The organism is Microbacterium sp. NPDC006705, from assembly GCF_044903545.1.
GTDB classification, from domain to species: domain Bacteria; phylum Actinomycetota; class Actinomycetes; order Actinomycetales; family Microbacteriaceae; genus Microbacterium; species Microbacterium plantarum.
On sequence record NZ_JBJDQQ010000003.1, the window covers coordinates 1 to 115,343 of the forward strand.

Consider the following 115,343-nt stretch of genomic DNA (forward strand, 5'->3'; position numbering starts at 1 on the left):
TACGCGCGCAGCGGATAGGGACCGAACTGTCTCACGACGTTCTAAACCCAGCTCGCGTACCGCTTTAATGGGCGAACAGCCCAACCCTTGGGACCTACTCCAGCCCCAGGATGCGACGAGCCGACATCGAGGTGCCAAACCATGCCGTCGATATGGACTCTTGGGCAAGATCAGCCTGTTATCCCCGAGGTACCTTTTATCCGTTGAGCGACAGCGCTTCCACAAGCCACTGCCGGATCACTAGTCCCGACTTTCGTCCCTGCTCGACCTGTCAGTCTCACAGTCAAGCTCCCTTGTGCACTTACACTCGCCACCTGATTGCCAACCAGGTTGAGGGAACCTTTGGGCGCCTCCGTTACTTTTTGGGAGGCAACCGCCCCAGTTAAACTACCCACCAGGCACTGTCCCTGAACCGGATTACGGTTCGAAGTTAGATATCCAGAGTGACCAGAGTGGTATTTCAACAATGACTCCACGGTAACTGGCGTCACCGCTTCAAAGTCTCCCACCTATCCTACACAAGCCACACCGAACACCAATACCAAGCTGTAGTAAAGGTCACGGGGTCTTTCCGTCCTGCTGCGCGTAACGAGCATCTTTACTCGTAGTGCAATTTCGCCGAGTTCGCGGTTGAGACAGTTGGGAAGTCGTTACGCCATTCGTGCAGGTCGGAACTTACCCGACAAGGAATTTCGCTACCTTAGGATGGTTATAGTTACCACCGCCGTTTACTGGGGCTTAAATTCTCAGCTTCGCCTTGCGGCTAACCGGTCCTCTTAACCTTCCAGCACCGGGCAGGCGTCAGTCCGTATACATCGTCTTGCGACTTGGCACGGACCTGTGTTTTTAGTAAACAGTCGCTACCCACTAGTCTCTGCGGCCTCCACACCCTTTCGGAGTAAATCCTAATAAGTGGAAGGCCCCCCTTCTCCCGAAGTTACGGGGGCATTTTGCCGAGTTCCTTAACCACGATTCTCTCGATCTCCTTGGTATTCTCTACCTGACCACCTGAGTCGGTTTGGGGTACGGGCAGCTAGAACCTCGCGTCGATGCTTTTCTCGGCAGCATAGGATCACCCACTTTTTATCCGCATCGTGTCTCAGCCTTGATGAGTCACGGATTTGCCTATGACTCGGCCTACGCACTTGCCCCGGGACAACCATCGCCCGGGTTGGGCTACCTTCCTGCGTCACACCTGTTAATACGCTAGCCGCACCAGCATGGGGTCGAGCGTTAGACCGGACCGTCTCACCCCGAAGGGATCAACTAAGCCCGGGTTAGGACTCTTAGCACCACTGGATTAGCTTGGGCGGTTCTTCGCCGGTACGGGAATATCAACCCGTTGTCCATCGACTACGCCTGTCGGCCTCGCCTTAGGTCCCGACTTACCCAGGGAAGATTAGCTTGACCCTGGAACCCTTGGTCTTTCGGAGGACGTGTTTCTCACACGTCTTTCGCTACTCATGCCTGCATTCTCACTCGTGTGCCGTCCACGGCTGGGTCACCCCGCCGCTTCACCCGGCACACGACGCTCTCCTACCCATCAACACGGCTGGACCACGAAGGCCTACCAATAATGTCAATGCCACAACTTCGGTGGCGTGCTTGAGCCCCGTTACATTGTCGGCGCGGAATCACTTGACCAGTGAGCTATTACGCACTCTTTCAAGGGTGGCTGCTTCTAAGCCAACCTCCTGGTTGTCAGAGCAACTCCACATCCTTTCCCACTTAGCACGCGCTTTGGGACCTTAGTTGGTGGTCTGGGTTGTTTCCCTCTCGACTATGAAGCTTATCCCCCACAGTCTCACTGCTGCGCTCTCACTTACCGGCATTCGGAGTTTGGCTGACGTCAGTAACCTTGTAGGGCCCATCGGCCATCCAGTAGCTCTACCTCCGGCAAGAAACACGCAACGCTGCACCTAAATGCATTTCGGAGAGAACCAGCTATCACGAAGTTTGATTGGCCTTTCACCCCTATCCACAGCTCATCCCCTCAGTTTTCAACCTAAGTGGGTTCGGTCCTCCACGACGTCTTACCGTCGCTTCAACCTGGCCATGGATAGATCACTTCGCTTCGGGTCTAGGACACGCGACTGAATCGCCCTATTCAGACTCGCTTTCGCTACGGCTACCCCACACGGGTTAACCTCGCCACGTATCGCTAACTCGCAGGCTCATTCTTCAAAAGGCACGCTGTCACCCCTACTAAGGAGGCTCCAACGGTTTGTAAGCAAACGGTTTCAGGTACTATTTCACTCCCCTCCCGGGGTACTTTTCACCTTTCCCTCACGGTACTTGTCCGCTATCGGTCATCTGGGAGTATTTAGGCTTATCAGGTGGTCCTGACAGATTCACACGGGATTTCTCGGGCCCCGTGCTACTTGGGATACTCTTCACGCCAAGAGAAGCATTTCGACTACGGGGTTCGCACCCTCTATGACCAGGCATTCAAACCTGTTCGTCTATACCTTCTTGTAACGTCGACCACTCGGCAGAATGATCAGAAAAGTCCCACAACCCCCAACGTGCAACGCCTGCCGGCTATCACACACGCAAGGTTTAGCCTGATCCGGTTTCGCTCGCCACTACTAACGGAATCGCTGTTGCTTTCTCTTCCTGTGGGTACTGAGATGTTTCACTTCCCCACGTTCCCTCTACCCGCCCTATATATTCAGGCGGGAGTCACTAGGTCGGCACGCCGCCCAGCGGGGTTTCCCCATTCGGACACCCTCGGATCACAGTGTGCTTATCCACTCCCCGAGGCTTATCGCAGATTGCTACGTCCTTCTTCGGCTCCAGATGCCAAGGCATCCACCGTTTGCTCTTAAAGACTTGAAATCACATGAGTTGAATCGTCAAAAAATTGACTAATGATCTTTAAGATCATCTTCACGACACAACACCCGAAGGTGTCGCATCGAAGATGCTCGCGTCCACTGTGTAGTTCTCAAAGTACGGGCGGTACCCTCCCCACATGCCACCCAAGCAGCATGAAGAAAAGGCCCAGAGGTTGCGGACTCTCATCCGGTCCCTCAGGACCCAACAGCGTGCAGGTGCGACACCCGAAACCCTCCCCGTTCCCACCGCAAGCGGCGTACTAGAGAAGAACCTCATCCTTCGCACCATGTCAAATGTTCCACCCATGAGCTCCCAGCGAAGAACATGTGCCTTCGAACTGGGTTCTGGACTCCGAAGAGTCAGATGCTCCTTAGAAAGGAGGTGATCCAGCCGCACCTTCCGGTACGGCTACCTTGTTACGACTTAGTCCTAATTACCGATCCCACCTTCGACGGCTCCCTCCACAAGGGTTGGGCCACCGGCTTCAGGTGTTACCGACTTTCATGACTTGACGGGCGGTGTGTACAAGACCCGGGAACGTATTCACCGCAGCGTTGCTGATCTGCGATTACTAGCGACTCCGACTTCATGAGGTCGAGTTGCAGACCTCAATCCGAACTGGGACCGGCTTTTTGGGATTCGCTCCACCTCACGGTATTGCAGCCCTTTGTACCGGCCATTGTAGCATGCGTGAAGCCCAAGACATAAGGGGCATGATGATTTGACGTCATCCCCACCTTCCTCCGAGTTGACCCCGGCAGTATCCCATGAGTTCCCACCATTACGTGCTGGCAACATAGAACGAGGGTTGCGCTCGTTGCGGGACTTAACCCAACATCTCACGACACGAGCTGACGACAACCATGCACCACCTGTATAGAGACCTTGCGGGGCGACTGTTTCCAGACGTTTCCTCTATATGTCAAGCCTTGGTAAGGTTCTTCGCGTTGCATCGAATTAATCCGCATGCTCCGCCGCTTGTGCGGGTCCCCGTCAATTCCTTTGAGTTTTAGCCTTGCGGCCGTACTCCCCAGGCGGGGAACTTAATGCGTTAGCTGCGTCACGGAATCCGTGGAATGGACCCCACAACTAGTTCCCAACGTTTACGGGGTGGACTACCAGGGTATCTAAGCCTGTTTGCTCCCCACCCTTTCGCTCCTCAGCGTCAGTTACGGCCCAGAGATCTGCCTTCGCCATCGGTGTTCCTCCTGATATCTGCGCATTCCACCGCTACACCAGGAATTCCAATCTCCCCTACCGCACTCTAGTCTGCCCGTACCCACTGCAGGCCCGAGGTTGAGCCTCGGGTTTTCACAGCAGACGCGACAGACCGCCTACGAGCTCTTTACGCCCAATAATTCCGGATAACGCTTGCGCCCTACGTATTACCGCGGCTGCTGGCACGTAGTTAGCCGGCGCTTTTTCTGCAGGTACCGTCACTTTCGCTTCTTCCCTGCTAAAAGAGGTTTACAACCCGAAGGCCGTCATCCCTCACGCGGCGTTGCTGCATCAGGCTTTCGCCCATTGTGCAATATTCCCCACTGCTGCCTCCCGTAGGAGTCTGGGCCGTGTCTCAGTCCCAGTGTGGCCGGTCACCCTCTCAGGCCGGCTACCCGTCGACGCCTTGGTGAGCCATTACCTCACCAACAAGCTGATAGGCCGCGAGCTCATCCCTGACCGAAATTCTTTCCAGCTACTGACCATGCGGTCGCAGCTCGTATCCGGTATTAGACGCCGTTTCCAGCGCTTATCCCAGAGTCAGGGGCAGATTGCTCACGTGTTACTCACCCGTTCGCCACTGATCCACAGAGCAAGCTCTGCTTCACCGTTCGACTTGCATGTGTTAAGCACGCCGCCAGCGTTCATCCTGAGCCAGGATCAAACTCTCCGTAAAGAAAATTTGCTGCGACCAGCCGGAAAAAGACTGGAGCAGCGAGTTTGATGCTGACCAAAGAGATAAATCATTGCTGACTATCCGTTGCCTCCCCCGAAGGGAAGGTCTTTGATCCAAAGGAATCTCACCCCACCGAAGTGGAGTCGAGGTTATTTGGCATTTGACAAGTGCACGCTGTTGAGTTCTCAAGGATCGGACGCTCCCCCAACTGACCTCACAGCCAGCCCAGAGGGCAACTTCACAACCATACCCCACCGACGACGCGCTTCGATCTGCCGTCGGAACGAGGTTCCGCGCCAGTCGAGGACTGCTGTTCGGGGTGGAAGTTCCATCCTAGACGCAAGCGCCTTGTTCTCGCAAGAGGTTTGGGATGGGATTCGTTCTCCGCTTGAGGGAGCGTAGGCCTTCCGGCCTTCTCGCTCTTCCCTGTGGGGCGAACAAGTAATAAGTTACGCGGCTCCCGGCATCGTGGCAAAGCGGCGTGACATCCCGGGCGTGTCGCGCGGCCTCGGCAGGCCCTGGATCCGCGCCATGACGCGGAAAACGGCGGATGCCGCGGCTTGTTCGGCCGCGGCATCCGCCGTCTCGCTGTGGAGCGTCGCTCGCGCGCTCACTCCCACTCGATCGTCCCCGGGGGCTTCGACGTGACGTCGAGCACCACGCGGTTGACCTCGCGGACCTCGTTCGTGATGCGGTTCGAGATCTTCGACAGCACGTCGTAGGGCAGCCGCGTCCAGTCGGCGGTCATGGCGTCCTCGCTCGAGACGGGACGGAGGACGATCGGGTGACCGTAGGTGCGGCCATCCCCCTGGACGCCCACCGATCGGACATCGGCGAGCAGCACGACGGGGCACTGCCAGATCTCGGCATCGAGCCCCGCCTTCGTCAGCTCGGCGCGCGCGATGGCGTCGGCGTCACGCAGGATCTCGAGACGATCAGCGGTGACCTCGCCCACGATGCGGATTCCGAGGCCGGGCCCCGGAAACGGCTGGCGCCCGACGATGGCCTCCGGCAGACCCAGCTCGCGCCCGATGGCACGGACCTCGTCCTTGAACAGGGTTCGCAGCGGCTCGATCAGCTCGAACTGCAGGTCTTCGGGCAATCCGCCGACGTTGTGGTGACTCTTGATGTTCGCCGTGCCGGCACCGCCGCCAGACTCCACGACATCCGGGTACAGCGTCCCCTGCACGAGGAAGCGGATCGGCTCCCCGTCGGCGGCCGCCTCGGCCATCAGGTCGCGTTCGGCCTGTTCGAACGCGCGGATGAACTCGCGGCCGATGATCTTGCGCTTCTGCTCCGGATCGCTGACGCCGGCGAGGGCCTCGAGGAAACGCTCGCGCGCATCGACCGTGATGAGCCGGACTCCCGTCGACGCGACGTAGTCGTTCTCGACCTGTTCCCGCTCACCCTTCCGGAGCAGCCCGTGGTCGACGAAGATCGCGGTCAGCTTGTCGCCGACCGCCTTGTGCACGAGCGCGGTCGACACCGCTGAGTCGACACCGCCCGACAGCGCCGAGATCACCCGGCCCGAGCCCACCTGCTGGCGGATGCGCTCGACCTGCTCGGCGATGACGTTGCCGCTGTTCCAGTCCGCCGGGAGTCCCGCGGCCTTGTGCAGGAAGTTCTCGAGCACGTTCTGGCCGTGGTCGGAGTGCTTCACCTCGGGGTGCCACTGCACGCCGTAGAACTTGCGCACGTCGTTGGCGAACGCTGCCACCGGGGTCGCCGCAGTCCGGGCGAGCACCTCGAAGCCCTCCGGCGCACGCGAGACCTGGTCGCCGTGGCTCATCCACACGTTCTGCTCGGGGGGCTGCCCCTCGAGCAGCGTGCCCTCCGTCACGATGGTCGCGTCGGTCGCGCCGTACTCGCGGAGTCCGGTGTTGGCGACCTCGCCGCCGAGCGTCTGGGCCATCACCTGGAAGCCGTAGCAGATGCCGAGCGTCGGGACGCCGAGATCGAACACGCCCGGATCGAGAGCCGGGGCACCGGGCTCGTACACCGATGAGGGGCCACCGGAGAGGATGATGCCCACCGGCTCCTTCGCTGCGATCTCCTCGGCCGTCGCGGTGTGCGGGACGAGCTCGCTGTACACCCCCGCCTCACGCACGCGGCGGGCGATGAGCTGGGCGTACTGCGCGCCGAAGTCGACGACGAGGACAGGACGCTGCGACGTTTCGGTCTGTGTGGTCATCGGGTGCCTTCCGTGGCGGGGATGGATGCGGCTGCCTCAGCGGCTTCGCGCTCGGCGAGGTACGTCCTCACCTCGCGTGCGACGCGGGCCTCCATGAAGAACGACAGGGCGGGCACGACGCCGCCGAGCGCGAGCAGGATGAAGCGGGGGAACGACCAGCGCATGAGACTCCACACGCGGAAGCACGAGAACAGGTACACGACGTAGAACCAACCGTGCACCACGAGGATCGCGAGCGAGATGTTGAACCCGTCGCCCGTCGAGAGCATCTCGCACGAGTTCGTCTGCGGCAGGAACAGCGACCACCACTCGCAGTCGGCGCCCGCGATCACCGGCGCGAACCAGAGCAACCCACCCGAGCCGCCGGCGAAGAGCTCGGTGTGGATCGGGGTGTACTTCAGGATCATCTCCGCGAGCAGGAGCAGCAGGCCGACACCCGTGATCACCGAACAGATCTGGTAGAAGCGCAGAGCGTTCCGGATCGCCGGGAACGTGGCGAGTTTCGGGGCGCGAGGCATGGCGTCCAGTCTAGTCGCGGCCCGACGGCGCGCTTCCCGCTGCGGGGACGTCGGCGCCCTCGTGCTCGTCCTCGAGGTCCTCGAGCTCCTTCTCCCACGCGTCCTTGGCGAGGCGGTACCACATGTAGAACGCGAAGCCCGCGAAGACCGCCCACTCCACGGCGTAGAAGATGTTGAGCCAGTTGACGTTCGACCGCTCTTCGGGTGCCGGCGAGTGGATCGCGGTGAGTCCCCCGAAGGATTCCGCGGAGGTGAGGTAGCCGCGGTAGACGTCGAGCCCGGCGGTGTCGTGCCAGCGGCTGAGGAGAGCCGCCGGCGACATCCGCGTCATCTCCTGCGGACCGGCTCCGCGTCCGGGCAGAGCAGGCCCCTCGTCGGAGATGATTCGCCCCGTGAGCACGACATCCTGCGGCGGATCGGCGTCGAGGGCTGCCGCAACGGCATCCGCCTCGGTCCGATCCGAGGTCCATCCCACCGCGACGGCGAGCGAGGTCGGCTCCGACGATCGCGCGGACTCGGGATCGACCCGCAACTGCCCCGTGACCCAGTACCCCTCTTCGCCTCGGTCGAATCGCGACGACACGACGTCGAAGTCGTCGGCGACGAACGAGCCGCTCACCTCTACCCGCTGACCGACGAGGGGCTCGGGGAGATACTCCCCGGGTTCGGCGACGTCGGCGAGCGGGCGCACCTGCTCGGTCTGACCCGGCGGCGGGGGCGACGTGTCGACGGCGCGCGAGAGCTGCCATTGGCCGAGCCACGCGAAGACCGCCGCCACGAGCAGGGCGAACGCGAGCATGCCCAGCCACCACGGGCGCAGCATGACCTCGCGCAACGTCGGCGCGAAGGCCGCCGTCGACGCCTGTGGCGGAACCGAGTCGGTCGAGCTCATGTCACCGCACGCTGTACGGCGCCACCACGACCTCCACGCGCTGGAACTCCTTCAGATCGGAGTAGCCGGTCGTCGCCATCGACTTCTTCAGCGCGCCGATGAGGTTCGCGGTGCCGTCGGCCACCGGTGCCGGGCCGTAGAGCACCTCTTCGAGCGAGCCGACCTGCTCGACGGCGACGCGGCGGCCGCGCGGGAGCTGAGCGTGGTGGGCCTCGGGTCCCCAGTGGAACCCCTGGCCGGGGGCATCCGTCGCGCGCGCCAGGGCGACGCCGAGCATGACCGCGTCGGCGCCCATGGCGAGCGCCTTCACGATGTCGCCGGACGTGCCGACGCCGCCGTCGGCGATGACGTGGACGTACCGTCCGCCCGACTCGTCGAGGTAGTCACGGCGGGCCCCGGCGACATCGGCGACCGCCGTGGCCATGGGAGCGTGGAGGCCCAGCGTCGCGCGCGTGGTCGAGGCGGCACCGCCGCCGAAGCCCACGAGCACGCCCGCGGCACCGGTGCGCATGAGGTGCAGGGCCGCGGTGTAGGTCGCGGCGCCGCCGACGATCACCGGGACGTCGAGGTCGTAGATGAACTTCTTGAGGTTCAGCGGCTCGTCGACGCTCGAGACGTGCTCGGCCGACACCGTGGTGCCGCGGATGACGAACAGGTCGACGCCGGCGGCGACGACGGTCTCGTACAGCTCTTGCGTGCGCTGCGGGGTCAGCGAGCCGGCGACGGTGACGCCGGCCGCGCGGATCTCGGCCAGACGGTCGCGCACGAGCTCGGGCTTGATCGGCTCGGCGTAGAGCTCTTGCATGCGTCGGGTCGCCGACGCGTCGGGCAGCCCCGCGATCTCGGCGAGCAGCGGCTCGGGGTCGTCGTACCGCGTCCAGAGCCCTTCGAGATCGAGCACGCCGAGTCCGCCGAGCTGACCGAGCATGATGGCCGTCCGAGGGCTCATGACCGAGTCCATCGGGGCGCCGAGCACCGGGATCGAGAACTGGAAGGCGTCGATCGACCACGCGGTCGACACGTCCTCGGTGTTGCGGGTGCGCCGCGAGGGCACCACAGCGATGTCGTCGAACGCGTAGGCCCGACGGGCGCGCTTGGCGCGGCCGAGCTCGATCTCCATGGTCACTCCTCCAGCCTACCGGCCGGTCCGGACACGACCGCCGGACCGGCCGTCCGCTCAACGGGCGCGCGCGACCCGCTGCTCGTCCCAGACGGGCTCATTCGACTCGTAGACGCGTCCGTCGCCGCCGAAGACGACGAAGCGGTCGAACGAACGAGCGAACCAACGGTCGTGGGTCACCGCGAGCACCGTGCCCTCGAAAGCGGTGAGCGCGAGCTCGAGCGCCTCGGCCGACGTGAGGTCGAGGTTGTCGGTGGGCTCGTCGAGCAGCAGCAGCGTCGCACCCGACAGCTCGAGCAGCAGCACCTGGAACCGCGCCTGCTGACCACCCGACAGGCTGTCGAAGCTCTGCTCCGCCTGGCGGACGAGCCCATAGCGGTCGAGCGCCGAGCTCGCGGCATCCCGCGGCATCCCGGCTCGGCGATCGTCGCCCCGATGCAGGATCTCGAGCAGCGTGCGGCCGGTGAACTCCGGATGCCGGTGGGTCTGGGCGAACCAGCCCGGGACGACCCGCGCGCCGAGCGTCACGGTCCCCGCGTGCTCGACCGGCTCGAGGGCGGAGCCGACGGCGGTGACGTGTCCGAGCAGGGCGTCGGGCTCCGTGCCGCCCGCGGCGAGGAGACGCAGGAAGTGCGACTTGCCCGAGCCGTTGGAGCCCAGCACCGCGACACGGTCGCCGAACCAGACCTCCAGGTCGAACGGCCGCATGAGGCCGACGAGTTCCAGCCCGTCGGCGACGACCGCGCGCTTGCCGGTGCGCGAGCCGCGCAGGCGCAGCTCGAGGTTCTGCTCGGCCGGCCGCTCCTCGGGCGGCCCGGCCTCCTCGAACCGGCGCAGCCGCGTCTGCGCCGCGCGGTATCGCGACGCGAACTCGTCGCTGGCCGCGGCCTTCGCCTTCATATCGGCGACGAATCTCTTCAGCTTCGCGTGCTCCTCGTCCCACCGGCGGCGCAGCTCGTCGAGCCGGGCCATCCGGTCGTCGCGGGCGCGGTGATAGGTCTCGAAGCTCCCGCCGTGGACCCAGGCGGTGCTGCCCGCTCCCCCGGCCTCGAGAGTGACGATGCGGTCGGCGGCACGGGCGAGCAGCTCGCGGTCGTGCGAAACGAGCAGAACCGTCTTCGCCGTCTCGCGCAGGCGGTCCTCGAGCCAGCGCTTGCCCGGGACGTCGAGATAGTTGTCGGGCTCGTCGAGGAGCAGCACCTCGTCGGGCCCGCGGAGCAGTGCCTCGAGAGCGAGCCGCTTCTGCTCGCCGCCCGAGAGCGTCGTCAGCTCGCGGTAGCGCGCCCGCTCGAACGGCACACCGAGGGCCGCCGTCGTGCAGGTGTCCCACACCGTCTCGTACTCGTAGCCGCCCGCGTCGGCGTAGTCGGCGATCGCGGCGGCGTAGCGCATCTGGGTGTCGAGCTCGTCGGACGCGATGACGGCGTTCTCGGCGTCGTCCAGCTCACGGGCCGCACGACGGACACGATCGGGCGCGACCGAGATCAGCAGGTCGTGGACGGTCTCACCGGCGCCGCCGTGCCCCACGAACTGGTCCATGACCCCGAGGCCGCCGTCGATCTGGACGACACCGCCGTGGGCCGCGGCATCCCCTCGGATGATGCGCAGCAGCGTCGTCTTTCCCGCGCCGTTCTGCCCGATCAGCGCGGTCGTCGAACCCGCGCCGACGCGGAACGTGACCTCGTCGAGCAGCGGCCTGCCGTCGGGGAGGGTGTACGAGACACCCTGTATGTCGAGCGATCCCATCGTGGACCGGGCCTTTCCGCTCCACTGCGGAGCCGACCAGGCTATCGCACGCCGGGGCGCGCTCGTGCGCGCGCCCGGACCGCGGCGAGTGGGATGCTGGCGGCATGACACGCATCGTGATCGTCGGCGCGGGCATCATGGGCCTCGCCACCGCGTGGGCCCTCGTCCGCCGGGGTGAGCGCCCCCTCGTCCTCGAGCGCTTCGGGCGGGGGCACACCCACGGCGCGTCGCACGGCGCGACCCGCAACTTCAACAACGCCTACGCCGACGCGCACTACCTCGATCTGCTGCAGCGGGCCCGCGACGGGTGGGACGCTCTCGGCGAGGTCGACGGGGAGCCGCTGCTGCGACGGCACGGGCTGGTGACGCACGGCGTCGGCAGCGACCTCGGCGGCGGCGCCGACGACGGCGACGGGCTTGAGACGATCGCGCGGAGCCTCGGCGCGCGCGGCATCCCCGCGGAGATGCTGTCTGCTGTGGAGGCGGGCGCGCGGTGGCCGGGGATGCGATTCGAGACCGACGTCCTGTACTCGTCGGACGCCGGCGTGGCGCGGGCGTCGGCGGCGATGCTCGAGCTGGAGCGCCGCGTGCAGGGCGGCGGCGGCGAAGTGCGCTGGGGCGCGCCTGTCGCCGGCATCGAGGATCTCGGCGAGCGCGGCGCGCGGGTGCGGCTGGCGAGCGGCGGCGAGGTCGACGCGGATGTCGTCGTCGCGACGGTCGGCGCTTGGACCGAGGGCCTGCTGCCCGGCATCCGCTTGCCCCGCCTCACGGTCACGGAGGAGACCCCGGCGCATTTCGCTTCGACGACCGGTCCCTGGCCCTCGTTCAACCATCGGCTCGACCCCGCGCGCTACCCGGCGCCGGTGTACGGGATGCCGACGCCGGACGAAGGGGTCAAGGTCGGGTTCCACCGCGTCGGGGACGTCGTCGATCCCGATGCGCGCCCGCACCGGGTGACGCACCACGAGACGCTCGTCGAGTACGTGCGGGAATGGATGCCGGGGCTCGACCCCGAATCCGCCGTGCACCTGTCGTGCACCTACACCTCGACCGACGACAGCGCCTTCGTGCTGGATCGCGTCGGCTCGGTGGTGGTGGGCGCGGGATTCTCGGGCCACGGCTTCAAGTTCGCGCCCGGTGTCGGCGCCACTCTGGCCGACCTCGCGCTGGATGCGACGGCGCGCGCAGCCGCGCCCTTCCGGCTGCCGGCGGGGTGAGTCCGGGTCCGGCGGGCTGCGCGAAGTTCGGAGAATGACGCGAAACTCGGACCGATCGGCTCGATCGCTCCGATACCGACGAAACTGTCCGAAGTTCACGGGCGGTCCCTGCGCAAGCCCACTTACTGCCGCAGGTGGAGCCGTTGGGCGAGGGCACGCTGGAGGGTGCGCTGGACGGCGGCCCGCTCATGCACGGCCTGCCGGTAGGTGAAGCGCAGCACCGTGTAGCCGCGCAGCCGCAGCTCGGTGTCGTGGGCGACGTCTGCGGTGCGCTGCGCACTCGAGGCGTGGAACGCGAATCCGTCGACCTGAACGACCAGCGCCTCGCCAATGAGGCCGTCGACGAATCGACCGGCGACCTTCGCCTGCTGCACGACAGAGATCCCGCGTGCACGCAGCGGCGCGAAGACCAAGGTTTCGAGGCCGGAGTCAGACAGCCCCGTGACCGCGCCGGCGAGATCGCGCGCCGCGACCGCCGGCCACGGCACAGCCCGGAGGGTCTCGGGCGCGAGGGCCTCGGTGCGGGCGGCCGATTCCCACACCACGAGCGCGTCCTCCCGCGGCAGGCACTGGGCGATGTGGCCAAGCGCATCCTCGATGCCGGCTTGCAGATCAGTCCGCGCCACCGGGCAGAGCGGGCGGGTCCAATGCACCATGATGTCGGCGTCGATCCCCGTGGACGACGCGTGCGGCAAGAGGTGCACGTGATGCTTCGACGAGATATCGTCGGGCAGCCACCACCCGCGCCGCCGCGCGAGCGAGACGCAGGTCAGTCTTCCGCCGGCGGATGCCGCCGCACGGAGGTCTCCCGGTACCCCTGCAGAAACGCACCAGGCGCGGCGAACCATCCGCAAGCCGCCCGAAGCGACCGCGTCGCGGATCAACCGCACGGAGAACCCCGCGGCGAGCACCTCACTGCGGTGCGCGATGCCACCGGCGCCCTCGACCCACCGGGTGACATCGGATGCTGTGGAACGGCGAGGCATCCCGTCATCCTTGTGCGGCGCCGCGGCCCCGCGGCATCCCTCCCCGGTTCTGGGGAAACCCCTCAGCCCTCTCGCCCTGGGGAGGAGGACCCATACCGGTCGCGCTTCGGAGAATGCGACGAAGGTCGGACGATCTGGAGCGATCGATCCGACCTTCGTCAGAATCTCCGAGCTTCGCGCGCGGGCGCGCGCGGATCAGCGCTTGTAGTTCGGGGCCTCCACCACGATCTGGACGTCGTGGGGGTGCGACTCCTTGAGCCCGGCCGAGGTGATGCGCACGAACTTGCCGCGAGCCTTCAGCTCTTCGACGGTGCGCGCGCCCACGTAGAACATCGACTGACGCAGGCCGCCGATGAGCTGGTAGGCCACGGCCGACACGGGGCCGCGGTAGGCGACCTGACCCTCGATGCCCTCGGGGATGAGCTTGTCGTCGCTCGGGACGTCGGCCTGGAAGTACCGGTCCTTCGAGTACGAGGTCTTCTTGCCGCGGGTCTGCAGCGCGCCGAGCGACCCCATGCCGCGGTACTGCTTGAACTGCTTGCCGCCCTGGAAGACGATCTCGCCCGGCGACTCGTCGGTTCCGGCGAGCAGCGACCCGAGCATGACCGAGTCGGCGCCGGCGACGAGGGCCTTGGCGATGTCACCCGAGTACTGCAGACCGCCGTCGGCGATGATCGGGATGCCGGCTTCGCGCGCGGCCAGCGACGCTTCGTAGATCGCGGTGACCTGGGGCACGCCGACACCCGCGACGACGCGCGTGGTGCAGATCGAGCCCGGACCGACGCCGACCTTGACGGCATCCACACCCGCGTCGATGAGCGCCTGCGCACCCTCGCGGGTCGCGACGTTGCCGCCGATGACGTCGATGTGCTCGAAGGATGCATCCGCCTTCAGGCGCTTGACCATGTCGATGACGCCCGCGGACTGCCCGTTCGCGGTGTCGACGACGATCACGTCGACGCCGGCGTCGCGGAGAGCCTCGGCCCGCTGCCACGCGTCGCCGAAGAAGCCGATGGCCGCGCCGACGCGCAGGCGCCCCTGGTCGTCCTTCGTCGCGAGGGGGTACTTCTCGCTCTTGTCGAAGTCCTTGATCGTGATGAGACCGGCGAGCTTGCCCTCCTCGTCGAGGAGGGGGAGCTTCTCGACGCGGTGGTGGGCGAAGAGTGCGATGACCTCGTTGGCCCCGATGCCGACGCGACCGGTGACGAGGTTCTCGCTCGTCATGACGTCGCGCACCTTGGTGGTCTGCCGCTCGAAGCCCGAGACGAAGCGCATGTCGCGGTTCGTGACGATGCCGAGCAGGTGCCCCTCGTCGTCGACGACCGGCAGGCCCGAGATGCGGTACTGCCCGCAGAGCGCGTCGACCTCTTCGATCGTCGCGTCGGGGGTCGTCGTGATCGGGTCGGTGATCATGCCCGACTCGCTGCGCTTGACCCGGTCGACCATCGCCGCCTGCTCCTCGATGGAGAGGTTGCGGTGGATGATGCCGATGCCGCCCTCACGCGCGATCGCGATCGCGAGGCGCGCCTCGGTGACGGTGTCCATCGCGGCCGACAGCAGCGGGGTGGCCACGGTGATGCGCCGCGTCACGCGCGACGACGTATCGGCCTCGGACGGGATGACGTCGGTGTGCCCCGGCAGGAGCAGGACATCGTCGTAGGTGAGGCCGACGAATCCGAACGGGTCGTTGTAGTCGCTCATGCGCACTCCTTGGAAGTCTCAACGATTCTAAGCGCCCGGCGCCGCGCGGCATTCCCTCGCCCGAGATCCGCGAAACGACACACCGCATTCGTTGTTGCGCACCGGAAACACGCAAGCAACAATCAGCGCATACGTTCAGGTGTCGCCGAAGCCACCAGCAGAACCGGTACCTCTCGGCGTTCGTCCACTTATCTCAGGAGGTGCCAGTGGCGATCACTTCGATGACGCGCGCTGCTCGTCGCCCGAGGCGCATGTTCTCGACGTTGATCGCCGGCCTCCTGGCCGTCGTGGCGTTCCTGGGCATCGCCTCCCCCGCCATGGCCGCAGGAGACGACGTCGAGTCGTTGCCCTTCACGATCGCGGGCAACGTCCGCACCGGTGGTGAACCCGTCGAGGGTGCCACCATCGTCGTGACCGGCGGCGACTTCGAAGCCGAAGGCGAGACGAACAAGAGAGGCAGCTTCTCGATCGGCGTTCCGACGAAGGATGTCGCGTACACCGTCGAACTCGTCGAGGACAGCCTCCCCTCGGGGGTGACCGTCCCGGAGGGCTTCGAGTCGACGCTCGAGGTGGAGTTCGGCGCGACCAGCACGATCACGCGCAACTTCACGCTCGAGGCGGCCGAGCGGCAGACGACGAGCTTCGTCGACCAGCTGCTCTCCCGCGCCGTCAACGGCCTGAACTTCGGCCTCATGCTGGCCCTCGCCGCGATCGGCCTCTCGCTCGTGTTCGGCACGACGGGCCTGTCGAACTTCGCGCACGGCGAGATGGTCACCTTCGGAGCGCTCGCCGCGCTGCTCTTCTCGGCCGGGTTCAGCCTGCCGATCTGGATCGCGATCCCGTTGGCGGTCGCCGTCTCGGCGCTGTTCGGCCTGACGATGGATGCCGGCCTCTGGCGGCCGCTGCGACGCCGCGGCCTCGGCACCGTGCAGCTCATGATCGTCTCGATCGGTCTCTCGCTCGCGCTGCGCTACATCTTCCAGATGTTCGTCGGCGGCGGGACGGCCCAGCTCCCCGGCGGCTCGACCTCGGTCATCCCCGGGCTCGGCCCCATCCGCCTCACCCTCACCGACGTGATCAGCATGGGCGTCTCGCTCGTGGTCATCGCCGGCTTCGCGTGGTGGCTCATGCGCACGCGCATCGGCCGCGCCACGCGGGCCGTGTCGGACAACCCCTCGCTCGCCGCCGCCAGCGGCATCGACGTCGATGCGGTGGTCCGGGTCGTGTGGGTCGTCGCCGCGGCGCTCGCCGGCCTGTCGGGTGTGCTGTGGGCCTACTTCCGTCCGGGCATCAAGTGGGACATGGGCACCAGCATCCTGCTGCTCATCTTCGCCGCCGTCACGCTCGGCGGCCTCGGAACCGCGTTCGGTGCGCTCGTGGGCGCCATCATCGTGGGGCTCCTCGTCGAGGTCTCGACGCTGTGGATCCCCTCCGACCTCAAGTACGTCGGCGCGCTGGTCGTGCTGATCGTCATCCTGCTGTTCCGCCCGCAGGGTCTCCTCGGGCGCCGAGAGCGAATCGGATAGGCATCGTGAACTTCCTTCAGATCCTCAGCAACACCGCGGCGCAGATCCTCGCCCCGGCGACCCTCGGGTACATCCTCGCCGCCATCGGCCTGTCGGTTCACTTCGGCTTCGCGGGCCTGCTCAACATGGGCGTCGCGGGCTTCATGGCGATCGGCGCCTACGGGTTCGCGATCTCGATCCTCACCTTCGGGCTCGCCTGGCCGGTGGCGGCGCTCATCGGTCTCATCGCCGCCGTGGTCTTCGCGCTCGTGATGGGCATCCCGACCCTGCGGCTGCGCGGCGATTACCTCGCCATCGTGACGATCGCGGCCGCCGAGGTGCTGCGCCTGCTCTTCCTCACGTCGGCGTTCCGCAACCAGACGGGATCGGCCGACGGCCTCTCGGGCTTCCAGGCCGGGTTCCGCGCCAGCAACCCGCTTCCGCCCGGACGGTGGGGCTTCGGGCCGTGGACGTACCAGTCCGACCAGTGGTGGGTCATCATCGTCGGATTGATCACGATCGCGATCGTCGTCGCCCTCGTCTGGCTGCTCATGAGCAGCCCCTGGGGGCGCGTCATCCGCGGCATCCGCGAGGACGAGGACGCCGTGCGCTCGCTCGGCAAGAACGTCTTCGCCTTCAAGATGCAGGCGCTCATCGTCGGCGGTGTCATCATCGCGGCCGGCGGCATCGTCACCGCCATGGGCACCAACGTCAACCCGAACGTCTACGTCACCTCGCAGACGTTCTACGTCTGGACGGCGCTGCTGCTCGGCGGCGCGGCCACCATCTTCGGCCCCGTGCTCGGCGCCGTGCTGTTCTGGGTGGTGCGCGCGTTCCTGTCGAACCTGCTGCCGGCCCTCGTCAACATCGGCTGGCTGCCGTTCCTGACCACCGAGCAGAGCCAGATGCTCGTGTTCGTGCTGGTCGGCGTCGCGCTCATGCTGCTGGTGATCTTCCGCCCGCAGGGCATCCTCGGAAGCAAGAAGGAGCTGACCTTTGTCCGCTGATGTCGTACCCCCGACGCCGCGCCCCAAGGCGACCGGCCTGCACAAAGACGATGGCAGCGGCGAGGTCCGCCCCGGCGTCGCGAAGAACGACCCGATCATCGTCGCCGACGGCGTCAAGCGCGTCTTCGGCGGCCTGACCGCCGTCGACGTCGAGCACCTCGAGATCCCGCGCGGCGCGATCACGGCCCTCATCGGCCCGAACGGCGCCGGCAAGACGACCCTGTTCAACCTGCTGACCGGCTTCGACAAGCCCAACGCGGGGTCGTGGTCGTTCGATGGGACCAACCTCGCCGGCATCCCCGCCTTCAAGGCCGCTCGCATGGGTCAGGTGCGCACGTTCCAGCTGACGAAGTCGCTCGGCCTGCTCACGGTGCTCGAGAACATGAAGCTCGGCGCTCCGAAGCAGAAGGGCGAGGGGATCCTCGCCGGCATCCTGCCCTTCCTCTGGCGCAAGCAGGAGGCCGAGATCGAGGAGAAGGCGCGCGGCCTGCTCGCCCGCTTCAAGCTCGACGCCAAGGAGAAGGACTTCGCCGCGTCGCTCTCGGGCGGACAGCGCAAGCTCCTCGAGATGGCCCGCGCTCTCATGAGCGACCCCGTGCTCGTCATGCTGGATGAGCCGATGGCCGGCGTGAACCCCGCGTTGACGCAGTCGCTGCTCGACCACATCCTCGACCTGAAGGACCTCGGCATGACCGTCGTGTTCGTCGAGCACGACATGCACATGGTGCGTCACATCGCCGACTGGGTCGTCGTGATGGCCGAAGGACGCGTGGTCGCCGAGGGCCCGCCCGACACCGTGATGCAGAACCCCGCGGTGATCGACGCCTACCTCGGCGCACACCAGGACGTCGACCTCGGCGTCGTGACGGGCCGGCACGCCGGCGAACTGCCGCCCGAGGCGGAAGAGCTCGTCGAGACGGTTCACGAGCTCGACCAGGCGATCGACGAGGCGCCGACGACGGATGCCGCGGGCACGACGGATGCGGCAGGCGCCGTGGATGCCGAGAAGGATGGGGACCGCAAGTGACCGAGAACGTCGTCGAGCTGTCGGATGTGCACGCTGGCTATCTGCCCGGGGTGAACATCCTCAACGGCGCGAACCTCACCGCGGCTCCCGGCGAGCTCGTCGGGATCATCGGCCCCAACGGCGCCGGCAAGTCCACGATGCTCAAGGCCATCTTCGGGCAGGTGAAGGTGCGCTCCGGCTCGGTGAAGCTGAACGGCGAGGAGATCACCGGGCTGCGTGCCAACAAGCTCGTGTCGAAGGGCGTCGGCTTCGTGCCGCAGACGAACAACGTCTTCCCGAGCCTGACGATCGCGGAGAACCTGCAGATGGGGGCGTATCAGCGACCGAAGGTCGTCGCGGAGCGCACCGACTTCGTGACATCCATCTTCCCCGACCTCGCCAAGCGCCTGCAGCAGCGGGCCGGATCGCTGTCGGGCGGCGAGCGCCAGATGGTCGCGATGGGGCGCGCGCTGATGATGGATCCCTACGTGCTGCTGCTCGACGAGCCCTCCGCGGGCCTGTCGCCGTCGCGCCAGGACGAGGCTTTCCTGCGGGTGTCGGAGATCAACAAGGCGGGCGTGACGACGATCATGGTCGAGCAGAACGCCCGACGCTGCCTGCAGATCTGCGACCGAGGCTACGTCCTCGACCAGGGCCGCGACGCCTACACGGGCACCGGCCGTGAGCTGCTCAACGACCCCAAGGTCATCGGCTTGTACCTCGGCACGCTGGGGACCTGAGCCCGCTTCGCCTGGTTGGGGGCGATTCCTCCCCCGCGAGAGATGCGCGCGGGCGACGCACAAGGCGTGGGCGTTGAGCCCCGCGGGGCGGACTACACCGGGAGAATCGGGGGGATGCCGCGACTCCCGGAACCTCTGCCTGACGCCCTCGGCGAAGCGTTCTCGTGCGCCGATGCGTCGGCCGCGGGCGTATCGCTCAAGCGTCTGCGTGCCCTGGATCACGACATCCCGTTCCGCGGGGTGCGCCGGAGAGCGGGAGCCGGGGAGGCCGCGGCGACCGGCCCGCTCGCCGAGGATCACGCTGCGCGGCAGCGGGTGCTCGACCGCGCGCGGGCGTATGCCCAGATCATGAGCGGACACGCCTTCTACTGCGGGCGCACAGCCGCGGTGCTGTGGGGAACGGGTGCTCTGCCCTCCGGTGAGCTCGAGGTCGGGGTCGTCGCGCCGGAACGCGCGCCGCGGCGGCGCGGCATCCGCGGACGTCAGCTCGCGCCGACGCACGTCGAGGTGAGGACTCTCGGGGGCCTGCGGCTGTCGTCACCGGCGTCGACGTGGGCAATGCTCGGGCGGGACGCCGGCGTCCGCGAGCTGGTGCGGATCGGCGACGCGCTCGTGCGGGTGCCGCGCGGCGATCGTGGCCGGCGCCGCCCCGAGGCGCGGCTGTGCACGGTGGATGAGCTCGCCGAGGCGGTCGCCTTCGGGAGGCGCGTCGGTTCCGCGAAGCTCGTCGAAGCGTTGAGCCTGGTCCGCGAGGGGGCGATGTCTCCGCTGGAGACCGACTTCCGGCTCGCCGTCGTCGGGGCGGGGCTGCCCGAGCCGCTGCTCGACCAGGAGATCCGCGATGGCTCGGGGCGGCTGGCGGGGATCGCGGATGCCGTCTGGCCCGAGTACCGCGTCATCGCCGAGGTCGAGGGCGACCACCATCGCACATCGCGGAGCCAGTGGGCGCGCGACATCGAGAAGCACACCGCCTACGTCGCTCTCGGCTTCGAGGTGGTGAGGCTCACGTCCGCGCACATCCGCCCCACCGGCTCCGCGGCGGTGGCGCTCGTGCGCGGTGCCCTTCGGCGCCGCGGGTGGTCTCCCCCGAACTGACCCCGCGCTTCACCTGGCAGCTCGCGCCCACACACGCGCCAGGAGCGGGCACCAACTGCGAACCCACGCGCGAGCGCGAGCCCACACAGCGCTCACCTGGCAGCTCGCGCCCACACACGCGCCAGGAGCGGGCACCAACTGCCAACCCACACCCCGAGCCCGCCCCACGGCGCGCACGACGAAGGGCCCCGGCCAGGAGACCGGGGCCCTCGTGCGCGGGGATCAGCCGACGCGGACGAACTCGTAGTTGTTGTCGTCGCCGTACTCGAAGACGCCGATGGATGCCTCCGTCGGGTCGCCCACCTCGTTGAAGGTGATCGGGCCCGAGACACCGTCGTAGTCCGCGGCCTCACCGGCGATGATCAGGTCGGCGCACTCCGCGAAGGTCGTGCACTTCGTGCCTTCGCCCGAGCCGCCGGAGACCGCCTGCAGGTTCGCGGCGACGTCGGGGCCGGCCGTCGATCCGGCCTGCAGCGCCGCGAGGGCCAGCAGCACGACGGCGTCATACGACTCCGGCCCGTAGGTGAAGTCCTGCAGCTCGGCGTTGCCGGCACCGGTCCAGAACGCCTGCAGGTTGTCGCGGAAGGTTGCGATCGACGCGGGGTCGACGGCGGGGTAGGTGCCCTTCGCGCCGGCCATGGTGCCGGCTTCGAAGTCGTCGCCGAAGTTCGCCAGGTTCCCGTCGACGAGGTACAGCTGCTCGGGGGCCACCTCGGCACCGATCAGCTCGGGGATGATCGTCTTGACCTCTTCGAACGTGATCAGGGCGATCGCGTCCGGGCCGGCTGCGAGCACGTCCTCGACCTGGGCCGAGAAGTTCGTGTCACCGGTGTTATAGAGCGAGGTCGCGACGACCTCGCCGCCGGCAGCCTCGAAGGCGGCCTTGGTGAAGCACGCGAGGCCGGTGCCGTAGGCGTCGTTGAGGACGATCATGCCGAGCGTCTCGTTGCCGTCGGCGCCGATCAGGTTGCCGAGCACCTCGCCCTGCAGGACGTCCGAGGGAGCGGTGCGCCAGTAGAGCCCCTTGTCCTCGTAGCCGGTGAAGGCGGCCGAGGTGTTCGCCGGCGAGAACTGGATGGCGTTGGCGGCGATGACCTGGTCGATGAACTGCAGCGACGTGCCCGAGGACGCCGCGCCGATGATCGCCGTGGCGCCTTCGCCCAGCAGTCGCGGGATCTCCGTCTCGTACGCCTTGTTGTCGGTGTCACCCGAGTCGCCCTGCTTGAGGTCGATCGTGATGCCCTTGCCCGCGGCGTTGATCTCCGATGCGGCGAACTCGGTCGCCGAGATCTCGGGCGGGCCGAGGAAGGCGAGGTTGCCGGTCACGGGCAGAGCCGTGCCGATCGTGTAGGTGAGGTCGGTGCCGGGACCGGTGGAGGTCGAGGTGTACTCGGGGGTGTACGACGCGGGCTCGGCCGCTTCGCAGTCGATGGGGAAATCGGCCGAGGAGTTCCCTTCGGCGTCACCCGATGCAGCCGGTTCGCTGCCTCCGGCACAGCCTGCGAGGACGAGGGCACTCGCGCCGATCACGGCGATACCGCCGAGGACCTTCGCGGTGCGGGAACGGGTGAGAACGCCCATTGTGCTCCTTGATGAGTGGGAACGCGGCACCGAAGCCCCGCGAGGTTGGGTCAAACCTAGTGGTGCCGCTGCATCAGGGATGTTGCGATGTGTTAACGGTCTGTTACGCGACCTGATCGTTACTTCCGGCCCGCGGCGTCCCGCGCGATGACGCGGGTGGGACCGGTGCCACGTCAGACGACGGGGGCGACGTCGGATGCCTCGTCGACGCGTTTCGGACGACGAGCGGCGCGCAGCGAGTCGACGCTGAGCACGACGAGGGCGAGCCAGACGAGCCCGAAGCCGATCCAGCGCTCGAGAGGCATCGGCTCGCCGAGGATCCAGGCCCCCGTGATGAACTGAAGGATCGGCGCGACGAACTGCAGCAGGCCGATCACCGTGAGGCTGCTGCGACGGGCGCCGGCGGCGAAGAACAGCAGGGGCACGGCGGTGACGATCCCGGCGAGGGTCACCAGCGCGGTGTGGCCGGGGCTGACCGAGCCGAAAACGAGCCCGCCGGTGACCGCAACGATGATCGCCTGCACGATCGCGACGGGCGCCAGCCAGAGCGACTCGAGGGTCAGGCCGCTCACGGCGTCGACCGAGGGCCCGATCTGCTTCTTGACCAGTCCGTAGGTGCCGAAGCTCGCGGCGAGGGTCAGGGCGATCCACGGGAAGGCCCCGTAGCCGATGACGATGACGCCGACCGCGACGGCGGCGATGCCGATCGCGACCCACTGGGCCACTCGCAGCCGCTCCTTCAGGACGAGGACGCCGAGGAGCACCGTGACGATCGGGTTAATGAAGTACCCGAGGCTCCCCTCGATCACGTGCCCCGTGAGGGTGCTGATGAGGAAGACCTGCCAGTTCACGTAGATGAGCAGCCCCGCCACGATGGTCCACAGCACCAGGCGCGGCGTGCGCAGGATCGCGATCAGCTTGCCCCAGGCCCGGAGCACCGTGAGGAGGATCGCGCAGAACACCAGCGAGAACAGGATGCGCCACGACACGACCTCGAACGGCCCCATCGGGGCGAGCGTGAGGAAGTAGAGGGGCATGAAGCCCCAGAGCACGTAGGCCGAGAAAGCGTAGATCCCGCCGAGCGAGCGTTCACGGGCGGGATCGAGGGGTGTCACGAGCCAAGCATAGGACGGTCATGACACGGCGAGGTCACGACGGACTGCCATCCGCCGCCGCACGCCTGCCATGACGAAGGCCCGGATGCGATGCACCCGGGCCTTCGTGGAAGAGCTCTGCGTCAGCGGACGACGACGGCGAGGACGTCGCGGGCCGAGAGCACGAGGAACTCGTCAGCGCCGAACTTGACCTCGGTTCCGCCGTACTTGCTGTAGATCACGCGGTCGCCGACGGCGACGTCGAGCGGAACACGGTTGCCGTTGTCATCGATGCGGCCGGGGCCGACCGCCACGACCTCGCCCTCCTGGGGCTTCTCCTTGGCGGTGTCGGGGATGACCAGACCACTCGCAGTGGTCTGCTCGGCCTCGACCTGCTTGATGACGATGCGGTCCTCGAGCGGCTTGATGGAAACCGACACGGTCTACCTCTTTCTTCGACAAGACTTGTTGGCAATCTCACCCTGAGAGTGCCAACTCCGAGTCTAGGGGGACGTTGGCACTCACGCAACGCGAGTGCCAACACCCCTGAACCGGCCGCACCGCCCCGCGTAGGCTGTCGTGGTGGATCACGCCGAGCTCTCCGCGTTGCTGACCCCCGAGGGACTCCGTCTGGTCGACGCCCTCCGGATCTCGTCTACGGCGGATGCCGCGTCGGCCGTGTCGCGGCTGCGACGCGAGGGCCTTTCCCCCGACCTCGTGTCGGCCGTCGTCGGGCAAGCCCGGCTGCGCGAGCGCGCGCGGGCGAAGTTCGGTCCGTTCGCCGATCGGATGCTGTTCACCCGGGCCGGCCTCGAGCAGGCTACGCGTCTCGTTGTCGCCGCCCGCCACGCCGGCAGGTTCCGCGATGCCGGCATCGCCCGCGTCGCCGACCTCGGCTGCGGCATCGGCGGCGACGCCCTGGGGTTCGCCGGCATCGGACTCGAGGTCCTGGCCGTCGACGCAGACGAGATCACGGCCGCCCTGGCCGCCTACAACCTCGCCCCGTTCGGTGCAGCCGCTCGCGTGCGCCACGGGCGGGCGGAGGAGACCGATCTCGACGGCGTCGATGCCGTCTGGCTCGACCCCGCTCGCCGCACCTCGGGCCACAGCGAGACGCGGCGCATCGCGGCATCCGACTACACGCCGTCGCTCGAGTGGGCCTTCGACCTCGCAGGTCGGATGCCGACGGGCATCAAGCTCGGCCCTGCGTTCGACCGCGACGACCTTCCCACCGACGGCGAGGCGCAGTGGATCAGCGCGGACGGCTCGACGATCGAGCTCGTCCTCTGGTCGGGCGCTCTCGCTCGCCCGGGCGTCCGGCGGTCCGCCCTCGTGATCCGCGGCGATCGTGCCGCCGAGCTCACCGCCGCCGATGATGCTCCGGACGTCGATCCGCGCGATCTGGGCGCCTACCTGCACGAGCCAGACGGCGCCGTCATCCGCGCTCGGCTGATCGGCGACGTGGCCCGCTCCCTCGACGCGGGGATGCTCGCCGGCGGCACGGCGTACATGACCTCCGACACGGGGCGTACCAGCGCGTTCGCGACGACGTTCCGGGTGCGCGAGGTCCTGCCGCTGAAGACCCGCGAGATCGACGCCGCGCTCAAGCGCGCAGGGATCGGCATCCTGGAGATCAAGAAACGCGGGGTCGACATCGATCCCGCGCAGTTCCGCAAGAAGCTGAGCCTGTCGGGGAGCGCGTCGGCGACCCTCTTCCTCACGCGCGTCGGAGACCGCCGGGTGGCCGTCCTCGCCGACCGCGTCGAGGACGGTGAGGGCCGCCCCGGCGACGGGGCTCAGTCCAGCAGCCCGGCCTGAGCCGCCGCCCAGACGAGCCAGCCCGCGCTGTAGAGGATCGACAACGCGGCGAGGCCGAGCGCCCACACCGCGACCCCGCGACGCTCCCACGGTCGGCGCAGCGCCAGCACCGCCATCACGACCGCTGCGATACCCAGCGGGAACGCCCACCCGACAAACAGCGACAGCACGAGGGCCACGATCGCCAGCGCGAGCGCCCACGCCCCCGACCGCGGCAGGATCTCGGGCGCCGGGGCCCACTCGACGCGCGGCTGCGACGCAGCGGGCTCGGCGCGCGGGCCGACCTCGGGGCTGCTCAGCAGCGGTGTCGGCTGCGTGAACTCGCGCTGGAACCCGCCGCGGTGCTCGCCCGGAAGCCTCGCGGCCTCGGGAGCCGACGCGACGTCATCCGTCGGCGCTGCCACGGCGGGGCGCCGACTGCGCCGACGGTCGTCGCTCACCCGCGTACCTGGATCTCGGTGACCGGAAGCGTCGAGTCGGCGCCGAACGAGAGGGTCGACGGCTCGGCGCCCGAGGAGATGAGCTCGGCGGCGAGCGCAGCGATCATCGCCCCGTTGTCGGTGCACAGGCTCAGCGGCGGGATGCGCACCGCGACGCCCGCGGCGGCGGCTCGTTCGAGCGCGACCTCGCGCAGCCGGCGATTGGCGATCACGCCGCCGCCGAGGAGCAGCCGGGGCACGCCGTGCTGCGCGCACGCGTCGAGCGCCTTGGTCACGAGGACGTCGACGACCGCTTCGCGGAAGGATGCCGCGACGTCGGCGACGGGCACGGTCTCGCCCGCCGCCTCGCGCTGCTCGATCCAGCGCGCCACGGCGGTCTTCAGCCCGGAGAAGGAGAAGTCGTACCGGTGCGCGGCCAGGTCGGACGCTCGGGAGAGTCCGCGCGGGAATCGGATGGCGTCGGGGTCGCCGCCGGCTGCGGCGCGGTCGATCTCGGGGCCTCCGGGGTAGGGCAGACCGAGGATGCGGGCGATCTTGTCGAAGGCCTCGCCGGCGGCGTCATCCATCGTCTCGCCGAGCATCTCGACGTCGGAGACCAGATCGCGGACGAGGAGGAGCGAGGTGTGTCCGCCGCTGACCAGGAGGGCGACGGTCGGGTACTCGACGTCGTCACCGGTCAGGATGTCGGCCGCGATGTGACCGACCAGATGGTTGACCGCGTAGAGCGGCTTCCCGAGCGACACGGCGAGGGCCTTCGCAGCCCCGACGCCGACCATGAGCGCGCCGGCCAGCCCTGGGCCGCTCGTGACGGCGACCGCGTCGAGCTCCTGCAGCGAGACGCCCGCTTCGGCCACGGCGGCCTCGATCGCCGGCTGGAGCGCCTCGAGGTGGGCGCGCGCGGCGACCTCGGGCACGACGCCGCCGTAACGGGCATGCTCGGCCATCGAGCTCGCGATCGTGTTCGACAGCAGCGTGCGCCCGCGGACGATGCCGATGCCGGTCTCGTCGCAGCTGGTCTCGATCCCCAGCACGAGAGGTTCGGAGCGGGTCAGGTCGATGGTCATCGGTCGGTCCCTCCCTCACCGCGGAGGTTCAGCTGCATGATGATCGCGTCGACGTCGTCGGGCTGGTAGTACCGCGGACGGCGGGCGATCTCGACGAACCCCTCCGAGACGTAGAGGGCCTGGGCGACGGGGTTGTCGGCGCGCACCTCGAGGAAGAGCTCGCGAGCGCCGCGGTCGCGGGCTTCGGCGATGAGCGCCCGCAGCAGGGTTCGGCCGCGACCGGTGCCGCGCCGGGACGGTTCGAGGGCGATGGTCTGGATGTCGGCGTCATCCGCGCCCCGCACCGACCGGACACCGCCGTAACCGACGACGCGATCGTCCTCGACGTCGACGAGGTAGCGCCCGTGCGGCGAGGCGAGCTCTGCGGACATGGCGGTGCGGCTCCACGCATCGGTGGGGAACGACGCCTGCTCGAGCGCCATGATCGCGTCGAGGTCGTCACCGGTCGCGGTCCGCAGGCTCACGTGCCCACCTTCTTCGGTCCGGCCGGCACCGTCACGTCCGGGGCGCGGAGGTACAGGGGCTCGGCGGCCGACGCGTCGGCGGCGCCCGCCGACAGTCGTTCGGCCGCGATCCGGGCGAGGGCTGCGGCACTGATGGATGTCGTCTCCGGCAGCTCCGAGGCGGGAGCTCCGAACAGGGCGAGGGGCTCGGTCGACGCGCGCGGCACGAGATGCGCGTCGGTGAGGCGCACCGGCATCCCCCGTTCGACGCGATAGATCGAGACGGCGACCTCGCGACGGCGGGCATCGGTCACGATCGCGACCGGCTCGCCCTCGACGGGAGCCGCGCCGGCGGTGGCGTACGCGGGATCGACGTGTGCGCGCGCCGCAGCATCGTGGCTCGCGACCGCGATCAGGGGGACGCCGCGCCCGAGGGCGAACGCCCGTGCGGCCGCGATCCCGACCCGCAGTCCCGTGAACGGACCCGGCCCCATGCCCGCGGCGACGGCCGTGATCTCGACGGGGTCGACCCCCGCTTCGTGGAAGACGCGCACGAGCAGATCGCCGATGACCTCGGCGTGACCGCGGGGGTCGCGGCTGACGACCTCGGCGCGGACACGGCCCGCGGGGTCGACGATCGCGACGGCCGTGCCGATCGAGGTGTCGATGCCCAGAATCACGTCACCCAGGGTAGCCCGGGCCGTGCGGCCTCGCGCTCAGGGGCGCCGCGTGACCGTCACGAGGCGCGGGGCCGCGTCGGCCATCTCCGCTGCCGCCGGGCCGCTCGTGCCGCAGGCGTTGTCGAGCCCGGTGCCGCTCCAGCCCCGCTCGAGCTCGATCTCCCACCAGCTGTCGCGAAGACCGTCGACCATGCCGTGTCCCCACTCGACGATCGTGACACTGGCGTCCAGGTCGAGATCGAGGTCCGACAGCTCCGCCGGGGACCCCAGGCGGTAGGCGTCGACATGGATCAGCGGCGGACCGTCGACGAGCGAGGGGTGGGTGCGTGCGATGACGAAGGTCGGACTCTGGATCGGTCCGCGGACGCCGAGGCCGGCGCCGATCCCCCGGGTCAGCGTCGTCTTGCCAGCCCCGAGAGGCCCGGTGAGGACGACGAGCTCGCCGGCGCGGAGCCGCGATCCGATCTCCCTCCCCCAGGCCTCCATCTCGTCGGCCGAGGTCACCTCGCGTTCGCCGAGGTAGTCGTCCATTCCGCTCATCGCAGGCCTCCCGTCATCTCGGACGATACCGCCGTGCGGTGCACCCGCGGGCCGATACGGGTGACGATCTCGTAATCGATCGTGTCCGCGGCATCGCCCCAGTCGGCGGCGGCGGGAAAACCCAGCGTGGGGTCGCCGAAGAGCACGACCTCGTCGCCGATCGAGACGTCGGCGTCACCGACGTCGACGACGAACTGGTCCATCGCGATCCGGCCCGAGACCGTGAACCGCCGGCCGCCGATGACCACCGGCCCGCGGCCGGAGGCCTGCCGGGGCACGCCGTCGGCATAGCCGAGCGGGACCAGGGCGAGCGTCGTCTCGGACGCGGTGCGGTGCGTGTAGCCGTACGACACGCCTTGGCCGGCCGGCACGCGTCGCACCGCGGCGACCGAGGTGCGCAGGGTCATCGCCGGCAGCAGCCCGAGGTCTGCCGAGGAGCGTCCCGGAAGCGGAGAGAGTCCGTAGATCGCGAGCCCCAGGCGGACGCAGTTCAGCCGCGTCTCGGGCAGCGCGATCGCCGCGTTCGACGCGGCGATGTGGCGCAGCGGCGGATGCACCCCCGCCGCGCTCGCCTCAGCGAGAGCGTCGTGGAATCGGGCGAGCGCGGCGCGGTCGTCCTCGATGCTCGTGTTGGAGAGGTGACTGAAGACGCCGATGACGCGCAGCTGGCCGATGCGCTCGAGTCTCGCCGCCTCCGCGCAGACGCGCTGCCACTCGCGCGGCTCGACGCCGTTGCGCCCGAGCCCGGTCTCCACCTTGAGGTGCACACCGACGGAGCGCCCGACGGATGCTGCCGCCGCGGCGGCCTGCAGCTGCGCGAAGCTCGAGATCCCGAGCTCGACGCCGTGCTCGGCCGCCTCGCGGAAATCCGCGCCGGGCGCGTGCAGCCACGCGACGATGGGGGCGGTGATTCCCGCTCGGCGCAGGGCGACGGCCTCGGCGATGTCCGCCACGCCGAGTCGCGTCGCGCCACCCGACAGGGCCGCGGTCGCAGCACGCACGGCGCCGTGCCCGTAACCGTCGGCTTTCACGACGGCGATGATCTCGGTCTGGACGAGACGCCGCAGATGACGGACGTTGTGCTCGATCGCCTCGACGTCGATGAGGGCTTCGCGCAGCGGGCGTACGGTCACGATGCGGCCTCGGCGATCACGTAGGCGGTGGCGAGGTTCGCATCGTGCGAGAGCGACAGGTGCACCGCCGTCACGCCCCGTGCGGCCACCGTGGCGGCCGTCTCACCGGTGAGGGCGAAGACCGGACGCCCCGAAGACTCCGACGCCACCTCGATGTCGACCCAGTGCACGCCCTCCGAGCCGCCGAGGGCCTTGATGAGCGCCTCCTTCGCGGCGTACCGGGCAGCGAGAGACCGGGGCTTGAGGGCGCGCTCGGCGGGCGAGAAGAGCCTGTCGAGCAGGCGAGGGGTGCGTTCGAGCGAACGCTCGAAGCGCGGGACGTCGACCAGGTCGACGCCGATGCCGACGATCACGGCATCCCCTTCCAGCCCGACGGACTCACTCGACGGTGACCGACTTGGCGAGGTTGCGCGGCTGGTCGACGTCGAGGCCCTTGGCGGTGGCCAGGCCCATGGCGAAGATGTGCAGCGGAACCACCGCGAGAAGCGGCTCGAACAGCGGCTCGGCGAGCGGGATGCGCAGCACCTCGTCGGCGAACGGGAGGACGGCGGCATCCCCCTCTTCGGCGACCGCGATGATGCGCGCGCCGCGGGCACGGATCTCCTGGATGTTGGACACGACCTTCGCGTGCAGCAGGGGCGAGCTCGTCGGCGAGGGCACCATGACGAACACCGGCTGACCGGGCTCGATGAGGGCGATCGGGCCGTGCTTGAGCTCTCCGGCGGCGAAGCCCTCGGCGTGGATGTAGGAGATCTCCTTGAGCTTGAGCGCGCCCTCGAGCGCGATCGGGTAGCCGACGTGACGGCCGAGGAAGATCACCGAGCGGGTGTCGGCCATCCAGTGGGCGAACTGCTCGATGTGCTCCTGCTCACCTGCCAGGACCCGGGCGATCTTCTCCGGCACGGCCTCGAGCTGGGCGACCTGCCGGGCGATCGCCTCGTCGGACAGGGCACCGCGCACGCGGCCGACGTGCAGGGCCAGCAGGTAGAGCGCGGTGATCTGCGCGACGAACGCCTTCGTGGACGCGACGGCGACCTCGGGGCCGGCGTGGGTGTAGACGATGGCATCGGACTCGCGCGGGATCGTCGCGCCCTGGGTGTTGCAGATCGACAGCGTCTTCGCGCCGGCTTCACGGGCGTACTTGACGGCCATGAGCGTGTCCATCGTCTCGCCGGACTGGCTGATGGAGACGACGAGTGTCCGCGGGCCGATGACGGGATCGCGGTAGCGGAACTCGTGGGCGAGCTCGACGTCGACGGGAACGCGCGCCCACTGCTCGAGGGCGTACTTGCCGACCATGCCGGCGTACGCGGCGGTGCCGCACGCGATGACGATGACGCGATCGATGTCCGTGAACAGCTCGTCGAGGCCGTCGAGTTCGGGGATCTGCACGAGACCGTCGTGCACGCGCCCGCGGATGGTGTTGGCCACGGCCTCGGGCTCCTCCGAGACCTCCTTGGCCATGAACGACGACCAGCCGCCCTTGTCCGCAGCAGCGGCATCCCATACGACCTCGAACGGCTCGACGTCGACGGCGGCACCGGAGAAGTCGGTGACCGTGACCTCCTGCGGGGTGATCGCGACGATCTCGTCCTGGCCGATCGCGAGCGCGTGGCGCGTGTGCTCGACGAAGGCGGCGACGTCGGAGCCGAGGAAGTTCTCGCCGTCGCCGAGGCCGATCACCAGCGGCGAGTTGCGGCGGGCGCCCACGACGAGACCGGGCTGGTCGCGGTGCAGGGCCAGGAGCGTGAATGCCCCCTCCAGGCGCGACACCGTCGCGCGGAACGCCTCGACCAGATCGCCGGATGCCCGGTACTCGCGGCCCAGCAGCACAGCGGCGACCTCGGTGTCGGTCTCGCTGCGGAAGGTGTATCCCTCGGCGACGAGCTCGGACTTCAGCTCGGAGAAGTTCTCGATGATGCCGTTGTGGATGACCGCGAGCTTGTCGTCGTCGGCCAGGTGCGGGTGCGCGTTCGCGTCGGTCGGGCCGCCGTGCGTGGCCCACCGGGTGTGACCGATTCCCGTCGTGCCGTCTGCCAGCGGGTGCGCGGCCAGGTCGTCGCGCAGCACCTGCAGCTTGCCCGCGCGCTTGCGTGTTCCCAGGCCGCCCTCGCCGTCGATGACGGCGATGCCGGCGGAGTCGTAGCCGCGGTACTCGAGGCGGGCCAGACCCGAGATGAGGATGTCCTGCGAGGGACGAGGACCCACGTAGCCGATGATGCCGCACATGGGCTCCATCCTAGATCGGGAGCCCCGGCGCTCGATCTCAGCCGGACGCGGGCCCGCGCAACGCTGCCAGCACGGCGTCGACCACCTCGAGATTGGAGAAGACCGCGTCGTGCCCGCACGCGCCGCCGAACGGCGGTGCGGCGACCTGGCCCGACAGGATCATCCCGACTCCGCCAACGCCGGGCGGGAGGTCTCTGCGGCATGTGACCACCGTCGTGTCCGCCGCTCCGGCGAGGGCGGACGTCTCGGCGACCAGACCGTCGCCGAGGCGGGCCTCCCCGGTCTTCCCCGATGGGAGCGGCATCGCGACGACGGCGGACGCCGCGATCGCGTGCACGTGCAGACCCGCCGGCCAGTCGGGCAGATCGGCGAGCTCCGCCGACCCGGCGCGCAGGGACGTACCTGCCGGGCCGAGGGCGGCGATACCCGTCCGGATGACGGGTGGCAGATCGCAGCCGCCGCGCGCGTCTTCCGCGAGCTGCTTGTTGCAGACCGCGCCGATCCAGGGCAGCACGAGGTTCTGCAGCACCGGCACCGTCGACATCGTGGCGCGGATCGCCCCGGCGATGTCGACCGCGACATTGGCGATGTCCGAGCCTTGCGTGGGAGCGGCGACCGTGACGACCTCGCCGATGAGCGCGGCGATGTCCGGGGCGTCGCGCAGGGCGTACCGCAGGGCCAGCCCGCCCATCGAATGGGTCACGACGTCGACCGGGCCGTGGACGGCGTCGGCTATCGAACGGATCGCGGCGGCGAGATTGTCGGCCGAACCGGTCGAGCCGACCCACCCGGCGGAGTTCGCGGAGTAGTCGAACGCGTACACGGCGACCCCCGGCCGCGCTTCGAGCCGCTGCTGCAGCGACGCCGTCATCCCCCGCGCCACCGGCGCACCGGAGCCGTCGCGCCACTGCACCGGGCGAGCGAACGGCGACCGGGCGTAGGAGCGCTGGCCGTCGGCGTCGGGGAGGACGGTGCTCAGCCACCCGTGGACGAGCAGCACCGCCCGCGAGTCCGGTTCCGCCTGCTCGCTCAGCCGCACGACACGGTCGCCGAGCGCCACGGCCGGGCCGGCCACTGCCGCAGGCGCGAACGCGGACGACGCCGCCGCGGGAGCGAGGGTCGCAGTCGCCGCGAGCACGACGACCGTGCTCAGCGCGACGAGGGACCGCCACCGGGACCGCCGGCGGCGCAGCCGCGAGCGCGCGCGTAACGCACCGCGCACGAGCGCGCGCGAACGCCGCCCCAGTTCCATGGATCCATACCTAGCAGGTTGCGGTGACGGGTGCGTAACAGAAGACACCGGAGCTTAGCGAGCACTCGCTGACAGAACGCCGGGTCGAGGCAGTCAGACCTTCCGCAGGAGCACGCGCTCGACGGCGTGCGAAGCGCCCTTGTGCAGGATCAGTGTCGCCCGGTGCTTCGTCGGCAGGACGTTCTCGACGAGGTTCGGGAGGTTGATGTCGTTCCAGAAGCCGCGCGCCATCGCCACCGCTTCGTCGTCGTCCAGGTCGGCGAAGGTGTTGAAGTACGACGAGGGGTTGTTGAATGCGCCCGCCTTGAGCGCCATGAAGCGCTCGACGTACCACTGACTGATGTGCTCGGCATCCGCATCGACGTAGATCGAGAAGTCGAACATGTCGCTGACGGCGACCTCGTGCGGCGCGGGCGGCGGTGCCAGGACGTTCAGCCCCTCGACGATCACGACGTCGGGGCGGCGGACGGTGATCTGCGCGTCCGGGACGATGTCGTACCGCATATGCGAGTAGAACGGGGCGTGCACCTCGGGGGCGCCGGACTTCACCTCCGTGAGGAACTCGATCAGCGCGCGGCGATCGTAGCTCTCGGGGAAGCCCTTCCGAGCCATCAGCCCGCGACGCTCGAGCTCGGCGTTGGGATACAGGAAGCCGTCGGTCGTGACGAGCTCCACCCGGGGCGTCCCGGGCCAGCGACTCATCAGCTCGCGAAGCAGACGCGCGACGGTCGACTTCCCGACGGCGACCGATCCGGCCACGCCGACGACGAAGGGCGTCGTGCTGTCCTGCTCGCCGAGGAACGCGTCGGTGTCGGCCCCGAGGCGCCGGGTCGCGCTGGCGTACAGCGAGAGCAGCCGACTGAGCGGGAGGTAGACCTGCGACACTTCACCGAGGTCCATCCGGTCCCCGAGTCCGCGGAGCTGGACGATCTCGGTCTCGGTCAGCGGCTGGGTCACACCCGCCGCGAGCCGGGACCAGTCGGAGCGGTCGATCTCGCGGTACAGGGCGGGAGCGAGCGGCGCCAGCGCCTGCACATCTTCAGGGGACATCGCGCTCATCGTAACCCCCGGCCGGAGGCCCGGCGGCGCTGGCGGCCTGCCACTACTGTGAACCTGTGCGTCTGGGAGTCCTCGACATCGGTTCGAACACCGTCCACCTGCTCGTCGCCGATGTCCGCCCCGGAGGGCGCCCCCTCGCCCGGACGAGCAAGCGGACGGTGCTGCGACTGATGCGCTATCTCGAGCCCGACGGCTCGATCAGCGACGACGGCGTCCGCGCCCTCGTAGCCGCCGTGACCGAGGCGGTCGCGGTGTCGCGCACGGAGAACGTCGCTGAGCTCCTCGCCACCGCCACGAGCGCCGTGCGCGACGCCGCGAACGGACCGCAGGTCATCGCCGCGATCGAGGAAGCCCTGGGGCAGGACCTGCAGGTGCTCGGCGGCGAGTCGGAGGCGCGCTTCACCTTCCTGGCGGTGCGCCGCTGGTTCGGCTGGTCCGCGGGCGAGATCCTGCTGTTCGACATCGGCGGCGGTTCTCTCGAGATCGCGGCCGGCAGTGACGAGCTGCCCGACACGGCCGCCTCGGTGCCGCTCGGCGCAGGCCGGATGACGGTGCAGTTCCTGCCCGCCGACCCGCCGGGCGAGGATGCCGTCGACGTCCTGCGGGAGCACGCGCGCGCGACCCTGAAGCCGATCGTCGCGTCGATGGCGGACAGCCCTCGACCCGACCACGTCGTCGGCTCCTCCAAGACCATCCGTTCGCTGGCGAAGCTCGCGGGCGACCCGGTGCCGGGCTGGTCGGGGATCGAGCGGATGACCCTGCCCCGCTCGGCGCTGAACTCGTGGATCCCGCGGCTCGCCCGCATCCCGGCATCCGCCCGGCAGGAGCTCCCGGGGATCACCGCCGACCGCACCTTCCAGATCGTCGCGGGCGCCGTCGTCCTCCACGAGGCGATGCGCGCGTTCGACGTCGACGAGCTCGAGGTCTCGCCCTGGGCGCTGCGCGAGGGAGTGCTTCTCCGCTACATCGAGTCGCTGTCATGGAGCGCTCCGCGTCCCTGACCGTCGATCACCCGACGTCCGCGCCGACCGGCACGGAGGCTTCGAGAACGACGTCGCGGCCGTTCTGGAACACCCGCGCCGACGGTCCGAGCCCGGCGAGGCCCAGGCCCGTCGCCGCACCGGCGTCGCTGCGCAACCGCCCGGGGGTGCGGACGCGGACCGACAGGGATGCCCCGTCGGCGGCGCCTCGCACCTCGATGTCGGCCGAGCGGGCCGCGGCATGCTTGACCGCGTTCACGAGCCCTTCGGCCACGACCGCGACGACGCGCGTCGTCACGAGGGCGTCCGACATGGCGACCGTCGCAGCAGGATCCACCGCGGAAGACACCGTCAGCACGGGTCGCCAGATCGCCACGGTCTCGGCGAGGTCCGCCGCTCGCGCCGCCCCGGGCCGACGGGCCCCGAGGGCGTCGGTCAGCCCCGCGCTGATCGCGAGCTCGAAGTCGCGGATGTCGCCGGGCGTCGCGATCTCGTCGTCCACGCGGGCCGCGAGGATCACGCACGTGCTCTGGACCCGGCTGTGAAGGACGTCGGAGGCATGCGCCAGGTCCTGCCTCGTGCTCGAGGTCTGGTCCGCGGCGGAGCGGACGAGCGCCTGCAGCGCACGGCCCAGCCGACGGGTCTCGACCCGGCCCCGGTGGATCGCCTCGGCACACAGCGCCGCCACGATCGCGATGCCGGGCAGTGCGATCGCCGGGATGACGGGGATGAAGCTGGGCAGCCCCACGACGACCGCCGCCGCCGCGGCCACCACGATCCCCGCGCCGAGCCACAGCCCGACGAGGCGTCTCCCCCGTCGCAGCGCGGACGAGCGGCAGGCGATGCCGCGGGTGAGCCGGTCGACCGCGAGGCACAGGGCGACCACCCCGACGATGAGGACCGCCGCGAAGACGGGGCCCTCGGTGCGCAGCGCGAACGGCGCGCTCCCCGCGGCGAAGATGACGCCGACGAGGCCCGGCGCCGGCGGACGCAATCGCTCGAACACGGTGCGTGCCATCTCGATCGCCGACGGCCCCGCGTCGTCGGGAGAGATGTCGGCGAGCTCGAGCCCCGCGCGATCTCGGGCGCGGTGGCTCACCGAGCGGACGCCGTCGGAGAAACCTCGCACGCGCTCGAAGTCGAGCGGGGAAGCGACGAGAGCGGCCAGGGCGGTGCGCAGGGCGCTGATCTCGGACGTGAGGAACTCGCGCGTGTCCCGTTCGTAGCGACCGGCGCGGCGCTGCTCGTCGGTCACCGTCCGCAGCGCGTCGGCGAGGCGCGTCCTCGCGGTCCGCGAGCTGACGTAGAGCTGTTCGGTCACGGCCACGAGTGACAGCACGCTCACCCACGCGACGACGTTGGTCACGATGCGCTCGCTCCACGCGGGGTCGGTTCCGAGTCCGAACGCACCGACCGCCAGAGCGTCGTTGAGGAAGGGCCGCGCGACGGCCGCGGCGACGAGAGCCGCCAGCACGAGCACCCCGCGTGCCGTCGATGACGGTATCCGTCGTTCCGCGAGGACGACCGGCAGCAGGGCCACAGCCAGGATCCCCGCGACGAGCAAACCGGAGAACTGCGCCGACAGCAGCTCCAGGGGCGTGTCGACGGTCGCGTACGGGGCGAGGACGATGGCGGAGACGGGAACGGCGACGAGGGCGCTCCAGGGTGTGAAGAACCGCCCGCTCGACACGGCATCCCACCAGATCGCGACGCCCGGACGAACCCGCGCTCGATGTCGCGATGTTCGCCCCCGGCTCACATCCGCCCCCTCGACTTCGGCCGGCCGCTGCCGCACCGGCCGAAATCCTAGCGAATCCGAGCGACGTCGCCGTTAACGCGCGCATCATAAGCTCGGCTGGAGTCGGCGGCACGCGCTGGGATCGGGTGGCGCCCACCCGGATTTCACCTGGGATCAGGTGCCGCTCGGCACGGCCGACGACACGGGCGCCGAGATCCGACTGCGGACCACCGTGACCGCGATCGACCGCGACGGGCGCACGGTCGAGGACGAATCCGGCGAGCGCTTCGGCTACCGTCGGCTGCTCCTCGCGACCGGTTCACGCCCGCACGAGGTCGATGCGCCCGACAGCGACCGGGTGCTCTTCTTCCGCTCCGCCGACGACTACCGGCGGCTGCGCGAGCTCGCCGCCGAGGGCGAGCGGATCGTCGTGGTCGGCGGGGGCTACATCGGCGCGGAGCTCGCCGCCGCCCTCGTGCAGAACGGCGTGGGGGTCGATCTGGTCTTCCCGAGCACCACACTCGGCGACGGCACGTTCCCGCCTCCGCTCGCCGAGCGGTACCAGCGGCTGTTCCGAGACGCTGGTGTGCGCCTGGTGCCCGACCGCCGGGTCGAGGAGGTGGTCACGGACGCGTCGGCCGACGGCCTCGAGGTCGTGCTCGACGACGGATCGCGGCTGCGCGGCGACGCGGTCGTGCTCGGCCTCGGCGTCTCGCCGGTGACCGACCTCGCCGAGCAGTCCGGGCTCGCCGTCGATGACGGGGTCGTGGTCGACGCGTGCCTCGCCACGACCGACGACGCGATCTGGGCGGCCGGCGACATCGCCTCGTACCCTGACCGGCTGCTCGGTCGCACCCGCGTCGAGCACGTGGACAACGCCCAGGAGATGGGCCGGGCGGCCGGGCGATCGATGGCGGGCGGCGGCGAGGCCTACCGCCACACCCCGTACTTCTACTCGCAGGTGTTCGACGTCCGGTGGGAGGCGGTCGGCACCCTCGACCCCGATCTCGACACCCTCGTCGTGGAGACCGGCGACGACGAATCCGGACCGCGGACAGTGGTGTACTACCGCGACGAGACGGGCGCGCCGGTCGGCGTGCTGCTCTGGAACGTCGCCGACGCCACGGATGCTGCGCGCCTCGTCCTCGCCGACGCGCCCACCGATGAGGCGGAGCTGCGAGGACGGATCACCTGAGCGCTCCTCAGTGAATACTGAGCGGATTCTGATGGTTCACTCAGGCGGTGTCAAGCCGTTTCCTCGCCTCCGTCGACACTCCCTAGCTTCTCGGGCAGACGCGCGCCCCGCGGGGCGGCGGTCGCCCGCGTGACGATGGTCACGCGGCTCCGTTCGATGATGAGGGGGACCCGGTGGTCGATGCGAGCACGGGAACGAGGAAGCGGCCCACGACCCGGAGGGGAGGACGCGCACCCGACCGGCCGCCACGACGCTGGCTCCCGTTCCTGGCGGCGGGAACAGCGCTCGGCCTGACGGCGGGCTCGCTGGGCGCCGGCGCGGCGATCGCGGCGCCCACGGACCGCGCGGAATCGGAGGCGGTCTTCCTGTCGAGCAGTGGAGCGCTCGACCTGGACAGCGTGGCGGCCCTCGCGGGCGCCTACGGCGCCTTCCCGCCGGCATCCGAGTCCTCCAGCTCGCTGGACCTCTCGCTGCTGAGCGCGATCGACATCGGCCTCGGGCTGCAGCTGTTCGGACCGAACAGCATCGTCGCGCTGGGCGCGACCGAGCAGTATCAGCGGAGCACCGCTGCCGAGGCGTACGCCGCGACCGGCCTGCTGGCAGCCGACGGCGCCATCGCCGTCGGGGACGGCAGCCCCGGCCAGAACACGACGCTCAACCTCACGCCCGTCCTCGGCGCCGTGGGGGCCGACGGGCTCATCAGCGAGCTGTCGGTGGAGCTGGGCGCGGTTTCGGCATCCGCTCTCGCGACCCGCGCGGCGGGCGGCGTGACGACCACCGGCGACTATCAGATCGCCAGCGGTCTCGTCTCCGCGAACGCGCCCGCCCTGACAGACCTCACCGCCGCGCTGGATGCCGACCTCGCGGCGATCGGCGAGTCCGTCACGGCGCTCGGTGCGACCGGCGGCCCCATCGACACGACGGTGGGCGGGCTGCTCGGCGGCATCGACACCGTGCTCGAGACCGCCCTCGGCGGCCTCGTCGACCTCGAGGACCCCACCGTGACCACGGGACTCGCTCTCGACCTCAGCGGGGTCCTGGACACGGCGACGGCGACTCCCTTCGTCTCCGGCCCGCTGACCGTGACTCTCAGCACGGGCGAGATCGTCATCGATCTCGACGAGGTGTACGACCTGAACGCGCTGGCGCCCGGGACCGAGCTCATCGACGCGGCGACCCTGAACGGCGAGGTGACGGCTGCGCTCAGCGACATCCTCACCGCTCAGCTGCCCGCACGCGTCGGAACGGCGCTGACCGCGACGCTCAACGGGACGGCGGCCACCATCGTGATCGACACCGGTGTCGCGGTCGCGCTGCCGCTGCTGCCCCCAAGCGTCGGCGACCTCACCATCAGGGTCGACGGCACCGTCGGCGGGCTGCTCGGCACGCCCGGCTCGGCCGCACCGGTCGTGACCGCTGACGGGACCCTGCTCGGACTGCCGCTCGGGCCGCTCGCCGACCCGATCGTCGATGTCGTGGTCGACTCGATCCTCCCGGCCGTCGGCGACCTCATCGAGACCGTGCTCAGCACCGACGCGGTCGAGGACCTGGTCACGACGGCGGCGACCGGCACCGTGACGACACTCGCGCCGCTGGTGGACGTGCTCCAGGATGTCGTGTCGCTCACCGCGAACGTCCAGGAGACCCCGGGCGACTTCCGCGACCCGCGCGGCTTCGACGACGGCTCCTTCACGCAGCGCGCGCTCGTCGTCGCCGTCGCACCCGCGCTCCTGGGCGTGGAGCTGAACCTCGCGTCCGCGACCGTGCGGGCCGTGCCGCTCGCTGTTCCGGCGGACCTGACGATCGACCCGGCTCGCGGCCCGGTGACCGGCGGAACCACCACCACCATCTCGGGAACGGGACTCGACTCCGTGACCGCCGTCGACTTCGGGGGCGTTCCGGCCGATTCGTTCACGATCAACCCGGACGGGACGATCACCGCCGTCACCCCGCCGCAGGCCGTGGCGGGAGTCGTTGCGGTGACCGTCACGAACGTCGACGGCGCCGATGACTCGCTCGCGTTCGAGTACTTCGACGTCACCGCCGTGGATGCGATCGCGCCGCCGTCGGGCTCGACGCTCGGCGGCGACACCGTCACGATCACCGGAACGTGTCTGACCGGGACGACCGCCGTCCTGTTCGACGGCGTCGCCGGAACCGGCCTCACCGTCGTCAGCGACACGCAGCTGACCGTGACGACACCGGCCGGAACCGCGGGCGTGGTCGACGTCGAGATCGTCAACCCCACCGACTGCGGCGGCACCGTCGTCGACGACGGGTTCGTCTACGTCGAGCCCGGCGCACCGACTCTCGCCACGATCACTCCGGAGCGCGGCACCGAGCTGGGCGGCACGGTCGTGACGATCACGGGTGAGGGCTTCACCGGGACCACCGCGGTCACCTTCGACGGCATCGACGCCACCGACTTCGAGGTCGTCAGCGACACCGTCATCGAGGCCACGACGCCGGCCCACGCGCCCGGTGTCGTGGACGTCGTGGTCACGAACGAGGCGGGCGCGTCGGCACCGCTGGACTTCGAGTACGTCGACGTCGCCGAGATCGATGACGTCACCCCCGGCAGCGGGCCCGAGGCCGGCGGCAACACCGTCGTGATCACGGGAGACTGCTTCACCGGTGCCACCGGAGTCACCTTCGGCGGAATCCCCGCGACGAGCTTCACCGTCGACGGGCCGACCCAGATCACGGCGGTCGTCCCCGCGGGGACGGCCGGCGCCGTCGATGTCGTCGTGGTGGGTGCGGGCGACTGCGGCACCGCGGAGATCCCCGACGGCTATGAGTACGTGGCACCGCCGGTCGTGACCGACCTCGAGCCGGCATCCGGCCCCGAGACGGGCGGGACCGTCGTGACGATCGACGGCGAGGGCTTCACGGGCACCACCGGCGTCAGCTTCGGCGAGACGGCCGGCACGGACCTCGAGGTGGTCAGCGACACCGAGATCCGGGTGACGACGCCTCCGGGCGCACCCGGGACGGTTCCCGTGGTGATCAGCCACCCCGGCGGCGACGTCGTCGCGGGCGACTTCGAGTACCTGGACGTGCCCGCCGTGACGTCGATCGACCCGGCGACCGGGCCCGAGGACGGTGGCACGGTCGTGACGATCATCGGCGAAGGCTTGCTCGGAGCCACCGCGGTCACGTTCGACGGGATCGCGGGCACCGACCTCGAGGTCGTCAGCGACACCGAGATCCGAGTGACGACACCCGCGCACGCGCCGGCACTCGTCGACGTCGTGGTGGTCCACCCGAACGGCGACAGCGCACCGTTCGACTTCACCTACGTCGCGGGAACGGAGATCGACGGTGTCACTCCTCCGGGCGGACCGGAGGAGGGCGGGAACACCGTCGTGATCACGGGCTCGTGCTTCACGGGCGCGACGGCGGTCCTCTTCGGCGGCGTGCCGGCGACGAGCTTCACCGTCGACAGCGACACGCGCATCACCGCGGTCGTCCCGGCCGGCACGGGCGTCGTCGACGTCGAGGTCGTGGGGGCTGCCGCGTGCGGCAGCGAGACGCTGCCGGACGGCTACGAGTACACCGATGAGCCGGTCATCGGCACGATCGCCCCGGATCGCGGACCCGAGACCGGCGGAACCGTCGTGACCATCACGGGCACGAACTTCACGGGGACGACATCGGTCACCTTCGACGGCGTCGCGGGGTCGGCTCTGACCGTCGTGTCGGACACCGAGCTGCGCGTGACCACTCCGGCCCACGCAGCCGGTGACGCCGCGGTGGTCGTGACCACCCCGGCGGGGTCGAGCGACGCGGGTGCGTTCACCTTCTACCCGGTCGCCGACATCGGCGGGGTCGCGCCGGGCACCGGCCCGATCTCGGGCGGAACGGTGGTCACCATCACCGGGCAGTGCTTCACCGGGGCGACCGCGGTGCTGTTCGGCGAGGTGCCCGCACAGTTCGAGGTGATCAACGACGGCGTGATCCGCGCGATCTCACCGTCGGCTGCGACGACAGGAACGGTGCCGGTCACGGTCGTGGGCGCGGGCGAGTGCGGCACGGCCGTCGAACCGGGCGCGTTCACCTACGCGGCAGGTTCGGCCGGGTCCGCGTCCGGATCGAGCGGCAACGGCAGCAGCTCTCTCGCTGCCACCGGTGGAGACGGCGACGGGGCAGGCGCGCTCGCGATGACGGCGCTGCTGCTCATGCTCGGCGGGGCGCTGATGATCGCGCGACGCCGGCTCGCCTGAGCCCTGAGCCCGACGGCACGAGCGGCCCTCTCCCCCGTGAGGAGGAGGGGGCCGCTCGGCTGTCAGGGCGACTCAGAGCGCGAGGCGGTCGGCCACGACGGCCGCGAGCTCGTCGGCGATCGCCTGGGCCTCGGCCTCGGTGGTCGCCTCGACCATCACCCGCACGAGCGGCTCGGTACCCGAGGCGCGCAGCAGCACGCGGCCGGAGTCGCCGAGGCGCGCGGACGCCGAGGCGACGGCATCCTGCACGCCGGCGTCGCTCTCGACCCGGTCGCGATCGACGCCGCGGACGTTGACGAGCACCTGCGGATACACCGTCATGACAGACGCGAGCTCGGCCGCGGTCTTGCCCTGGCGTGCCATCTCGGCAGCGAGGTGGAGCCCGGTCAGCAGACCGTCGCCGGTCGTCGCATAGCGGCTCATGATGACGTGCCCGCTCTGCTCACCGCCCAGACCGAAACGGCCCTGGGTCATGCGCTCGAGCACGTAGCGATCGCCGACCGCGGTCTGCTCGACGGTGATGCCGTGCTCGGCCATCGCGCGGTGCAGCCCGAGGTTGCTCATGACCGTCGCGACGAGAGTGCTGAAGGGCAGGCGTCCGCGCTGCTTCATCGCCACCGCGAGGATGGCCATGATCTGGTCGCCGTCGATGACGCGACCCTCAGCGTCGACGGCGAGGCAGCGATCGGCGTCGCCGTCGTGCGCGATGCCGATGTCGGCCCCCGTGCGGATGACCTCGGCGGCCACCCGGTCGAGATGGGTCGACCCGACGCCGTCGTTGATGTTGAGGCCGTCGGGGTCGGCACCGATGACGGTGACCTTCGCGCCGGCGTCGCGGAACGTCTGCGGGGACACCCCGGACGCCGCGCCGTGCGCGCAGTCGATGACGACGTGGATGCCGTCGAGCGTGTGCGGCAGCGAGCCGAGCAGGTGGACGACGTAGCGGTCCTCGGCGTCGGCGAACACCCGGATGCGGCCGACGTCGGCGCCCGTGGGCTGGAGCTTGGGGCCCGTGAGGGCCTCTTCGATTCGGCGTTCGACCTCGTCGGGAAGCTTGACGCCGCCGCGCGCGAAGATCTTGATGCCGTTGTCGGGAGCGGGGTTGTGGGATGCCGACACCATGACCCCGAAGTCCGCGTCGATGTCACCGACGAGGAACGCCGCGGCCGGAGTGGGCAGGACGCCCGCGTCGAGCACGTCGACGCCCGACGAGGCGAGGCCGGCCGCGACAGCGGCCGACAGGAACTCTCCCGAGACGCGGGGGTCGCGCGCCACGACCGCGGTCAGCCGCTTTCCGGCGGCCTTGCGCGCCTCCGCGATACGGCCCTGGCCCAGGACGACGGCAGTCGCCTGGGCCAGGGTGAGTGCGAGTTCGGCGGTGAGGGGGCCGTTGGCCAGCCCCCGAACACCGTCCGTACCGAACAGCGCCACGGAGCTTAACGCTTCGAGTACTGAGGAGCCTTGCGCGCCTTCTTGAGACCGGCCTTCTTGCGCTCCTTGACGCGCGCGTCGCGCGAGAGGAAGCCGGCCTTCTTCAGGGTCGGGCGGTTGTTCTCGGCGTCGATCTCGTTCAGCGCACGGGCGATGCCCAGGCGCAGCGCACCGGCCTGACCCGAGGGGCCGCCGCCGGAGATGCGCGCGATGACGTCATACGAGCCGGCGAGCTCGAGCACCGTGAACGGGTCGTTGATGAGCTGCTGGTGCAGCTTGTTCGGGAAGTAGTCCTCGAGGGTGCGCCCGTTGACCGTGATGGTGCCCGAACCGGGGATGAGGCGCACGCGGGCGATGGCCTGCTTGCGGCGGCCCACGGCGGCACCGGGAACCGAGAGGACCGGACGGGGCGCGGCGGCTGCAGCAGCCTCCGAGGCGGGCGTCTCGGTCGAGTAGTTCTGGGGGGTCTCCTCGAGGGAGTCAGCGATCTTCGCCATCAGTGTTTCCTTGAGTGTTTTCGCGGCGCTTACTGGGCGACCTGGTCGAAGGTGTAGGTGGTGGGCTGCTGCGCAGCGTGCGGGTGCTCGGCACCGGCGTAGACCTTGAGCTTCGAGAGCTGCTGGCGGCCCAGGCTGTTCTTCGGGAGCATGCCGCGGATGGCCTTCTCGACCGCGCGGACGGGGTTCTTCTCGAGGAGCTCCTCGTAGGAGACCGACTTGAGGCCGCCCGGGTAGCCCGAGTGGCGGTAGGCCATCTTCTTCTGGAGCTTCTGACCCGTCAGGGCCACCTTGTCGGCGTTGACGACGATGACGAAGTCACCGGTGTCGACGTGAGGAGCGAACGAAGCCTTGTGCTTGCCGCGGAGGAGGACGGCGGCGTGCGAGGCGAGGCGGCCGAGGACGACGTCGGTTGCGTCGATGACCAGCCACTCGCGCTGGATCTCGCCAGCCTTGGGGGTGAAAGTGCGCGTCACAGTAGTGCTGCTTTCTTGAATCGAACGGAGGAGTTCGTGAATCCCGCTCCGGGGTGGTTGGTCCGAAATCGGACGAACACGCCAGTGGAGGGCTCACGTTCGTAGCGGCACGCCTGCGTGGCACGCGCACCAAAGAGACAGCGTACGCTATCTGTCGACGTTATCAAAGCCGCGCCTGTCCCCCCGGGCCGTCCTCGATCTCTCATGCACCCCGATCGGAGACCCCGGATGCCCCTGTTCGAACTGCGGCGCTCTCGCCTCGGTCGCATCCGCGTCTTCACCCGGGCGCAGCTGCCGTTCGTGGTCGGCACGTTCGTCGTGATCGTCGCGCTCGCCTTCGGAGCACCAGAGTCACTCTCGTCGCCGTTCATGTGCGCCGCGGTCGTGATCGTCATCCTCGCGTCGATGGCCGGCGCCCTCCTCCCGTGGGAGCGGTTCTCGCCCTCCTGGCTGGTCACCCTCGCCGTGACGGACATCGTCGCCGTCGCGCTCGTGCGCACCGAGGTGGTGTGGCTCCTGCCCGGTGTCAGCATGCTGGCGATCTTCCCCATCCTCTGGATCGCCTACGGCTTCCCGCCCATCGCCTTCACCGCCGCCGTGGGCGGGGCGGCGCTCATGACCTCGCTCCCCTTCTTCGTCCGCGGCAGCTGGCCGGTCACGCCGCTCGAGTGGGCGAACGTCTTCACCCTCCCGGGCCTCATCCTCGCCGTCGCCGTCGTCGTCAACATCGCCGCCCAGCATCTGCGGCGCAGCGGCCGCCGCCTGCGCGCATCCCACGAGGAACGGGAGCGCGCGCTCGCCCGGGCCCGCGACAACGAACTCGTCCTGCGCACGGTGCTCGACACCGTCCGCAGCGGTGTCGCCCTCTACGACGACGCGGGGCGGCTCATGCTCGCGAACCGCACCGCCGAGGACCTCTCCCGAGCGATGGGGTTCTCGCTGAGCGAGGCTCCCTACGCGGGTGACGCCGTGCTGGCGGCGGACCGCACGACGCCGGTACCCCATCACCAGCAGCTCATCCCCCGCGCCCTGCGCGGCGACAAGGTCAGCGACGCCGTCGAGTGGGTCGGTCCGCCGGCGGCGCAGCGGGCCATCCTCGCCGACGCCGACCGCGTGCGCCGCGCCGACGGGACTCTCCTGGGCACGTTGGTGGTCGCGCACGACGTGACCGAGATGGCCGATGCCGCGCAGCTGCGGCACGACTTCCTCCGCACGGTGTCGCACGAGCTGCGGACGCCGCTGACGAGCGTGACCGGCTACCTCGATCTTCTGACCGACCACGTCCGGCCCGACGACCCCGCAGCGACGCGCTACCTCTCGCTGGTCGAGCGCAACGTGCTGGTGCTCACCGACCGCATCAACGAACTGCTCGCCGCCGCGTCGACCGACACCGAGGTCTCGCCGCGTCCGGTGACACTCAGCGACCTGATCGCCTCGGCCGTGCGCGCCGTCTCGCCGCGCGCCGAGCGTCGCGGCAGCTCGATCCAGCAGATCGGTGCGACGCACGACCGGGTCGTGCTCGACCCGGTGCGCATCCGCCAGTCGCTCGAGGAGCTGCTGATCAACGCCGTGAAGTTCAGCCCGCCCTCGTCCGCGGTCGTCATCGGCCAGCGCGTCGACGAGTCGGGTGTGCACATCGTCGTCAGCGACAACGGCCCCGGGCTCACCTCGATCGAGCGGACGCGCGTGTTCGATCCGTTCTACCGGACCCCCTATGCCCGGGAGAACGCGATCCAGGGCTTCGGCATCGGCCTCTCGGTCGTCCGCAACGCCGTCGTCGCGCACGGCGGCCGTGTTCGCGTGGGCGCTTCGGCATCGGGCGGCACGGCGATGGCGATCGTGCTGCCCGGTGCGGCGCACGACGATCGTGCACTCGACCACCCCGTGTCAAGCGCGGGCGGCACATTCGTCACGACGGAAGAATGACCTCGACGCTGAGATTCTCGACAACTCGGCCCGTTCGAGGTGACGACGACGATGAGCGCTTCCCCCTATGACCACGCCCGCGCGACGGGTGCCGTCCTCGCGGGCACGGCCACCGACTGGGCCGCGCAGGTGACGTCGGTCGCGATCGTCGAGCTCGACGACGCCGGCGTGGTGCGGTCATGGAACCCCGGGGCCGAGCGTCTGAAGCGCTACCCCGCGGATGAGGTCATCGGCACGTCGTTCTCGCGCTTCTACCGCCGCGAGGACCGCGAGCGCGGTCGGCCGGCGCGACTGCTCGCCGCCGCACGCACCGACGGGTCGGTCGAGGACACCGGCTGGCGGGTGCGCGGCGACGGCACGCTGTTCTGGGCGCACGTGCTGATCACCGCGGTCCGCGACGACGACGGCGAACCCGCGGGCTTCGTCAAGATCGTGCGCGACCTGAGCGAGGCCAAGCGCCTTGACGACGAGAAGGACGGCTTCCTGCGGGCCTTCGCCCACGACCTCCTCTCGCCGATCACCGCTCTGCGCGGCTACGTCGACCTGCTCGAGGACGAGATCCCGGAGGCGCAGTCGGGTCTGCTGCAGCACGTCTCACGCGTGACCGACCACATCATCGCCATGGCCGCAGAGCTCTCGGCGCATGTGCGGGGAACCGACGGCGATGAGAGCGAGGAGACCGACCTGCTGACTCTCGCCCGTGAGGCGGCGGAACTCGTGCTGCCGGGCGACGTCAACGAGCGCGTGGATGTCCGCGGCGCCGGCCGCGCCCACGTCTCGACCGATCGCGCGCTCTTGCGACGCGCTCTCGCGAACGTCATCGACAACGCTGCCAAGTACAGCGAGGACACCATCGTCGTGTCGGTGTCGGAGGAGCCGGATGCCGCCGTGGTGACGGTCGCCGACAGCGGCCGGGGCATCGACTCCGACGACCTCGCCTCGATCTTCGAGCCCTATCACCGCGGCCGCCTCTCCGATCCGGGCGACGGCGGCACGGGCGTCGGCCTCGCGAGCGTCCGCGACATCGCGCGACGACTCGGCGGAGAGGCATCCATCGAGAGCATCAGGGGAACCGGGACGACCGTCACCCTGCGCCTGCCGCCCTCACAGTGACGGCAGCGTGATGACCGTCTCCAGGACGACGTCGTCGCCGTCCTGGTACACGCGTCGCCCGACGGTCCCGAGACCGCGTCCGGAAACGGGCCCGAGCCGCCCGGGCGACGACACCCGCAGCAGCAGCGAACCCGATCCGGTGACCCGCGCCACGACCCGGGCACGCCGCGCCCCGGAGTGCTTGACGGCGTTGACGAGCGCCTCGGTGACGACGGAGACGACGCGCTCGGCCGCGTCGGGGTCGCTCAACCGCAGCCGGACCGCGTCGTCGATGCGCTGCGTGACCGCGACGGCGGGCGCCCACGCCTCGATCAGGCGATCCAGCGACTCGCTCGCCGGCATCCGCTCGGGGTCACCGGACTCGAGGATCTCCTCGAACGCGGCCTCGGTACGGCACCGGAAGTCGTCCACCTCGTCGGGGGTCGGGGCGCGCTCGTCGACGCGGGCCGCGAAGACGACGCAGGCGCCCTGCGCGCGCCCGTGCAGCACGTCGATGGCGCGCCGCGGGCCCGCGCTCTCATCGATCTCGGCGGCCTCGCGTGCGACCTCGGCGAGCCCGGCCGCCGCCCGGCGCTCATCGGTACGGGCGCGCGACAGCGCGTCGCGGCAGAGGCCGACCAGCACCGCGACGACCGGGACGGCGAGCACGGGGACGAGGCCGAGCACACCGATGCGCGGGAGGAAGAGGTAGGTGACGACGCTCATCGCGCACCCGGCGGCGATCCACACCAGCAGGAAGACGACCGGACGCGGCGGCCGGGCCCACCGACGCACCGCACCGCCGGCGATGACATCGACGACGACTCCCCCCGCGATGCCGGCGAGGCCCACTCCGACGCCGCCGGCGGCGACGGCGTAGGGGAAGCACGCCAGCGCGTAGAGCGGCGCGACGCTGAACCACGGCGGCGCGACCAGCCGCATCGACAGGCCCGGGCCTCTCCCGTGCGACGCGGGGCCGGCCTCGCTCATCTCGTCGTCGCGCTCGCGCAACAGGCGGTCGATGCGGTGGCTGAGCCCGCGGACATCCTCCGAGAAGGTGCGGACGACGTCGAAATCGATCGGTCCGGCGAGCATGCGCTCGCGTGAGCGGCGCAGGGCCGCGATGCCCGCCACGAGCGCGGTGCGGGCCTCGGCCGCGACATGCTGCCGGTGCGCCTCCGCGCGCTCGACCCGCACGAGCGCCGCGCGCAACCGCTCGGCGGCTGCCCGTGCGGCGGCGTGACGCGACGTGATGACGGCGACGATGGACAGCAGCGCGAGCGCGGTGACGAGGTTGGTCGCGATCCGCGACGACGCCGGCCCGCTCGGGACGATGCCGAACAGGGCGGAGCTGATGGCGTCGTTGACGGCGGGACGGATCGTCGCGACGACGACGAGCGACGCGAGCACGACGACACCGCGCGCGGGACGCGACGCGAGCCGCCGTTCGGCCGCGGCGACCGGGACGACCATCGCCGCGAGCACCGACCAGCCCAGGACGGCCACCGTGGCACCGCGCAGATACGCCTCGATTCCGGCGCCGCCGACGGACGGCACCGAGAACACGCCGGCCACCAGCAGCGACACCGCCGCGCTCCACCGCGTGTAGAAGGCGCCTCCGGAGACTGCGTTCCACCAGGTCGTCATGCCGGCTCCGCGCTCTCCGGCGTTCTCAGCCCGCGAACGCCCCGACGAGGGCGAGGCCCACGCCCGAGAGGTTGAACACGACGTGTGCGACGACGCCGGTCCAGATGCGCCCGGTCAGGAGGACGAGGCCGGCGCACACGACCCCGACCAGCGCGATCGAGAGGACGCCGTCGACACCGAGGGCCCCGCCGACGAGATGACTCACGAGGAAGACGGCCGTCGACACCAGCAGTGCCGCCACGCCGGCCGTGGCCGGCCCCGCGGCCCGGCGCAGCAGCGTGTAGACCGCGACGAGCACGACCCCGCGGAAGAAGAACTCCTCGAGGACCGGGGCGACCAGCCCCGCGGCGGCGGCATCCGTCAGCCACCAGCTCGCGGGAAGCCGCCCGTCGACGAGCAGGAGCCCGGGGAAGCGGGCCTGCCCCTCGACCCCCTGCTGGATGAGCCCCTGCACCAGACGGAGCACGATGCCGAAGCCGAGCCCGATGAGGAGGTCGGCGGCTCGGAACCGGAGGAGACCCGCGGGTCGCGAGACGCGAAGCGCGAGGACGACGGGGATCAGCATCCCGAGCCAGAGCGCCGCCGTCGCGGCGACGCCCGACCACGACGCCGCGGGCTGGAGCCACAGCACGAGATACCCCAGCAGGATTCCCGCGCCCAGGCTCACGAGCGCCCAGGCGAGCATCATCTCGCGCCACCGGCGCACGCTCGATCCGCCCTGGCGCCAGTCGACGCGACGGTGACGTGGGCGCCGCGACGTCGTCGCGACCGGCTCGCTAGGGTGGGTGTGCACGCGCCCACGTTAGCGGAGGTCCCATGATCGAGATCGCGACCATCTGCACGGGGAACATCTGCCGTTCACCCCTGGCGGCTCTGATGCTCCAGACCCGTCTGGCCGGCCGGGGCGTGCGCGTCACGAGCGCCGGGACGCGAGGCCTGGCCGATCACGGGATGACGCCCGAGGCGCAGCGCCTGGCGCTGGCGCGCGGAATCTCGGCCCCGGATGCCGAGGCGCACCGGGCTCGTTTCCTGACCGAGCAGCACCTCGTCTCGGCCGACCTCGTCCTGGCGATGGCCCGCGAGCACCGGCGCGCCGTGGCGGAGCTCGTCCCCGCGCGGACACGCGTGGCGTTCACCGTGCGCGAGTTCGCGCGCCTGGCCTCGTCGCTGTCGGACGCCGCGCTGCAGGGGGCCGTCGCGACGGCGGCCGACCAGGATGCCGCGGGCCGACTGCGGGCGGCGGTCGCAGCGGTCGCGGGCCAGCGCGGCCTCGTCCTCCCGCCCGCCGATCCGACGGACGATGACGTCGTCGACCCCTACCGCCGGTCGTGGTCGACATATGAGACGTCGGCGGCGCAGCTCGATCCCGCGATCGACCAGGTGGTGCGCGTCGTGGCGGTCGCGACGACCTCCTGATCCGAGGTGCGCGATCCGACCCCGGCCGGAAACATGGCTGTGGCAGACTGATCCGAGTTTCCGCCGATGCCCTCGTGGCGCGCACCGAAGGGCAGCATGGAGCTCTCCGACTACATTCGCATCCTCCGCAAGAACTGGATCGTGATCCTCGTGGTCACCCTCGTCGGTGTGGGCGCCGCGGCCGCGTACTCGCTGACGCGCACGCCCACCTACGAATCGTCCAGCACGGTCTTCGTCTCGACGCAGACCTCCGGCAGCGTCGCCGAGCTGCAGCAGGGGTCGACGTTCGCGCAGGCGCGGATCAACACGTACGTCGGCCTCGTCTCGACGCCGATCGTGATGAACCCGGTGATCGCCGAGCTCGGCCTCGGGACGACGGCGGGCCAGCTCGCCGAGAAGGTGAACGCGAGCGCTGCCCTGAACACGACGCTCATCACGATCACCGTGGTCGACACCGATCCGGTCGCGGCGGCGGACATCGCCAACGCCCTGGCTGCGAGCTTGTCGGCGGCGGTCCCCGCGATCGAGCCCGCGAGCGAGTCGGGGGCGAGCCCCATTCAGCTGTCGCGCGTCCGCGACGCCCAGCCTGCCCTCAGCCCGTCGAGCCCGAACGTTCCCCTCAACCTCGCGCTCGGCCTCCTCGTCGGCCTGGCGCTCGGCATCGGGATCGCGGTCCTGCGCACCGTGCTCGACACCCGCATCCGCAGCTCGCGCGATGTGGAGCAGGTCACCGAGTCGCCCCTCATCGGCGCCATCGCCTTCGACCCGAAGGCGAAGGACCGGCCGCTCATCGTGCACGCCGATCCGTTGAGCCCCCGCGCGGAATCGTTCCGGGCGCTGCGCACCAACCTGCAGTTCCTCGACATGGGCGGCCGCTCCAGCTTCGTCGTCACGAGCTCGGTGCCGAGCGAAGGCAAGTCGACCACGACCATCAACCTCGCGATCGCCCTCGCCGACGCCGGCAAGAAGGTCGCCCTGCTCGACACCGACCTGCGCAAGCCGAAGGTCGACGAGTATCTCGGCCTCGAGGGCGGAGCGGGCCTCACCGATGTGCTGATCGGCCGAGCACGCCTGGGCGACGTCATGCTGCCCTGGGGCGGTCGCAGCCTGTATGTGCTGCCGTCGGGCAAGATCCCGCCGAACCCGAGCGAGCTGCTCGCATCGCCCCAGATGCGTCAGCTGCTCGAGGTCCTGGAGCGCGACTTCGACGTGGTGCTGTGCGACGCCCCGCCGCTCCTGCCCGTGACGGACGCGGCCATCCTCGCCCGTGCGACCAGCGGAGCGATCGTCGGCGTCGCAGCGGGCCGGACGACCCGCCACCAGCTCACCGGCGCCATCGACGCTCTTCAGACCGTCGACGCCAAGGTCGCCGGCGTGGTGCTGACGATGGTGCCCACCCGCGGGCCCGACGCGTACTACGGCGGTTACGGCTACGGCTACGGCTACACGCAGGAGGAGAACGCGGCCCGCGAGGCTCGCCGCGGCAAGCCCGCCGCCCCGGCGAAGCAGCCGCGTGGTCGTCGGGGACGCCGCGCCGAGCCGGTCGAGACCGGTCCGGCTCCGACGCTCGATGACCTCGGCTTCCGCGCTCGCTCCTCCGACGAGTCCCGCCGCTCCGGTCCTTCTGCGAGCTGATGGCGCATGGCGCGACGTGACCTGACCGCACCGCCCATCGCCCGCGCGTTGTCGGTGGCCGGCGTCGGCGCGCTCGCGCTCGTCGTGGTCGCGCTCACGGCGCTGGCGCTGCAGCACGACCGCAGTCCGCAGCCGTCGGGCGCGCCGACCGCGGGCCCCGTGCCGACCTTCTCGTTCCGGGGGCCGGGGCCGGACGCGAGCGCTTCACCGTCGTCGAGCGCGACCCCCGCCACGGGCGGTGCCGAGGAGCGCTTCCTCGCTCGCTCAGCCGAGGGCATGCTGTGGCGCGCGACGGCGGGAGCCTGCGGCGCCGGCGAACCGGTCGTCGAGCGATCAGACGACGGCGGCACCACCTGGGTCGACGTCACCCCGCGTTCCCGCGGCATCGCTCAGGTCCGCGCGCTGTCGGGTCTGTCCGGCACCGAGGCCGAGCTGATCGCCGATGCGGCGGACTGCTCTCCCCAGCTGCTGCGGACGTACACGCAGGGCCGGTTCTGGGACCCGTACCCCGATCTCCTGGCGCGAGCGACCTATCCCTCGGGCTCCGCACCCACGGTGCTGGCGTCGCCCTCGGGCGAGGTCGCGCTCCCCTGCGCCGCCCCCGCCAGCGTGCGAGTGGGGGCGCAGCAGACCGCTCTGGTGTGCGACGGGGTCGCCCACACCCGCGTCGGCAGCGGTGCGTTCGCTCCTCTGCCGCTCGCGGATGTCGTCGCTCTCGATGTCCTGGGCCGCGCGACCGCGCTCGTGAGCGCCGGGGCGGATGCCTGCGCGGGAACCTTGGCCCTGACGTGGGTCGACGCGGCGGGAACAGCCTCGGCCCCCGAGTGCATCCCCGACAGCGATCCGGCCGCGCCGGCGGCGATCGCCGCGTTCGACGACGAGGTCATCGTGTGGTCGGGCGACGCCGTGACGACCATCGCCCGCTAGCGCAGACCGGGCCCGAGAGGCGGGGAACGGACGATCCCCCCGGCCTTCCGTTCCCCGCCTCCCGGGCTCCCGTCCCCATCCTGCTCACGAACCGGACGCGCACACCGCCCCCGGGGAGGATTTCACCCGAGGCTTCACCCGCGGATTAACCCCCTCAGCGCAGGCGCCCGTCACCCGGGCGCGTGACGCGCAGGCGGCGCGCACCGTAGCCGTCGAGCTCCATCGAGACCGTGGCCCCCTCGAGCGCCCAGCTCTCACCCGAGGCGAGGCAGACGAGCTCGGTGCCGTCGGGCTCCTCGCCGAGGTCGATCTCGAAGGCGACCGGCTCCCCCGCGAAGTTGTGCACGGCGACGAATCGGCTCTCGCTCGTGCGGGCGCCGTGCGCGAGAACGGACCGCGCGGTGGCGGGCACGAGCTCGAGGTCGCCCCAGCCGATCTCCGGAGACTGCCGGTAGCTCCGCGCGAGCCCGCGGACGAACGCGAACAGCGAGTCGGGGGCCATGAGCTGCGCCTCGACGTTCACGTGCTGGGGCCCATACGGCCCCTCGGGCGACGGCAGCGGATGCGCGCTCGCGGCGGCGGTGGAGAATCCGCCGTCGGGACGCCACTGCATCGGCACGCGGACGGCGTCTCGCTCGTCGATGTCGAGGTTCTCACCCATCCCGATCTCCTCGCCGTACAGCAGCACCGGTGTTCCGGGGAGCGAGAAGAGCAGGCTGTAGACGAGTCGGATGCGGCGCGGATCGCCGCCCAGCATCGGAGGAAGGCGTCGCCGAATGCCGCGCCCGAAGACCTGCATCGACTCCTCGGGGGCGAAGGCGGCGAAGACCTCTTCGCGCTCGGCGTCCGACAGCTGATCGAGGGTGAGCTCATCGTGGTTGCGGACGAAGTTCGCCCACTGCGAGATCGTCGAGATGTCGGGCCGGCTCTCGAGCGCGGAGCGCATCGGCTGCGGGTCTTCTCGCGCGAGCGAGAGATACAGCGCCTGGTTGCTGGCGAAGTCGAACTGCATGTGCAGCTCGCCGTCACCGTCGGCCCCGAAGTACGCCGCCTGCTCATCGTGCGGGACGTTGACCTCGCCCACGAGCATCGCCGCGCTCGAGCGCCGCTGGGCGAAGCGCCGCAGCGCGCGCAGGACATCGTGATCGCGCTGCGGCTCGCGGCGCTCGGGCGCGGAGACGAACGAGGGCACCGCGTCCACCCGGAAGCCGGAGACTCCCAGCTGCAGCCAGAAGCCCATGACCTTCGCGAGTTCGCGCTGGACGGCCGGGTTCTCGGCGTTCAGATCGGGCTGGTGGGCGTAGAAGCTGTGGAGGTAGTACTGCCCGGTCTTCTCGTCCCACTCCCAGACGCCGTCCTCCTCGCCGGGGAACTGCGTCTCACGGGGGTCGTCGGGGATCTCGTCCCGCCACACGTAGAAGTCGCGGTAGGGCGAGTCGCGGCTCTCGCGCGCCGAGAGGAACCAGGGATGCCGGTCGGAGGTGTGGTTCATGACGAGATCGACGATGACCCGGATACCGCGGTCCTCAGCGGTACGGATGAGCTCGACGAAGTCGCCGTGGGACCCCACCCGAGGATCGACCCCGTAGTAGTCCGACACGTCGTAGCCGTTGTCGCGTCCGGGCGTCGGGTAGAAGGGCATGAGCCACAGGCAGGTGACACCGAGGTCGGCGAGGTAGGGCAGCCGCCGAGCGAGGCCCTGCAGATCGCCGTCGCCGTCGCCGTCGTCATCGAGGTACTTCTCGACGTCCACGCAGTACAGCACCGCGTTCTTCCACCAGAGGTCGCTCGTGTCGGAGATCCTCATCGTGCGCCTCCGGGGAGGTCGGTTCTCGCGCCGAGCCGTTCGCGCAGCGCGTTCAGGAGCGCCCCCGCCCGCTCGCCGAGGAAGGCGCGTTGGTCCTGGGAGATCTCGTGGATGTAGAGCCGGTCGAAACCGGTGGAGACGAGGCCGGCGAGACGGTCCGCCAGCTCGGCGATGCCGCTCGGCGAGTCGACGCCGATGATGACGTGCTCGGCGAGTTCGGCGTCTGTGGGGTCGCCCGCGCGGGCCGCGAAGTCCTCAGGCTGAGCGATGTCCCACGCCTCCGGGGGCGTCACGACGCCGTGGAGCCACTGGTCGCGCACGAGCGCGGCGGCTTCGTCCGACGATTCGGCGAGGGCGATGTGGACCTGCAGGCACGTGGGACCGAGGCCGCCGGCATCCAGGTAGGCGCTGACGATCTCGGCGCCCTGCTCGCGGCTCGTCCCGACCGTGACGAGCCCATCGGCCCACCCGGCGGCCCAGCGCGCCGTCTCCGGCGAGGCCGCGGTGGCCATGAGCGTCGCCGGTCCGGTGGGCAGGCTCCACAGCCGGGCCTCATGCACGCGGACGCGGCCGTCGTGATCGACCTTCTCACCCGCGAGCAGCCCCCGCATGACGTCGACGCACTCCCCCAGGCGTGCCGTGCGCTCGTCCTTGGATGGCCAGGGCGCCCCCGTGACGTGCTCGTTGAGCAGCTCACCGCTGCCGAGCGCCGCGAAGTACCGGCCGGGGAACATCTCGGCGAGGGTGGCGATCGCCTGTGCGCTGACGACGGGGTGATACAGCTGCCCGGGAGTCGACACGGACCCGATGGGGAACCGCGTCGACGCGAGCGCTGCGCCCAGCCAAGCGATCGTGTTCCCGGAATGCCCCTGACGCGGCGTCCACGGGGCGAGATGGTCAGCGCTGAACGCCCCGTCGAAGCCGACGCGTTCGGCTTCGATGACGGCTTCCAGGAGCGCGCTGGGCGCGAGCTGTTCGTGCGAAGCGTGATATCCGATGAAGGCCATGCCCCAGTCTTTCGGTCCCGCGCACCCGACGACGTCGGGTTGCTCGATGCCGCCGGGTGCGGTACAGGCCGGCGCTCAGGCGGGCCCGCCCGTCTCGTGGACGCGTGTGAGCGCTTCGCGCAGCCCGGCCAGCCCACCGCGATCGAGGACGCAACGCCGGAGGTGCCCGAGGATCCACGCGCGGACCGGGGCCGCACCGGGGTCGTAGCGGCGGGCGTCGCGCCAGACATTCAGGAACGCTTCCCGCACCACCTCTTCGGCGGCCGCTCGGTTCGCGGTCAGCCGCAGCGCGAGCCCGAAGGCGGCGGCTGACGTCGCGTCGTACAGGTCGGCGAGCGCTCCCCGGTCGCCGGCGGCGACGGCGGTGAGAAGCGCGCCGAGCTCGGCGTCGGTGCCAGGACGCGCGGGCTCGTCCGCGGCCGTGTCCGGCGCGAGCAGGTCTGTCATGAGGGAATCGTCCGACACCGCGGACCGGGCAGGAAGCGCTTGAGTCCCGAGGCCGCCCGTGGTAGGCCGATCCAGTCATATGAATGGATCCGCGGCGCCGCACGCACAGCAGAGCGCCCCGGGTCGCGGGGACCCGGGGCGCTCGCGTGAGGGAGCGTCTTACTTGAAGGCGTCCTTGACGTTCTCGCCGGCCTTCTTGACGTTGGCAGCGGTCTGGTCCTTGTGACCTTCGGCTTCGAGACGCTCGTTGTCGGTCGCCTTGCCGGTGGCCTCCTTGGCCTTGCCGGCGACGTCCTGAGCTGCGTTCTTGATCTTGTCGTCGAGTCCCATATCGGCCCCTTCCGTCGATCTGCGTCCGGGTCTGATCCCCGGATGCCGGGACGGTTCATCCCGGTCATCACACGGTAGGTCGACCGGTTCCGCCCGCGCACCCGCTCGCGTTCACGGCGCGAATGCGATATGAACGCCGTCAGTTCTGCATGTTGATCTGCTGGCCGGTCACCAGCGGGTAGTGCACGAGAGCATCGGCGTCGAGGTCTTCCCGGTGCATGTCGACACGCGTGAAGGCGGCCTTGACGAACCGCGAGGACGACGAGAGATCGCCGGGGAGCCCGATCGTCCCCATGCCGCGGCTGTAGCGATCCGGCGGCAGCTCCGGCGAGACGCGCAGACCCTCCCGAACGCTCTCGACCGTGATCGAACGCGAGCGGTCGGCGATGATCCAGTGCAGCGGCGACGCGGGGAAGGCCTCGCTGAACGAGACGTCGACGATCGTGACGCCAGCCAGGGCGGCCTCGACCTCGTCGACGGTCTCGAATCGTCCGAGCACCCAGGGGATGAACTCGCGATCGTCGCGATGCCGATGATCGCGTGGTGCGTCTCGAGCGGGTCGACCCGGCGGAACCGGAACGGGAAGTTCCGCGGGGTCACCACCACCTCCTCGTGATACGAGAACTCGAGGTCGAGATTCCGGCCGAAGTAGTGATCGCGGGTGGTGTAACTGACTCCTGTGCACACGGTGCCGCCTCCTGTCGTGACGGGCCGCCCCTCGGCCCTGGCCCAGCCCTATCCCGATCCGCGCGACGCTCGCTAGGGCACTTGACACCGGCATCGCCGCTCGGTGCAGTCATGGCCCACCGCTCTTGTGAGCGCTCACCTCGATGAAACGGATCACCGAGGCGACCTATGGCACACAACCCCTGTCGTTGCGCATTCGTGACCCGAGACGCTCTTGACAGCACCCGTGTTGTGAGCGCTAACATTCGAGCGTCCCCGAGAGGTGACACGCATCAGAGATCCGGCGACGCCGCCGGACGAAACGAGGAGGTTTCCGATGTCCCAGGTGAAGTCCGTCGTCACCGCGATCGCCATGCTCGGCGTCGTTGCGCTCAGCGCCACGGCGTGCGCGAGCTCCAGCTCTCCCGGCGCGTCCGGCGGCGACGACGTCATCACGGTCGGGTTCGCCCAGACCGGCTCCGAGAGCGGATGGCGCAGCGCCAACACCGAGTCGATCAAGGAGGCGTTCTCGGCTCAGAACGGCTTCGACCTGATCTTCAACGCCGCCGACAACAAGCCCGAAGCGCAGATCGCCGCGGTGCGCAGCTTCATCAACCAGGGCGTCGACGCGATCGTCCTGGCCCCCATCGTCAGCGACGGCTGGGACGACGTGCTGAAGGAGGCGAAGGATGCCGGCATCCCCGTCATCCTCGAAGACCGCACGGTCTCGGCATCCGAGGACCTCTACGCCAGCTGGATCGGGCTCGACTTCGAGCAGGAGGGCAAGACCGCCGGCGAGTGGGTCGCCGAGAACTTCGGCTCGAAGCCGACCAACATGGTGATCCTCGAGGGGACGACCGGATCGTCCGCCGCCACCGACCGGCAGACCGGCTTCGACGCCGCCGTGGCCGGCACCGACATCACGGTGCTGGACTCGCAGACCGGCAACTTCACCCGCGCCGAGGGCAAGACCGTGATGGAGGGCTTCCTGCAGAAGTTCGGCTCCGAGATCAACGTGCTCTTCGCTCACAACGACGACATGGGTCTCGGTGCCCTCGACGCCATCAAGGCGGCCGGCATGAAGCCGGGCACCGACATCCAGATCGTGACGATCGATGCGGTCAAGGACGGCATGACCGCTCTCGCGAACGGCGAGTTCAACTTCATCGTCGAGTGCAACCCGCTGCTCGGCGAGAAGACGGCCGAGGTCGTGAAGTCCGTCGTCGCGGGCGAGTCGGTCGACAAGACCTACATCGTCGAGGACCAGAGCTTCACGCAGGAGCAGGCGAAGGAAGTCCTGGACAGCCGCCCCTACTGATCCGACACCCGGGTGGCGGCCGGCGGGGGCCGGCCGCCGCCCCTTCCAGAAAGCGGGTCGATGATGACCACGGAACGCCCCGTCGCAGTCGCCATGCGCGGAATCACCATCCAGTTCCCCGGCGTGAAGGCACTCGATGCCGTCGATCTCACGCTCTACGGCGGCGAGATCCACTCCCTCATGGGAGAGAACGGCGCCGGCAAGTCCACGCTCATCAAGGCACTCACGGGCGTCTACGCGATCGACAGCGGCAGCATCGTCGTCGACGGACGCGAGCGCTCGTTCCGCAGCACCGCCGACGCGCAGGCCGCGGGGATCTCGACGGTCTATCAAGAGGTGAACCTCTGCGCCAACCTCTCGGTCGCCGAGAACGTGATGCTCGGCAACGAGGTGCGCCGCGCCGGACGCATCGACTGGCGCGCAACGCACGAGGCGGCCGCCGGACACCTCGCGGAGCTCGGTCTCGACGTCGACACACACTCCGTGCTGGCCAGCCACTCGATCGCGGTGCAGCAGCTCGTCGCGATCAGCCGGTCGATGGTCATCGACACGCGGGTCCTCATCCTGGACGAGCCCACGTCGAGCCTCGACCGCGGCGAGGTCGAGCAGCTTTTCGCCGTCATGCGGCGCCTCCGCGACCGCGGCGTCGCCATCCTGTTCGTCTCGCACTTCCTCGACCAGATCTACGAGATCTCCGACCGTCTCACGGTGCTGCGCAACGGCGGGCTCGTCGGGGAGTACCCCATCGCCGAGCTCGGACGCGAGGCCCTCGTGGCGCGCATGATCGGACGCGAGCTGAGCGCCCTCGACGCCCTGTCGTCGACCGCTGAACGCGAGATCGACCGCGACGCCGTCCCGGTTCTGCGTGCCCGCGGCGTCGGACGCCGCGGCGTCATCGAGGCGTCCGATCTCGATGTGCACCGCGGAGAGGTCGTCGGGATCGCGGGCCTGCTCGGCTCGGGCCGCACCGAACTGGCGCGCCTGCTCGCCGGCGCAGATCGATCGGATGCCGGCTCCGTCGAGGTCGACGGCGTCCCTACCCGTCTGACCACCCCGCGTCACGCACTCGATCACGGCATCGCGTTCTCCTCGGAGGACCGCCGATCCGAGGGCATCATCGCGGACCTCACCGTCGCCGAGAACATCGTGCTCGGCGTGCAGGCGCGACGCGGTGCGCTGCGCCGGGTCCCGCAGAGCGAACGCGACGCACTCGTGGCCGAGTACCTCGAGGCCCTCGGCGTCCGCCCCGCCGACCCGAACGCCCTCGTGCGCAACCTCTCGGGAGGCAACCAGCAGAAGGTGCTGCTGGCGCGATGGCTGGCCACCGCGCCCGAACTGCTCATCCTCGACGAGCCCACCCGCGGAATTGACGTCGGCGCCAAGGCCGACATCCAGCGCAAGGTCGCCGAGCTCGCGGCTCAGGGCCTCGCCGTCGTCTTCATCTCGTCGGAGCTCGAGGAGGTGCTGCGCATCGCGCAACGCGTCGCCGTTCTGCGCGATCGCCGCAAGATCGGCGAACTCATGACCCAGGATGTGGACGTCGACACACTGGTCGCCTTCATCGCCGAAGGCGACGCCGAGAACCCCTCGGATAAGGAGAAGATCGCGTGAAGAAGCTCATCACGCACCGGCTCGTCTGGCCGGCGCTCGCCCTCGTGGCCCTGATCGCGGTGAACACCGTGTCACGGCCCTCGTTCCTCAGCGTGACGGTGCAGAACGGTCAGCTGTACGGCTCGCTCATCGACATCCTCCGCAACAGCGCTCCGCTCATGCTCGTCGCCCTCGGGATGACGCTCGTGATCGCCACCCGCGGGATCGACCTGTCCGTGGGCGCGATCATGGCCGTGTCGGGCGCCGTCGCCCTCACGATCATCGAGGCATCGCCCGAGCCCGGGAATCTCGGCGTCGTCGCGATCGCGATCGCGGCGGGTGTCGGCACCTCTCTCGTCCTGGGCGCGTGGAACGGTTTCCTGGTCGCGGTGCTCGGCATCCAGCCGATCATCGCCACGCTCGTCCTCATGCTCGCCGGACGCGGTGTCGCTCTGCTCATCACGCGCGGATTCATCACGACGATCAACAGCGAGCCGTACCAGTTCATGGCGCAGGGATACGTGTTCGGCCTGCCCTTCGCCCTGTGCGTCTCGGTCGCCGCGATCATCGTCGTCGCCGTCGTCCAGCGGCGCACCGCCCTCGGGATGCTGACCGAGGCCGTCGGCATCAACCCCGAAGCGAGCCGCCTGGCGGGCGTCCGCTCGCGCGGGATCATCTGGGGCACCTACATCGCCAGCGGCACCCTCGCGGGTATCGCGGGCATTCTCTACAGCTCGAACATCATGGCCGCCGATGCGAACGCGGCGGGGATGTACATCGAGCTCGACGCGATCCTCGCCGTCGTGCTCGGCGGCACGTCGCTCGCGGGCGGCAAGTTCAGCATCGCCGGAACCGTCATCGGCGTCTTCACGATCCAGACCCTCAAGACCACGATCACCTTCCTCGGGGTCCCGCCCGCCGTGAGCCCGGTGTTCATGGCCGGCGCCGTGCTGGTGGTCGTCCTGCTGCAGTCGCGCCGTGTGCGCGGCTGGTTCACCTCCGGTGCCCGCCCCGCGGCCCGCGCCGTCTCCGCCCGCTCCGACGCGAAGGTGCTGTCATGACATCGCTCACCGCTGCCCCCCGCGCGCACGAGCGCGCCCTGACCCCGTGGCGCCGCTTCCTCAGCCGCCACATCGCCCTCGTGCCGGTGTTCGCCGCCGCCGTGATCCTCGTCGTGATGATCGCGGGCGCCATGATCAACTTCCCGAACTTCCAGCTGCCCCGCATCCTGTCGTCGATCCTGCTCGACAACGCCTACCTCCTGGTGCTCGCTGTCGGCATGACCTTCGTGATCCTCACCGGCGGCATCGATCTGTCGGTCGGCGCCGTGATGGCTTTCACCGGCATCCTGTGCGCGAGGCTGCTGTCGGAGGGAGTGCCCGTCGCCGTCGCAGTGCCGGCGATGATCGTGATCGGCGGCGCGATCGGCCTGCTGATCGGCGTGCTGGTGCAGTTCTTCGACGTCCAGCCCTTCATCGCCTCGCTCATCGGGATGTTCCTCGCGCGCGGCCTCGCCTTCGTGGTCAGCCTGGAGTCGATCAAGGTCGCCGACGAGGGCCTGCTGTGGCTGCAGTCGACCCGCCTCTCGGTCGGCGGCTGGTACATCACCCCCACCGGCATCCTGGCCCTGCTCACGGTCGTGCTGGCCGCGCTCGTGCTGCGCTACACGCGCTTCGGTCGCACCGTGTACGCGATCGGCGGCAGCGAGCAGTCGGCGCGCCTCATGGGCCTGCCGGTCGTGCGCACCCGCCTGCTGGTGTACGTCATCAGCGGCGTGTGCGCGGGGATCGCAGGCATCGTGCTCACGGCCTACTCGGGCGCGGGCTATCCCCTCAACGGCGTCGGCACCGAGCTCGACACGATCGCCGCGGTCGTGATCGGCGGCACCCTCCTCACGGGAGGCAGCGGGTTCGTCGTCGGGTCGCTCATCGGCGTCTTCGTCTACGGGCTCATCCGCACGATCATCTCGTTCCTGGGCGCCGAGCAGTCGTGGACGCGGATCACGGTGGGCGCGCTGCTGCTCGTGTTCGTCGTGGTGCAGCGGGTGATCGTCAGCCGATCCGCGACGCGGCGGTGACGGCCCGCCGCGCCGCGGCAGCGCGGCGGGGCATCGGGGCGGCATGATGGTGCGCATGGATCCCGAGGCGGCGCCGACGCTCGAGGTGCGCGGCGCCGACGTGCGCTTCGGCCCCGAGCAGGCGCTCGCGAACGTCGATCTGCGGCTGTTCGCGGGCGAGGTGCACTCGCTGATGGGCGAGAACGGCGCCGGGAAGTCGACGCTCATCAAGGCGATCACCGGCGCGCTCCGACTGGACGCCGGCGAGATCCTGCTCGACGGCGCACCGGTGCACCTCGCTCGCCCCGCGGACGCGCTCGCGGCGGGCATCTCGACCGTCTACCAGGAGATCGACCTGCTGCCGAACCTCACGGTCGCCGAGAACGTCTCGCTCGGACGCGAGCCCCGCCGGTTCGGGCTGATCGACCATGCCGAGATGCGGCGCCGCGCCGCTTCGGCGCTCGAGTCCCTCGGGGTCTCGATCGACCCGGGTTCGCTGCTGTCGTCGCACTCGCTCGCCGTGCAGCAGCTGGTGGCAATCGCGCGCGCGGTCTCGGGATCGAACCTGCGGGTGCTCGTGCTCGACGAGCCGACCTCGAGCCTCGACGCCGACGAGGTCGCCGAGCTGTTCCGCGTCGTCCGCGAGCTGACCGCTCGCGGGATCGCGGTGCTGTTCGTGTCTCACTTCCTCGACCAGGTCTACGAGTTGTGCGACCGGGTCACCGTGCTGCGCGGCGGCCGCTTCGTCGGCGAGTACTCCACCACCGAGCTCCTGCGCGTCGAGCTCGTCGAGAAGATGCTCGGCGACTCCGCAGCCCGCCTCGCCGCGATCGACGACGACATCGCGCCGCTGAGCGACGGGCCGGTCGTGCTGTCGGTCCGGGGAGCACGGTCGAGCCGCACGCGACATGCGTTCGACCTCGAGCTCGCCGAGGGCGAAGTCATCGGGTTCGCCGGCCTGCTGGGTTCCGGACGCACGGAGTTCGCCCGGACGCTGACGGGCGTGGACGGCCTCGACGAGGGCACGGTGCTCCTCGACGGCACCCCGCTCGGGGGCCACGGCCCGCGGTCGGCGATCGGGCGGGGTGTCGTCTACTCGTCGGAGAACCGCCGCACCGACGGTGTGCTGGGCGACCTCAGCGTGCTCGAGAACATCACGCTCGCCCTGCAGGCGCAGCGCGGCGTCCTGCGCCCCGTGGGCGCCGCCCGCGCCCGCGAGCTCGCCCGCAGCTGGATCGAGGCCCTCAACATCCGACCCGCCGACATCGACCGCCCGGCCCGGGAGCTCTCCGGCGGCAACCAGCAGAAGGTCCTGCTCGCGCGGCTGCTGGCTCTGTCTCCCCGCGTGGTCGTGCTCGACGAGCCCACGCGGGGCATCGACGTGGGCGCGAAGGCCGAGGTGCAGCGCCTGGTCGGAGAGCTCGCCGACAACGGCGTCTCGGTGGTCTACATCTCGGCCGAGCTCGACGAGGTGCTGCGGGTCTCGCACACCATCGCGGTCGTCCGCGACGGCCGCATCGCCCACGTCGTACCGGCCGCGGATCTCAGCTCCGACCTGCTGATCGCCCTCGTGGCGCGCGCCGACGACAAGACCGAAGAGGCCGATGACTGACGCGCGCACGCCCCGGGCAGCGAACATCTTCGACGTCGCGAGACTCGCCGGTGTCTCTCATCAGACGGTGTCGCGGGTGCTCAACGACATGCCGAACGTCCGGCCCGCCACACGCGAGCGGGTCGAGAAGGCGATCGCGCAGCTGCGCTACAGCCCCTCTCCCGCGGCGCGGGCGCTCGTGACCCGCCGCACCCGGACGATCGGTCTGATCACGCCGGGGACGGTGCAGTTCGGGCCGACCTCCGTCGCGACCCACTTCAACTTCGCCGCGCGCTCGGAACGCTACAACGTCGATGCGATCAGCTCGCCGGAGAGCGACGTCGCCGCCGTGCGGTCGGCGATCGACGGCCTGCTGCGCCAGCGCGTCGACGCGATCGTCCTCATCGTGGTCGACCTCGACGTGCTCGCGGCCATTCAGGGGCTCGAGCTCGACATCCCGCTGGTCGCCGTCGCCGCCACCAGCCGGCCGCATCCGCAGCTCGTGTCGATCGACCAGTACCGGGGGGCGCGGAGCGCCGTGCGCCACCTCGCCGAGAGCGGTCACCGCCGCATCCACCACATCGCGGGTCCCGCCCGCAATCCCGACGCCGCCGAGCGCGTGCGCGGGTGGCGCGACGAGCTCGTCGCGAGGCGGCTCGACATCCCGCCGCTCACCTACGGCGACTGGTCGGCTGCGAGCGGGTTCGGCATCGCGATCGAGAGCGACATCGCCGCGGGTGACGGCATCTTCGTGGGCAACGACCACATGGCGATCGGAGTACTGTCGGCGCTGCGCGAACGCGGTCTGCGGGTGCCCGGGGACGTCGGCATCGTCGGATTCGACAACGTCCCCGAGGCGGCGTTCCTCCATCCCGCGCTCACGACGGTCGAGCAGGACTTCCCGGCGCTGGGGGCCCTGATCATGCAGAAGGTCCTGCTCGTGGTGGAGCAGCCCGATGTCGTCACCGAGGCCACCCCGCTGCCGACCCGCCTCATCGTCCGGCAGTCGTCGGTGTCGGACGGCTGAGCGCCGCTCCCAGCGTTCTCGTGACCGGGTGCGGCACGATCGTTCCCATGGCCTCTCGATCCCGGACGCGGCGGCGCCGTCGCCGGATCGGGATCGCGGCTGTGCTCGTTCTCGTCCCCGCACTGCTCGTCACCGTCATCGTCGCGATCGGGGGGACGGCGGCGAATCTCTCGGCGCTCCCCGGCGCGCAGCCGCAGCCGGCCGAGGAGCCGCGGGAGCTCCCGCCGAACGTCGGTGACATCGATCCCGGGAACCTCATCGACGACGCCCTGTTCTTCGATCACGACGCGCTCTCCGCCGCCGAGATCCAGGCGTTCCTCGACGATCGGATCGGCGAGTGCGCCAATGACGCGTGTCTGAACGTCGCCACCGCGGGGATCTCGTCGCGTGAGGCTCGGGTCTCGCAACGCACCGGCGACGTCATCTGCCGCGCGATCGAGGGGGGTGAGCTGCCGGTCGCGGAGATCATCCACCGGGTGCAGGAGGCCTGCGGGATCTCGGCCCGCGTCATCCTCGTCACCCTGCAGAAGGAGCAGTCGCTGGTCGAGGGCCGCGCCGCCCGGGCGCCCACGGAGGGACGGTTGCGGGCGGCGATGGGGGCGAGTTGTCCCGACACCGCTCCCTGCGACCCGGAGTACGAAGGCGTGGGCGCGCAGATCGTCGCGGGGGCGACCGACCTGGCCTCGTACCGCGCATCAAGCTTCATGCGCCAGCCCGGCACGCACTTCATCGCCTTCCACCCCGACCCCGCCTGCGGGGGAACCGATGTCGCGATCGAGAACGACGCGACGGCGGCGCTGTACAACTACACGCCCTACCAGCCCGACCCGGCCGCGCTGTCGGCGGGGTGGGGCTCGGGCGGCCCGTGCTCGTCGTACGGCAACCGCAACTTCGCTTACTACTTCGCGCTGTGGTTCGGCTCTGTTCGAGCCGGATGAGCGTGAGCTGTGCGTGGACTCTGCGCCCACAGGCGGAGCCACTATCGTGCGTCAGGTGACGTCACCCCTGCGCGACCTGCGTACCTTCGCCACGAGCGCGCGCTCGTGGCTGCGCCATCGACCGGTGACGCTGCTGATCGCGGCCCTGACGATCGGACTCAGCGTCGCGGGGATGATTTTCCAGCCGATCGACTGGGGCTTCATCCCCGTCGACGACGCCGACCCGGCTGGCGCCGCAGTGCGTCACTGGTGGAGCTCGCTCACCTCGCTCTTCGTCGTGGAGACGGTGCCGGCGCTCGTCGCGTTCGTCGTCCTCGTGATCCTCGTCGTCGGCGTGGCGGAGCGCGCCATGGGAAGCCTGCGCACCGCGATCGCGTACGTCGTCGGCGGGGTCGCGGCGTCGTTCCTCGGGTTCGCCATCGATCTGTTCGAGCAGACCTACCTCGCCGGCATCCCGTTGAACGCACCCGCTGTCGACGTCTTCTCGCCCACCGCCCCGCTGCTGGCGACGGCGATGGCGGCGAGCTCCTTCTTCGGGACGATCTGGCGCCGCCGCACGAGACTGCTGGCGCTCTTCTCCGCTATCACGCTCTACCTCTACTCCGGCGGCGCGAACGATCTGTTCTCGCTCCTCGCGGTTCCCGTCGGCTTCGCGCTCGGCTTCGCACTGGGGGGCCGCGTCCGCGGCTTCCGGCTGGTGCGCAGCTCGTACTACGAGAAGCGCGTCCTGCTGGCCGCCATCGTCGCGATCACCGCGATCGGCCCGGTCGTGGCGACCGCGTCGGGCTCGGGCGCCGGGCTGCTGTCGATCTACGGGTACCTCTCCATCGATCCGCTGAGCGTGGTGGACGGTCAGGTGTGCGCCTTCGGTTCGCCCGGCGCGCCCTGCCCCGACGACTTCTCCTCGATCGCCGATCTGCAGGGCTGGTCGAGTGTCGTGGCGCTGCTGCCGCTGATCGTCCTGCTGCTCGCGGCCTGGGGCATCCGGGGCGGGCGGCGCATCGCGCTCGCGGTCGCGGTCGCCATCAATCTCGCGATCTTCGCGGGGATGGTCTACACCTTCCTCGTGATCGAGCCCGACACGGTCGCCGCGATCGGCGCCGCCGTCGACCCCGAGACCGCCGACTTCGTCTGGCAGACGCTCACGGGCGTCATCGTCGGGGCGATCGTGCCGCTGGCCGTGGCGGTCGTACTGATCGCGTTCCGCGGGGCGGCGCGCGTCTCGACGGCCGCGGCGGCCAAGCGCACGTTCGCCCTCACCGTGGCGATCGGCACCGCCCTGACGCTCGCTGCCTCCTTCGCCGGGACGCTCCTCCTCGCCGACGGTTTCCGTCCGGGGATCGACGCCGTGATGGTGCTGCGGGCGCTCCCGCTGCGCCTCGTGCCGCCGACCCTCATCCCCTCCGACATCGTCGAGTTCGTGCCCGAATCGGCCGCCGCGCAGGCACTGTGGTACCTGCCGTCGCTGGTGTTCTGGATGCTGCTGATCGTGGCGGTCGCTCGGGTGCTCCTGAATCCGCGCACCGTGCTCGACGCACCCGACCGCCTGCGCGCCCGGGGCGTGCTCGAGCGGGGCGGGGGCGACACGCTGTCGTTCATGTCGACCTGGCGCGGCAACTCGTACTGGTTCGCTCCCGACGCTGACGCTGCGATCGCCTACCGCGTGCGCGGCACCATCGCGGTGACCCTCGGCGGCCCCTTCGGCCCCGATCACGACCGCCCCGACGTCGTGTCGAACTTCGTGGAGTTCTGCGGAGCCCACGGCTGGACGGCGGTGTTCTACAGCGTCGACGCACGCGAGGGCAGCATCTTCGATCATCTCGGCTGGCAGCGGATGCCGGTGGCCGAGGAAGCCGTGCTCCACCTGCCCGACTGGAACACGGCTGGTAAGAAGCGCCAGGACATCCGCACCGCCACCAACCGCGCATCCCGCTCGGGCATCACCGCGGTGTGGACCTCATGGCGCGAGCTCAGCGCGGGCCAGCACGCCCAGATCCGCGAGATCTCCGAGGGCTGGGTCGCCGACCGGTCGCTGCCCGAGATGGAGTTCACCCTCGGCGGCGTCGACGAGCTCGACGACCCGGCGGTGCGCATCATGATGGCGGTCCACGAGAGCGGCCGGATCGAAGCGGTCACGAGCTGGCTGCCGATGTTCGAGCACGGCACGGTGACCGGATACACCCTCGACTTCATGCGCCGGCGGGGCGATGCGATGAACGGGATCATGGAGTTCGTGATCGGCGCCGCCGCCGACCGGATGAAGGGCGACGGGCTGACGCTCCTCAGCCTGTCGGGGTCGCCGCTCGCCTCGACGCAGCTCGGTGACGACGCCGCCCGCACCAATGTCGCGCGACTGCTCGACCTGCTGGGCGGGCTGCTCGAGCCGGCCTACGGGTTCCGGTCGCTGCTGAACTTCAAGCGCAAGTTCCAGCCCGAGTTCGTGCCGCTGTGGGCCGTGTACCCCGACCCGGCGATGCTCCCCGCGCTGGGGGTCGCGCTCACCCGCTGCTACCTGCCCACGCTGACCCTGTCGCAGGCGGTGCGCATGGCGGGCGCGCTGCGCTAGCGGCGGCTCAGCGGCCCAGACCCCAGTGGTCCGCGATGACGGTCAGCCCCTGCTGGAAGATGTACGACCATGACGTCGCGTCGTGGGCGCTCCCCTGGGCCTCGACGTAGGTGGCATCCATTCCGGCGGCCTGCGCCGCCTGGTAGATCCGCTGCACACCCGGGAGGAAGCCGGCGTCATTGCTGCCCACGCCGAACACCGCGGTCATATCGCGATAAGGGGCGTGAGCGGCCATGATCGCGGCGGGCTTGGCCGCCTCGTACGCGGCCCGGTCGCCGCCGAAGCCCTGCGCGATCGTCGTCGCCTCGTCGCCGAGCGAGGGGAACTCCTCACCCGAGGCGTCGAGGATCGCGCTGAAGAGCTCGGGGTGGGCGGACCCGAGCTGGATCGAGCACGTACCGCCCTGCGAGAGCCCGCCGATCCCCCAGAAGTCGGGGGCGTCCAGGACCGGCAGGTTGGCCTTGATCCACGTCGGCACATCGACGGTGAGGTAGGTGGCGGACTTCCCGAGCGGCGAGTCGATGCACATCGGGTTGGCGTCGGGTGAGCCCAGCTGGTCGGGCGAGACGACGATCGGCGCGAGGCCGTCGTGAGCCGCGGCGTAGGCGTCGAGCGATTGCTGCAGGTGCGCCGCGATCAGCGGGTCCTGGGGCTGCCCCGGTTGTCCTGAGAGCACGATGAGCACCGGGAGCAGCGGCGGGTTGTCGGTGAGAGCCGCGGGCGGGCGGTAGATGACGGCCGGGCGGGCGGCGAATCCGGAGTCGGTGGCGGGGATCGTGACCGTGCCGACCTCGCCCGTCGACGGCATCCCGTCGGGGGCGGTCCAGCCCGCGATCGTCGGGCGGTCGGCTCCGCCGTCGAGCGACGGCAGATCGGCGGCGCCGAACGCGGGCAGTCCGAGCGCGGTGCGCACGGTCGGGTACTGGCCGAACGCGATGTTCACGCCCATGGCCGCGGTAGCTGCGAAGAGCACGATCGCGATCGGCGCGGCGACGGCACGTCGCCAGGTCGGCCGCCACAGCGAGGCGAGGGCGACTCCGATGGCGGCGAATCCGAGTGCGACCCACATCCGTGAATCGGCGGTGAGGACGACGCCGAACAGGTTGTAGTGATCCGCCAGCAGCCACGTCAGCGCCATCCCGAACAGACCCGCGGCGACGGCCGCCGCCGCAGCGGTCAGCGTCCACCGGCGACGCTGCCAGCGCCGGCTGGGTCGCAGCACGACGAGCGACACGAACGCGAGGGCGGCGAGGATGCACGTGATCACGACGGCCGGTCCGGAGAGGATGTTGATGTCGAGCAGCCAGTTCACATCGACCTCCCGAGGGTCGCGTCGAGCCGGGATGGCGCGGCGGGCTCACCGACCCGTCCACAGCGTAAACCGGGCCGCGTGCTCGACCCCGCGCGCCGCCCGGTTTTCGCGGCGGTTTCATCAGGTCGGAGATGGCCGCCAGCCGGGCGGGCTCAGTCGGCGTGCTCGGGCGGCCAGACGACCGAGAACCGCTCGAAGACGATGTCCTCGCCCTCCGACCACTCCGCCCCGCGGGCGGCGGCGACGCGCGTCCAGTAGCGCCGGTGCTCGCGCTGCCAGCTCTCGAGCGACAGGTCGTCCTCGCCCTCGTCGGCGGCGAACGCGGCATCCGCGCTCGTGAACGGCCCCAGGCGCAGCTCGGTCGTGCGGATGATGATGCGCGGAGCGCCGGTGCTGTCGCAGGCGATCCAGTGCGATCCGATCCGCGGGATCAGATCGCCGCGGGCGACGAAGTCGGCGACGAGCTCGGCGGTGGCGCGCTTGCCGCCGGCGAGAACGATGCCGAGCAGCTCATCGGCCAGGCGCGCATTGTCGCCGAAGTGCTCGACGGTGTACTCGGGTGCAGCGAGCACGGCCTCGGGGTGCGCCGTCCGGTACTGCTCCCACATCTCGGCCGCGGCGGCTTCATCGAGGGGCAGGGCACGGGATGATCCGCTGTATTCGCTCATCCCGCGATCCTCGCACCCGCCGGTCTCAGCGCCGCCGCGTCACCGCCCTCGCGCCGGCGATCAGGCCGACGAGCGCCGCGGATGCCGCCGCCGACGCCGCGGTGTACAGCGGGGCGCGGTGACGGATAGCCCAGGTCTGCACGCTTCCGTTCCGCGCACGATCGTCGAAGGCGCCGTGGGCGCCGTGATCACCGGGCACCGGCTCGTAGAGGTTCGGCGCGGTCGTGGCGGCGTCGGATTGCGGGGCGAACTGCCCCTCCCAGGCGTTCTTCGCGAGGTACCAGTCCAGGAAGCGCCCGGCGACGCGGGTGCCGAGGATGAGCCCGACGGTCGACTCCCCCACCCACGTGCGCCGGCGCGGCTTGTCGGCGACGTCGGCGACGGCTCGGGCACCGACCTCGGGCTGGAAGATGGGCGGCACCGGCTGCGGATGCTGCGAGAAGTTCGACTTCACCCATCCGAACTGCGTCGTGTTGAGGGCGGGCATGTCGACGATCGAGACGGCCACGCGGCTCTTCTCGTGTGTGAGCTCGGAGACGACGGAATCGGTGAAGCCGTGGATCGCGTGCTTCGCGCCGCAGTAGGCCGCCTGCAGCGGGATGCCGCGGTGGGCGAGCGCCGACCCGATCTGGATGATGTGTCCGTGGCCCCGGTCGCGCATCCGCCGGAGCGCCGCGCGGGTGCCGTTGACGGTGCCGAGGTAGGTGACAGCCGTGGCGCGGTCGAAGTCGTCGGCCGAGGTGTCGAGGAAGGTCGCGATCGCCCCCGACATGACGTTGTTGACCCACAGGTCGATCGGGCCGAGGGCGCCCTCGACATCGGCGGCGGCCCGGTCGACGGCGTCCGCATCGGCCACGTCGACCGACACCGCGTGCGCGCGCCGGCCCGCCGCCTCGATGTCGGCGACAGCGCCGTCGAGGCCGTCACGTCCGCGCGCGAGGACCGCGACGTCCCAGCCGCGGTGCGCGAGCTCACGGACGATGGCTCGACCGAGGCCCGCGCTTCCCCCGGTGACGACGGCGACTCCGCGCCCGCTCGCTGCAGCCATGACGATCTCCTTCCACCGAGGCATCCACGGTGGAAGCTCGCGATCGCGACCATTGTCGGCACGCGAGCGCGCGGGAACGCACCTGTTGCCAGGCAGGGTGCGATGGTCTAGGGAAAGGTCTCGGCGTGCGCGATCAGCGCATGCCCGACATCCGGTCCCACTCGATCGACTTGAACTGCAGGAACGTGCACAGGTTGCCGGCGAAGGCGACCTCGGCGGCAAGACCGGCCATCTGATAGGGCGTCAGGGTGAGGTCGTCGGACCGCGCGGTGAGGGTCGCCTCCCACTCGGGGTCGTCGATCGCCCGCGGCTGCATGTAGACGTCGGCGGGCGCATTCTCGAGGTGCACGATGACGAGTCCGGTGTCGAGCCCGTCCGACCCGTCCTGGATGGCGACCTTGACCGAGACGCCGGGAACTTTCCCCTGTTCGAGGAACTCGGCGACCCATTCCTCCAGGAGGGTCTTGGTCCGCACGGGGACCCGCGGGATGTCATCGCTCATCACGTGGGATTTTGTCATATATCGAACGAGATCGCCCGTCATTTCGGGTTGGATACGACGATGAATCGAACTACCCGTCGCATCCGGGTCTGCCCGGGATTCTCCCGGCCGAGGAGGTGTTACGCTCGGGCGGTTTGACGAGCGCCTACGGCCGGGAGAGAACGTGCCTTTTCACAGCAAGCAGACCCTCGAGCACTGGGTCGCTGAGTTCATCGACGCTCGCGGCGCCGGCGAGGAGGTGCGCGTGGCGGTGCAGGACGGTTCCGACGGGGCCGACACGGGCCTCGTCCTCGTCCCGCTCACGAACGCGCCGAACGCCGTGTACATCGAGCCGCGGCCGGCGGGCGACGACCTCGACTGGTGCGTCTCCATCGAGGGCGCGCCCGACACTCTCGTCCTGACCAGTCACGAGCTCAACGCACTGACTCACGAGCTCCAGATCGCTGCAGAGCTCTGCGCCTTCCTGCAGGAGAAGTCACTCGGTCATTTCGAGCCGTCGGAGAGCACCGCGGAGGACGACGCGGGCGAGCCCTCGACCCTCGGCAACTGAGAGTCGCCGCTTCCGGCGGCGTGCTTCTCGCGCCATTCCCGGAGGGCGGCCGTGGCGATCGACACATCGTCGGAGGCGACGGCGTCGTCGCCGATGATCTGCACCGACTCGTGGCCCTTGCCGGCGATGAGGACGATGTCGTCGGGACCGGCGGGGGCGACGGCCATCGTGATCGCGGCCGCTCGATCGCGGATGACGCGGACGTTCTCGACCGAGCGGAAACCGGCCAGGATGTCGGCCACGATCGCGTCGCCGTCTTCGTGATGCAGATCGTCGTCGGTGACGATGATCGTCTGTGCGAGCTCTTCGGCGATCACGGCCATCTCGGGTCGCTTGCCACGGTCGCGGTCGCCGGTGCAGCCGAACACGACGGTCAGCTGGCCGGCGCCGCCTGACATGGCGATGAGGGCCTGCCGCAGGGCGTCGGGCGTGTGGGCGTAGTCGACGGCGACCTGCGGGCCGGCGCCGGGCGACACGACCTGCATGCGTCCGGGTACCCGGCGGATCTCCCCCACTGCCCGCGCGATGGCGCCGGGGGCGACGCCCTGTGCGCGGAGGATGCCCGCCGTCATCGCGAGGTTGTCGATGTTGAACCGGCCGATGAGGGGTGATGCTACCTCGAAGCGGTCGTCCTGGATCGCGAGAGTGAAGTCGGCGCCGTCAGCGCGCATCCGGATGTCGTCGGCGCGGACCGTCGCCGCCGCTGCGCCGGACGTCGAGACGGTGACGTCGTCGAGTCCCGCGGGGAGCGCGATGCCCGCGACATAGGGGTCGTCGATGTTCCGCACCGCGGCGCGCACACCCGGAAGGCGGAAGACGCCCTGCTTCGCCTGGCCGTACGCTTCCATCGACTCGTGGTAGTCGAGGTGGTCGCGGGTGAGGTTCGTGAACGCGGCGATGTCGAAGTGGCATCCCTCGACCCTTCCCTGCGTGAGGGCGTGCGAGCTCAGCTCGATCGCGACCACGTCGGCGCCGGCCCGCCGGATGTCGGCGAGGAGCTCGTGCATGTCGACCACCGACGGGGTTGTGAGCGACGTCTTCGCCAGAGCGCCGAACAGGCCGGCTCCGAGTGTGCCGATGGTGGCGGCGCGGCGTCCGAGGAGCTCCCAGCTCTGCGCGAGGAGCTGCACCGTCGAGGTCTTGCCGTTCGTGCCGGTCACGCCCACCAATGTCATGTCGGCCGACGGACGACCGGTGTACTGGTCGGCCAGCCGCCCGATCACGGCGGCCAGGTTCGGGATGCCGCGCACCCGCGCATCGACGTGCGTGACGCTCGCGTCGGTCAGGACGAGAGCCGCGTCGCGCTCGAGCGCCTGCGTGATGTGCTCGCGGACCCGTTCGTCTCGGCCGAGCGCGACGAAGACGTCGCCGGCTTGCACGGTGCGGCTGTCGCCGCGCAGGCGACCGCCGGGTACGTTCCCCCCGGCGACCCCCGTCGCCCACCAATCAGGGTCGAGTTTCCGACCCTCCCCAGCGTCTTGCATGTACCGCCCCATCGATCTCTGACTCGACAGTTCCATGAACGGGCGGTCACCCGCGGGAAGAACACGTCGGAGCCTGAGATTGGCACCGTAACGTAAGCGCCGCTTAAGACGGAGAACGTCAGCTCTGGGGCTCGGGCACCATCCGCAGACCGTCGGCGCTGTTGGCCGATTCCATGAGGGCGTCGATCCATTTCGGGTTGATCTGCGGCTGGCGGCTGCCGGCGAACTGGAACTGGACCGAGATCGTGGGGTGCAGCCAGAAATCGCGACGGCTCGTGCCGTGCGGCGAGGTCGTCTCGAACATCAGCGGTTCGCCGCGCCGCAGCTTGGTCATCAGAACCAGCCGGAGATGCGCGAGCGCACGGTCGTCGATCTCGACGAAGTTGGCCGCGTTGTCGTAGAAGAATCTGCCCACCGGCACAGCTTAGGCGGCTGCGGGCAACGCGGGGCCGGGGCGTATCATCCGCTCACAGATAGAAGCCGTGACGCTCGAGCACGACGACGGCCTCATCGCGCGTCGATACGCCGAGCTTGGCGAACAGGGACCGCATCTGCGACTTGATCGTGTTGATGGAGACCGTGAACTCCCCGGCGATCTCGCCATAGGTCTTGCCGCCTCGCATCACCGAGGCGACGGATCGCTCGCGGGGTGTCAGGGCAGGCAGCGCCTGTGACGCGCGTGGTTCCCGCCGGTGGAATTCCTCCGTCGCGTCGGCAACCGCGGCGGCGAGGTCGGGACGGCGCTCGCGGAGGCGTTCTCGTAGCGGGGCCAGCTGCTCTCGCGGCACGCTGATGAATGGCGCGATGACGTCGCCGGCGTGATGAGCCAGGCGGACGCCGAGCCGATCCTTGCGCGAGGGTCGCCTCGGCGGGGTCGCCGCGGAGGACGAGCGCGATCGCTTCCGCCGTGGCTGCGGCATGCTGCGCGTACGGTCGCGTCGAGAGTTCCGGCTCCCAGCAGGGTGTCGGCGACGGCGAGGGCCTCGAGGAGTACAGCCCAGCGTCACGCGGACGTCCGGCCACCGCGTAGGTCTCGGCCACCGCAGCGAACAGCGACCCCAGCGAGTCGAGCCCGAGCACACGCGATGCGCTCATGGAGGGGATGCCCGAAGCCCGAATCGTGACGCGACTTCCCAACATTCGTGCGCGGAGTCCGGGGGCAGGCTCAGAACGGTGGCGGTTCGTCCGGCGGCGGTCCGCCGGGTGCGGCACGCGGCGGCGGATCCGTGGTGTTGATGGTGAAGCAGACCGCCGGTATGGGGACGTCTTCGCGGTAGACCCGGCCGAGGGGCGAGGTCCATTCGAGAACGCCGTCGCCGATCTGCCTGACCTCCCATTTCGTGAATTGCTTCATGGAGTGGTGTCGTTGGCAGAGGTGGGCGAGGTTGAAGATGTGGGTGTGCCCACCCAGGGCGTAGTCGATCGTGTGGTCGAGCTCGCAGCGGATCGCGGCACGGCGGCATCCGGGGAACCGGCAGTGCTGATCCCGGGCCATCAACAGTTTCTTCATCGAAGCCGCGGGCCGGTAGGTGTCGATCTCGACCGGGGTGCGGGTGACCGGGTCGATGAACAGCCGGTCCCACTCGCTGACCTGCCCGGCGAGCTCGCGCGCCGTATCCGCATCGATCAGCGCAGCGCCCACCGCTTCGGCGGGGTTCTCGTCACGCCCCATCAGCGTCTCGGCGGTGACGGCGACCTGCACGCGTGCCCGGATCGCCCCCAGCCCACCGGCCCGATCGATCCCATACGTCGGGTCCACCACCGGCGCCCCGCCGAGGACGAGGTCGCCCAGAATGTCTGCGCGGAGCTGATCCATCGTCCGCGTGTCGGCGGCATCACTCTCCGCCCGGGCATCCTTCACCGACTGTCCCATCTGGGTGAGTCTGTCGAGCATCCCGGCGGCGATGACGGTCGGAAGGTTGGCGACGAGGTTCGACATCCCGTCCGTCCCGTGGAAGACCCGCACGCACCGCTCCGCCGCCGCGGCCTTGTGCCGCTCGGTGAAGTTCTGTGTATGCAACCGGGCCGCCAATGCATCCAACGCTCCCCGCACCCGGGAGGGCACATCCCGCTCACACACCGCGATCGCCGCCTCCGCGAACGAATCGCGCACCTCGGCGGGCACCCTCGCGCCGACCCGCACGACCACATCGACGTGTCCGCGTTCGATCCGCCGCTGCACCCACGCCTCGAACACGGCCGGGTAGTCATCGATGACGGTCATCGCGTGGTCGATCTCACCCTGCAGGCGCCGGTCGGTGAGTCGCGCCATCCCGGCGGCTTCGGCTGCGACCGAACGCAGCTCCATGTCCGACGTCATACCTCGTACCCCGTCGCGACGCGCCTCACGCAGAGCCGACCTGCCCAGCTCCGGCAACGCCCGCATTCGCGCGACATCCCCGACATGGAAGAGGTCGAGGGCCTCAGCGAACCCCGCGAAAGCCGCGGCGTGCGACGACCCACCCGAGGCGCCTTCGCCTCCGAGCCTGCGACCGCTATTCGATGTCATGTTCCCATTGTCGCAGCGGGTTACGACATTCGGGTCGAACTTATCTTCGATGCGAGAACGCGGTTCGCTCGACCGATTGGGGAGGAATCGACGAAACCACAATCCAGCATCCCCGAGCCAGGCCATCAGTCTCGGTCCGAATCTCATCCGACGAGGCTCCCCCCGCAACTTTTTTCGGGTTTCCGCGTCACGATCCGTCGCCTCGAACGTCTCATCAACATGCACCCTGCGACGAACGCCCGTCCGGCTCCCTCCGAAACGGGCACCCGGACCCGCACTTCCCTCCGGCGCGACCGGCCGCGCGCCGGAGCCCGCACCCGCAGCCGCGACCGCGACCGCGCCCGCACTCGCGCCACCAGCCTCACCCCCGCGTCCGCCGAGCCGCCCACCCGGGTCGGCACGATCAGGTTCCGCTCCCGCGCGGTGGCCGCTCGGTCGCACGCGGGCACCAGGTCAGCAGGCCGCTCGGGAGCCATCCGTCCGTCCTGGATCGAGATCGACGGCGCAACTCTCACGGCCTCATGGGGCTGCCCGAACGCCCGCAAGCGGTCATGGCAGCGCGGCGACGTCGGCTCCGTGTGCTCGTCGGGCGCGACCAGCCGCGAGGGGGGGCGTCCGCCCGCCCCATCCTCGTCGCCGACAAGTCGCACGGTGAGGTCGTCACGGCGACCATCGTCTGCGACGCCTTCCCGTACGAGGCGTATGCGACCCACGCCCGCTCCGAGCCCCACTACCACGCCGCCTCCCGCGACCGCAGCGGGTTTCGATCTGGCCGCGACGGGACAGCCGAATCTCCAGATGCAGCGTGCCCGCGTGGGCGAGGCGGTGCCGTGGCGCGATCAGCCGATGGCGCTCGATGCCGACGGCCGGTACACCTCGCGGTTCTCGGTGCCGACCGCCGGACCGGTGACGTTGGGGCTGCGTTACCTCGACCCCACCACCGGACGATTCGGTCCGGCATCCTTCGTGTCGTTCACCGCGTACTGACCGAACCGCCCGCAACCGCGCGGCCGCGGGTCAGTGCCCGCCGACGACGTTGCCGCTCAGGCGGCCGTGCAGAGCGGATGCGGTCGCGTTGAGTCCCTCGATCGCGACGGTCTTGCCGTGCCGCTCGTACTTGTTCACGACGGCGTCGAGCGCGGCCACCGTCGAGGCGTCCCAGACGTGCGAGCGGGTCATGTCGATGACGACGCGGGCGGGATCGTCGGCGTACGCGAACTGCGTGGTGAGGTCGTTGCTCGAGGCGAAGAAGAGCTCGCCGACGACCTCGTATCGGGCGACCGGCTCGTCACCGACGGCGTCGAGGGTTCGCGTGACGGTGACGAAATGGGCGACGCGACGAGCGAACATCACCATCGCGGCGATGACTCCGAGGATGACGCCGATCGCGAGGTTGTGGGTCCACACCGTCGCCACGACGGTGATGAGCATGACGGCCGTCTCGCTCTTCGGCATCCGCCGGAGGGTCGCGGGACGGATGCTGTGCCAGTCGAAGGTCGCCACGGTGACCATGATCATGACGGCCACGAGTGCCGCCATCGGAATGATCGCGACGACGTCGCCGAGCGCGAGCACGAGGATCAGCAGGAAGACCCCGGCGAGGAACGTCGAGATGCGCGTGCGCGCCCCCGAAGCCTTCACGTTGATCATGGTCTGCCCGATCATGGCGCACCCGCCCATGCCGCCGAACGCGCCCGACAGGATGTTGGCGGCGCCCTGGCCGAGAGCCTCGCGCGTCTTGCGCGAGTGGGTGTCGGTGATGTCGTCGACGAGCTTGGCGGTCATGAGCGATTCGAGCAGGCCCACGACCGCCATGGCGAGCGCGTACGGCGCGATGATGCGCAGTGTCTCGAGGGTGAGCGGCACGTCGGGCACGAACAGTTCGGGCAGGCTCGAGGGCAGCTCGCCCTGATCGCCGACCGTCGGCACCTGCCAGCCGAACGCCACGACCGCCGCCGTGAGCAGCACGATCGTGACGAGCGGGGCCGGGATCACCTTCGTCAGCCGCGGCAGCGCGACGAGGATGATGAGCCCCGCGGCGACGAGCGGCCAGACGAGCCACGGGATGCCGTCACCGAAGAGCTGCGGCATCTGCGCGAGGAAGATGAGGATCGCGAGCGCGTTGACGAATCCCACCATCACCGACCGCGGGATGAACCGCATGAGCTTCGCGACGCCGAGCACCGCCAGCACGATCTGGATCACGCCCCCGAGAAGCACGGTGGCGATGAAGTAGTCCATGCCGTACTCGCGCACGACGGGCGCGATGACGAGCGCGATCGCCCCCGTCGCAGCCGTGATCATCGCCGGGCGGCCGCCGAGGAAGGCGATCGCGACCGCCATGATGAACGATGAGAAGAGCCCCACGCGGGGATCCACTCCGGCGATGATCGAGAACGCGATCGCCTCGGGGATGAGCGCGAGGGCGACGACGAGCCCCGCCAGCACCTCGCGGGTCAGCAGTCGAGGGCTGCGCAGAGCCTGCAGGACGGTCGGTTCGATGTGATAGCGCGCGGCGCTGTCGCGGGCGGGGGTGACGGCGGTCACTCGGTGCCTTTCGGTCGGCGCCCGACGACGCGGGCGGAGTGATCGCGCGGGCGGGGTGGTCGCGCAGCCCGCGCAGCGCCGGCTGTCCGACGCGGGAAGAATGAGGGGGCGGCGCAGAATGGCGCCGACGAGAATCTAACGTAACGTGAGGTTTGATGTCGAATCGCGATGAGGTGACCATGCGCATCGGAGAGGTGACCGAGCGCACCGAGCTGTCGTTCCGCACGCTCCGCCATTACGACGAGATCGGCCTCGTCACGCCGTCCGCGCGCACCGATGGGGGCTTCCGCCTCTACACGGAGGACGACGTGGCCCGCATCCTGCTCATTCGCCGCATGAAGCCGCTCGGCTACAGCCTCGACGAGATGCGTGAACTGCTCGATGTCGTCGACGCCCTCACCGCCGCCCCCGCCGACGAGGAGCTGCGCGCCCGCCTCGAGACGATCCGGGCAGGCGCGACCGAGCGGCGCGAGAAGCTGACCCGGCAGGTCGCGATGGCCGACGAGTTCCTCGAGCAGCTCAGCGTCATCTGATCGACGCGAGACGGCGGAGCGGCCCCGGACCTCAGGCGTAGGCCCGGTGCACGTACCAGCCACCCTCGCCGCAGTAGACGTCGAACACGAACGCCTCGCCGTCGGCATCCGTCGCCTGGAAGCGCCATCCGTAGAGCCCCCGTCGCCGATCGTCGTCGGCGGCGAGGGACCAGACCGAGTCGCGGAGGCGGGTCGGGATGTCGTTCACGCTCCATCGCCTGCCCGCGTAGAACATCCGCGCCGGGACGTCGTCGACGAGCCAGAGGGTGACGTCGTGAGCGCTCGTCGTGTCGGTCATGACAACCGAGGATAGAACATATATTCGATCCTCGCCAGGGCGTTATCCGAACACAGCTTCGCTCCGTACGCTGGACGCATGGATCTGTACAGCCTCTTCGGGCTCTCCGGCCGACGCGCCCTCGTGACCGGCGGGAGCTCCGGCATCGGCCGGGGAATCGCCGAGGCGCTGGCCGCCGCGGGGGCAGAGGTCATCGTCGCGGCCCGCGGTCGTGACCTGATCGACGAGACCGTCGGGCAGATCCGCTCCGAGGGCGGGCTCGCGTCGGGGATCGTCGCCGACCTGTCCTCCCGTGCCGGCTGCCACGAGCTCGCCGATCAGGCCGGCGACATCGACATCCTCGTGAACTCGGCGGGCATCAACATCCGCCCTCCCCTCCTCGAACTCGACGAGCCCGCCTGGGATGCCACGATGGCGGTCAACCTCGACGCCCCCTTCATCCTGGGCCAGCGATTCGCCCCCGGGATGATCGAGCGCGGGTACGGCCGCATCATCTCGATCAGCTCGCAGCAGGCGAGCCGCGCCTTCGCATCGAGCGGCGCCTACGGCGCGTCGAAGGCCGCCCTCGAGGGCCTCGCCCGCTCGCAGGCGGAGGCGTGGTCGGCATCCGGGGTGACCTCGAACGTGCTGGTCCCGGGCTTCGTCCTCACTCGCCTCAACGAGCGCCTCGCGAGCAACCCCGACGTCGTCGACGCGCTGGCCGCTCGCACCTTCGTCGGGCGCAACGGCGTGCCGGACGACTTCGCCGCCGCGGCGATCTTCCTCGCCGGCCCGGGCTCGGCCTATGTCACCGGCCAGTCGATCGCCGTGGACGGCGGGTTCTCGGTCCACTGAGGCTCACCTTCCTTCGCCCATATCAGGTGAGCGCTCCCACGGGAAGGGCTCCCGTTCGGCCGGATGCTCGGACAGACTGAGCCGCTAGGTCGATCAATACGGGGAGTCGTCATGGCAGTGCAGGGTGAGACATCGTCGGCATCGGCAGTCCTCGACGCGCTGTGGGCGTACGAGGCCGCCGAGGGCGCCATCCGGCTGCGGCTGCGCGACTCGATGCTCGTGTGCGAGAACGACCTGATCGCGCTCGAGAAGCTCATCGAGGCGCAGGATCGCGACGTCGCGCTGACCCCGTCGAACATCACCCAGGAGCTCGGGATCTCGTCCGCGAGCACGACCGCGATGCTCGATCGCCTCGAGCGTTCCGGGTATCTGCGGCGCCAGCCGCATCCGTTCGACCGTCGCAAGGTCTTCGTGACGCTCGGTGATCGCCCGGTCGAGAACCTGCGCCAGTCGGGTACGGACGTGCAGCACCGCGTCGAGGACGTCATCGCCGACATGCCCGCCGGCTCCGCCGCCGTGCTCGTCGACTTCCTCTCGCGCATGCGGATCGCCGCCGAAGCGGCCTGACCTCCCACGCATGCCGGCCCGCGCCCGTGCCGCGATGCAAGGCTTCCGATCCGACACCCCGATCGGGATGCCGCTCTCCCGGCGCGTCGCCCACGATCCCTTGCATCCGCGCACCGCGCACCGCGCAGCCAGAGACCGGATCTCTGCTCAGGCCGCGGCGACCGGCACGCCCGTCGTCCGACGCCCGGCCGGGGCCCAGCCGAAGAGGAGAAGCGCCGCGGCGAAACTGAGCGGCCCGATCAGGTGGAAGACCTGAGACAGCGCTGAGACGTCACCGCCCGAGGTGGCGAAGGTGTCGGCGATCGACATCCCGATCGAGAATCCGGCGAACAGTCGCAGGAACAGCGCGGCCCCGATGATCGAGAGGTACAGGATGCCGAGCCGGCGGGGCGTCAGCCACGCCCCGCCCCTCGTCAGCGAGCCGACAGTCACACCGGCCGCCGCCACCAGCCACACCCCGACCCACACAGCCACCGCCCCCGCAGCGAACGCCGGGTCGAACCCGTCGGCCGCGATCATCGCGGCGTAGATGGCGTCCAACTCGTAGCCGGGCACCTTGGCGAGCGGATTCCACACCAGCAGATCGAGGGCGCCGAGCACGAGCAACGCCGTGACGGACACGAGCCCCGCGATCGCGACCGGCCGCCGTCGAGCCAGCGATGCGGAGCGGTCCTCCAGGGCGAGCGGCGTCGATCGCCAGGCGCCGGCCAGCCCGATCGCGGCACCGCCGACGGTGAGGCCGACGCCCGCCGCGCTCACCCCAGCCGCCACGGGGCGCACCGCGGCGAGCGCGAGCACGGGGATGCCGAGCGCGGTGGCGGCGAACGCGAACCTCACGACCGCCGACCGCGACAGCGCGGCCGCGCCGATGAAGAGGGCGATGGCGAGCAGCGCTCCCCCGAACAGGAGCACGCTGAGCGCGGAACGGCCGACGGCGAGCGCGATCTCGACCACAGCCGGTATGGCGACCTCCGGGGAGGTGAGATCCCCGGTCAGCCACAGCGCGGCCGACGTCGCCCCGACCGCGGTGAGCAGCGTGACACCCCGCCGACTCAGCCGGCGCGAGGCGGTACCCCGGGGCTCGCCGGTCAGCACCGGAGAGTCACGGTCCGCGGTGAGGGCGACCGCGATCGCACCGCGCACGACATCCCCCCGGCGCACCCCGGCTTCGGGAGCCCCGGCGACATCCGCCCGCCACTGCTCGAGATGACGTGCCCGCGACGCGACCGGCATCGTCCGGCTCACCGCCCGAAGGACGAGATCGAGGCTCATGCGATCACTCCCCTCGCGTCGCCCCGGCCGCGTCCGGGCTCGGGCTCGTGCCGACGCGCTCGGCGGCGCTGCATCCGCACCGCGTGAGCGTCGACGGCGGCGCGGGCTGCGACGAGGCCGTCGGGCGTCAGGCGGTACAGCCTCCGCCGGGGCCCGCTGCGGTTCGGGTCGACCTCCCACTCGGAGGTCACCCACTCCATCGACTCGAGGCGCTCGAGGATCGGATACACGCTGCCCGCGGGCCGGCCGGTGCGGTTGACGATGCGCAGCCCCCACACCGGTTCGGACTCGCTGATCAGGGCCTCGAGCACATCGACGGTCGCCGGGGTGATGCGTGTGAGCGGCTGCATGACCGCATGCTATCTCTATATACCTAGAGATAGCCCCTTCGCCTTGGTCCGCCGCCCGTGCCGCGATGCAAGGCATCCGATCCGACACCCCGACCCGGATGCCGCATCCCCGGCGCGTCGCACACGATCCCTTGTATCCGCGCACACGAACCCGCGCATCCGCGCACCCGCGCACCCGCGCGCCGACCCACCTCAGCGCCGCCCGCCGAGCACGCGGGCGATCTCGCGGCGGCTCGACACCCCCAGGCGTCGCATGATGTTGGCGACGTGGTAGTCGACGGTCCGCTTCGAGAGGTGCAGCAGGCCCGCGATCTCGCCGCTCGTGTAGCCCTGCCCGACGGCGTCGGCGACCTTCCGCTGCTGCTCGGTCAGTCGCGCCGTCGGGTCGCCGCCGCGCGATCCGCGCTGCATCTCCGTCGTCGTCGCGGCGACCGCCTCGTCGTACCGCCGCGCCAGCCCGCCCGCGCCGAGCTCCTGCAGCTCGGCACTGGCGTCTTCGTAGACGACGAGCGCGCGCCGCGGATCCGGCCGGCCGTGCGCACCGAAGAGGCTGTAATGGATGCCGGCGACGACGCGCACCCAGGCCCGCCCGAGCGGGTCGTGGTCGAGGGTCAGCAGCGCGAGGGCCCGGTCGACCGCGTTCGTCGCCTCGCCGTACCGTTCGTCGTGCTCCGCCAGGATCGACACGAAGGCCCAGGCGTACGCGCTCTGGTCAGCTCCGGGCTGGGCGGTCCACAGGGCCACGCCGCGCCGCACCTCGTCGACCCGGCCGAGGTGCCACGAGGCGAGCAGGTTCAGCATCCGCCATTCGTCGACCCGGTACGGATGCCGGTACCCGGGCTCGGCGGCATCCTCGAGCGCCCGCCGCAGCGCCGGCCACTCGCTGAGCGAGATCGCCATCATGATGCGGGCGTGCGTGATCACGATCTGCGCGAGGAACGACGGGGTGTCGCGGCACAGCAGTGCGGCTCGGTCGAGCACGGGCCGGCTCGCGTCCATGTCGCCGCGGAGGGCGAGGAAGAGCCCGTGTACCGCGAGCGCCTGGGGCTCGAGCCAGTCGTGCTCGATCGACCCGGTCGGCGGAGTCGTCGCGCGCACCGCCTCGGCCGCCTCGCGCCACCGCCCCTGGCGTACGCGGACGAACGCGAGCTCGACCTCGGCGTGCAGGCGCACCCCGGGCCGCCACGCGGGTGCGAGGCGCGCACCGCGCGCGAGGTTGAGCGCCGCCTCCCCCAGCCGGCCCGACAGGTGCTCGACACTGCCGAGGCTCACGAGGGCGAGCGCATGCGCGGGCGACAGGCTGTTGCGCATCCGCAGCGGCGCCAGGGTCTCGATGAGGGCACGCCGCGCGGCATCCCCCGCTGCCGTGTGCTGCTCGACCATCGCGTCGAGACCGAGCAGGTCGAAGGCCACGTGCTCCGGGGCCGCGACCCGGCCCTCGACAGCGGATGCCGCGGCCATGACCGCCCGGGCCGCGTCGATGCACCGTCGCGCCGGCACCCACGACGCCGATGCGACGCAGCCGGTCGCGACGTAGGACAGCAGCAGCGGCAGCAGCATCCCCTCGCCCTCGAGCGGATCCCCGGCGACGGGCCCCGGCACCGACGCGAGCGGCACCTCGGCGAGCGCGACGATGCGGGCCACAGCGCTGTCGAGGTCGCCGTCGCCGATCTGCAGCATCGCGAGCACGCCCTCGCGCAGAATCCCCTCCGGCAATGCAGCCACGTCGTCCCGGTGGGCGGCGAGCAGGTCGGCGCGGTAGCCGCGCATCCCGATCGAGCAGGCCAGTGCGAGGCCGTCGGCATCCCCGGCGGCATGTGCGGTGAGTGCGGCGCGGACCGCGGTCTCGGTCTCCCGGCGTCGCCACGCGGAGCGGGCCTCGTCGAGAAGCGGGTGTCGTGGCATCCGCCGCCCTTCTGTCGGCGTTCAGTCTGCCAGGTGCGGCGGGCTCGTCGTCTGCACGCGCGGGCGTGACGGTGTGCGATGTCGCGCGAGCATCGCGCCGCCGCCGGCGAGCACCGTAAGCAGCGCCGCGACGGCGATCGCCGCCGACGGCGCAGCGCCACCGGTCGCCGCGAGAGAGCGAACCCCGGATGCCGCGCCGCGGGCCGTGCCGGCGCTCGATCCGCCCGGCACCGCCGATCCGCCCGGCACCACCGACCCGCCCGGCACGACGACCGGCGGCTCCGGCTCCACCACCACGGGCGGCTCCGGGTCGACGACGACCGGCGGCTCCGGGTCGACGACGACCGGCGGCTCGGGGTCGACCACGGGCGGGGCCGTCCCGCCGAACACGGCGATGTCGGCGGCTCCCGTCGATCCGGTGTACTCGGCTTCACCCCAGGCATCGAAGACGAGCCGGATCGCCGAGGTCGTGACACGCTCGAACGCCACCTCGCCGGGCGACTCGTCGCGGGACGGCGTGAACGTGGCGCCCGCCACCGCGAGCCACCGGCCGGTCGCCGCATCCCACCGCTCGACGCGCCAGGCGCGCGGCGGGATGAGCCCCCGCGCCTCGTCGTCTGCGGCATCCCGCGCGAGGGCGACCGACACCCGCTCCACGGTGACCGGGCCGCCCCACGTGAGCTCGAGCCACTGCTCGCCTACCCGAGGCCACGAGCTCCACACACTGCCGGGGTCGCCGTCCACGGCGGCAGCCGCGCTCGACCACTCGGGAACGTACGACGCGGTCGCCACGGCGGAACCGGTGATGTCGCGCACCGTCGTCGGGTCGGCGCACGGCACGGTGACGGTCACCGTGGCCCGGTGCGCGATCTCATCGATCTCGTCGACGCGGACGGTCATCCCGGAGTTGAGCGCGACCGTCTCGCCCGCCGTGACGAACTCGTTCGCCTCGGTCGTGTCGCCCGGCCGTTCCAGCAGGTCACCGCCGTACGGCTGCGCGGGGTTCGAGCGGAGGATCTGAACGCCCGACACGGTCCGTTCGGCCTGCCACGGGCTCGGCCAGGCACCGTCGCCGCTCACCGGGTCGGACGCGTCGCTGTACTGCACCCAGTACCGCGCGTCGGGGTTCTCGGGGTCGGTCCAGGTGAGCGTCCGGGATGCGGGGGTCCCGGCTCCCAGGCTGTCGAGCACCGCCGTGCGGGCATCGCCGCACACCGGCTCGCGAACGTTCGGGAGCACGCCCAGGCGCGCCAGGGTCGGGCTCGACAGCGGCAGGAACGACCAGGCGCCGCCCATCATGTCGGTCCGGTTGCCGTACTCGTCGCGCGGGCACTCGACGCCGGCGGGATAGTCCCAGCTCGTGTCGCAGCGGATGCTGGACGCGTGAGCCAGTGAGAGGTTGTGACCGAGCTCGTGCGCGAGCAGATACGGGTCGGGCCCGGGCTGGAACGTCCCGCCGCCGTCGTCGGGATCACCGGGCTGCTCACCGTTGGCCCACGTGGGGCACGGGTCACCGGGCGGGACCATGATGACGAGGTGCCGGGCCGCTCCGCCCTGCCAGCCGATCCGTTCGCGCAGCCACTGATGCAGACCGGCCGTGTCGCTGCATCCGATCGGCTGGTCGACGCTCTGCCAGTCGAGGAGCTGCTCGAGCTCGAAGCGGATCGCGCCGTTCGTCTCACGGTCGTAGAACTCGTCGACGAGCTCGAGCGAGCGCCGCGCCTCGTCCGCCGCGAACGACGGCTCCGAGCCCTGCGGCGCGAGGAGCGCGATCGTCACCCGGTGATCACGGATGTCGGCGCGTGCCGGGACGTCGACATCGACGAACCCCGGCCCGGCCTCGGCCCGCACGGGCGAGGCCACAGCGGGCGAGGCCCCCGCGAGCACCGCGGCGCTGATGGCGAGGACCGCGCTGAGGACAGCGGCCGTGCGACGGCTCGCGGCCGTCGCGCGGCGGGCGCCGACCGTCACGATCCCGCGCGTCCGGTGCGGGTCCGCGGCCGTGCTCCGACGCCGTCGGCGGTGCGGAGCATGCGCGGGAGGAGAACACCGCCGCCGGCCAGGAGCAGCAGCAGCGCCCCCGCCGCCAGCCCCGTCGGCACCTCGGCACCGGTGTTCGCGAGGCGACCGCTCGGCTTCGCGTCCGCGCGCACGGTTCCCGGACCGGCGACACCGGCCCCGGCTCCGCCCCCGGCTCCGCCCCCGGCGCCGCCCGGGACGTTCGGCACGCCGGGTGTGCCGGGCCCTCCCGGGACTCCGGGCACGCCCGGCTCATCGGTCCCGGTGGAACCGGTCTCGACCCGCAGCGAGCGGTCCGGCGAGACGTTGCCCGCGACATCGGTCGCGCGGAACACCACGTCGACGGCGCCCCCGCCGCGCGGCAACCGCAGCACGCCGTCGAGGGGTGGGCGCGCCGTGCCGTCTCTCGCGACGCGCAGCTCGCCGCCGCGCACCGGCACCCAGGCATCGCCCGAGCGCACCTCGACGACGCCGACCCCGGAACCGTCATCGGTGGCCTGCAGGTCGACCAGGAAGCCTTCCTCGTCCTCGCTCACCGAGCCCCGCACCTCCGGGGCGACCGTGTCGATCCGCACCGTCACCGCGACGCGGTCCGAGACGTTGCCCGCCGCGTCGACGGCTTCGGCCTCGACGAGATGGATGCCGTCATCGGCCACCACGACGTCATCCGACAACGGCTGCCAGGCCTGGCCGTCGATGCGAACGCGCACCGCCGGTGCCGCATCCGCGTCGTCTTCGGCGGCGCCGGCGAAACGCACCGGCTGCCGGAACCAGCCCGAGGCCGGCACCACGTCGGCGGTGTCGAAGCTCAGGGTGGGGGCGGTGGTGTCGACGGGCTCCGTGACCTCGGCGGTCCAGGCCTCGAACTCGTGCGCCGCAACGGAGCCTCCCGCCTCGGCCGCGCCCCACGACTGCATCAGCGCGCGCAGCGCCGTGGTCTCGACCGCAGCGAAGCGCACCTCGTTGCGATCGGTCGTCGACCGCTCGTAGACGTCGTCGGTCTCGACGTCGTGCCACGCGCCGGCGGCATCGCGGTACTGCAGCACCCACGAGCGCGGGGGGATGAGACCGGCGTTCTGGTCGTCGGCGGCATCCCGCGCGAACACTACGGCGGCACGGTCGAGGGTGACGGGGCGGTCCCAGGCCAGCTGCAGCCACTGCTCGCCGACACGCGGCCACGTGCCCCACGACGCGCCACCGAGGGCACCGTCCACGACGGCGTCGACGGGCGCCCACGGCGATGCGTACGACGCGGTCACCGCGGCGAACGGCGCGACGTTGCCCGTCAGCGGAGCGTCGGGCGAGCGCGGGATCGTCACCGGCACCGGCATCGACACGTTGCCTGCGGCGTCGGTCGCGCGGAGGTAGACGACGTGGCGCTCGAGGTCGGGGGCGGCGATCGGGGCGTCGTACGGCTGCCAACCCGTCGGCTCGTCCGCGGCGTACTCGAGGCTCGCGAGCCCCGAACCCGCGTCCGTCGCGGCGGCGGCGACCGTCCGCGCCTGCGCGTCGACGACACCCGTCGCCACGGGGGCGGTGCGGTCGACGCGCACCGAGACCGTCTGTTCGGCCGAGACGTTGCCCGCGGCATCCGTCGCCCGCGCCGAGACGGTATGGGTGCCGTCGGTCTCGATCGTGGTGTCGACACGTCGGATGTCCGACGTCGTCGTCCAGTCGCCGCCGTCGACCGACACCGCGATGCTCGAGCGCACGTCGCGGTCATCGGTCGCCTCGGCACGGACCGTCACGGCACCGACGAACCAGCCGTCAGCACCCTCCGCGCCGCGGGCCGTCAGCTGCAGCACCGGCGCGGTCACGTCGGGCTCGCCGGCGTCGCTCGGGTCGATCACGGTCACCGTGACCTCGACGCGCGCAGCCGCATAGCCCGTGGCCACGCCGCTCACCGTGAACGTGCCCGGCTGCGCGTATGCCGCCGGGTCGACGGCATCCCAGCGCACCGGAGCGGGCACGCGCTCGTCGCCGTAGCGCAGCTCGACGGTCTCGGGCAGCTCGGGCGCCTCGCCGACGGCGGTGCGGGTAGACACCGGGCCGTAGCCGTCGGCGGCCACGGCATCGACCGACCACTCCTCCACCGCCAGGGCCGAGTAGCGCGGCGTCGCGCCCGTTCCCGGCGCGGCGTCGAGCACAGCCCGCAGGCGCGTCGTCGTCACGGGGGCGAAGGTCACCTCGATCGGCGTGCGCGTCGTCGTGGGGTATCCGCTCGCTCCCTCGACATCCCGCCACCCGCCGTTCTGCCAGTACTGCAGCTTCCAGGCGCGGGGGGCCGAGACACCGTCGCCACTGCCGGGTTCACGGTCGCTCCAGAACTGGATCGTCGACCGGTCGATGCGCACCGGCTCGGTCCAGTCGTACTGGATCCACTCCGCCGCGGCACGGTCGCCGTCGTACGAGCCCCACATGTCCGGCGGCAGCGGGTTCGGGCGGACGATTCCGTCGTTCAGCGCGGCGATCCAGTACTGCGCAGGGATCGGCTCGTTCGATGCCGAGGCCGTCGCCTGCGGCGCGACGTTCGCGCTCGGGGTCTCGACCTGCTCGGCACCGAGCGTCGGGACGACCGGCAGGATGCGGGCGGGGGTGACGGAGTCGTCCCAGCGCAGGGCATCGACGGAGACCGAGCGGCGGAAGTGGTTGCCGCCCTCGGCGTCGGCCGTGTGGTACGCCATGTACCACTCCCCCTGGAACTCGGTGATCGCCGGGTGACTGGTTGTCGACGAGACCGGCGCGAGGATGCGGCCCTGCGACGTCCACGGCCCCAGCGGTCCGGGCGCCGTCGAGTACGCGATGCACGCGTGGTAGACCGCGGGCGTGCACCAGCTGTCGGGGCCGGCCGTGTTCGCGGCGTAGGCGAGGTAGTAGGTGCCGGCGCGCTCGAACAGCCACGCCGCCTCGAAGAACCCGTCGACGCCGCTCGTGATGGCGGTGGGCTGGCCGATGAGGCTGGTCATGTCGGCGCCGAGCTCGATCGCGAACAGCCGGCTGAAGCTGCCCCAGTACATCCACACGCGCCCGTCGCTCGCGACGTACACGGTCGGGTCGATGTTGTGGGCGTCGTTGCCGAGGATCTCCTGCGACACGATCGGCGCCCCGACCGCGTCGGTCCAGGGGCCGAGGGGGGTGTCCGACACCGCGACGCCGATGCCGAAGGGGTCGGGCGAGTCGCTGCCGGCTTCGTGCACGGGCACGTACCAGTAGAAGCGGCCGTCGGCGCCCTCGACGACCTGTCCGGCGTACGCGCGCCCGGGTGTCGCCCAGTCGAAGACCTGCTCGGGACGCATGAGCGCGGGATGCCGCTCCCACTCTCCGCCGCCGACGTCCGCGGTCGAGAAGGCCTGCCACTCGTTCATGATGAAGTCGTTCGTGGTCGGCCCCGCCTCGTCGCGCCCCGCGTAGACGTAGAGGGTGTCGTCGACGACGAGCGTGGCGGGATCGGCCGAGTACACCGAGCCGTCGCCGAGGATCGGGTTGTCGAGCGCGGTGGCCGCGGGGGCCGGCACGGCGACGGCGAGACCGGCGACGACGGCACCCGCGACGAGGGCGGCCGATGCGCGGCGGGGAAGCGAGCGGGGCATGACGGTCTCCTTCGACCGGAGCGACGGGTGCCGCGGAGAGAAACGGGGTGCGGCGGGGTCAAACAGCGCCGGCCGGCCCGCCGAAAAGGTGGACCGGAGACGTGCGTGGATGGCACGCTATCGAGCCCGCCCATGCGACCGCAATGCTTTTCGGTAATTTCGAAACGGCTCGAAATCGGGGGCGGCGCGCCGGCGCCGAGGCGCGCCGTCAGGGGGCGCGCGGTCTGCGTGCGCACCCCCTGACGACGACCGGGTCAGCTCAGGCGACGTCGGCGAGACCGCGCCAGCGCGGCACCCGCGCCGACGAGCGCGGCGCCGCCGAGCACCCAGGCACCGAGGGCGAACGTGCCGCCCGTGGCCGCCAGCGATCCCGGCTCGACGACGGTCACTCCGTACCACCCGATGACGCGGCCGTCCGCGCCGGTGATCGCGAGACGGTGCTCGCCGAGCGGCGCGTCGCTGGCCACGCGGAGCGAGACGGTTCCGTCCGCGGCGACGGTTCCCGATCCGAGCGCGCTCGGCGTCGAGAGCAGCCAGCCCGACACGTTTCGGCCGGCCGCGGCGGTTCCGACGGTGATTCTCACCGTCTCACCGCGCACGAGCGTCGTCGGACCCGACACCGCGTCGCGCGTCGCTTCCGTCAGCTCCGCTGACGTCGGAGCCTTCGAGGTCGTCGGCTGCGTCGTCGGACCCGGCGTCGGTCCCGCCGTGGGGCCGGGGGTCGGCGGGGTCGAGGGCCCGGGCGTCGGCTCCGGCTCCGGGTCCGGGTCCGGGGTCGAGCCGGCGGACGCCGTGAGCGCCGACACGACGATCCGGTCGATGATCGGAGACAGCTCCGCCCGCAACGGGACGCCGGGGAAGTTGTCCTCGGCGAAGGTCTCGCCATCGAAGTTCGGCTGCTCCGACGATGCGAACCGGATCTGGTTCTGCCCCTGGGCGAGGTCGAGCACCAGGGTGCGCTCCCAGAAGTTGTTGCGGTGGAAGGTCGGCACGAACAGCACTCGTTGCGCGGCGCCGTCGTTGACCGAGATGTCGGCGTGACGGGCCATCGGGTTCGGGTTGTAGTGCGTGGCCGGAACCTGCTCGGGGTTCGAGAACCGCACGACGACCGCGTGCGGACCCGCCTCGGCGGCATCCACCGTGAACGTGAGCGTGTTGTCGTTACCCGGCTCGCCGCCGATGCCGTCGACCGCCGCGCCGCCGTCGGCGAGGTCGGCTTCGACGACCGTCGCCGTACCGGCGAGTGCTCCGTCCTCGGCCTGGTAGGTGCGGTGCTCGATCTTGTCGCGTGAGCCCGAGACGGTGATCTTGTCGAGGGATGCCGCACCGCGCACGACGATCTTGTTCACGCCGCCCTGCAGCTGGACGTCGGCCGCTCCCGCGCGGGAGAGGTCGAGGATGTCGTCGCCGTTGAGGCTGACCGTTCCGCCGCCCGCGCCCGCGACCTCGAGGTAGGCCTCGCCGTCGGTGTCGCTGTAGACCCAGAAGGTCGCCGAGTCGGAGGCGTCGAGGACGACGGAACCGGGGTTCTGCACCGACACCTCGCCGTTGTGGTCGGAGTGCTCGGCCTCGTACACGGTGCTCGGGGCCGCCTCGGTCGTCTCCAGCGTGATGCGATCGATGATGGCGTCACCCCGGGTCGAACGCGATCCGTCCACGCTCGAGGTCGAGAGAGCGATCTCGTGACGTCCGGCGCTCAGCTCGACCCGGGTGTCGGCGTGATCCCACACGACCCAGCGGTAGCTGAGGGGCAGGTGGATCTCCTGTTCGCTGCCGCCGTCGACGGTGAGGAACACGTTCGTCGGGCCGTTGTCGGCGATCTCGGGGTCGGTGTTGAGGCTGCTCGAGAAGACCGACAGGTCGTACGAGCCGTCCTCGGGCACCTCGACGGTGAAGACCGCGGTCGAATCGGCGCCCGTGCGGAACCCGCCGATGTCGTAGGCGCCCGAGGTGAAGTAGTTGCCCACGGCGTTCGGCGATCCCTCGGGACCGTTGCGCGTCACGTCGCCGGTCAGGGCGGCATCCTCCGCCTCGTGCGAGCCCCGCCAGGTGGCGGCGACGTCGATCGGCTGCGCGTTCTCGCCGGGGGTGACGACGATCTCGTAGGCATCGGAGTCCGTCATCGCCGGCAGCCCGTCACGGCCGAACGGCACGGTGATCGTCCCGTCCTCGACGGCGACCACCCGGTCGCTCAGGAGCCGCGGCTCCGACGAGTCGCCGATCTGCCCGGTCCACCCGATCTCGCGCACCTGGACGCGCACCGACGTTCCGAAGGTCTCGCTCGAGATGCCGGTGACGTCGACGGGCGCGCTGCCGTTGGCGCCGCCGACGAGCGCTCGCGCGACGCGCTTGTCGTCGTCGATGGAGGCCACGCCCTGGAGCGTGTAGTTCACCCCGGGTGAGGGCGGGGTAACGGTGGCGGACTGACCGCTCATCTGCGCGTAGGCGTTGTACAGCCACCACTGCCCGTTGCCGCGGTTCTGCTGCACCGCCGAGTCCGACAGGTTGCCGTTGATGTTCCAGAAGGCGATCATCGCCTCGACCTTGGTGTCTTCGATCGCCGACATCCACTGCACCATCTGGCCCGGGACCGAGGTGTGGTAGTTGAACGCGTACTCGTTGATGTTGATCGGACGGGGCTCGCCCTCCCAGGCGGTGCCGGCGAATGCCGCGGCCTCCCAGCCGCGGTAGCGCGCCACCGACTCGCGGATGGCCTGCGGGTGCGACAGTTCGTGCCAGGTGACGATGTCGGGCACGGTGTCGGCCTGCACCGTGTGGCGGAGGAACCCCTCGACCTGTGCGAAGAGGTGCTCGGTTCCCGGGCCGGCGATGCGCAGCGGGATGCCGGTGCGCTCCGACCAGTCGCGGATGGTGCGGTAGGTGTCGTCCCACATCGCGAAGTAGACGGTGGGGTCATCGAGCCATGACACGTTGCCCGACAGCGACCACGGCACGTTGCGGTTGCTGAACATGTTGCCCTCGGGCTCGTTGAACGGCTCGATGACGAGGTGATCGGCGACGTAGCCGCGCTGGGTGTCGTCGACCGCGGCGAACTGCTCGATCATCTCGAGCTGGTCGTTTAGACGCTGGGTGTAGTCGGCGCGCCGCTCTTCGGGCGTGCTGCCCGGCACCTGATAAGGGAAGCCGCGGTAGTAGTCGGTGATGCGGAGGTAGACGTCGCCGCCCGCGCGGGCGAGGTTCGGCAGGATCTCCAGTGCGTCCGACCCGGGGTGCTGGCCGCCGTCCTGCGCTTTGGTCGCGACCGAGCGGACGTTCATCCCCTCGATGAGGTTGTCGGTCGGCATGCCGTCGCCGTAGAGGCCGTAGAGCAGGCCCGACGCGCCGCCCTGGAATTCGCCGGTGCGCGCCGACAGGTCGACCGTGAGCTCGCCCCGGGCGACGGTCACGTCGGTGCGGACGCTCTGGCCTGCCGCGACGCCCGACACGGTGAAGGTGCCGGGTTCGGCGTAGCGCTCGGCGGGGACGTCTTCCCAGTCGATGGCGATGTCTCGGGCGTAGCCGTCCGAGAACGCTCCGCGAACCGCCGGCGCAAGCGCGGGGGCTTCCCCGATCCGCGTGGATGCGGTGAAGACCTGCTGCGTCAGCGACTGCAGCGTGGGCTGCGCGGTTCGGCTGATCTCCGCCACGTCGGACGCGGTGAGCGCCGCCCGGTAGATGCGGAAGTCGTCGACGGCTCCGTCGAAGGCTGGATCAGGGTAGAACGACCGGCCGATCGAGCCGCCGAACTCCGACGTCGCCGTGACGAGTTCGCCGGGGGTGATGTCGGTCGTGGTGGTGGCCAGTTCCGTGCCGTTGATGTACGCGGTCAGCTCGTCGGCGTCGGTGTCGAGGGTGAACGCGAGGTCTACCCAGTCGCCGACGCGGAGGGGGTTCGAACCCAGGATCTGCTTCTCGGCAGCGCCGCCGCTGGCACGGGTGATGGCCGTGCGCAGGTTGCCGTCGCCCGATTGCGGCGTGAAGAAGAGGTACTTCTGGTTGTCGGTGCCGATCCCGAAGAGCCACTGCCAGTTCGCGCCGCCGTCCCAGCGAACCCGCGTCGTGACGCTGAGGTCCGTCGCCCCGGCGATGGGGTCGCGCGGGATGCGGATGGATCCGCCGCTCAGGTCGAGCGCGGCGCCGTCGGGTCCCGCGATCGTGGTTGCCGCGCCCGAGAGTGCACCGTTCCAGCCGTTGCCCGACGAGTCGGGAACCACGCCGTCGGCGACGCCGTCCATCGAATAGTGCAGGTCGGGTTCGGGGGCCGCGGCCGCGGCGGGCAGGGCGGCGCCGGTCAGCGCGAGGCCGCCGCCGACTGCGAATGCGGTGGTCACGGCGGTCACGCGTCTGCGCAGATGGCGCGATCGTGGATGGGTCATGTCGTTGCCTCTCTTCGGAACGGTGGAGTTCGGGTCGTGCGGGGGGTGGGAACAGGAGTGGGTCGTCACGGCTGCGGCGGTTGCGCGACCGAGCCGCGGTCGATGACGACCGGCGGAAGCAGGAGGTGGGCGTCGCGGGGCGCACCGTCCTCGATGGCGCCGACGAGCTGCGCCACGGCGCGGCGCCCGAGCTCTCCGGCGGCGCTGTCGATCGCGGTGAACGGCAGCGAGAACGCGCGGGCGAAGTCGTCCGAGTACCGTCCGATGACCGAGACGTCGTCGGGTGCGCGCAGGCCGCGTTCCCGCAGGACGAACGGCAGCGCCGCCGCGGCGGCCTCGTTGTTCAGCAGGATGCCGGTCGCATCGGGGTGCATGTCGAGGATGTCGTGCAGCTGGCGGCCGACGTCCGGCTGCGATGCGGCGGCGTGGTGACGGTGCAGGGTCACGCCCAGCCGATCCGCCATCTCCTTCGCCCCGGCGGCCAGACGCCAGACGTAGGCCCCGCCCCGGTCGACGACGTGGCGGGGTTGCGACACGAGGACGACCTCGCGGTGATCGAAGGCGTGGAGGTGACGCACCATCAGTCGCCCCGTCGAGCGGAAGTCGAGGTCGAAGACCAGGAGGCCCGCGGGGTCGCCCGGCGACCCGATGAGGACGCTGGGCTGATCGATCTCCGCCAGGACGCGAAGCCGGTCGTCGTTCTCGCCGACGTTGAGGAGCACGATCCCGTCGACCATGCGAGACGCCGCGAGTCGCCGCAGCGCCGCGACGCCGTCTTCGTCCGACACCAGCAGGGTGTCGTAGCCCAGATCACGAGCGCCGTCGGTCACCGCTCTGATGAACTCGAGCATGGCCGGCGCGAACTCGTCGGAGAGGAATCTCGCCATCAGGGCGAGCACCTTGGTCTGCGATGTCGCCAGCGCGCGTGCACCGGCATTCGGGGTGTAGCCCAGCGACTCGACGGCCTCCCGGACGCGCTGGCAGACGGGCTCGGAGATCGTTCGTTTGCCCGACAGCACATACGAGACGGTCGCCCGGGATACGCCCGCCGCGAGGGCGACGTCGGTGATGGTGGCCATGATGCCTTTCGGGTGAACCGGTTCAATGGTGAACCGGTTCACCGCGCCGTCGGAGTTCTGGGGGAGAGAACGAGGGGAAGGGGCCGGGGGTGTGATCCCCCGGCCCCTCGGCGTCACGCCGCGCGGCGGCGGCGGATGATGCCGATGGCGACCAGCGCGAGTCCGAGCAGGACCACGCTCGCGCCGATTCCGATGGTGTTCGCGACGACGCCGGCCTCCTGGCCCGTGGCGGGAAGACCCGTCACGGTGGGAGACGTCGCGCCGGGCGTGACCACCGTCACCTGCGCCGTCAGCTCACCGCTGGGCACCACCAGTGCCACGGTGTGCACGCCGGCCTCGGCGTAGGCGGGAACGGTGAACACACCGGATGCCGTCCCGTCGGCGCCCACGGTCAGGGTGCCCAGGCGGACCGGGGTCGACCGTAATTCCACCGCGAACACCGTGCCCGGCTTGGCGCCCGAGACGCTCACCGGCAGCTGACCGCCGGGGGCGACCTGCGTGACGCCGAGGCGCAGCACCTCGTCGCCCGTCAGCGAACCGCTCGGCTCGCCGCCGAGATCCGTGCCCGGACCCGTTCCGGGGTCGGTGCCCGGACCCGTTCCGGGATCCGTCCCCGGGTCGGTGCCGCCCGTCGTCTTGGCCGGGACGGCCGCCTCGGCCACGGCCGAGACGTTGCCGGCGACATCCGTCACCCGCACCTGCGCGGTCGTCGCGGCATCGCCGGTCGGGATCGCCCCGCCCGTCGCCGTCGCCCACGCGCCGTCGCCGAACCGGTACTCGACCAGCGCCACTCCCGAGAGGGTGTCCGTCCCCGTGGGGGTGATGGTGCGGGATGCCGCATTCCAACCGACACTCGCCTCGGGCGCCGCCGCGTCGCGCTTCACCTCGACCGAGCCGGGCTCGGAGGTGTTGCCTGCGGCATCCGTGGCACGGAACCACACGGTCGTGGTTCCGTCCGCGGCGACCTCGACGGGCGCGGTGTACGATGCCCAGGCACCGTCGCCGACGCGGACCTCGATCGCCGGTGCGTCGTCGCGATCGTCGATCGCCGTCGCGCTGACGCTCACCGTGCCGGTGTGCCAGCCGCTGGCCGGCGCCGCCGGCGACACGGCGGCCGTGACCACCGGGGCCTGCGTGTCGGGGACGACCACCTCGGGCTGCTCCCAGACCTGCCATTCCTTGATGCCGACGCTGCCCTTGCCCGACTCGGTCCCCGCCGGGGTGAGGTTCAGGCGCAGACGCGTCGTCTCGACGGGTGCGAAGTCGACCGTGTTGTAGGCGTCCTTCGCGACGCCGTAGTCACCGGTCGCCTCGACGGGGACCCAGGCCTCGGCATCCGCATCCCAGTACTCCGCCGCCCAGTCCTTCGGCACGTCGATGCCGAGTCCCTGCGCGTCGATGTTCGAGACGAAGTACACTCCGAGCGAGCTGACGCGCACTGGTTCGGTCCACTCGTACTGCACCCACTGCGGCGAGACCTCGGGCCACACACCCCACACGTTGGCGTTGTCGTTGGGGGTGACATCGCCCGATGAGGTCGGCTGGACGTTGTCGTTCAGACCGTCGACCGTGTTCCAGCCTGCCGTCCCCGATGCGGTCGGGGTCGCCAGCAGCGCCACGTTGCGGCGCTGCTCGCCATCGGCCCGGGGAACGGTGCGCTCCACGATCTGCGAGACGTTGCCCGCGGTATCGGTGGCCCGCACCGCGACCCGCGTCTCGTCGAGACCGACGAGCACACTGCCCGTCAGCGGCGTCCAGGCTTGGTCGTCGTTGAGCCGGTACTCGACCGAGACGACCCCGGATGCCGCATCTGCGGCGGTCGCCTTCACGGTCCGCGAGACGGCGTCGGCGGTGACCTCCACCACCGGGGCGGTGGTGTCGATGCGCACGACCTGTTCAGCCACCGCCGACTGGTTGCCGGCGGCATCCGTCGACCGTGCCTGCACGACGTGGCTGCCGTCACCGTCGACCGAGACGGCCGCGGTGTAGGCCGTCCAGGCCCCCTCGTCCACGCGCACCTCGGTGCGGGGAGCGGAGTCCTGGTCGTCGGTCGCAGTGACGGCCACGGTGACCGCCTGCGTGTGCCAGCCCGAGTCGGGCGCGGCGGGCGAGACCTCGAAGGCGACGGTCGGCGCCGTGGCGTCGTCTCCCCCGCCCCCGACGGTCACGGCGGCCGAGGCGGCCTTCGTGCCCGGCAGGTCGCTCTGCACCGTTCCGGCGACGGTGAAGTCGCCGGCCTGAGCATACGAAGCGGGCTCGACGGCGTTCCAGGTCACCGGGAGGTCTTGCCGCGAGCCGTCGTTGAACAGCACACCGACGCTTCTCGGCAGCACCGGCGCCACACCCACGAGGGTGCGGGTGGTGACCGTGTCGACCTGGTTGATCTGGCCGGGGGCGGTGGCACGCACCCAGACCGTCGCCTTCGCCGGCAGCGGCGATCCCGGGACGATGCCCGAGAGCGGGAAGCTGCCCTCGCCCGCGACCTGGTCCTCGGTGACGGGAGCCCACGAGACCGGGAGGTCGGCGTGGCTGCCGTCGGAGTAGGTCGCGTCGACCGTCGTCGGCAGCTGCGGGATGGTGCCCACCGCCGTCCGGACGTCGATCGGCTCGATCGCCGTCGGAGCGTCGGCGTACACCTCCAGCTCGCTGACGGCCACGGCGGCGCGCGCCGAACCGGTGCCGGCTGCCTCGAGCACGACCCGCAGGCGGGTGGTGGTCACGGCGTCGAAGGTGACGTTGTTCGGTGCGGTGCGGTCGACGCCGTACGCCGAGGCGCCGGTCACGTCGGCCCACGCCGAGCCGGTCCAGTACTGCGCCTTCCAGCTCTTCGGAACGTTCACGCCGCTCGTCGAAGCCGGGTCGGCCTGGTCGCTCCAGAAGCTGATCTCGGCACCGGCGATGCGCTGCGGCGACGCCCATTCGTACTGCAGCCAGCGGGTCGCCGGGTGGTTGCCCGACCAGGTGCCCCAGATGTCGCTCTGGCTGCCGCCCGAGAACAGCACCTTGCCGTCGTTGACTGCGCGCACGTTGTTCCACGACGCGGTGTACTCGGCCGTCGGCACCGCGTCGGGTGCGACGTTGGCTCCGGCGGTGGCCGGCTCGCCCTGCACGGTGACATCGGCCTGCGACGTCTTCTCGCCGTCGGTGGCGGTCAGGCGCAGCACGTACTCGCCGGCGTCCGAGAACCGGGCCGTCGTCGATGCCGAGGCGGCGTCGTCGAACAGCACCGTGGCGCCGTCGGGCGCGCTCTGCACCGTCCACTGCGAGCTGAGCTCACCGCTGGGCAGTCCGTCGTCCTTCACCGAGCCGACGAGCGCGGCTGCTCCGCCGACGGATGCCTGCGGGTTCTCCCATGCCGTCACGAGCGGCGCCTGGTTGGTCGACTCCGGCGCTGCGAGACCGGTGCGGAACACCTGCAGCTCCTTGACACCGGTCTTGGCGCCGGCCGCGTGGGTGACCGTCAGTCGCACGGCGTCGCCGGTGACCTCGGGGAACTGCACGTGGTTGTAGTTCGCGCGCGGGTAGGCGGGCATGCGTGCCTGCTGCGGGATCGGCGTCCACTGACCGTTCCGGCGCACCTCGAGCGTGTACACCGACGGCTCGGCATAGCCGGCCGCCGTCGCCGACGACGAGCTGTCGTAGAAGTACACCCGTGCGTCGTCGAAGGTCTGCTCTCCGCCGAGCTCGACGGTCAGCGCGTCCTTATCGTTGGGCGAGCCTGCCGTGCCCCAGAAGGGCTCGTTGATCGTCGTGCCGTTCACGGCGCCCGCGGGCTCGCGCCCGGCAGCCGAGAACGTCGCGGTCGCCGACTCGGCGAGGTTGGCGCTGCCCGTGCTGGCGGTGCGGATGTCGGCACCGGCCTTGGCGAACAGGTCGACGATGCGGGCGTCGTCGGCGAATCGCACCTCCTGCGGGGCCTGCACGGCGGATGCCGTGGCCGTCACCACCTCGGCGTCGCCGCCCAGCACCTCGACCTCACCGGTGGCGGGGTCGTAGACGACGTGGGCGAGGTCGTCGACCGTGAACGCGAGCTGGCCGTCGAGGAAGACCGAGTAGCCCTCGGGGACGTCGTCGCCGTAGTGGCGCTCGCCGCCCGGCTGATCCCACGTGACGGTGAGGTCGCGGTCGCGGTAGCGGATGTTGTTGGCCGTGAAGTGATCCCAGCCGATCGCGATCGGGTCGAGCTCGATCTTGGCGTCGCTGCGGGTGCGCACGCCCATCGCATCCTCGATCATCGTGAAGTTCGTCGCACCGAGGATCGTGTGGTGGATCCACGAGCGGTAGTCGATCTTCTGCGGGTCGGCCGATCCGTTCGCCCAGAACTCGTTCTGGTCGGGCAGGCGGTTGTCGCCGCCGTTCTGGTAGTGGGCCCAGGCGTTCCAGTAGAGGAGCTTCTTGTACCACTCCGCGTTGATGGCATCGGTGGGGTAGTCGCGCAGCACGGTGGAGAGCATGCGGAACGTCACCGTGGAGTTGATCACCGAGAAGTTGTTGCTGCCCTGGCCGCCGGTCGCGTTGTACGCGGCCTGGTCGGCCTGGTTGGCGGTGAAGAACGGGAAGATCGGGTACTGCTTGTCGTCGGCGAACAGTCGGAGCGCCTCGACGTAGTCGTCGTCGTAGTCGGCGTCACCGGGCTTGGGGACGAGCCCGACGGTGAAGGGGTAGTAGTTGTTGATCTCCTTCCAGGGCACGTGCTCGCCGTTGTTCGCCATCGCGTGCTCGAGGAGCTTGCGATCGGGGTTCCACAGCACGTCCATGACCTGGGTCTTGATGTTCTGCGCGAAGGCTTCCATCTCGTCCGCCTTGGCGGTGTTGCCCGCGACGCGGTAGGCCTCCGCCGCGGCGAGCGCGTTGGAGTACAGGTAGGCGTTCTCGGCGCGGTCCTGGAACCCGCCCTTCCAGTGGAACGACACCGCGTCCGCGTCGTTGCCGGTCATCGCGCCCCAGTCGTACTCGATGAGGCCGTTGCCGTTGTGGTCGTAGGCGTCGACGAGTCCCTTGACGTCGTACTCGGCGTACTCGGCGAGGTTCTGCGCGATCGGGGTCGGGCCGCCGTGCAGCTCGTAGGCGCGCCAGGCCGCCTCGGAGATGTACTGCGTGTAGCTGTTGGACCAGTTCGCGGGGTCGCCGGGGTTGTCGACGAACTTGTAGCTCTTGCTCGTCTCTCCTGCCGAGACCCACGGACCGTACGAGTAGATCGGGTCGCGGAAGTACTTCAGGTCGTCGATGAACATGCCCGTCGTGAGCACGATCGCGTTGTTGTAGCCGAGCACGCCCTCCATCGAGGTCGGGAACTGGTAGGTGTTGCCCGGCATGTCGGCGTCGAGGAAGTTGTAACGCATCAGCCACCAGCGGTAGTAGAGCGTCTTGTCGATGTTGTCTTCCGGGGTGTCGAGGTAGGGCACGTTCTCGGCCCACCACCGGTTGTAGAGCGTGACGTGAGCGGTGTACGCCGCCGCCGAGGTGGCCTCGCGGATCGCGTCGTAGTCGGCGCGCGAGTCGGCGATCTCGTCGGTGACGAGGCCGAGCTGCACCTTCGTCGACGCCGTCCCTCCCGCGGGCACCGCGAGGGTGCGCACGAGGGTCGCGCCGGCGGGGGTGAACTGGTCACCCGACAGCCGCGGCGAGAGCTTCGTCAGGTCGTTCAGCGCCTGGACGTGACCGACGAGCTCGTCGCCCTCGGCCGTCGCGGCGTAGGGAGAGCTCACAATGAGCTCGACGTCGACGGCGCCGCCCGTGGCGCGCACGTCGAGGTTCGTCACGAGCACGTTCGCGTCGGTGATGAACTTCGTCTGCACGACCTCGATGCCGGTGCCCGCGTCGGTGTGCACGCTCTGCCAGTAGCTCGGGGTCTGCTTGCGCTTGGTCGTGTCCTCGGTGAGGGCGATGTCGGCGCCGCCGACGCGAGCGGTGATCGTGTAGGCGCTCCGGCCGTCGATCGACTCCCAGTACGCCAACTGCCCCGCGAAGCCGAGGACGGCGGGGTTGTGCTCCTTCATGAACGCGGCGCGGCCGCGCGTGAAGAGCCACTGGTTGTTGTCGCCGAAGCTGCCGGCGGTGCCGGTGCGGGCGAGCATCTCGTCCATCCAGAAGTCGTTCTGGGCGTTGCTACCCGCGCCTGCGGCGACGTCGGCGTCGAAGATCCGCATGAGCTGGTTGCCGGGAGTGTAGGTCACCCCCGTGTCCGGCACGGGGTTGGGGCTGCCCGTGAAGGTCGGATAGCCGATGTCTGTGTTGGCGGCGTAGGCGGGCGCGACCGCGAAGGTCGTCGCCAGCACGGCCGTGACCGCTGCGGTAGCGATCGCGGTTCGCCCGAGCCGACCGGAGGTCGTCGGAGTGCAGTCCACGGTGATTGATTCCTCTCGGCGCCGTTCGTCCATGAGCGACGCGTGCGTGCTCGGACGCTACAGAGAGGATGCCGGGTTCCGCAACGCTTTTCGGTAATTTCGAAACAGCCCGAAAAACTGTGACCTCGGTCGCGTCAGCGGTGGGCGATCGTCGAGCCGCGGATGACGAGCTTGACAGGAAGCTGGTGGGTGCCCGATCCGATGTCGGCACCGTCGATCGCGTCGAAGATGCGCTGCGCCGCCTGCCGGCCGAGCTGCTGCAGGTTCGCGTCGATGGTGGTTAGCGGCGGCCGCGCATTGCCCGCGAGCAGCTCCCAATTGTCGTAGCCGATGACCGCGAGGTCGCCCGGCACGTCGCGCCCGAGGTCGCGCGCCGTGTCGAGTACCCCGCGCGCGATCTGGTCCGAGCCGCAGAAGACCGCGTCGACGTCGGGATGCCGCTCGAGCAGCATCGCGGCGGCGTCGCGACCCCAGTGCTCGGTCCACGCGGCGAACATCGGCTCGGCGACGAAGTCGAGGCCGGCGGCGCCGAGCGCGGCGCGCGCACCGGCGAGGCGGTCCTGCGCGGCGGCGTAGGTCGGATCGCCGGTGATGTGGGCGATCCGGGTGCGGCCGCATGAGAGCAGGTGCTCGATCCCCAGGCGACCGCCGGAGTAGTTGTCGGGCGTGAGCGAGAGATCGCGAGAGTCGTCCGAGGGCGAGTAGGCGTAGACGACGGGCACCGGGATCTCCTGCCCGAGCGAGGGGCGCGGGTCGGTCTGCCGCCCCACGACGATGATCCCGTCGACGCGGCGACTGAGGAGCGCCCGCAGATGGTGCTGCTCGCGGATGGCGTCACCGCGCGCATCGCACAGAAAGACGTTGACCTGCCCGGCCCCGAAGGCATCTTCGGCGCCGGAGAGGATCGGAATCATGAAGCGGCCTTCGAGGTCGCTCGTGAGCAGTCCCACGGTTCCGGTGCGCCCCGCCAGGAGGCTGCGCGCCGCCGCGTTCGGGGTGAAGGTCAGCTCGTCGGCGGCGGCGAGCACGCGCTTGCGGGTGGCCGGGGCGACGTCGCCGCGACCGTTCAGAGCCTTGGATGCTGTCGCGATCGAGACACCGGCGCGACGTGCCACATCGCTGAGAGTCGTGGCGCGTTGCCCATCGGTCGGTGCCATGTTGATCCGTTTCCTCATCGTTACATCCGGCCGTCTTGACGCCCGTCCTAACCTAGGTTACCTTCCCGAAAGGGATTTCGGTTTTTTCGGATTCCCGGACTCACGCGGTGCCCGCCCGAACGGCGCAGCCGCTCAATGAAGAGCAAGAGGAGACTGCAATGACCCCATTCCGGCGCCGCCCGGCATTCCGGGCCGCGACCGCCGCGCTCGTCGCCGGCGTCCTCGTCGGCGGCCTCGCCGCGTGTTCGACCAGCGGCGGTGGCGACACCGCCGCCCCGGCCGACATCCCCGCCGCAGGAACCGACGACGGCACGACGCTGACGCTGTGGACGCGCGCACCGCTCGAGCGTCAGGCGAAGCTGCTCGTCGAGGCGTACAACGCCAGCCACGAGAACCAGGTCGAGCTGACCGTCGTCCCCAACGACGACTACGTCGCCAAGGTCGGCGCCGCCGCCGGTTCGGGAGGACTCCCCGACCTGTTCGCCGCCGACATCGTCTACGTGCCGAACTGGGTCGAGCAGGGCCTCTTCCAGGACATCACGGCGCAGGTCGACGGCCTCGACTACAAGGACGACATCAACCAGGGCCACCTGTCGGCCGGCACGGTCGACGGCAAGGAGCACGTGCTGCCCTTCGTCCTCGACCTGTCGATGCTGATGTGGAACAAGGAGCTCTTCGCCGAGGCCGGCCTCGACCCCGAGAAGGCTCCCGCGACGCTGTCGGAGTTCGCCGACGCGGCCAAGGCGGTTCAGGACCTCGGCAAGCCGGGCGTCTCGGGCACCTCGACGGGCCTGAACTGCGGTGGCTGCCTCGTCTTCACGTGGTTCCCCTCGGTCTGGGCATCCGGTGAGCAGGTTCTCAGCGACGACGGCACCGAGTCGCTTCTCGCCGGCGACGCCGCGCAGGAGGTCTACAACACCTGGAAGGACCTCGAGGCTGCGGGCGCTGTCGCTCCCGGCTCGGCCGACGAGACCGGTGCCACGTGGGTCGCGGGCTTCCAGGAAGGCAAGGTCGGCGTCATGCCGTTCCCGGCCACCCTGCTGTCCGGCCTCGACTTCGAGGCCGGGGTCGCCGGCATCCCCGGTGTCGACGGCGGCGCCTCGACGTTCGTCGGTGGCGACGGCATCGGCATCTCCAAGGACTCGAAGCAGTCCGCGCAGGCGTGGAACTTCCTCTCGTGGATGATGTCGGAGGACGCTCAGGTCGAGGTGCTCGCCAAGGACGGCAACGCCGTCTCGCGCGGCGACCTCGCTGAGAACACCTACGCCTCGGCCGACCCGCGCCAGGTGACGATCAACCAGGTCGCCGCCGAAGGTCAGACGCCCGTCGCGCTGAACTTCCAGCAGGCGTTCAACGCCCCGGGCAGCCCCTGGCTGACCCTCGTGCGCAACGCCGTGCTCGAAGGCACCTCGACGGTCGACGCCGACAACGACGAGATCACCGCGATCCTCGGTCAGTGACACACCCGGGGGCGTCGCCGCCGCGCGGCGGCGCCCCCACCCTCCGAAAGGAATGACGTGGCACTCACCACATCACCGCGCCGCACCCGATATCGGCGCACCGCCCTCGGCGGACCGGTCCAGGGCTGGCTGTACGCCGCCCCGACGGCGCTGTTCGTCATCGCGCTCTTCCTCATCCCCCTCGTGCTGGTGCTGCAGATGTCCGGCTCGGACTGGCCGCTGCTGCGCGGCAACATGGGGCCGAACTTCCCGACCAACTTCGCCGAGGCGCTCGACCACCGGCTGTTCTGGGACTCGGTGCGGTTCACCCTGATCTACACGGGGATCACGACCGTGCTGCTGATCGGCCTGGGGCTCGGGCTCGCCCTGCTCGTGCAGGAGTCGACCGCCTGGAAGGGCTTCCTGCGCACGGCGTTCCTGCTGCCGAGCGCCCTGGGTCTCGCCTCGGCATCCCTCCTCTTCTACGTGCTGTACTCCCCCATCGCCGGTCCCTTCGCGGGGCTGATGGAATCGTGGGGCATCACGTTCTTGGGCACGCCCGAAGGCGCCCTGTGGTCGACGGTGTTCCTCATCGTCTGGCGGTACGCCGGCTTCTACATGCTGCTGCTGCTCGTGGGCCTGCAGGGCATCCCCGAAGACGTCTACGAGGCCGCCCGCATCGACGGCGCCTCGCGCTGGCAGATCTTCCGCGACATCACGGTGCCGCTCCTGCGTCCGACCTTCGCACTGACGACCGTCATGTGCGTGACCGGGTCGCTCCTGGCGTTCGACCAGTTCTACATCCTGACCAAGGGCGGACCCGACAACAGCACGATGACCGTCGTGCAGCTCATCTACAACATCGCGTTCCAGGGGCAGAACAACCTCGGCGTCGCCGCGGCGCTGTCGGTCGTCATCCTGCTCGCCCTGGTCGTCATCAACGTCGTGCAGCTGCGCGCGTTCCGTCGCCCCGAGGAGGCCTGACATGGCTCTGACCGACGCTCCGGCGGGCTCCGTCCCGCCCGCCGCCCCCGACACCACGCGCACGATCGTCATCCCGAAGTCCCGGCCGCGCACGCGGCGCCGGCCGACCGGTCGCCTGCTGTGGGGCATCCCCTCGACCGTGTTCACGGGGGCGCTGGCGATCATCTTCCTGTACCCGCTCGTCTGGACCGGTGTCGCCTCGGTGAGCCCGCAGGCCGGCACGAGCCAGTCGGACGGGTGGGGGTTCGGCAACTACGTCACCCTCGCCAACTTCCAGTCGGGCATCTGGGTCTACCTCGGCAACTCGCTCTTCGTGTCGCTGCTGACGGTAGCGCTGACGCTGCTGACCTCTTTCCTCGGCGGGTACGCGTTCGCGCGGTTCAACTTCCCCGGCAAGAACGCGCTGTTCCTGCTCGTGCTGGCGATCCTCATGGTGCCGTACGCGACGCTGCTCATCCCGCTGTACGTCATCCTCAATGCCGTCGGCCTGCAGAACTCGCTCGTCGGGGTCGCGCTCGTGCTCACGATGTTCCAGCTGCCGTTCTCGATGTTCATGATGCGCATCTCGTTCGAATCGGTGCCGCGCGAGCTCGACGAGGCGGCGCTGGTCGACGGATGCACGAGCCTCACCGCCCTGTGGCGCGTGCTGCTCCCCGCGGTCAAGCCGGGCCTCATCACGGTGGGTCTGTTCGCGTTCCTCACCGCGTGGAACGACTTCATCGCACCGCTCATCCTCATCAACGACACCTCGCGCATCACGCTGCCCCTCGCGGTGGCGAACCTGCGCGGCCAAACGATGGGCGTCATCGACTACGGGGTCACCGAAGCCGGTGTCGTCGTGCTCGCGCTGCCCTGCATCGTTCTGTTCCTGATCCTTCAACGTCACTACGTGCGCGGCTTCATGTCGGGCGCATTCAAGGGATGACCATGTCGACTACCTTCCCCGCACGCTCCATCGGCTCCGCGGCATCCGCCGTCGCCGCTGCTCCCGTCGTGCCCGCTCATTCGCGGCTGCGTCCGCTCGGTCTGCACGAGGTGCGGATCACCGGAGGCTTCTGGGGTGAGCGCCAGCGCATCAACGCGGCGCATACCCTCGGCCATGTGCTCGGCCGCCTCGAGTCCGAGGGCTGGCTGCCCAACTTCGATCGCGCCGCCGCGGGCACGCTTCCCGCCGGACGCCGCGGGCGCGAGTTCTCCGACTCGGAGGTCTACAAGTACCTCGAGGCCGTGGCCTGGGAGATCGGTCGCAGCGACGACGCCGAGCTCGAGGCGACGCTGCGCTCGGTCGTCGCCCGGGTCGCCGCCGCGCAGGAGCCCGACGGCTACCTCAACACGAAGTTCGGCCGTCCCGGCCAGGAGCCGCGCTGGTCCGACCTCGAGTGGGGGCACGAGCTGTACTGCCTCGGTCACCTGTTCCAGGCGGCCGTCGCCCGCGAGCGCACGCGCCCCGGAGCGGATGACGGTCTGCTCAGCGTCGCCCGACGTGCCGCCGACCTCGTGTGCGAGGTCTTCGGGCCGACCGGCATCCCGGCCTTCTGCGGGCATCCCGAGGTCGAGACCGCGCTGGCCGAGCTCGCCCGCGTGACCGGTGACGAGCGCTATCGCGCCCAGGCGGAGCTGTTCGTCGAGCGCCGCGGACACGAGACGCTCGACGACATCGAGTTCGGGCGCACGTACTTCCAGGACGACGTGCCCGTGCGCGATGCCGACGCCCTCGCCGGCCACGCCGTGCGCGCGAACTATCTCGCCGCCGGGGCGGTCGACGTCGCCGTCGACGCAGGTGACGACGAGCTGCTCGCCGCCCTGCGCCGCCAGTGGGAGCGCACCCGCGGCCGCCGCACCTACATCACCGGCGGTCAGGGGTCGCACCACCAGGACGAGGCGTTCGGCGACGACTGGGAGCTGCCGCCGGACCGCGCCTACTCCGAGACATGCGCCGGTATCGCCTCGATCATGTTCTCGTGGCGGCTGCTGCTCGCCGAGGGGGATGCCGCGTATGCCGACCTCATCGAACGCACGCTTTACAACGTTGTAGCCACCTCGCCCGCGGCCGACGGCCGCAGCTTCTTCTACGCCAACACGCTGCACCAGCGTGTGCCCGGCGTCGAGGCGGATCCCGAGGGCACGTCGCCGCGCGCGTCGTCGTCGCTGCGCGCGCCGTGGTTCGAGGTGTCGTGCTGCCCGCCCAACGTCGCGCGTACGCTCGCGAGCCTCGACGCCTACGTGGCGACCGCCGATGACGAGGGCGTGCAGCTGCACCAGTACGCGCCGGCAGAGATCCGCACGGTTCTGCCCGACGGCCGCACGGTGTTGCTCGACGTGCAGACGGCCTACCCCGCCGACGGCGTCGTGCGGGTGGTGGTCGGTGAGGATGCCGGCGGCGCGTGGACCCTGTCGCTGCGCGTGCCCGAGTGGGCCGAGGGCGCGCGCCTGCGCGTTCGGGATGCCGCGGGCGCGGTCATCGACGATGACGCCACGCCTCCGGGCCGCGTCGAGGTGCGCCGCGACTTCCGCACCGGCGAGGTCGTCGAGCTCGAGCTGCCGATGGCGCCGCGCCTCGTCGTCCCCGATGCGCGTATCGACGCCGTGCGCGGTTGCGTCGCCGTCGAGCGCGGCCCCGAGGTGCTTGCGCTCGAGTCGACCGATCTGCCGGGCGGCGCCGACGTCGGCCGTGCGGCCATCGCGCGCGACGCCGCACCGGTCGAGCGCGACGGCCGCGTGTGGCTGCAGGTCGGCCTGCGACCCGACGAAAGCGACGGCTGGCCATATGGCAATCCATCGGCGAGCGCCACCGCAGCCGCCGAAGAGGCCGAGCTGGTCCCCCTCGTGGCCTATCACGACTGGGCCAACCGCGGCCCGTCGACGATGCGGGTCTGGCTGCCCGTCGAGTGAGACTCGTCCGGCTCGTGCGGTCCCTGCGCCGCACGAGCCGGACGCACGCCGGGGCACCCAGTGTCAAGGGAATGTCCCCCGTGCGTGACCACTAGTACGAATTACGAGTCGGCCTCGTCGCCGCCCACGAGGAACACTGGTCCTGACCGGGTATTTTCGGGGCTTGTCCACCGGATGGCCGACATCGCTCCGAGGCGTGGCACCGATACCATCGGCACGGGGGAAGGCCGCTGTTTTTGGCGATCCCGGTTCACACGCCCGACACATCGCAGGCGTACGATCTCCCCCTCAGCACCACATCACACAGCGCGAGGAGGATGTCATGCCGTACGACTTCTCCTCCGCCACGGCTCCTGGCGCTACCGGAACGCACGTCGTCACGGCACCCGCATCCCCCGCGGCTACTCCCTCACCCGCGCCATCATCCGCAACGGCATACCGCGGCCCCCGCGACTGGCGCCGTCGTTACGCTTCGCTGCTGCGCCTGACCGATCTGCTGGTGCTGATCTGGGTCGTCTACGGCACGCAGATCGCCTGGTTCGGCTTCGGAAACGCGCAGGTCGCGATCCGCGAAGACTCGCGCATCACCGACATCTCTTATTGGCTCTTCTCCGGGGGCCTCGTCGCCGTCTGGATGTGGACGCTCAGCCTCGCCGACACCCGCGACCACCGCATCATCGGCGCCGGGGCCGAGGAGTACGCGCGCATCGCACGATCGAGCCTGTCACTGTTCGGCGTCATCGCGATCCTCGCCTTCCTTGCGCGGGTCGATCTCGCCCGAGGTTTCCTGCTCATCAGCCTGCCCGTCGGCGTCGGGATGCTGCTGTTCTCGCGCTGGCTCTGGCGACAGTGGCTCGTCGCGAAGCGCTCCGTCGGAGAGTACTCGGCACGCGTGCTGCTGGTGGGGTCTGAGGCATCCGTCACCCATCTCGCGCGTGAGCTGAAGCGGATGCCGGGCTCGGGTTACCGCGTCGTCGGAGCGTGCGTTCCGTCGGGTCGCGTCGCCGGAACCGTCAAGGGAACGAAGATCCCGATCATGGGCAGCGTGGATGCCGTCGCCCAGGCCATGGCCGCAACGGGCGCCGACACCGTCGCCGTCACCAGCACCGACGAGCTCCCGCCCGACAAGGTGAAGCAGATCTCGTGGGGACTCGAAGCCGGCCGCCAGCACCTCGTGCTCGCACCGAGCATCGTCGACATCGCCGGCCCGCGCGTGCAGACGCGCCCCGTTGCCGGCGTGCCTCTCATGCACGTCGAGACGCCGAAGTTCAGCCGCGGTCAGCTCTTCCTCAAGCGCACCGTCGACATCATCGCCAGCGTGATCGGCGTCGTGCTGCTCAGCCCCGTTCTGCTGTTCCTGGCGCTCAGCGTTCGACTGTCGAGCCAGGGACCGGTGTTCTTCCGGCAGACGCGCGTGGGCCTGCGCGGGCGCGAGTTCACGATGCTGAAGTTCCGCACAATGGTCGTCAACGCCGAAGACCTGCTCGAGGTGCTTGCCAAACAGCAACGCGACTCGGGCAACGAGGTGCTCTTCAAGATGAAGAACGACCCTCGCGTGACGCCCGTGGGCCGTGTGATGCGCAAGTTCAGCCTCGACGAGCTGCCGCAGCTCTTCAACGTCATCGGCGGATCGATGTCGCTCGTCGGCCCCCGTCCACCGCTGCCCTCAGAGGTCGCGAAGTACGCCGACCACGTGCACCGCCGCTTCCTCGTCAAGCCAGGCATCACCGGCCTGTGGCAGGTCAGCGGGAGGTCCAGCCTGTCGTGGGAAGAGTCGGTTCGCCTCGACCTGTCGTACGTTGAGAACTGGTCGCTCGTGAGCGACGCGCTGATTCTGATACGGACCGCCCGGGCGACCCTCGTCCCGGGAGACTCAGCGTTCTAACGCGGGCGCACCGATAATGGACAGGTGGCGAACATCGGAAAATCATCGCGCGCGATCAGCGGGGGCATGTGGATAGGCGCGAGCATCGCGATAGGCGCGGTGATCCAGCTTGCGCAGACGTCGACCCTCGCTCACCAATTGGCGCCAACTGCACTGGGTGCGGTCGCTTCAATCTTGGTGATCATCGCGTTCGGCGATCTAGTTGTGTCCGTCGGCGTATCCAACGCGATCGTGCAACGGCAGAACGCGACCGAAGGAGAACTCAGCTCACTTTTCTGGCTGAACGTCGCTGTGGGGGCGATAATAGCCACACTGGTAGGCATTAGCGGGCCAATCCTCACCTGGTACTTTCAAATACCAGGCGCCGAGCCGCTCATGTGGCTCGTCGCCGTGAGCATTCTTGCTACTTCGCAGGCACAAGTTCCTCGCGGAGTTCTCGAACGGGAAATGAGGTTCCGCGCGGTCGCGCTCGCGGAGACGATTGGCGCGGTGACACTCCTTGCTGTCACTACCGCGTCCGTACAATTTTCGAGCGATGCTCTCTTCATTGTGCTGGCGTACGTCACTTCCGCGTGTATTCGCTCCGCGTGCTTCGCATTCCTTGCACGGAAGACCTTCAAGGCGCGACTGCATTTTGAGCTACGCGAAACGAGGCGTTTTGTCTCATTTGGCGCCTACCAAGTTCTGGACTCTATCGTCACGTTCGCGGCAAGCTACGCTGGACCGCTCGCACTCGGGCGTGCCATCTCGCCTGTTGCATTGGGTGGCTTCACTCTCGCGACTACTTACGCTGTCAATACGCCCGCGCGCATCAACGGAGCCCTGACGAGGGTCGCGTTCCCTGCTATGTCCTCCATGCGGGGCGATAGGTCGCGACTGCATTCAGCTACCTTGAGAACCATCGAATTTGCAGGCACGGCGAATGCACCGCTCCTATTTGGTCTCGCGATTGTGGCCGAAGACTTCGTCGCCGTCGTGTTCGGCCGCGAGTGGATCTGGATCACGCCAGTGCTACAGATCCTCGCTATGGTTGGTCTCACTCGTGCACTCGCCAACCCCATCGGCGCCACGCTCATGGCGACCGATCGGATGCGATTAGGGCTCATCATCAACCTCGTGAAATCGCTTGTGACGATCGCACTTGTTATCACCGGCAGTGTGAGCGGTGGTGTAGTCGGGGCAGCGCTCGGACTCTTGATAGCTGGCATACTTACGCTGGTGATCAACAGCTTCCTGCTGCGACACCTGCTCGGGATGCGCTTGCGGACGTTCCTCTGGGCTCACGTCTACGGCCCTCTGTTAGTGCTCCCGATGGCCATCGCGACGTGGGGCGCGATGGTGCTTGTTGAGGCATCGCTACCTCTGGCGCGCCTTCTGGTAGCCGTGACGGTTGGCATGGCTGTTTACGCAGTGACCGTGTTTGTGGTCCCGAACCCGATCCGAAGCATACTGCAGACCATGAGGGGTTCAGATTGACTGTGCGTTCAATGAGGGTGCTGGAAGTACTGCCCGCGGTCGAGCGATTCGATGGTTCTGGAGGCGCTGTAGCGACTTGGGTGCGCGAAGTAGCCACTCGCACTGCAAGCACCATTACGGTCGCAGCACCTGTAGCAACGCCGCTATACGCACAACATATTTCAGTCTTCACGTCGCGCTCCTTCATCGCATACAGCACAGCGCTCCGCGCGATGGCGACCGCAGTGGCGCCGTTACGCGGCATTACGCCCGCATACGCATATAGGCGATTGTTGGGATCAGACCGCTCGTGGACGCGCAAGGTCAAGAGCATTGCGGCCAACGCTGACATCCTTCATATTCACAATCGACCACAATATGCCGCCCAAGTACGACCGGCCAACTGGTCGGGAAAGGTGCTATTGCATATGCACAATGATCTGGTGGAATACATTGATCCCGCTAAATTCTCCTGGTCGCCCGTCGATGGAATCGTTTTCTGCAGCGAGTTTCTCCGCCAGAAGGCGTTACGGGATTTCCAGGACCTTCCTCGCTCTTGGGTGGTGCATAACGGCGTCTCGCAAAACTCACCCCGACAGACCTCCGTCGCCGACGGGATAAGGGTAGCATTTGCCGGTCGATTGATTCCCGAAAAGGGAGCACACATCGCGATCGAGAGTGTCCTCCAAGCAGCCTCCGAAGGCGCCCGGATCAGTCTCGATATATATGGAGGCACAGGTTCGGGAACCGACAACGCTCAGACGCCGTACTCGCGGGAACTGATCAAGATCGCTGAGGAAGACGGTCGCAATCGCGTGCGATTCCATGGACCTGTTCCGTACAGTACGCTGCAGAACGCCCTTACACGCGCCCATATCTTCCTCTATCCCGCACAGTGGGAGGAGCCGTTCGGGATGGTTGCCCTCGAGGCCATGGCCGCAGGTGCCATACCGGTCGTCCCGCGTTCCGGCGCACTACCCCACGTCATCGCGGAGGCCGGAATCGTGGTTGATGCGAAAATAGGCGATGCGCGTCCATACATCAGGGCACTGCGTCACCTGCAAGAGCAAGAGACTATTTCACGACTTTCGGACCTCGCTGTGAGGAGATCATCTCAGTTCGGCTGGCACCGCGTAGCGTCTCAACTCGATGCAGTGCTTCGCGCTCTATGACCGGGCGGCTCGACACCAACCGGCAGAACCTCCCGGGTGGACGAGCTGGCCACGGCGATCACTGTCACCGCAAAATACGCGGCGAGCCGGTATTTGTCCAAAGCCGGTTCCAGCATCGCCTTCAGCATTACGGACCCCAGTGCAACAACCGCGAGGCCGTTAAGTAAGCGATCCTCCATCCACGCGCGTCGAAGTATGAGCACACCTATCACCATGAAGACGAACAAACCGATCGCGCCCCAGCGGAGAAGTATGTCTGCGATCAAGTTGTGAGCTGAACCGGTTTCTACGAACTGGCGCGCATACTCGTCGTAAAACTGAACGCTTCCCATGCCGGTTCCCCGGCCCGTCAGCGGTGCTTCAAGCCAGCCTCGCCACGCCTGCTCGAGCTGGTACGGTCGTGTCGATGCAGATGCCAACTTCCCCGCGTCGGTGAAGGCACCAGTGATATCGTCGACAGCGTTCGCCACATACGGCACCCAAAGGGAAGAACTCAGAAGAATCGCTGATGGCGCGACAATCAACGCGACGCTGACGAGCAGAGGTCGGATTGGCCGTTTGGACCTGCGACCTCTGCGTCTGATCGAAAGCACAACAACTGCGCCGAGGCCACCCCAGACGAGCGTAGCTAGAATCGCAGCTCTCTGATTAGTCAGGGCGGCGGGTAGCACGAACAGCAGCCAGAGCGGGGAATGCTTGACGACCGCCAAAACGCTCAGGACGCCAAGCATCGTAGCGGTATCGCCCCCTATCACTCCGAACTCCGCGCCAGGCATTCCGGGAACGGGAATAACCACAGAGCCGATGTCGAGTAGAACCGAGACCCCAACCGGTATCGCGAGCAGCCGCAAAGAGACCATCGCGATCCGTGAGAGGTCGTCGATGTCGAGGATCCTGGTCAATGGCAAAAGCACTAGAAGGTACAGGACCCACCTAGCCTCGGTAAGAACCGTACCTATTGGCGAACGAGTTTCGGCCACAAAAATCCAAGATGCAACAATCACCGACAACATCGCCGCGCAAGCGAGCAACAACCCCCTTGGGAGGGGAAACTTCCGCGGAGAGAAGAAGCTGCTCAGCCCTGCGGTCAAGACGAGAATGTCAACGAGTCTGACATTCATCCCAGCAAAACTCACGGAGAATACTCCGTTCGGCACGTCGTTCTGAGACGAATACAGGAGCGACTCGCCTACTCCCACCGAGAGTAGTATCACCATCAACACGGTGGCCAGCCGCGGAGGCGACGCGATATGCGGGGGCGTCATCGATCACCACCCGACTCTAAGCTATCAAACAGTCGAAAAACCTCTTCTGAAAAACGCGTTTCGTTCCACCAAGACAGCAGATTGGAAAAGCCGTCCGACCCGCACCTATCGACAGCTCTCAATGCCCGTTCGTACTGCTCTGTCGTCGCGTCGGCAGCCACCCACGCTCCAACCGCCGCCGCCTCGATGTCGAATGGGAGTTCATCGTTCGCAGGCATGAGCACCGGCACACCCACAGCAACGGCGTCGCATAGCTCCGTTAGCCCGGTGAGTCCGTTGACCCGGGCCGTCCGCGACACGGGCACTACGACCGCCCGCGATGAAGCAATAGTCGCGACCATCTCGGCGCCCGAAATATAGGGACGCGGACGGACCTGCGTCTCGATGCCCTGGTCAACCACGTACAGCACGTCCCCGTCGTAGAATCGTGCGTTCCACTTCAATTCTACTGCAGCCTTTCGGACAGCTGTATAGTCCCGGTGTGTCTTCCCAAAGGCCACCACATCATAAGTCGCCTCCACGGTAGACGAGCGCGCATAAGGCGCCCACCCGAGATCGGGCCCCCACGGCAGCGCGCTGGTTTTAGCCAGAGGGCCCTTCAGCTGCTGAAGCGTCGAGTTACTAAACGACACGACCGCGTCGGCGTGCCGTAGTGCTGCTAGCTGGGCCGCGGGAGCTTTTGCGCTATGCACCAGGACGACCACAGGGTTTTTTATGAGCCGGAGTGCTCGCAGCCAAAGTGTACTTCGCGCTATGGCTTGAGTGCACACCCATACAACTCCATCCGTCTCACGCGAACGGCGAGCAGCCCACAGGGCCTGGATAGGGTCGCCAAGCAGACGCCACATTACCTTCGACGTGAGGCGCCCAAAGGGCAGTCGCCCGAGGAGCTGATGAAGCTGTATCGGCGATCTCTCCACAGCCCAGCCTTCGGGGGGCTCAGCGCAACCGAAAAGGTGGTGGGCTGGCAGATCACCCCTGAGCGACGG

Annotated in this window: 87 protein-coding genes, 2 rRNA genes and 1 pseudogene (1 of these 90 running past the window's edge); 35 read left to right on the forward strand and 55 right to left on the reverse strand. The window is 69.8% G+C overall.

All coding sequences use genetic code 11. From position 1 onward, the window contains the following. From ACI2K6_RS13925 to ACI2K6_RS13960, 8 genes are all read right to left on the reverse strand, one after another. Positions 1-2,838, reverse strand: a 23S ribosomal RNA gene (locus ACI2K6_RS13925); the annotation flags it as partial. Positions 2,839-3,212: 374 nt separating this feature from the next. Next, positions 3,213-4,732 (reverse strand): 16S ribosomal RNA (locus ACI2K6_RS13930). Positions 4,733-5,181: 449 nt separating this feature from the next. Then, positions 5,182-5,346 carry a hypothetical protein gene (locus tag ACI2K6_RS13935; RefSeq protein ID WP_404568864.1) on the reverse strand — a complete coding sequence of 55 codons (165 nt, stop codon included), beginning with the start codon at positions 5,344-5,346 and terminating at the stop codon, positions 5,182-5,184. Then, positions 5,343-6,923 carry a glutamine-hydrolyzing GMP synthase gene (gene guaA, locus ACI2K6_RS13940; RefSeq protein WP_112617904.1) on the reverse strand — a complete coding sequence of 527 codons (1,581 nt, stop codon included), beginning with the start codon at positions 6,921-6,923 and terminating at the stop codon, positions 5,343-5,345. Before guaA ends, ACI2K6_RS13935 begins: the two co-directional genes overlap by 4 nt. Beyond that, positions 6,920-7,441, reverse strand: a complete 522-nt coding sequence (locus ACI2K6_RS13945) for a DUF3817 domain-containing protein (RefSeq protein ID WP_112617903.1) — start codon at positions 7,439-7,441, stop codon at positions 6,920-6,922. The genes guaA and ACI2K6_RS13945 overlap by 4 nt, the downstream gene beginning before the upstream one ends. Positions 7,442-7,451: 10 nt before the next feature. Then, positions 7,452-8,333, reverse strand: a complete 882-nt coding sequence (locus tag ACI2K6_RS13950; RefSeq protein WP_274179346.1) for an SURF1 family protein — start codon at positions 8,331-8,333, stop codon at positions 7,452-7,454. Position 8,334: 1 nt separating this feature from the next. Next, the gene (locus ACI2K6_RS13955; RefSeq protein ID WP_112617902.1) at positions 8,335-9,453 is read right to left on the reverse strand and encodes a GuaB3 family IMP dehydrogenase-related protein; all 1,119 of its coding nucleotides are present in this window, start codon (positions 9,451-9,453) and stop codon (positions 8,335-8,337) included. Between the two features lie 57 nt (positions 9,454-9,510). After that, positions 9,511-11,199 (reverse strand): ABC-F family ATP-binding cassette domain-containing protein, encoded by a 1,689-nt coding sequence (locus ACI2K6_RS13960; protein WP_274179347.1) that lies wholly within the window; start codon positions 11,197-11,199, stop codon positions 9,511-9,513. Between the two features lie 104 nt (positions 11,200-11,303). On the opposite strand from ACI2K6_RS13960, the gene ACI2K6_RS13965 reads away from it, so the two are divergent. Next, positions 11,304-12,416, forward strand: a complete 1,113-nt coding sequence (locus ACI2K6_RS13965; protein WP_274179348.1) for an FAD-dependent oxidoreductase — start codon at positions 11,304-11,306, stop codon at positions 12,414-12,416. Between the two features lie 122 nt (positions 12,417-12,538). Here ACI2K6_RS13965 and ACI2K6_RS13970 read toward each other — a convergent pair whose 3' ends face one another. Beyond that, positions 12,539-13,402: an endonuclease domain-containing protein gene (locus ACI2K6_RS13970; protein ID WP_274179349.1), complete on the reverse strand. Its 864-nt coding sequence runs from the start codon at positions 13,400-13,402 to the stop codon at positions 12,539-12,541. Positions 13,403-13,597: 195 nt separating this feature from the next. After that, positions 13,598-15,103, reverse strand: coding sequence for an IMP dehydrogenase (guaB, locus tag ACI2K6_RS13975; protein ID WP_094261156.1), 1,506 nt, complete (start codon positions 15,101-15,103; stop codon positions 13,598-13,600). 251 nt (positions 15,104-15,354) lie between these two features. Between guaB and ACI2K6_RS13980 the strand changes: the two genes are divergently transcribed. The 5 genes from ACI2K6_RS13980 to ACI2K6_RS14000 all read left to right on the forward strand — a co-directional run bounded on the left by ACI2K6_RS13980 (position 15,355) and on the right by ACI2K6_RS14000 (position 20,456). Continuing rightward, a complete protein-coding gene (locus tag ACI2K6_RS13980) occupies positions 15,355-16,629 on the forward strand; it encodes a branched-chain amino acid ABC transporter permease (protein ID WP_404568973.1) in 1,275 nt (424 codons plus the stop codon). A gap of 5 nt (positions 16,630-16,634) precedes the next feature. Next, positions 16,635-17,615, forward strand: coding sequence for a branched-chain amino acid ABC transporter permease (locus tag ACI2K6_RS13985; protein WP_269268837.1), 981 nt, complete (start codon positions 16,635-16,637; stop codon positions 17,613-17,615). Then, positions 17,605-18,642: an ABC transporter ATP-binding protein gene (locus ACI2K6_RS13990; RefSeq protein WP_114587620.1), complete on the forward strand. Its 1,038-nt coding sequence runs from the start codon at positions 17,605-17,607 to the stop codon at positions 18,640-18,642. Before ACI2K6_RS13985 ends, ACI2K6_RS13990 begins: the two co-directional genes overlap by 11 nt. Next, on the forward strand, positions 18,639-19,361 hold the full coding sequence (locus tag ACI2K6_RS13995) for an ABC transporter ATP-binding protein (RefSeq protein WP_091503903.1): 723 nt from the start codon (positions 18,639-18,641) through the stop codon (positions 19,359-19,361). Before ACI2K6_RS13990 ends, ACI2K6_RS13995 begins: the two co-directional genes overlap by 4 nt. A gap of 114 nt (positions 19,362-19,475) precedes the next feature. Continuing rightward, positions 19,476-20,456, forward strand: a complete 981-nt coding sequence (locus tag ACI2K6_RS14000) for a hypothetical protein (protein WP_404568865.1) — start codon at positions 19,476-19,478, stop codon at positions 20,454-20,456. A 222-nt stretch (positions 20,457-20,678) separates the two neighbouring features. Here the strand turns inward: ACI2K6_RS14000 and ACI2K6_RS14005 are convergent, their stop codons facing one another. The 3 genes from ACI2K6_RS14005 to groES all read right to left on the reverse strand — a co-directional run bounded on the left by ACI2K6_RS14005 (position 20,679) and on the right by groES (position 23,571). After that, on the reverse strand, positions 20,679-22,037 hold the full coding sequence (locus tag ACI2K6_RS14005) for an ABC transporter substrate-binding protein (protein WP_112617893.1): 1,359 nt from the start codon (positions 22,035-22,037) through the stop codon (positions 20,679-20,681). 173 nt (positions 22,038-22,210) lie between these two features. Continuing rightward, the gene (gene rarD / locus ACI2K6_RS14010) at positions 22,211-23,152 is read right to left on the reverse strand and encodes an EamA family transporter RarD (RefSeq protein WP_274179352.1); all 942 of its coding nucleotides are present in this window, start codon (positions 23,150-23,152) and stop codon (positions 22,211-22,213) included. 122 nt (positions 23,153-23,274) lie between these two features. Next, complete coding sequence (gene groES / locus ACI2K6_RS14015; protein WP_023954390.1) at positions 23,275-23,571, reverse strand: co-chaperone GroES; 297 nt, start codon at positions 23,569-23,571, stop codon at positions 23,275-23,277. A gap of 142 nt (positions 23,572-23,713) precedes the next feature. Between groES and ACI2K6_RS14020 the strand changes: the two genes are divergently transcribed. After that, the gene (locus ACI2K6_RS14020; protein ID WP_404568866.1) at positions 23,714-24,949 is read left to right on the forward strand and encodes an SAM-dependent methyltransferase; all 1,236 of its coding nucleotides are present in this window, start codon (positions 23,714-23,716) and stop codon (positions 24,947-24,949) included. On the opposite strand, the gene ACI2K6_RS14025 is transcribed toward ACI2K6_RS14020, so the two are convergent. The 10 genes from ACI2K6_RS14025 to coaA form a co-directional block, all read right to left on the reverse strand. Further along, positions 24,928-25,389 (reverse strand): hypothetical protein, encoded by a 462-nt coding sequence (locus ACI2K6_RS14025; RefSeq protein ID WP_112617890.1) that lies wholly within the window; start codon positions 25,387-25,389, stop codon positions 24,928-24,930. The two genes, ACI2K6_RS14020 and ACI2K6_RS14025, sit on opposite strands and share 22 nt — an antisense overlap. Continuing rightward, entirely contained in the window at positions 25,386-26,453 is a 1,068-nt protein-coding gene (gene tsaD, locus ACI2K6_RS14030; RefSeq protein WP_404568867.1) for a tRNA (adenosine(37)-N6)-threonylcarbamoyltransferase complex transferase subunit TsaD, read from the reverse strand. The genes ACI2K6_RS14025 and tsaD overlap by 4 nt, the downstream gene beginning before the upstream one ends. Then, complete coding sequence (gene rimI / locus ACI2K6_RS14035; RefSeq protein ID WP_112617889.1) at positions 26,450-26,917, reverse strand: ribosomal protein S18-alanine N-acetyltransferase; 468 nt, start codon at positions 26,915-26,917, stop codon at positions 26,450-26,452. The genes tsaD and rimI overlap by 4 nt, the downstream gene beginning before the upstream one ends. Next, the gene (gene tsaB / locus ACI2K6_RS14040) at positions 26,914-27,576 is read right to left on the reverse strand and encodes a tRNA (adenosine(37)-N6)-threonylcarbamoyltransferase complex dimerization subunit type 1 TsaB (protein WP_274179356.1); all 663 of its coding nucleotides are present in this window, start codon (positions 27,574-27,576) and stop codon (positions 26,914-26,916) included. Before tsaB ends, rimI begins: the two co-directional genes overlap by 4 nt. A gap of 36 nt (positions 27,577-27,612) precedes the next feature. Next, positions 27,613-28,116, reverse strand: a complete 504-nt coding sequence (gene tsaE / locus ACI2K6_RS14045; RefSeq protein ID WP_354449936.1) for a tRNA (adenosine(37)-N6)-threonylcarbamoyltransferase complex ATPase subunit type 1 TsaE — start codon at positions 28,114-28,116, stop codon at positions 27,613-27,615. Next, positions 28,113-29,249: an alanine racemase gene (gene alr / locus ACI2K6_RS14050; RefSeq protein ID WP_404568868.1), complete on the reverse strand. Its 1,137-nt coding sequence runs from the start codon at positions 29,247-29,249 to the stop codon at positions 28,113-28,115. The genes tsaE and alr overlap by 4 nt, the downstream gene beginning before the upstream one ends. Beyond that, positions 29,246-29,602, reverse strand: coding sequence for a holo-ACP synthase (locus ACI2K6_RS14055; RefSeq protein ID WP_112617885.1), 357 nt, complete (start codon positions 29,600-29,602; stop codon positions 29,246-29,248). The genes alr and ACI2K6_RS14055 overlap by 4 nt, the downstream gene beginning before the upstream one ends. Before the next feature lie 25 nt (positions 29,603-29,627). Next, positions 29,628-31,478 (reverse strand): glutamine--fructose-6-phosphate transaminase (isomerizing), encoded by a 1,851-nt coding sequence (gene glmS, locus ACI2K6_RS14060; protein WP_404568869.1) that lies wholly within the window; start codon positions 31,476-31,478, stop codon positions 29,628-29,630. A gap of 37 nt (positions 31,479-31,515) precedes the next feature. Beyond that, positions 31,516-32,730, reverse strand: a complete 1,215-nt coding sequence (locus ACI2K6_RS14065; protein WP_274179359.1) for a triacylglycerol lipase — start codon at positions 32,728-32,730, stop codon at positions 31,516-31,518. A 93-nt stretch (positions 32,731-32,823) separates the two neighbouring features. Continuing rightward, on the reverse strand, positions 32,824-33,780 hold the full coding sequence (gene coaA / locus ACI2K6_RS14070; protein WP_404568870.1) for a type I pantothenate kinase: 957 nt from the start codon (positions 33,778-33,780) through the stop codon (positions 32,824-32,826). A 65-nt stretch (positions 33,781-33,845) separates the two neighbouring features. Between coaA and ACI2K6_RS14075 the strand changes: the two genes are divergently transcribed. Then, on the forward strand, positions 33,846-34,790 hold the full coding sequence (locus ACI2K6_RS14075) for a Ppx/GppA phosphatase family protein (protein WP_269268822.1): 945 nt from the start codon (positions 33,846-33,848) through the stop codon (positions 34,788-34,790). Between the two features lie 7 nt (positions 34,791-34,797). Here ACI2K6_RS14075 and ACI2K6_RS14080 read toward each other — a convergent pair whose 3' ends face one another. Continuing rightward, a complete protein-coding gene (locus tag ACI2K6_RS14080) occupies positions 34,798-36,528 on the reverse strand; it encodes a hypothetical protein (protein ID WP_404568871.1) in 1,731 nt (576 codons plus the stop codon). Between the two features lie 157 nt (positions 36,529-36,685). Between ACI2K6_RS14080 and ACI2K6_RS14085 the strand changes: the two genes are divergently transcribed. Next, complete coding sequence (locus tag ACI2K6_RS14085; RefSeq protein WP_404568872.1) at positions 36,686-37,702, forward strand: NAD(P)/FAD-dependent oxidoreductase; 1,017 nt, start codon at positions 36,686-36,688, stop codon at positions 37,700-37,702. A gap of 173 nt (positions 37,703-37,875) precedes the next feature. Next, entirely contained in the window at positions 37,876-41,925 is a 4,050-nt protein-coding gene (locus ACI2K6_RS14090; RefSeq protein ID WP_404568873.1) for an IPT/TIG domain-containing protein, read from the forward strand. A 72-nt stretch (positions 41,926-41,997) separates the two neighbouring features. Here the strand turns inward: ACI2K6_RS14090 and glmM are convergent, their stop codons facing one another. The 3 genes from glmM to rplM are packed head-to-tail and all read right to left on the reverse strand — an operon-like array spanning position 41,998 to position 44,329. Further along, positions 41,998-43,356, reverse strand: a complete 1,359-nt coding sequence (glmM, locus tag ACI2K6_RS14095; protein WP_274179364.1) for a phosphoglucosamine mutase — start codon at positions 43,354-43,356, stop codon at positions 41,998-42,000. 5 nt (positions 43,357-43,361) lie between these two features. Next, positions 43,362-43,853 (reverse strand): 30S ribosomal protein S9, encoded by a 492-nt coding sequence (gene rpsI, locus ACI2K6_RS14100; protein WP_023954328.1) that lies wholly within the window; start codon positions 43,851-43,853, stop codon positions 43,362-43,364. A 29-nt stretch (positions 43,854-43,882) separates the two neighbouring features. Further along, the gene (rplM, locus tag ACI2K6_RS14105; RefSeq protein WP_112617876.1) at positions 43,883-44,329 is read right to left on the reverse strand and encodes a 50S ribosomal protein L13; all 447 of its coding nucleotides are present in this window, start codon (positions 44,327-44,329) and stop codon (positions 43,883-43,885) included. A 228-nt stretch (positions 44,330-44,557) separates the two neighbouring features. Here rplM and ACI2K6_RS14110 point away from each other — a divergent pair, with 228 nt between their 5' ends. Further along, entirely contained in the window at positions 44,558-46,255 is a 1,698-nt protein-coding gene (locus ACI2K6_RS14110; protein ID WP_404568874.1) for an ATP-binding protein, read from the forward strand. A gap of 51 nt (positions 46,256-46,306) precedes the next feature. After that, a complete protein-coding gene (locus tag ACI2K6_RS14115) occupies positions 46,307-47,368 on the forward strand; it encodes a HAMP domain-containing sensor histidine kinase (RefSeq protein WP_112617938.1) in 1,062 nt (353 codons plus the stop codon). Here the strand turns inward: ACI2K6_RS14115 and ACI2K6_RS14120 are convergent. Together ACI2K6_RS14120 and ACI2K6_RS14125 are read right to left on the reverse strand one after the other, a co-directional pair. Next, the gene (locus ACI2K6_RS14120) at positions 47,360-48,994 is read right to left on the reverse strand and encodes an ATPase (RefSeq protein WP_404568875.1); all 1,635 of its coding nucleotides are present in this window, start codon (positions 48,992-48,994) and stop codon (positions 47,360-47,362) included. The genes ACI2K6_RS14115 and ACI2K6_RS14120 overlap by 9 nt on opposite strands. 25 nt (positions 48,995-49,019) lie before the next feature. Then, the gene (locus ACI2K6_RS14125; protein WP_323986539.1) at positions 49,020-49,787 is read right to left on the reverse strand and encodes a CPBP family intramembrane glutamic endopeptidase; all 768 of its coding nucleotides are present in this window, start codon (positions 49,785-49,787) and stop codon (positions 49,020-49,022) included. A gap of 23 nt (positions 49,788-49,810) precedes the next feature. Between ACI2K6_RS14125 and ACI2K6_RS14130 the strand changes: the two genes are divergently transcribed. From ACI2K6_RS14130 to ACI2K6_RS14140, 3 genes are all read left to right on the forward strand, one after another. Continuing rightward, positions 49,811-50,410 (forward strand): low molecular weight phosphatase family protein, encoded by a 600-nt coding sequence (locus ACI2K6_RS14130; protein WP_404568876.1) that lies wholly within the window; start codon positions 49,811-49,813, stop codon positions 50,408-50,410. A gap of 96 nt (positions 50,411-50,506) precedes the next feature. Then, positions 50,507-52,045, forward strand: coding sequence for a polysaccharide biosynthesis tyrosine autokinase (locus tag ACI2K6_RS14135; protein ID WP_112617871.1), 1,539 nt, complete (start codon positions 50,507-50,509; stop codon positions 52,043-52,045). A gap of 6 nt (positions 52,046-52,051) precedes the next feature. Then, on the forward strand, positions 52,052-52,972 hold the full coding sequence (locus ACI2K6_RS14140; RefSeq protein WP_404568877.1) for a hypothetical protein: 921 nt from the start codon (positions 52,052-52,054) through the stop codon (positions 52,970-52,972). A gap of 154 nt (positions 52,973-53,126) precedes the next feature. Here the strand turns inward: ACI2K6_RS14140 and ACI2K6_RS14145 are convergent, their stop codons facing one another. The 5 genes and pseudogenes from ACI2K6_RS14145 to ACI2K6_RS14165 all read right to left on the reverse strand — a co-directional run bounded on the left by ACI2K6_RS14145 (position 53,127) and on the right by ACI2K6_RS14165 (position 57,250). Beyond that, positions 53,127-54,779 (reverse strand): alpha-amylase family protein, encoded by a 1,653-nt coding sequence (locus tag ACI2K6_RS14145; RefSeq protein ID WP_404568878.1) that lies wholly within the window; start codon positions 54,777-54,779, stop codon positions 53,127-53,129. Further along, positions 54,776-55,786: an LLM class flavin-dependent oxidoreductase gene (locus ACI2K6_RS14150; protein ID WP_404568879.1), complete on the reverse strand. Its 1,011-nt coding sequence runs from the start codon at positions 55,784-55,786 to the stop codon at positions 54,776-54,778. The genes ACI2K6_RS14145 and ACI2K6_RS14150 overlap by 4 nt, the downstream gene beginning before the upstream one ends. Positions 55,787-55,861: 75 nt before the next feature. After that, a complete protein-coding gene (locus tag ACI2K6_RS14155; protein WP_282501480.1) occupies positions 55,862-56,233 on the reverse strand; it encodes a sigma factor in 372 nt (123 codons plus the stop codon). Between the two features lie 159 nt (positions 56,234-56,392). Further along, positions 56,393-56,563, reverse strand: coding sequence for a CsbD family protein (locus ACI2K6_RS14160; RefSeq protein WP_094260399.1), 171 nt, complete (start codon positions 56,561-56,563; stop codon positions 56,393-56,395). A 139-nt stretch (positions 56,564-56,702) separates the two neighbouring features. Further along, a pseudogene (locus ACI2K6_RS14165) lies at positions 56,703-57,250 on the reverse strand (linear amide C-N hydrolase). A gap of 316 nt (positions 57,251-57,566) precedes the next feature. On the opposite strand from ACI2K6_RS14165, the gene ACI2K6_RS14170 reads away from it, so the two are divergent. The 8 genes from ACI2K6_RS14170 (at position 57,567) to ACI2K6_RS14205 (ending at position 68,315) form a co-directional block, all read left to right on the forward strand. Continuing rightward, positions 57,567-58,547: an ABC transporter substrate-binding protein gene (locus tag ACI2K6_RS14170; RefSeq protein WP_404568880.1), complete on the forward strand. Its 981-nt coding sequence runs from the start codon at positions 57,567-57,569 to the stop codon at positions 58,545-58,547. A gap of 93 nt (positions 58,548-58,640) precedes the next feature. After that, a complete protein-coding gene (locus ACI2K6_RS14175) occupies positions 58,641-60,158 on the forward strand; it encodes a sugar ABC transporter ATP-binding protein (RefSeq protein ID WP_240309640.1) in 1,518 nt (505 codons plus the stop codon). Continuing rightward, positions 60,155-61,198, forward strand: coding sequence for an ABC transporter permease (locus tag ACI2K6_RS14180; protein WP_112617864.1), 1,044 nt, complete (start codon positions 60,155-60,157; stop codon positions 61,196-61,198). Before ACI2K6_RS14175 ends, ACI2K6_RS14180 begins: the two co-directional genes overlap by 4 nt. Then, positions 61,195-62,214: an ABC transporter permease subunit gene (locus tag ACI2K6_RS14185; RefSeq protein WP_274179375.1), complete on the forward strand. Its 1,020-nt coding sequence runs from the start codon at positions 61,195-61,197 to the stop codon at positions 62,212-62,214. Before ACI2K6_RS14180 ends, ACI2K6_RS14185 begins: the two co-directional genes overlap by 4 nt. 46 nt (positions 62,215-62,260) lie before the next feature. Then, complete coding sequence (locus tag ACI2K6_RS14190; protein ID WP_404568974.1) at positions 62,261-63,805, forward strand: sugar ABC transporter ATP-binding protein; 1,545 nt, start codon at positions 62,261-62,263, stop codon at positions 63,803-63,805. Next, entirely contained in the window at positions 63,798-64,811 is a 1,014-nt protein-coding gene (locus ACI2K6_RS14195; RefSeq protein ID WP_404568881.1) for a LacI family DNA-binding transcriptional regulator, read from the forward strand. Before ACI2K6_RS14190 ends, ACI2K6_RS14195 begins: the two co-directional genes overlap by 8 nt. 47 nt (positions 64,812-64,858) lie before the next feature. Further along, positions 64,859-65,749, forward strand: coding sequence for a hypothetical protein (locus ACI2K6_RS14200; protein WP_404568882.1), 891 nt, complete (start codon positions 64,859-64,861; stop codon positions 65,747-65,749). A gap of 55 nt (positions 65,750-65,804) precedes the next feature. Beyond that, positions 65,805-68,315 (forward strand): bifunctional lysylphosphatidylglycerol flippase/synthetase MprF, encoded by a 2,511-nt coding sequence (locus tag ACI2K6_RS14205; protein ID WP_404568883.1) that lies wholly within the window; start codon positions 65,805-65,807, stop codon positions 68,313-68,315. A gap of 7 nt (positions 68,316-68,322) precedes the next feature. Here ACI2K6_RS14205 and ACI2K6_RS14210 read toward each other — a convergent pair whose 3' ends face one another. The 4 genes from ACI2K6_RS14210 to ACI2K6_RS14225 form a co-directional block, all read right to left on the reverse strand. Then, positions 68,323-69,627, reverse strand: a complete 1,305-nt coding sequence (locus ACI2K6_RS14210) for an alpha/beta hydrolase (RefSeq protein WP_404568884.1) — start codon at positions 69,625-69,627, stop codon at positions 68,323-68,325. A gap of 152 nt (positions 69,628-69,779) precedes the next feature. Next, positions 69,780-70,295, reverse strand: a complete 516-nt coding sequence (locus ACI2K6_RS14215; RefSeq protein ID WP_354452118.1) for an ASCH domain-containing protein — start codon at positions 70,293-70,295, stop codon at positions 69,780-69,782. 25 nt (positions 70,296-70,320) lie between these two features. Next, a complete protein-coding gene (locus ACI2K6_RS14220) occupies positions 70,321-71,343 on the reverse strand; it encodes an SDR family oxidoreductase (RefSeq protein WP_404568885.1) in 1,023 nt (340 codons plus the stop codon). A gap of 133 nt (positions 71,344-71,476) precedes the next feature. Further along, a complete protein-coding gene (locus ACI2K6_RS14225; protein ID WP_112617855.1) occupies positions 71,477-71,845 on the reverse strand; it encodes a hypothetical protein in 369 nt (122 codons plus the stop codon). Positions 71,846-72,008: 163 nt separating this feature from the next. Between ACI2K6_RS14225 and ACI2K6_RS14230 the strand changes: the two genes are divergently transcribed. Next, entirely contained in the window at positions 72,009-72,395 is a 387-nt protein-coding gene (locus ACI2K6_RS14230) for a hypothetical protein (RefSeq protein ID WP_114587647.1), read from the forward strand. Here the strand turns inward: ACI2K6_RS14230 and ACI2K6_RS14235 are convergent. The 4 genes from ACI2K6_RS14235 to ACI2K6_RS14250 all read right to left on the reverse strand — a co-directional run bounded on the left by ACI2K6_RS14235 (position 72,329) and on the right by ACI2K6_RS14250 (position 76,388). Next, positions 72,329-73,879, reverse strand: coding sequence for a UDP-N-acetylmuramoyl-L-alanyl-D-glutamate--2,6-diaminopimelate ligase (locus tag ACI2K6_RS14235; protein ID WP_404568886.1), 1,551 nt, complete (start codon positions 73,877-73,879; stop codon positions 72,329-72,331). The two genes, ACI2K6_RS14230 and ACI2K6_RS14235, sit on opposite strands and share 67 nt — an antisense overlap. Before the next feature lie 118 nt (positions 73,880-73,997). Beyond that, on the reverse strand, positions 73,998-74,294 hold the full coding sequence (locus tag ACI2K6_RS14240) for an ATP-dependent DNA ligase (RefSeq protein WP_112617853.1): 297 nt from the start codon (positions 74,292-74,294) through the stop codon (positions 73,998-74,000). A gap of 52 nt (positions 74,295-74,346) precedes the next feature. After that, the gene (locus tag ACI2K6_RS14245) at positions 74,347-74,799 is read right to left on the reverse strand and encodes a helix-turn-helix transcriptional regulator (RefSeq protein ID WP_274179384.1); all 453 of its coding nucleotides are present in this window, start codon (positions 74,797-74,799) and stop codon (positions 74,347-74,349) included. Between the two features lie 245 nt (positions 74,800-75,044). Continuing rightward, complete coding sequence (locus ACI2K6_RS14250; protein ID WP_404568887.1) at positions 75,045-76,388, reverse strand: HNH endonuclease; 1,344 nt, start codon at positions 76,386-76,388, stop codon at positions 75,045-75,047. A gap of 798 nt (positions 76,389-77,186) precedes the next feature. Here ACI2K6_RS14250 and ACI2K6_RS14255 point away from each other — a divergent pair. Further along, positions 77,187-77,375, forward strand: a complete 189-nt coding sequence (locus ACI2K6_RS14255; protein WP_282501494.1) for a hypothetical protein — start codon at positions 77,187-77,189, stop codon at positions 77,373-77,375. A gap of 30 nt (positions 77,376-77,405) precedes the next feature. Here ACI2K6_RS14255 and ACI2K6_RS14260 read toward each other — a convergent pair whose 3' ends face one another. After that, complete coding sequence (locus ACI2K6_RS14260) at positions 77,406-78,935, reverse strand: SulP family inorganic anion transporter (protein ID WP_404568888.1); 1,530 nt, start codon at positions 78,933-78,935, stop codon at positions 77,406-77,408. Positions 78,936-79,090: 155 nt separating this feature from the next. Between ACI2K6_RS14260 and ACI2K6_RS14265 the strand changes: the two genes are divergently transcribed. Further along, a complete protein-coding gene (locus ACI2K6_RS14265) occupies positions 79,091-79,468 on the forward strand; it encodes a MerR family transcriptional regulator (protein ID WP_274179388.1) in 378 nt (125 codons plus the stop codon). Between the two features lie 31 nt (positions 79,469-79,499). Here the strand turns inward: ACI2K6_RS14265 and ACI2K6_RS14270 are convergent, their stop codons facing one another. Then, positions 79,500-79,766: a hypothetical protein gene (locus ACI2K6_RS14270; RefSeq protein ID WP_404568889.1), complete on the reverse strand. Its 267-nt coding sequence runs from the start codon at positions 79,764-79,766 to the stop codon at positions 79,500-79,502. A 78-nt stretch (positions 79,767-79,844) separates the two neighbouring features. On the opposite strand from ACI2K6_RS14270, the gene ACI2K6_RS14275 reads away from it, so the two are divergent. Further along, on the forward strand, positions 79,845-80,600 hold the full coding sequence (locus ACI2K6_RS14275) for an SDR family NAD(P)-dependent oxidoreductase (protein WP_274179390.1): 756 nt from the start codon (positions 79,845-79,847) through the stop codon (positions 80,598-80,600). Positions 80,601-80,711: 111 nt separating this feature from the next. Next, entirely contained in the window at positions 80,712-81,167 is a 456-nt protein-coding gene (locus ACI2K6_RS14280; protein WP_404568890.1) for a MarR family winged helix-turn-helix transcriptional regulator, read from the forward strand. 147 nt (positions 81,168-81,314) lie between these two features. Here the strand turns inward: ACI2K6_RS14280 and ACI2K6_RS14285 are convergent, their stop codons facing one another. The 9 genes from ACI2K6_RS14285 to ACI2K6_RS14325 form a co-directional block, all read right to left on the reverse strand. Continuing rightward, positions 81,315-82,439, reverse strand: a complete 1,125-nt coding sequence (locus ACI2K6_RS14285; RefSeq protein ID WP_404568891.1) for a hypothetical protein — start codon at positions 82,437-82,439, stop codon at positions 81,315-81,317. Beyond that, on the reverse strand, positions 82,436-82,789 hold the full coding sequence (locus tag ACI2K6_RS14290) for a helix-turn-helix transcriptional regulator (RefSeq protein ID WP_354452101.1): 354 nt from the start codon (positions 82,787-82,789) through the stop codon (positions 82,436-82,438). Before ACI2K6_RS14290 ends, ACI2K6_RS14285 begins: the two co-directional genes overlap by 4 nt. 192 nt (positions 82,790-82,981) lie before the next feature. Beyond that, complete coding sequence (locus tag ACI2K6_RS14295) at positions 82,982-84,694, reverse strand: LuxR C-terminal-related transcriptional regulator (protein ID WP_404568892.1); 1,713 nt, start codon at positions 84,692-84,694, stop codon at positions 82,982-82,984. A 21-nt stretch (positions 84,695-84,715) separates the two neighbouring features. Next, entirely contained in the window at positions 84,716-86,665 is a 1,950-nt protein-coding gene (locus ACI2K6_RS14300; protein ID WP_404568893.1) for a discoidin domain-containing protein, read from the reverse strand. Then, the gene (locus ACI2K6_RS14305) at positions 86,662-90,303 is read right to left on the reverse strand and encodes an OmpL47-type beta-barrel domain-containing protein (protein WP_404568894.1); all 3,642 of its coding nucleotides are present in this window, start codon (positions 90,301-90,303) and stop codon (positions 86,662-86,664) included. The genes ACI2K6_RS14300 and ACI2K6_RS14305 overlap by 4 nt, the downstream gene beginning before the upstream one ends. Positions 90,304-90,557: 254 nt before the next feature. Beyond that, on the reverse strand, positions 90,558-94,634 hold the full coding sequence (locus tag ACI2K6_RS14310; protein ID WP_404568895.1) for a LamG-like jellyroll fold domain-containing protein: 4,077 nt from the start codon (positions 94,632-94,634) through the stop codon (positions 90,558-90,560). Positions 94,635-94,744: 110 nt separating this feature from the next. Next, positions 94,745-95,758, reverse strand: a complete 1,014-nt coding sequence (locus ACI2K6_RS14315) for a LacI family DNA-binding transcriptional regulator (protein WP_404568896.1) — start codon at positions 95,756-95,758, stop codon at positions 94,745-94,747. A gap of 113 nt (positions 95,759-95,871) precedes the next feature. Continuing rightward, positions 95,872-102,105 (reverse strand): OmpL47-type beta-barrel domain-containing protein, encoded by a 6,234-nt coding sequence (locus tag ACI2K6_RS14320; protein ID WP_404568897.1) that lies wholly within the window; start codon positions 102,103-102,105, stop codon positions 95,872-95,874. A gap of 134 nt (positions 102,106-102,239) precedes the next feature. Beyond that, entirely contained in the window at positions 102,240-103,262 is a 1,023-nt protein-coding gene (locus ACI2K6_RS14325) for a LacI family DNA-binding transcriptional regulator (RefSeq protein ID WP_404568898.1), read from the reverse strand. A gap of 158 nt (positions 103,263-103,420) precedes the next feature. On the opposite strand from ACI2K6_RS14325, the gene ACI2K6_RS14330 reads away from it, so the two are divergent. The 7 genes from ACI2K6_RS14330 (at position 103,421) to ACI2K6_RS14360 (ending at position 113,089) form a co-directional block, all read left to right on the forward strand. Beyond that, positions 103,421-104,722, forward strand: a complete 1,302-nt coding sequence (locus ACI2K6_RS14330; RefSeq protein ID WP_274179400.1) for an extracellular solute-binding protein — start codon at positions 103,421-103,423, stop codon at positions 104,720-104,722. Positions 104,723-104,779: 57 nt separating this feature from the next. Beyond that, positions 104,780-105,685 carry a carbohydrate ABC transporter permease gene (locus ACI2K6_RS14335; RefSeq protein ID WP_274179401.1) on the forward strand — a complete coding sequence of 302 codons (906 nt, stop codon included), beginning with the start codon at positions 104,780-104,782 and terminating at the stop codon, positions 105,683-105,685. 1 nt (position 105,686) lies between these two features. Further along, positions 105,687-106,610, forward strand: a complete 924-nt coding sequence (locus tag ACI2K6_RS14340) for a carbohydrate ABC transporter permease (RefSeq protein WP_274179402.1) — start codon at positions 105,687-105,689, stop codon at positions 106,608-106,610. A gap of 2 nt (positions 106,611-106,612) precedes the next feature. Next, positions 106,613-108,577, forward strand: coding sequence for a glycoside hydrolase family 127 protein (locus ACI2K6_RS14345; RefSeq protein ID WP_404568899.1), 1,965 nt, complete (start codon positions 106,613-106,615; stop codon positions 108,575-108,577). Positions 108,578-108,899: 322 nt separating this feature from the next. Then, positions 108,900-110,462 (forward strand): sugar transferase, encoded by a 1,563-nt coding sequence (locus ACI2K6_RS14350; protein WP_404568900.1) that lies wholly within the window; start codon positions 108,900-108,902, stop codon positions 110,460-110,462. A 24-nt stretch (positions 110,463-110,486) separates the two neighbouring features. After that, positions 110,487-111,938, forward strand: a complete 1,452-nt coding sequence (locus ACI2K6_RS14355; RefSeq protein ID WP_404568901.1) for an MOP flippase family protein — start codon at positions 110,487-110,489, stop codon at positions 111,936-111,938. 11 nt (positions 111,939-111,949) lie between these two features. Then, positions 111,950-113,089 carry a glycosyltransferase family 4 protein gene (locus ACI2K6_RS14360; protein WP_404568902.1) on the forward strand — a complete coding sequence of 380 codons (1,140 nt, stop codon included), beginning with the start codon at positions 111,950-111,952 and terminating at the stop codon, positions 113,087-113,089. On the opposite strand, the gene ACI2K6_RS14365 is transcribed toward ACI2K6_RS14360, so the two are convergent. Further along, positions 113,059-114,354 (reverse strand): O-antigen ligase family protein, encoded by a 1,296-nt coding sequence (locus ACI2K6_RS14365; protein ID WP_404568903.1) that lies wholly within the window; start codon positions 114,352-114,354, stop codon positions 113,059-113,061. The two genes, ACI2K6_RS14360 and ACI2K6_RS14365, sit on opposite strands and share 31 nt — an antisense overlap. Next, positions 114,351-115,343, reverse strand: the 3' portion of a protein-coding gene (locus tag ACI2K6_RS14370; RefSeq protein ID WP_404568904.1) for a hypothetical protein. 39 nt of this gene lie beyond the right edge of the window; 993 of the gene's 1,032 nt are visible here — the last part of the coding sequence; its start codon lies off the right edge, out of view; its stop codon occupies positions 114,351-114,353. Before ACI2K6_RS14370 ends, ACI2K6_RS14365 begins: the two co-directional genes overlap by 4 nt.

Bases quoted from the DNA above. Each gene is read 5' to 3' on its own strand.
- guaA (WP_112617904.1), bottom strand. From the start codon at position 6,923: ATGACCACACAGACCGAAACGTCGCAGCGTCCTGTCCTCGTCGTCGAC.
- ACI2K6_RS13945 (WP_112617903.1), bottom strand. From the start codon at position 7,441: ATGCCTCGCGCCCCGAAACTCGCCACGTTCCCGGCGATCCGGAACGCT.
- ACI2K6_RS13950 (WP_274179346.1), bottom strand. From the start codon at position 8,333: ATGAGCTCGACCGACTCGGTTCCGCCACAGGCGTCGACGGCGGCCTTC.
- ACI2K6_RS13955 (WP_112617902.1), bottom strand. From the start codon at position 9,453: ATGGAGATCGAGCTCGGCCGCGCCAAGCGCGCCCGTCGGGCCTACGCG.
- ACI2K6_RS13960 (WP_274179347.1), bottom strand. From the start codon at position 11,199: ATGGGATCGCTCGACATACAGGGTGTCTCGTACACCCTCCCCGACGGC.
- ACI2K6_RS13965 (WP_274179348.1), top strand. From the start codon at position 11,304: ATGACACGCATCGTGATCGTCGGCGCGGGCATCATGGGCCTCGCCACC.
- ACI2K6_RS13970 (WP_274179349.1), bottom strand. From the start codon at position 13,402: ATGCCTCGCCGTTCCACAGCATCCGATGTCACCCGGTGGGTCGAGGGC.
- guaB (WP_094261156.1), bottom strand. From the start codon at position 15,103: ATGAGCGACTACAACGACCCGTTCGGATTCGTCGGCCTCACCTACGAC.
- ACI2K6_RS13980 (WP_404568973.1), top strand. From the start codon at position 15,355: ATGTTCTCGACGTTGATCGCCGGCCTCCTGGCCGTCGTGGCGTTCCTG.
- ACI2K6_RS14000 (WP_404568865.1), top strand. From the start codon at position 19,476: ATGCCGCGACTCCCGGAACCTCTGCCTGACGCCCTCGGCGAAGCGTTC.
- ACI2K6_RS14005 (WP_112617893.1), bottom strand. From the start codon at position 22,037: ATGGGCGTTCTCACCCGTTCCCGCACCGCGAAGGTCCTCGGCGGTATC.
- tsaD (WP_404568867.1), bottom strand. From the start codon at position 26,453: ATGACCATCGACCTGACCCGCTCCGAACCTCTCGTGCTGGGGATCGAG.
- tsaE (WP_354449936.1), bottom strand. From the start codon at position 28,116: ATGAGCGGAATGGACGACTACCTCGGCGAACGCGAGGTGACCTCGGCC.
- glmS (WP_404568869.1), bottom strand. From the start codon at position 31,478: ATGTGCGGCATCATCGGCTACGTGGGTCCTCGTCCCTCGCAGGACATC.
- ACI2K6_RS14065 (WP_274179359.1), bottom strand. From the start codon at position 32,730: ATGGAACTGGGGCGGCGTTCGCGCGCGCTCGTGCGCGGTGCGTTACGC.
- coaA (WP_404568870.1), bottom strand. From the start codon at position 33,780: ATGTCCCCTGAAGATGTGCAGGCGCTGGCGCCGCTCGCTCCCGCCCTG.
- rpsI (WP_023954328.1), bottom strand. From the start codon at position 43,853: ATGGCGAAGATCGCTGACTCCCTCGAGGAGACCCCCCAGAACTACTCG.
- ACI2K6_RS14110 (WP_404568874.1), top strand. From the start codon at position 44,558: ATGCCCCTGTTCGAACTGCGGCGCTCTCGCCTCGGTCGCATCCGCGTC.
- ACI2K6_RS14115 (WP_112617938.1), top strand. From the start codon at position 46,307: ATGAGCGCTTCCCCCTATGACCACGCCCGCGCGACGGGTGCCGTCCTC.
- ACI2K6_RS14120 (WP_404568875.1), bottom strand. From the start codon at position 48,994: ATGACGACCTGGTGGAACGCAGTCTCCGGAGGCGCCTTCTACACGCGG.
- ACI2K6_RS14130 (WP_404568876.1), top strand. From the start codon at position 49,811: ATGATCGAGATCGCGACCATCTGCACGGGGAACATCTGCCGTTCACCC.
- ACI2K6_RS14135 (WP_112617871.1), top strand. From the start codon at position 50,507: ATGGAGCTCTCCGACTACATTCGCATCCTCCGCAAGAACTGGATCGTG.
- ACI2K6_RS14140 (WP_404568877.1), top strand. From the start codon at position 52,052: ATGGCGCGACGTGACCTGACCGCACCGCCCATCGCCCGCGCGTTGTCG.
- ACI2K6_RS14145 (WP_404568878.1), bottom strand. From the start codon at position 54,779: ATGAGGATCTCCGACACGAGCGACCTCTGGTGGAAGAACGCGGTGCTG.
- ACI2K6_RS14150 (WP_404568879.1), bottom strand. From the start codon at position 55,786: ATGGCCTTCATCGGATATCACGCTTCGCACGAACAGCTCGCGCCCAGC.
- ACI2K6_RS14155 (WP_282501480.1), bottom strand. From the start codon at position 56,233: ATGACAGACCTGCTCGCGCCGGACACGGCCGCGGACGAGCCCGCGCGT.
- ACI2K6_RS14160 (WP_094260399.1), bottom strand. From the start codon at position 56,563: ATGGGACTCGACGACAAGATCAAGAACGCAGCTCAGGACGTCGCCGGC.
- ACI2K6_RS14170 (WP_404568880.1), top strand. From the start codon at position 57,567: ATGTCCCAGGTGAAGTCCGTCGTCACCGCGATCGCCATGCTCGGCGTC.
- ACI2K6_RS14175 (WP_240309640.1), top strand. From the start codon at position 58,641: ATGCGCGGAATCACCATCCAGTTCCCCGGCGTGAAGGCACTCGATGCC.
- ACI2K6_RS14185 (WP_274179375.1), top strand. From the start codon at position 61,195: ATGACATCGCTCACCGCTGCCCCCCGCGCGCACGAGCGCGCCCTGACC.
- ACI2K6_RS14190 (WP_404568974.1), top strand. From the start codon at position 62,261: ATGGTGCGCATGGATCCCGAGGCGGCGCCGACGCTCGAGGTGCGCGGC.
- ACI2K6_RS14195 (WP_404568881.1), top strand. From the start codon at position 63,798: ATGACTGACGCGCGCACGCCCCGGGCAGCGAACATCTTCGACGTCGCG.
- ACI2K6_RS14200 (WP_404568882.1), top strand. From the start codon at position 64,859: ATGGCCTCTCGATCCCGGACGCGGCGGCGCCGTCGCCGGATCGGGATC.
- ACI2K6_RS14215 (WP_354452118.1), bottom strand. From the start codon at position 70,295: ATGAGCGAATACAGCGGATCATCCCGTGCCCTGCCCCTCGATGAAGCC.
- ACI2K6_RS14220 (WP_404568885.1), bottom strand. From the start codon at position 71,343: ATGGCTGCAGCGAGCGGGCGCGGAGTCGCCGTCGTCACCGGGGGAAGC.
- ACI2K6_RS14225 (WP_112617855.1), bottom strand. From the start codon at position 71,845: ATGAGCGATGACATCCCGCGGGTCCCCGTGCGGACCAAGACCCTCCTG.
- ACI2K6_RS14235 (WP_404568886.1), bottom strand. From the start codon at position 73,879: ATGCAAGACGCTGGGGAGGGTCGGAAACTCGACCCTGATTGGTGGGCG.
- ACI2K6_RS14245 (WP_274179384.1), bottom strand. From the start codon at position 74,799: ATGCCGCAGCCACGGCGGAAGCGATCGCGCTCGTCCTCCGCGGCGACC.
- ACI2K6_RS14250 (WP_404568887.1), bottom strand. From the start codon at position 76,388: ATGACATCGAATAGCGGTCGCAGGCTCGGAGGCGAAGGCGCCTCGGGT.
- ACI2K6_RS14255 (WP_282501494.1), top strand. From the start codon at position 77,187: ATGCAGCGTGCCCGCGTGGGCGAGGCGGTGCCGTGGCGCGATCAGCCG.
- ACI2K6_RS14265 (WP_274179388.1), top strand. From the start codon at position 79,091: ATGTCGAATCGCGATGAGGTGACCATGCGCATCGGAGAGGTGACCGAG.
- ACI2K6_RS14270 (WP_404568889.1), bottom strand. From the start codon at position 79,766: ATGACCGACACGACGAGCGCTCACGACGTCACCCTCTGGCTCGTCGAC.
- ACI2K6_RS14275 (WP_274179390.1), top strand. From the start codon at position 79,845: ATGGATCTGTACAGCCTCTTCGGGCTCTCCGGCCGACGCGCCCTCGTG.
- ACI2K6_RS14280 (WP_404568890.1), top strand. From the start codon at position 80,712: ATGGCAGTGCAGGGTGAGACATCGTCGGCATCGGCAGTCCTCGACGCG.
- ACI2K6_RS14285 (WP_404568891.1), bottom strand. From the start codon at position 82,439: ATGAGCCTCGATCTCGTCCTTCGGGCGGTGAGCCGGACGATGCCGGTC.
- ACI2K6_RS14290 (WP_354452101.1), bottom strand. From the start codon at position 82,789: ATGCAGCCGCTCACACGCATCACCCCGGCGACCGTCGATGTGCTCGAG.
- ACI2K6_RS14295 (WP_404568892.1), bottom strand. From the start codon at position 84,694: ATGCCACGACACCCGCTTCTCGACGAGGCCCGCTCCGCGTGGCGACGC.
- ACI2K6_RS14305 (WP_404568894.1), bottom strand. From the start codon at position 90,303: ATGCCCCGCTCGCTTCCCCGCCGCGCATCGGCCGCCCTCGTCGCGGGT.
- ACI2K6_RS14315 (WP_404568896.1), bottom strand. From the start codon at position 95,758: ATGGCCACCATCACCGACGTCGCCCTCGCGGCGGGCGTATCCCGGGCG.
- ACI2K6_RS14325 (WP_404568898.1), bottom strand. From the start codon at position 103,262: ATGGCACCGACCGATGGGCAACGCGCCACGACTCTCAGCGATGTGGCA.
- ACI2K6_RS14330 (WP_274179400.1), top strand. From the start codon at position 103,421: ATGACCCCATTCCGGCGCCGCCCGGCATTCCGGGCCGCGACCGCCGCG.
- ACI2K6_RS14340 (WP_274179402.1), top strand. From the start codon at position 105,687: ATGGCTCTGACCGACGCTCCGGCGGGCTCCGTCCCGCCCGCCGCCCCC.
- ACI2K6_RS14345 (WP_404568899.1), top strand. From the start codon at position 106,613: ATGTCGACTACCTTCCCCGCACGCTCCATCGGCTCCGCGGCATCCGCC.
- ACI2K6_RS14350 (WP_404568900.1), top strand. From the start codon at position 108,900: ATGCCGTACGACTTCTCCTCCGCCACGGCTCCTGGCGCTACCGGAACG.
- ACI2K6_RS14360 (WP_404568902.1), top strand. From the start codon at position 111,950: ATGAGGGTGCTGGAAGTACTGCCCGCGGTCGAGCGATTCGATGGTTCT.
- ACI2K6_RS14365 (WP_404568903.1), bottom strand. From the start codon at position 114,354: ATGACGCCCCCGCATATCGCGTCGCCTCCGCGGCTGGCCACCGTGTTG.